The following is a 115,343-nucleotide window of genomic DNA, read 5'->3' as shown; positions in this document are numbered from 1 at the left end:
GCATCTTTCATGATTCATTCATCGTCCCCTTTCTCAGCTTTATTATCAGATTATGTAAGGTTAAAAAATTATATACCCTTTATCAAGGTATAATACTTAATTCTAGAAAAGATTGAAAGTTCCTGTATTTCTACAAGAACTTTCAGTCAAACTACATTTGTGGTCTGCTTGGCTTAGAAATATCGCTTAAGGCATCTCCGGCTTCATTTACATATATATTCTGTGTAGCTAGATCTCCAATTGCCAAAATCCCCACCAGCTTTCCATTCTCCACAACCGGCAGTCTTCGAATTTGATGTTTGGCCATTAAATCAGCTGCTTCATGGGCATCCATTTCCGGCGAGGCATAAACAAGATTTTCAGACATTACATCCTGAGCATTTGCACTGGTATTTCCATGAGATACACTACGAATAACAATATCCCGGTCGGTCACGATTCCCAATGCATGTTTCTTGTCATCACAAACAGGAATGCATCCTACATCTAATTGTTCCATCTGTTTAGCAACTTGGCTGATGGGTGTATTGGGAGTAGCAAAAGATACATTTGTTGTCATTAATTCTCTAACTTTCATGATAAAACCCTCCTTTATCTTTATCTTTATTTATCATGTACAATTCTTTTAAAAAATACTCAGAATATAACAAAGAAAAGCTCAGACATTTCTGTCTGAGCAATCATTGAACTTTTCCAATTTTTGTAAAAGGGTAAAGTCTCACGAATACCTTTCCTCTAACGGTTTCGATTTCTACCGGCCCAACACGGTCATCACGGCTATCCATACTGTTTTCACGATTATCTCCCATAACAAAAATCATACCATCAGGTACAACCGTATCTACCTCTCCTGGTGTATATAGACTATTTGTGTAAGGCTCATGCTGCAGTTCTTCGTTTACAAACACTTTTCCATCCACTACCTCCACGTGATCGCCTGGCAGGGCAATCACTCTTTTGATCAAATCTTTTTCTTTTCCTTCAAAGGTTTTTAGATGGGATTTAAAAACTACGATATCGCCACGCTCCGGTGCATGCAGCATATATGGAATCTTGTTAATTATCAAGTAATCATATTGATCCAGTGTCGGGTACATTGAATAGCCTTTAACTAAAGTTGGCCGTACAAAAGTAGTAATCACTAGCGCAATTAATACGGACAATGCAATTGTTTTAATCCATTCCATGATCTCTTTCTTCATCTAAACATCTCCTCTTTCAGACTTACTATTCACTATTTTACCACTAAACCTTACTTTCTACAATCATCTTCATCTTTAACCTTGTCTTTTCTACACAGATTTAAAGGGCAGCCATAGAAGCTTGCCCTTCTTTATCTAGAATAAATTCATTTCAATCTTTCTGAAAATCTCCGGTAAGGGACATAAGAATTCTTTTCCTTCAAGATACTGCATTCCTCCAATCGTCTTTTCAAAAACAATTTTATAGGCATGAAGCAGTTGGCTGCTAAGTCCAAACTTCTCACGAAATTCCCTGTTTGTCTTAATGTCACCATACTTTCCATCGCCTACAATGGGATGACCAATGGAAGACAAATGCAAGCGTATTTGGTGACTTCTACCGGTAATAATTTCTACTTCCACCAAACTAAAATCTCTATTACTTTTGAGCGGCTTTAGCTTGGTACGGATTTCTTTTGCGCCCGCTCTGTTACGATTTACAATTTGAACTTGGTTTGCTTTTTCATCTTTCCATAGGAATCCGGAGAGTTCTGATGATTCTTCTACAGTGCCTTTAATAATCGTTTGGTAATATTTATGGATATGATTTTTATGTCGCATCATCTCATTTAAGTTTTGTACAGCCTCGTAGTTTTTCCCAAATACTACGATCCCGCTGGTATTTCGATCAATACGGTTGATACTTGCAGGTACAAAGGTTTTTTCTAAATCTGGATTATATTCCTTTTTAAGATATAGATATTTGATCACTTGGTTGACCAACGTATTTTTGCTTTCCTTTATATCCTCGTGAACCAGTAATCCTGCAGGCTTATTTACAAGAAGAATATTTTTATCCTCATAAACGATGTGAAAATCTATATCAACCTCTTTAATTTGTTTTTGTTCTTGAAAACCGGTAAGGGTGTCATCACTCAAGTACAATTGAATCAAATCTCCTGCTCTCAGAAGGTATTGAGGTTCTACCCTGCCATTATTCACTTTAATATTCTTTTTACGCAGCATTTTATATAAAAATCCCAAGGAGGCTTTGGGAAGATATTTTTTCAGAAATTTATCTATACGCTGATTTTCTTCATTTTTACCGATCATCATTTCTTTCAATGCAATCATCTCCAAATACTTTGTTATAATTTTCAGCTATATCGTTATCGATTTTTATATTGTATCACAGTTTATACTATTATGTACAAAATCTACTTTCATCAACCAAATTTCCCCAAATTCTACCTTGTTTTTAATAATTCTTGAAAACCTATGTAACATTATGTTATCCTTAATAAAGGAATATCTATAGGGAAGGTGTGTTTAGATGTTTGAGAAATTAAAGGATTTTTTATACGAAACCAGTGATATAATATTAGCCTTGGTTATTATTCTCATCATGTCAACGGTAATTACCTGGAAGGTAACAGATTCTCTTGCTTACAACAAAGAAAAAGGCTCTATATTTACTGAAATTGAACAGCAAAGCAATGAACAACAGCCTGATGAAAGTATTGATGCAGCAGATGATCAAGATCTAGTGATAATCAGCTCCACACCTGAAGAAAATTCACAAGCAGAGACGGAAACTCCTCCAGCAGATTCCGAACAAGAGTCAACGGAAGGTCAAGCGCTGACAGATCCTCCACCGGCAACTACAGAACCAACAAACCCTACATCTCCAACAGCCGCTGTTATACGTGTTGAAATCCCTAGCGGTACCTCCGGGTCAGGTATTGCTAAAATATTAAAGGATAAAGGATTAATTGATAATACTGCTAAATTCATTGCCCGTGTGGAAGAATTGAAGCTAGCTTCGAAATTAAAATCTGACACCTTTGACATTCCTTCAGGAACCTCCCTGGATGATATTATTTACACTATAACCGGTACAAAACGATAACCTACATATATGCTAAACAAAATGGATAACCTTTTTCGGTTATCCATTTTTTATTCCAAATCATCCACTGCCGAATTTTTATGAATATACTTCATCACATAATCTAATCTTTTTTTCTGCTCATCATTCATAAAAAACCTCATCTGCTCAAGCATGTTCAGCTGGTTTTGATAACTTTGGGAATCTTGGCTGATCATCATGTTCAACAGCACCAATTCATCCATTATATTCTCCTCGGTCTTTCCTCTATATAATTCTGACAGTTCTTCTAGCATATGCAAATGTTCATCTCTTAGTTTGTCTCCACCCATGAATTCCATCAATGATCTTATTTGATCCATGTTCATTTCTTTCATAATACCCCCCCTGTTCTTTCAGCAAAACTTCATATTAATCTATGTGAGCCTTTTGTTGTTTATTCATAAATTCATGCTTCTCATAGTAACACTATTCTGTGCTTTTGCATATGCTGAAACAAAGGCCTATCATCCGATAGAATAATTGGGAGGCGTATTATGAACGATTTTCTTCCGATCCCGTATGAAGATTTGACACTATCTGAACAAGAAATGAGTATTGCTCAATGGAATAATCCTGGAAATAAAAGAATTCTTTTATTTCTTTTACCCGTGTTTTTTCTCTGGTTTATGAAAAACAGAGGCTTACAGCCTTTTTCTCAAGAAATCGAAAAACCGCCTTTACGCTCTCGTCCTCCGGCTCTACCAAGACCGCAGATAGAACCTGCTGCATCTCAGGGGCTTGACCCTGCATTGCTAGATAGATTAACCCTTATGCTGGACAGTATAAAAAAAGTAAACAGTATCAGTGGAATTATGAAAAACATGCCCCGTGCCGGTGATTCACCTAATAAACTAAATCTAGGCATCATCAAAGAGTTTGTGGATGTTTTCAGCAATCACTTAGGTGAAGAGCAAAAAACACAATTTAAAAACATCGCGAATATAATGACGATGGTGGAAAAGGTTAAAGAAGTAAAGTCAAAGATGGATGAACAAAAGAAACTTTCAGCAGATCAGGGTGGTGATTATACTGATCAAATCGCAAACCTATTAGAGGTGATCAAACCAATTCTTCCAGATGAACAAGCAAAAAATATTGATAACATACAGAAAATGGCACAAATGATGAAGATTATGAACGTATTTGATGCACATCAATCGGAAGAAAATGACGCTGAGAAAGAAGATGTTAAAGAAAATGATTTTGAGGAAGATGAAGCCTAACAAAAGATCAGCTTCCTACATAATCCTTGGAAGTTGTTTAGATGAATCGTTGAAATACAAAAACTAAAGGGTGGAGAATAATCTTCACCCTTTATCGTGTTCTTAAAATTTCCAGTTCTTCAGCTGTAAGTTCACGAAAATCTCCTAATTCTAAACTTTCGTCTAACTTCAAATTACCCATGGAGATTCGCTTTAAATATGTAACTGTTTTTCCAACTGCTAGAAACATTCTCTTTACCTGATGGAATTTACCTTCGTATATTGTTAATTCAATCTCGGACTGTTCTCCACTTTTCAAAATACGCAGTTGTCCCGGCAATGTTTTATATCCATCCTCCAAAACGACCCCTTCACTAAAAAGTGCCACATCCTTTTCGTCTACGTTCCCATCAATCATTGCAAAATAGGTTTTAGGTATATGTTTTTTAGGAGACAGCAGTTCATGAGAGAGTTTTCCATCGTTGCTAAGCAACAGCAGTCCTTCTGTATCTTTATCCAATCGTCCAATGGGAAAAGGTTCATATACCTGATATTCATCTGGAAGCAGGTCCACAACCGTTTTGACACGAGGATCAAAACTGGCAGAAATGACCCCTTGAGGCTTATTCATCATGACATATATATACTCCCGGTACACGAGTTCTTCTCCATTGACCATAATTTTATCCTGACTCGGATCCACATGTTGGCTACTGTCCTTAACTACCTGTTGATTAACCAGTACCCATCCTTTTTTAACAACACTTTTAATTTCTTTTCTCGTGCCATACCCCATATTGCTTAAAAGTTTATCCAATCTCAGTGTCTTTGCCATAGGAACCTCCTAATCCAATCGTCTCCAGGCTGCAGGATATTCATTTTTTAACAGGTTTTCTGTTTGCTTTGCCCATCCCAGTGGAAATCCATCTACACAAACCAATGTCCACCCTTTTTCACCATCTATATGGAGCGTCTCCCCTTTTAAATATTTTATAACCTCTTGAGATCTACTGGAAAAATCAACCGTTCTTTGTGCATCTTGTTTTTTTAATGCCATTGCCATCGCTTGGCTAGGTTCAAATCTGTTTTTCTTTAGTGTCCCCAACAAAAGCCCCGAGCGCAATACTTTTAATCCTCTTAATGAAGGTACCCCCTTAGGAACCTGATATAACTGGTCTCCATGAATTTCATAAGGACCTTCAAAAGAAATCACTAAATTTTTCTCCATAAATTCAATAAATTCTCTAGGTGCTGAAATTCCTTGATTGTTTTCTGCTCTTGCTATAAATTCTTTTTCAAGTCTATTTTTTTCAAGGCAAGCTGCAAAATGTCCTTCTCCGCTGATCTTATGCGGCCATAGTCGCATGGTATTGATTTGGATATCGCTGTGGTTTGCCACTGGTGCGGTGATCCCAAAAGCATTTTTAAAATGTTCTATTGGTTTTAATTGAAAGGCTTTGTGCCTCTCTAAGAAATCTTCAATAACAGCCTCGTTTTCCTCTCTAGAAAAGGTGCATGTAGAGTAAACCGCTTGTCCTCCTGACTTTAACATCCTACTCATGTAAGACAGAATCTCTGCTTGTATAGAGATATAATAATCTGGCCCTTGTTTTTCCCAACTCTTAACCATAGCTTCATCCTTACGAAACATGCCTTCTCCAGAACAAGGCGCATCCACTAGAATCCTATCGAAAAAGCCTTCAAAATAATTTACAAGTTTTTCGGCAGATACATTGGTAACAATTGCATTGTGTATTCCAAATAATTCTATGTTTCGAATTAAGGCTTTCACACGATTAAGATTAATCTCATTGGAAACCAAGAGACCCGTTCCCTTCATTTCATTGGCCAATTGAACAGTTTTTCCACCAGGAGCAGCACAAACATCAAGAATTCGTTCTCCTGATTGAGCACCTAATATCTCCACTGGTATCATCGCGCTTGGTTCTTGAATATAATACAGCCCTGCATGATAATAAGGGTGTTTTCCCGGTCTGTCTTCCTCTCGATAATAAAAACCCTCTTTACACCAAGGAACAGGCTCTAGGGTAAAAGGTGATATTTTCAAAAAGTCTTCAACAGATATTTTTAATGTATTAATGCGTAGACCTTGTACTCTCGGCTGTTCATAAGAAGCTAGAAATGCTTCATATTCATCCTGTAAAAATTCCTTCATTTTATTTAAAAATTGCTCTGGAAGGCGCATTTCAAATCTCCTCTTTCCTTTTTGTTACTCAGTATCTTTTCCGAATGTAAGGCATAATTATACCCACCGTTCGGTGGGTATGCAGGTTATCTTTTCTTTAATTTAATCCGCTTAGACACCATGGCATAAGACAAGAATAGCATAGATACCAACATAAAAGGCATACTGGTAGTAAATCTCGTAGAATACAATGACATCAATGCTACAATACCACCGCAGAGCGTTATAGGAATTCCCATATAAACGCCTTCAAACTCGGAAATATTGTACCGTGCTAATCGAGAAGCACCACAGACAGCAAATAAAACCGTCGCACCAATCCCTAATGCACCTGTTTCCATTAAGTTCAAATGCCACATGAGTATGGCAGGTGCTACACCAAAAGAGATCAAATCACAGAGCGAATCTAACTCTTTACCGAACTCACTCTCTACATTTAACTTTCTCGCCAACTGTCCATCTAGACGATCCAACACACCTGCAGTAATAATTAAAAATGCTGAAGTTCCATATTGATCATAAAAAACAGAAATGATTGCCAAAATTCCCATTGCTAGGTTTAATAATGTAAATAGATTCGGGATCTGACTTCTATATTTCATACTTAACCACCCCTATCGTTGTTAATCCCGCCTGAACGCGATCGCCTTTTGTTACCACTATGTCTACCTGCTTCTTTGGAAGGATCATCTCATAACATGCTCCATATTTATTATGTCCAGATATTTCTCCCTGTTGGACACTATGTCCATTCCAAATCCAAGAAAAAATTCTTTTTCCAAAAAAGCCTGACATCTGATGGACTAGTAATCGGATCTTCTCTCCTTGTATCCCTATGGTGTACTTTTCTCTCTGTTTCTGATTTGTGCTTGCATCCGTAAGAAAAACATTTCCCTTACGATAACTAGCGTTGGTAACCTCTCCGCTGATAGGAATCCTTGTTACATGTACATCGGTAATAGAAGAAGTGATGCAAACCTTTACTCCTTCACCCTCAATGTACGCGTCCTCAGAAATATCAGTGATATCGGTTATAACACCATCAGCTACAGATAAGATGATATTCTGACTCGGTGCAACTTGTCTTTTTGGACTTCTATAAAAGAATAAAACAGACAGCAAAAGTAGAAAACTAACTATAGCAACCGGTTTTAAATCTAACGTACCTAGGGTAACAATAGAAAATATAATCACATATTTGATTGCTCTAGGAAAAATCCAAAAATGCTTCATAGGTTACCTGCACTTTCTAGATGTCTTTTTAGACTATTAAACCACATCTTCTTTATATTATATTTTACAGCATAAATCACATTCTTCATAGTAATTTTTTGTAGTATTTTTTATTTTGTTGTTATATAATTACAATTGAATATGAATGTAAATTCATTCCAACTCTGATTTTATTATGATTAATATATTTCAAAAATATATTCTTAATAATTCTAAAGCATAGAGGAGGACTTAAAATGCCATTAGTAACATCAACAAAAATGTTTCAGGATGCTTATGCCGGCGGATATGCCATAGGCGCATTCAATGTCAACAACATGGAAATTATTCAAGGAATTGTAGACGCAGCAAAGGAAGAAAAATCTCCCCTCATCCTTCAAGTATCTGCGGGAGCAAGAAAATATGCCAGTCCTATCTATTTAAGAAAACTGGTTGAAGCGGCCGTTGAAGACAGTGGATTAAATATCGTACTTCATTTGGATCATGGCGAAGACTTTGAAATCTGTAAAATGTGTATTGATGACGGTTTCACTTCCGTAATGATTGATGGTTCAAAGCATCCATTTGAAGAAAATATTGCACTAACCAAGAAGGTTGTTGAATATGCCCATGCGAAAGGTGTTGTGGTAGAGGCAGAACTTGGAAAATTAGCAGGAATTGAAGACGATGTAAATGTCAGTGAAAAGGATGCCGCCTTCACAGATCCTGATCAAGCAGCTGAATTTGTAGAAAGAACCGGTGTTGATTCTTTAGCCATCGCCATCGGCACAAGTCACGGAGCATATAAATTCAAAGGCGAACCAAGATTAGATTTCCAAAGACTTGAAACCATCACAAAGCTACTTCCAAATACACCATTGGTACTTCACGGTGCATCCACTGTATTGCCTGAATTTGTAGAGCTTTGTAATAAATATGGCGGCAATATTCCTGGTGCTCAGGGTGTCCCTGAGGATATGATCCGCCAAGCAGCCCAGCTAGGAGTTTGCAAGGTAAATATTGATACGGACCTAAGACTTGCAATGACAGCTGCTATTCGAAAAGTATTTATGGAAAGTCCTTCTGAATTTGATCCTCGAAAATACTTAGGACCAGGAAGAACGGCTATTAAAAAAATGGTACAGCATAAAATCCGCAACGTTTTAGGATCTAGCAATAGATTGTAAAATTCATAAGTATCTTCACATTATAAAATGAACGTAAATGGTCGGGGTTTTACTTAACCCCGACCATTTTATTTTAATTCTAGTAATCTCCAACCTTCACGTCTATAACGGATTACCATCAATACGGCTTCCAACATGAACTGAAGTGCCGTAGCCAGCCAAACAAAAACAATATTCAGCCGGAATACAAAAACAATTAAAAAAATCAAAGGCAGTCTTACACCTAAGTTTGTGGCTAAAGAAATCTTGAACGGCCCTTGCGTATCTCCAGCTCCTTTCAGTGCACCGGATATTACCATAGCAATGGCAATAGGCACCTGTTCTAAAGCTCCCACACGTATACATTTAGCTGCCAGCGCAACCGTATCTGCATCCGTTGTAAAGAAACTCATGATAAAGTAAGGTACTGTTAAAAATATAAATGCTACTGATGCCATTAAAACTACTGCATATTTAGCAGCTTGCGCAACACTTTCCTTGGCACGGTCTATATTTTTTGCCCCTAGATTTTGTCCCATTAGGGTAGTAGCCGCTATGGCAAAGCCATAACCCGGCATAAAGGAAAGTGATTCAGCTGCTACAGCCACTGAATTGGCTGCAAACTGAACCGTCCCCAGTTGAGCGATCCAAATAGCCGTAAGCAACCTGCTACCATCATTCATTGTCAATTCAAAAGCAGCGGGAATGCTCAGATTCACTAATTTTTTGAGAATATCCTTATCTATAGTGAATAAATCTTTAAAATAGATCTCAATACCACTCTTTCCTGAGAAAAGATAATATAATGAAGTCAGAGCACCCAATATCTGTGCTATACCAGTGGCAAGGGCGGCGCCCTTAACCCCTAAGGCTGGAAAACTCCATTTTCCAAATATCAAAACATAATCCCCTATAATGTTAAAGCTATTGGCTAATAATACGGCTCTTAAGGTATAATTTGTTTTCCCTGCCCCGCGTAGAATCGAATTGCTCACACCAAAAGGAATCAGAAAAAAACCTCCGATCAGCACATGCCTCAGGTAAGTCTCTCCTAGCTCAACAACTGCGACATCCTTCACTGCAAGACGAAAAATATCTTCTGCAAATATCATTCCTACAATTGTTACACCCACACTGATGAAAATTCCTATAGAGAGAGCTTGTGCCCCAATCTTTCCTGCTCTCCGGCAGTCACCCGCACCTATATTCCTTGCTACTAGGGCTGTTGCGCCTACACCTACTGCCCCCAAAATCATCATTGTAATGAACATGATCTGGGCTCCTAGACTCACTGCAGAAATAGAAGCAGGATTGAGCCTCCCGACCATAGCCGTATCTACCGTCCACACCAGTGTATGCAATGTCATTTCCAGAATGGCCGGCCAAGCAATTTTTATAATGTCTTTACGTACCTCAACAGTTTCCATTGATTTCCCCAATAAATTTCCCTTACGCATTAAAAAATCTCCTTTTAAAGCCCTATATATCTTTTTTCCAGCAACAGTGAAAAGGAGATAGGTTTATTCCCATCTCCTACAGCTTCTCCGGCTCCGGATATACCTGACCGAATAGATTTACCGTTACATGCTTCATTCTCTGATCCTCTACAGGCTTATCATTAAAGTTTCTCTTAACGCCTGCAATCCGATCAATTTCTTCCAGTCCTTCGATAACTTTACCAAAGGCTGCATACTGTCCATCTAGATGAGGTGATGTTTCATGCATCAGAAAGAACTGAGATCCAGCAGAGTCCGGATGTCCAGCTCTTGCCATAGAGATTACCCCACGGGTATGCTTCAGATCGTTTTTGAACCCATTTCCATTAAATTCTCCTTTGATATGATATCCCGGACCCCCGGTGCCAGCACCTTGTGGACATCCACCTTGGATCATGAATCCCGGTATAACCCTATGAAAAATCAGACCATTGTAGAATCCTTTCTCCACCAGGGAGATAAAATTATGTACAGTATTTGGAGCAACCTCCGGATATAATTCAACCTTTATTTCATTTCCATTTTCCATTTCAATCGTTACAACTGGATTTTGCAATATTCTCATCCTCTCTCTGTTTTCTTCTACTATTTATTTTTACTATATTCTTTGCCAAATTACAATACTCATTTAAATCTTTTTTGTCCTGCGGACAACGCTTTTCCCCATTCGGAATGTAGTTTTCCCTGCCAATATCAGAGCTTTGCCTAAAATTCTCCCTGTACTTGCAACAAACCGCTTAGCTGTCTCTTTGCTAATTGCAATGTCTTCATCGATGATCTCGTAGGAAAGACCGTGTTCAATCAATAAAAGATTTGCCTTCTCTTCTTCACTCATGTGCAGCACTTTTTTAAGTACAGTTAAAATAATGATTAAATCATCAACCTGACCCAGTACAGGTATGATACCCGGTACCACCTCGATTGGTGAAATCATATATCCCAAGGCACTATACAAAAGAATTTTTTGCTTTTTTGTCATAACAGGATCTTTATATAGCCGATAGAGCAGCTTTGTATAGGCTGGTAACCGTTTAATGGTCTGTAGGATCTCTGTTTTGTTTTGGTTATACATGCTTACACCCTTTTCTATTTCTTTTATATATATTATACCCAATCATTATCGGCTGATGCTTTATTTTAATGGAGCTTTTCCATATAAAAGAGCCCTGATTATTAAAGCAGAGCTCTTTTGCAAATTCTTTAAGCAGTTTCCTCTATTTTCATAATACGTAATGCATTTAATATTGCAAGCAGTGCTACCCCCACATCAGCAAAAACAGCCTCCCACATTGTAGCCAAACCGCCAGCACCTAAGATTAATACGATTCCCTTTACCCCTAGTGCAAAAATAATATTTTGATATACAATCTTTCTTGTTTTTTTTGCAATCTTTATTGCCTGAATCAGTTTAGAAGGTGCGTCATCCATAATTACAATATCTGAAGCCTCAATAGCCGCATCAGAGCCTAAACCACCCATAGCTGCGCCAATATCTGCTCTCGCAAGTACTGGTGCATCGTTGATACCATCTCCAAGAAACAGTATTTTTCCTTTTCCTTGTTTTTCACGCTCAAGTCCTTCTAAAGCCGCTACCTTTTCATGGGGCAGCAGTTCTGCATAGATTTCAGTTATACCTAAAGAAGATCCTACAGATTCCGCAACCGTTTTGTGGTCTCCTGTAAGCATAACCAGTCGTTTAATTCCTAATTGATTAAGTCCTTGTATTAGAAGCGAAGCATCTTTCTTTAATTCGTCATCGATTAAAATATATCCTGCATAGACTTTTTGGAAAGCAATATAAACTGCTGTTCCGGCTGCTTCTATTCTTTCAAAAACAATTCCTTCACGCTCCATAAGCTTTCCGCTTCCAACCAGTATTTCCTTGTCTTCTAAAACTGTTCTTGTTCCAAATCCTGGAATTTCTTCAAAGTGCTGAATTTTAACTCTCTCTATTTCCTTACCATAAGCCTGTAAAATAGATTTTCCGATTGGATGATTGGCATAACTTTCCCCGCAAGCTGCATATTCTAAAAGCTTTTCTTGATCCAATAAGCCTGTAGAATAGATTTGCTTTACTTTAAAAATCCCTTTGGTCAGCGTTCCAGTTTTATCAAATACAATCGTATCTACATCATTTAATGCTTCTAGGTAATTGCCGCCTTTTACCAATATGCCATTTCGCGATGCGCCACCGATCCCACCGAAAAAGCCTAATGGAATGGATACAACCAGTGCGCAAGGACAAGATACCACTAAAAATATTAATGCTCTGTAAATCCAGTCGGCGAACAGTGCTTCCGAAAGCAGCAGCGGTGGTAATATAGCAATTCCCAATGCGGTAAACACAACAATAGGCGTATAATACTTAGCAAATTTTGTGATGAAATTTTCTGTAGGAGCTTTTTTAGCCGTTGCATTTTGAACCAATTCTAATATTTTCGATACCGTTGATTCTCCGAAGGTTTTCTCTACAACCATGGTCAGCAGCCCATTGATATTTATCATACCACTCAAAGCCTGATCCCCAGGCTTTAAATTCCTAGGTACTGATTCTCCCGTTAAAGCAGAAGTATCCACCATGGATATTCCCTCTATTATTTTTCCATCTAACGGAATCTTCTCTCCTGGCCTCACGACAATAATCTCGCCAATCTTTACAGATTGTGGTTTTACCTTTTGTATTTCTTCTCCAATTTTTAGGTTCGCGGAATCCGGTCGGATATCCAGCAATGCCTTGATGGATTTTTTAGAACGGTTTACTGCATAATCTTGAAACAGCTCACCAACCTGATAAAACAGCATTACTGCTACTGCTTCGGTATATTCTCCAATGACAAAGGCTCCTAAAGTAGCCACACTCATTAGAAAATTCTCATCAAAGACCTGCCCTTTGCCAATATTTCGTACGGCTCTCCAAAGCACTTCTCCACCAATTAGTAAATAACTTGATATATATATAATCACTTCAAAATAAAATGAGAACTTACCGATTATCCCTACTAGAAATAATAAAATCCCTATTCCTAAAGGAACATGTTCTTTCCAATTATGATCTTCTTCCATAACAGGGTCATCGACTACATTTTCATTGCCAATCGCTTTAATAATCACATGTGGTTCTAAGCTGTGTACAATCGAATCTATTTCATCACAAATCCTATCCATTTCCTCATTGTTATCTGTTTCAAAAGTTAGGGTATTGGTAATAAAGTTCAAAGAAGCAGATAATACACCTTCGATATTATTGATTCGCTCTTCAATTTTCATTGCACAGCTAGCACAATCTAATCCCTCTAAAAGAACCTCTTTTTTTACACTGCTTAACATCCTTTTGTCCCCCCTCTTCTACTTACTTATGCAAGATATGGATGAAGCCCTGATCAAATATATGCTTGATATGATCGTCATCTAGTGAATAATATACAACCTTCCCATCTCTTCTGTATTTCACGAGCCTTGCCTGCTTAAGTACTCTTAATTGATGGGATATTGCCGACTGATTCATGCCCAGCAGTATAGCAATATCGCAAACACACATTTCCGCTTCAAATAAAGCACACAGTATTTTAATCCTAGTGGTATCTCCAAAAACCTTAAATAACTCTGCCAAATCATATAAGGTTTCTTCCGCAGGCATTTTTTCCTTTACCATTTCAACAACATCATTATGGATAACCGTGCAACTGCAACGGTCTTCATGATTATTTGTCATAATCCCGTCTCCTTCATCTTTATATATGAACATATATTCATATGTTCTGTTATCATTATAGACCTTTACCTATAAAATGACAATAGGTTTTGTCGAATTTTAAATAAAATTTAACAGTTTTTTTATTTTTCAAAAAATAGTATATGGTATGCTTATACATAATAGATAGATTTTCCTCATATATAAAAATAGGTACGATCATCTTTATCTTGACAATTTCATATAGAAAAATCTTATCGATAAGGAGGATTTTGCATGATCGATGGCATGAAAATTCGCAACCTGCGTACAGAGAAAGGTTATACTTCTTTAGATTTGGCAGTTCGCAGCAATATATCGAAAAGCTATATTGAGGAAATTGAGAGAGGAGATAAAATAAACCCAAGCTTTAAGACCGTCGAAAAACTGGCCGATGCATTGAACGTTCTCATTGACGATCTAAGACGGCCCATTAGTAAAACTGCGTCCATAGAAAATATATAGATAAAAATTGAGCAGCCAAAACATTCGTCTTGGCCGCTTTTATTTTAGTAGCTTTTTATCTTTCCGGATCTGAGCATTTTATATGCCGCTGCCGATAAAACTAATTGTATTCCCAGAAACCAGCTAAATATTTTTGTGCTGATTTCAATAAAAAACTCTAAAGGTACCATCTGAATTAATACTTCCTTCTCTGGATCCAGCAACCAAAGGTCATTGTCAAAAAATATTTCATGGAAATGGGTAAAGTATTTATTAAAATCAATCTGCATCAATATCAGTAGAATAAGAGCAAAAATAAGAGGCACCAGTCCAGACCACAACACGCTCTTATAAATATCACGCAGGGGATCATTCGATAAGCGGTAGATTGCCATAAGTGCTATTGCGATCAGAAGGAATCCAAGCTTTCTCAGGGCGAAAGCTTTAAGAAACAGCTGTTTAACATCAATCATATGCAGCTTTTCCCGTTCTCCGAATACCTCCCGCATTTCTCCCCTTATGGTCGCCTGTATATCCAAATTTTCTTCCCGATCCTTTAGATAGTCCATTAGTTTTATGGTAACACGCTCCAAATCCCTCATACCCATACCCGTTGACTCTTGAACATTATTTTTTTCATAGGTAGACAGATAAAAGTCTATATTAAAGGTATAGAACTGCAGAATCGTCATAAGCAGAATGAAAGGTAAAAAAACAGTAAGCAATAATCTGCTAATCTGAAGCACTGTCCTGTTTTCCTTTTTCATAGAAGCATGCCCCCTTTCTTTATGCAGCGCTTGCACAACTTTTTAGAAATCTTTATCAACTTTTCTAAAAAAGCATAAAATATACTAGAATCATAGGGAGGAGAATTGAAAAATGGCTAATGTAAGCAATGAAATAACCAGTATCCTAGCTTCTGAAACCTTTACCAGCCTATTATCATCCAGTAACATACAAATTGTCCAGTTACAAGCTGCTATTGCACTGCTGATTAAAGCCGGTATTCCCTTCGATGTAGCCTATAGTCCTGGCAGCAGACGGCTAGCTCCTTCTGCAGAGCTTACCATATTTATCAACCCTACCACACAAATAAATTTTGTCCTCAGCTTTGCTCCTGGAACTACTTTATTTGGTGGTGGTGTTGTAACATAAATTTTGATTTATGTCTCTATATCCTATACTCAGCTCCATAAAATTCTTATAACCCACCCCACACGGGGCGTTTATTTTGTTAAAACAGCCTATTTAATTTTAAAATAATTCAATATGCTTTTCAAGTATTATCGTATGGAATAGGACAAAAATTACACTTTTCTACTTCTTATTATTGTATATTATCCTGCATTCATTCAAAGCTTACATATTTGGTGGAAAAAGGAGGGAATGTTTTAAACTTCCATCACTCTTTATTACTGCATTACATAGTTCTAAACGCACCTTTTGCTCTACAAGTTAAAGACCTGTGATCTTTTTGGCGCAAATAAAAGAGTCTGTATGTTATAACAGACCCTTAATGCACAAATGTATAAACTTGACTAGTGATTTTCTATAAACCAGTCAATTAATTTTGAGGCAATACTGATTTTGCTGGGTCTTGGCGGTATATTCTGTGCTGTAAACCACCCAGCATCTAATAACTCATTTTCATCTATTTTAATCTCTCCCGATTCATATTCTGCCGTAAATGCTATCATCAATGAATTAGGAAATGGCCATGGTTGGCTGCCGAAATAGGATATGTTTTTTATTTTTATACCCACTTCTTCCATTACTTCTCTAGCCACACATTCTTCAAGTGTTTCCCCTGGTTCTGCAAAGCCTGCCAAGACACTATATATGGCGGCCGTAAACCTCTTACCCCTAGCCAATAAAAGCTGTTTATCCTTAACTACTGCCACAATAATCGCTGGGGAGATCCTAGGATAATTAATAAATTTACAAGAGGTACATACTTTAGCATGTTCATTTTTTATTGTTTCCGTAGGAGATCCACATTTTCCGCAAAACTGAAAGGTTCTATCCCAATCCATGATTTGAAAGGCTTTTCCTGCCATCCAAAAGATTTCCTCGTCTACCAAGCCCATCAATTGTCTCAAGTCTAAAAGCTTCAGTTGAGGCGGGACATCTTCTTCTGAGTTTACTTCAGCACAAAAACAATGGATACCTCCAAGTTTACCGATATACTGATTTCTCACAAGTTCTAATTGCAATTCAGATATATCTTCTGTAACCGGTATACTGGCTTTATCTTCCTTAAGACTTACCATTAACTTGTTACCGCAAAATAGAAACCATAGTGATTTTGTGTTTTTATCAGTTGGGTCTAGGTTTAGAGCCTCTGTGTACATGTATATTTCCTTCTTTCCAATGCGAATAGGCTGCCTTTAGTCTGTTACAATATCTGAGCCTGCTTGCAGATATTGTATCATCATTATACTATAAAATTGCAAAAAACTCACTTTTTTCTGCGTAATTCCTTATGCTTGCATATGGAATAGACCTCCCAAAACGAAAACTCCCCCAAACTTGTATAGTCTGGGGGAATATCAAACATACTTCAATATTTACTTGAAAAGTTCTGACGTATTTAAACATTTCTTCCATATGCTTTTCTTTCAGAAGTCTTTGAAGATGCAAAGCAGTTAACTGCCTCAACATAGATAAATACAAAGACTTTTCTTATTCCATTCCTGCTTTTAGCGCTTCACTCATGGAAACTTCGTTCACTCTCTTTGAACACAGCAGCTTGCTTAGCTGATAGGTTAACATGATGACCACGAAGCATACAGCCACATAAAGGGGACTAATAATGGTTGGCAGCACTAAATTAATCATATTGCCAAGATAGCCGTACATTGTGCCCATCGACGCAGCCATAATAGGAATGCTGATCATAAATCCGGCTACTATGACAAAGGTGGAGCTGTTTAGTATCATGGACTTGATCTCCCGACGGCGGTAGCCAAATACCTTGAAAAGCGATATGGTGTTCCTATTTTCCTCAATAATCAACGAAGTTACAAGATAGAGGATAATCAAGGCCACGATACTGGAAACAATAGTCATCAATGCTACCATGGAAATCATCTGCCCAAAAAATTCATCCATGGCATCTGATGCCTCCCTTAGAGACTTGGTTCCTGAAAGCGCTTCATCAGGAATATCAAGCTTATTCATGCTAAAAAGCCCCATATAGCTATTTTCTGGAAGTCCCAGCTTTATGTTAAACGCATCTATTGGCATGAAGATAAATTGCTCGATCTTGGAGTCGGCGACTGCGTCAATATGAAAGGCGTAGGCTTTCCCATCCTCTTTGTTTATGAGGGTTACGGTGTCTCCGGCCTTAATTCCTAGTCGGTTAGCCAAAGGCTTCGTAATATTTGTTTGATTATTCGGAAGGAGATTCCCCTTGCTATCCTTCAGCGTCACAATCGTTGAATCTGGTTCTATCCCGGTTATATAAAACTCAATTCCCTCGTTGTTCTCAGGATAAAACTTTCCTGCATTGAAGGTCTCAGCCCCTTCCGGTGCCTCACCGTATTGTAGATCCCTGAATGCATATTCATATTCAAACTGGACGTCAGAAGCGGTGTTAAATACATGGTTAAAAGAGTTCATAAGAGTGAAACCAAAGAGCATAAGGACAGAGGCACTGGTAACACCCAAGAAGAGAAACACAAGCCGTGAGATACTTCTAAACTGCTCCCGCAGCTTGAATTTGGTGCTGAATTTAAACCTTTCCAGTTTAAAGGCCCGCTCCAGGGCGTTAACCTTGGTTTTTTGCTTGTCCCCCTTCATAAGCTCCGCCGGAGAGCGCTTCAGTTCCGAGCGTATTACCAGATAACTGCTGAGGCCCAAAAATAGCGTCGGAGTCAGTATTCCAATCAACACATTCAAAACACTCAATTTAATTCCAATGACGGGAAAATTATAATATGAAACCATAGCTATAACTATTGGCTCGATAAAGGGTAGTGCCAACAAGCTTCCGATCACTCCACCTCCAAAAGCCAGCAGTAGAGGAAGGGTCATATAATGGCGCATTAATTCACGCCTGCGGTAGCCTTGGGCGTAGAGGGTCCCAATAATCACCGATTCATAGCGAATCATACGCCAGATCATGATGCCGATAATTAAGCAGCACAGTAGAAACATGGCCGCCGGCAACGGTACGCTCATGGTTTTCATACCGGTTATGGAAGCCCAAACCATTCTTGCCCGTTTGTTGTTCATAATGTCAATCCAGTCGGATACCGTTATCCCTTCTGCCCGTAAACCTTCCCGTAATTCCACCACCTGTCTATTAAGGCTCTGGGTTCTGTCATGAAACCTGACGGAATAGACGCTGGCAGCATTATCTATATCCGCAAATTCCTCTCGATTTATGACCGCCACACCGAAGTCATGGGGTGAATACAGTATATCATACACGTTCTTTAGGGGATAGATATAATGGGGCAGAGACACAAAGCCCACCACAGCGAAGGTTTTATCTGCCGCTTCTATTTGACTGCCTATAGGGTAGCCGTTCGCTTCGGCAAAGGCAGGGTCAAGTAGAATCTCCCCTGAACCTAAAAGCCCTCGTCCCTCTATAACAGCCGGAATGTTCAGCTTTTCCGTTTCACTGAGGAGCCGCAGGGTAAGGGTGTCGGACAGTTCAGCATCAAAGCTCATATACTCCTCGATGATAGCCTCAAACTCTTTCTCTAATCCTGCCCTATCAGAAATAGCTCTATCGGTTGAAAAGGACAGATCTTCCTGCTTATGCTCCTCTGTAAAGGTTGTGACGAGGTTAGCAAGATTCTGAGAAAGCCCCGCCGCCACAACAAACGTATAGCTTCCAAGGATAATCAGCATAAGAACGCCAATATATCGCAGCAGGTTTCCTTTCAACATCCGAAATACTCTCTTGTTTAAGGCCATTACCACTCAATCCTTTCCGCTGGAACAGTCACCTGATTCACCATTGCTTCTACGATTTCTCCGCTTCGCACCTTAAATACTCTGTTGGCCATAGCGGCAATCGCAGCATTGTGGGTGATCATCAAAAGGGTTGTTCCGTATTTTTTGTTCACCTGCTGGAGAAGCTGTAGGATGCTTCGAGAAGTTAAAAAGTCAAGGGCCCCGGTTGGCTCGTCGCAAAGCAGCAGCTTTGGATTCTTGACAATCGCCCTGGCAATGGAGACTCTTTGCTGCTCTCCACCGCTGAGTTCTCTTGGAAAGCGGTGTTTTTTATCTAACATCCCCACTGCTTCTAAAACCTCGTCAATGTTGAGAGGTGATTTGCTGATATTGGAAACGACTTCAATATTTTCTCCGACTGTAAGGTTGGGAACCAGGTTATAGAACTGGAATACGAAACCGATCTCCTCACGTCTATACTCCGTCAACTGATCATCATTTAGATTATTTATCTCAACTCCATCAACCATGACCTTGCCGCTGTCGCCACGGTCAATCCCCCCAAGAATATTCATCAGTGTGGATTTTCCTGAACCGGAGGGTCCCAGGATAACACCGATTTCTCCCTTTCCTAAATTCATTGCGATGCCCTTCAAAACTTCAGTTTTAACCACTCCAGTTGTGTAGCTTTTCTTTAAACTTGAGACATCAATAAACATATCAAATCCTCCTCAGCATTTTTATTTATAAAGCAACTTGCGAAGCAGTTCCACATATTCTTCAAATTCCTTCATTAACTTGTCTAAATTAGCGTTATAGTTTTCCAAGTCATCCCCATATGCCAGTAAACTGTCAGAAAAGCCCTTCATTGTCCACAAAGCAACATTTTGAGCCTTATCTCTATCAATATCATCCCTAAAAAATGACCTATCCGATTTTTTAAGGATTTCCTGTAAAAGTCCTTCGTTAGAGTTAGGTATATCCTTAGGCAACCCCTCCGGAAAAATCTCATTAAGAACAAAAACCGCCTTCCCTATAAATCCATAAATGAGTGGATACTGTAATGTCATTTCCATTGCAAGCTTAGATACCTCCCAAACATTTTCCAGAAAATCCCTACTACTTAGAATTACCTTAGCATATTCGTTGTTAATAATTTCAGCAGAATACTTCAGTAAAAATAGAAACAGTCCTCTTTTTGAGCCAAAATAGTGAAAAATTAACCCCTTAGATATGCCTGCTTCTTTGATGATTTCATCTATATTGGCTGAATGGTATCCTTTATTGAATTCCTTCAAAGCTGCTGCAATAACCCGTTCACGCTTCTCTTCTTCCATTGTCATAATTTTATGGTCTTTGATTTCATATTCACAAATAAATTCAGCATCTTTACTCTTTCGCACCATACACTTTTACCTCCTGTTTTATGACCATTGACTTTATAGTCAATGGTGTATTCATAGTATAAACTTAATTGACTTTAAAGTCAACGGGGTTCGTTTAAGTTTTAAGAATATCTTTTCAATTAACAGTTATTGTAGCCTAAAAGCTTAGTGGCATTCACATGCAGATTCCCCGATTCAAACCACTTTTTCAGTTCTCAACTAGACCTTTAGAGACCAACCGCCTCTATGCTGAGAAATTTCGTCCCCTCTAAAAAAACAAATTCCCTCAAACCTATGCGATCTGAGGGAACATAAAATACACTCTATATTCACTTAAGATTCTTCAAAACCCTTGATTCCAATCTATTGTACTCCTTCTCTACCCCTACTGCAGTCTCCGTTGCTATGACACCTCTAAACTGCATCTGGGGAATCCCGCTTTGAGAAGAGTAAATTATTCCGGCATTTACAAAAAATGAAAAATTAATTTATTTTATACGCTGTCCTTAAATTTCATCAGCTTTTCAATTTTATGCTCCATTTTTCTGAAAAGCATATTTATTTTTACCTGTTCTTCATGTTCTTCTCTTTGAATATACCAATCATCTAATCCGCAATGTATTTGCCAGCAATTTGCCCAGTCTTCTTTTAGCAATGGAATTAATTCATCCAAGTCCTCAAAATTTTCTTTTATGCAAATATCTAAATTCTTACTCATAATTTTTAAGTAGCTATAAAATCTTGGAAATGGTCCTTTATTTTCAGTCTCTATTATTTTAATTAGGTTATTAATAGAGCTTTTCAATTCTATACATCTATCTTTATCATTAAGATTACTAATCCGATTATTTTCCAAATAAATATTCTCCATACATTCATTACATATATAATCCCCCCATGGATTACAATTATCTGTTTCTTCCCCACACAAACAACAATTCATTATCTCACCTACCTGATTATATAAACTACTATCGCTTGGCTTTATAAAACCCAGGTACATTGGCAGTTCGTAGCATATGAATTGCTCCTTCATGCTCTTCCTTCATTATATAACATATAACATCAAGAAACATTCATTAATTGAAACATCTCCATAATTATCCTATCATTCTAAACTATTTTTTTGAATATCTATCTTTTTCGTTAAAAAATGTCATATCTGCATATCCAGCAAAAATCTTACCAAAGTGCTTAACACCTGACGGGATATAATACCTGTCTCCTTTCACAAAAGTATTCTTTACACCATCAATCGTTAATTCGATTTTACCTTCAAGAACTATACCATATTGGCTTTCATGTTCGTGCTCCGGCAAATCAACATCTTTTTCAAATTCCATAAATATAATCTGGTGCTGATCTCCTTGGGATAAAAATGCAGTGATTCCATCTAGCGGGATATCCGCTTCTGGTAGATTTTTAATTACTTCCGGAAAAATCTTAGACATATTATACATCTCCTTCAACAATGATTTATTTTGTCCTACAATATATAAGATGCAAAAAATAAGCCCAAGTTGCGCTTTACATTAATTTTTATAAAAATTTTCTATTACTTCTAAAACCTCTTCATACCATTCTACGCTTGGTTTATGATCTGGCATTTTTGCGTAAAGATATCTCAATTTGTTTCTTATTTCCGAATTATTAAAACACATAGTCTCACGCTTACGCCTTAAACTATTCCTCCTATTATTTGACACTCTTGTTTTTAATTTGTTTCTATGGTCCGAAAATTCTGCCCAAGCCTGACAGTTACATGGATTCTCCACCAAAACTAAACTGCAGTTTTCTCCGAAGAATTTATCCAATTTCAATCTGGCCCTATAAAGCAAAGCCTTTACTGCAGACTCTGATAAATCTATAACTTTTGCTGATTCTTCAATTGTTAAACCAAACATATCTACAAGTGAAAATACTATTCGTTGATTATCTGATAGCCTATGTACCATTGTTAGGAAACAACCATTTTGAATATCTTTTATTGCCTCATCTACAATGACTTCATCCTCAGGGGTTGGCAATGAATTATCAATAGTTATCAAATCTCCATCTTTATGAAGTTGCTCAAGTTCATCATAGGACATTTCTTTAATATTTTTTTGTTTTCTAATAGTCATTAAATGTATATTAAAACAAATACTCCTTAACCAGTATTTCATTGAATCATACGATCGCAGTTGACTCAGCTTTTCATAAGCTTTTAAAAAAGTTTCTTGTGTTAAGTCCTCGGCTTTTTCCTTATTCTTTGTTAATTTGTATGCATAAGCATATATATAGTTATTGTAATCTTTAAATAATCTCCCCAAATCCATATAGTAAGTCCCCCTAAAAATCATTGAAGTATCATTTAAACTGTTTTCCAGAATGATCACCCATTTATTTTCTCTAGTACTTTTAGGTTCCGAGTCCATTAGCTGAAACAACTGTATTCCTTTCAAACATGTCTTACTCTCTAAATTACTGTGACATTATCCAGATTTGCTTTGCTGCCTTTTAAAACAGCATAGGTTAACTTTATCCATTACAGCACTATCAAAAGTAGCCTTCTTTACATCAGAATATTTAAAAGATACATTTCTTAAAACGGCATTTTTAAAAGATGTTCCTTTCAATGATTTCTTTTATATCTCCTATGGAATGTCATATTATAAGCAGCTTCTTCATCATAGCCCTGAGCTTTAAAATCACTGAGCCTCTCCTTCAAATCTACAGATAGTTCTTCCTTTAACTCTCTCACCGCACGCTCGTCCTCATAGGCTGAAAATACTCCATCTAAATATTTCATTCATTTTAATTTCCACCTTTCCTTTATAATAATTCTTCTAGAATGTGCTTTACGTTTTCCCAGTTTTTTTTGTTTTCAAAGTAAGTCTCTTTTCCTTTTTCTGTAATCCTATAGTACTTCCTTCTTCCACCCTGACTCTCATCACCTCAGTATGAAATTACACAGTCGTCATTTTCAGCCAGATTTAAAAAGCAGCAATCCAGGGAATTATTTTACTCTGATTGCCACTTTTTAATATAGCATATTATCCTAATAATCATAAGAAGTGTTATCCCTTTAGTATATATATCCAACTTCAAGGCTATTATAGATTCACTGCTCTCTTACTTATTATATTTTAACTATCTGTGACACAACCTCCACATGCGTTGTTTATATAATACGGATGTATTTAATCCCTAATTTTTTTAACTAGGGATTCTTTTCATTCAAGGTTGTTTTCATAACCTTATTCTCTAAATACCTTGGATGCACGCGACTTAACACATAAAACAATTTAGATAAGCCTGGATATATATCGTATTTGTCTTTTATCAAGCTTTTCCATGCGATTTCAATCAGCTCTTCCGGTTTCATCTTCAGAACATTCGGATTGATTTGTGCCGTTAAGGGGGTTTCGACAATGGGAGGCACAATATCGAACACCTTAATGGATGTACCTCTAAGCTGCATTCTGAGTGATTTTGAAAAGGAACGCATTGCAGCCTTAGTTGCAGAATACACAGGAACACCCGGTTTGGGACTGATGCCAAAGTAGGATGAAATATTGATAATAGCCGCGTTTTTTTTTTTGCAAAAAGCTCCGGAATAAACTTTTCGGCCAGCATAACAGGTGCAACAAAATTGGTATCAATTTCATTCCTTAAAAGAGAAAAATCCTCAATGCCATTTCTAAAGCTGCACTCATGGTGAACTCCCGCATTATTTACCAGAATATTGACATCCTTGTATTTTGCTACAAGCTTGGCTATAGAATACTCTTCGGTTATATCTGCAGCTTCCGTGATGATTTGAGGAAATTGCGCTTTTACAGAAGCCAGCTTCTGTTCCGATCTACTTACGATGATTACTTTATTTTCTTCACTTGAAAATTTTTTTGCGAGAGCAAGACCTATCCCTGAGCTTCCGCCTGTGATTAAAACAACATTTTGCTTTGTATTCATTATAATCCCTCCTAACAGTATATCAAAAGCATACTGCCGGAAGCCTTGAATATCATTAACATAGGTTAAGATTCTCGTATTTTTTTACGGATTCGACTTAGGGAAACTGGCAAAATACCTAAATAAGAGGCAATATGATGCTGTTTTAATCTATTATACAACCCCGGATACTGATCTATGAAATGAAGGTATCGACTTTGGGCGTCCTCTAAAAGCAACTGACTTTCGCGGATCTGCTTTATCACATAGATCTTTTCCATCACCTTGCGTGCAACAACATTCCAGCAAGACGTACTGTCCAAAAGCTTCTTCCATTCCGAATAATGAATGTACAGCAGAGTGGTATCTTCCAATGCTTCAATCGAAAAGGCAGAAGGCTGATTAAGTAGCATACTTCCATAAGATACGGCAAAATCATTCTCTGCGGCAAAAGCCTTAGTACTCTCCGCTCCATTCCGGTCAATATAAAAGTAGCGAAGCAGACCGGATAATATAAAACCAATGGTATGAGTCATATTACCGCTTCTGACAAATAATTCTCCTTTTTTCAATTTACATGAATAAAAGAGGCCTTTTATTCTGTCTAATTCCTCATTTGGAATATCGCAGTAGCTTTTTAGTACATGAAATAATTGATCAAAATTCGTCATATTCTTGCGGTTTCCTTCCTTAAAAAGTCTTGAATCAAATTTTTTCAGCTAAAACTGAATCAGTTTACGTAGTTTGGTCTCCGTATCTTCTTCTTCAAGCGGAATATAGACCATCATGTTTAACTGAGGATAATCAGGGAAGGATAATGTCGTCGTATAAAAAGCCAGTTTGCCCGCGTCAGGGTGAATGATCAGCTTGCGTTTGGCGTGTGGAATCATGATATCATATTCCTTCCACCAGACGTTAAAATGCGGGCTAGCATGTTTCAGATCATCAATCAAATTCCTCAGTTCCGGCATTGTGATATATTGTTGTGTGCTTGCGCGAAATGCGGCAAGGCATCGTTTGGCCTCGTTATCCCAATCAACAAGCATTTTCTTTTGAGCTGGGGAAGTAAACAAAATCCAAATCAAGTTGTTGTAGGACTGAGAGGAATCTACATACTCAGCAAATACGGAAGAAGCACTTTTATTCCAGCCCACGATATTCCAGCAAGAATCAAGGATATAGGCGGGACACCTTTCAAAGGCGTCCAGTACCTGCTGTAGCTCCGGTGGCAATTCACATACAGGCAAGACGCTGCCTTTTTTGTGTGGCAGATGCTCCTTTGTCAGTAAGAAAAAATGTCTCCGCTCAGCCCAATCCAACCGAAATACACGAGCAAGACTTTCTATGACCTGTTCAGATACGCTGATGGGGCGTCCCTGCTCAAGCCATGTATACCAGGAAACGCTCACCCCAGCCAACTGGGCAACCTCCTCGCGTCTTAGTCCGGGAACACGCCGTTTTTTTGTGAGAGGAAGCCCACATTCTTCCGGCTGCAGACGTGCTCTACGGCTTTTCAAAAAGTCAGACAGTTCCTGACGGCGAATTTCATCTGCTGTTTTTTCTTGTATAGTATGAGTTTTTGTCATAGGATAAACTCCATTCTATTCATAGGATATATATGATGTTACAATAATAGCATACTCACACAGATTATACAATAAACAGGAAGGAGCGGTACTGCCAATGAGAACACAAACAGCACTGATCACAGGTGCCTCCAGCGGAATCGGATTTGAGCTTTCAAAGCTATTTGCCCGAAATGGATATAACTTAATCATGATTTCCCAAAACAAGGCCAGGCTGCATACGGCAGCAAATGGGCTACAACAGCAATATCCGAACATAAAAATCCACTGTTTACCGATGGATTTGTCACAGCCATCAAGCCCACAGGAAATCTATACTTATTCTAAAGAAAATGCGATCACTGTCGACATTCTAGTCAACAATGCAGGAATACAGGTATATGGAAATTTTCACGAAGTAGTGTTGGCCGATTACATGCGTCTTATGTCTGTAAATATGAATGCAATGGTGGTCCTGACAGGACTTTTTGTTAAGGATATGTGCGCGCGTAAAAGCGGAAGAATTCTGAATATAGGCTCTACAGGATCATTCAGCCCTTGCCCGCTCAATGCGATATACTGTGCCTCTAAAGCTTTTGTCCTGCATTTTTCAGAGGCCATTGCGGAAGAACTAAAAGGCACCGGCGTCACAGTTACCACACTGTGTCCCGGTGCAACAAAAACGAACTTCGCCCAAAGAGCGGGCATTGAGCACATCAGAATGTTTAGTGGCTTAACAATGAAGGCCGATCGGGTAGCAGCGATCGGATATCAGGCGCTCATTCGCGGCAAGCCAGTTGTGGTCGCAGGGTTTCACAACAAACTGCTGGTTAGTTCCATACGTGTTTCACCGCGCAAATTAGTGGTGAAAATGGGCGGAAGTTTGATGCGAATAAAAAAATAAATGCAAAAGACAGTTATGGTCACAGCCCCGGCGGTGTGGGCGCTGTCACCGACAGTTCAAAAGAAACCTGTGCCCTTGGGTAAATAGTGGAGCCGCTGCTTGAACCACCTCCGTAATTATCATAGGAGCTACTTTCTGAATGATTGCTGTCCGAGTTGCTGGCATTGGGATTGCTGCCGAATACTTTCTGCAAGCTTCGGCAGTATACTCACGCACTTGCCTGCAATACATTCACAGACATCATTCACTTTCAGTTTGTTCATTGCCGTATGCAGAAACATGTCCACTCCTATTCTCCTACATTCGCCTCCCTTCAAAGGTCAAAAAGCGTAAGCTGCTCCCTTCTCCCCAATCGATCCAAAACAATTGGATCATGGTCCTTAAAATACACATGCTTGATTTCCTTCTCATAGGTCATAATACTGGTCTGCCCATTGGCAGCCTCCCTCAGACGGCAGCTGTAGACCACCGGAAAATATTCTCTGATAAAGGATCCTTCTGCATGGGCAGTTAGAGCGATCATCTGAAAGCCCAACTGTTCTGCGATATAAAATACTGGGTTTAAAACATGGTCGCTGGATGCGTGTCCGAAGGGGTTATCCATAATCACTGTACGGGTCCGTCCTACTCCCAGGTTGATGTGCTGTCTTTTTTCTGCCATATAGTTCATGAGACCTAAGAAGAGAGTCATGTTTTTGCTCCATTTCTCGCCCCCTGACCATTGGTTGGATTCTTCCCAGGAGGAAAAGCCGCTACTGACCTTGTTGTCATTGGTTACTTTTCGGCATTTGATTTTGACCATATTGCCTTTCATGATCATCTGCATGAGCTGCTTTGTCTGCAGGGATTTTTCTGTGAACTTTTTGATCTCCGTGTACTGTTCTCCCCCGTCCTCATCTCGGAATTTCGGATCTTTTTCCAACTGCTCCAGCATCCATTCGATATGCTTTCGCAGCTGCTCCTTGGCCTCGGATTCGATCCACTCCGGTACTGTGAACTGGTAGATCTCCTTGCTGCCCTCTTCTGTTCGGATCCTGGTTTTGTGGGGGATCATCCGGATCTCCTGACCGATATAGTCCAGATGCACATACAGGTGGTTGATGAACTGATTCATCTCATCATCATGCTGCTTGATATCATCCATCGCGATCTTTTTGGTTCGCACGATCCGGTTGGCGATATTATTCCGGCTTTGGAGGAGCTCCTGATAGTCTGTCTTGGTCAAGATGCTGGATATGGTCATCTGCCGCAGTCGTATATCATGGATCTCCTGGGTACAAAAGGCTGCAAATACTTCCTTCTCACGACTCACTTTTCCCTGCTGCTCCACTACTGCCTGATAGGTACTCTCCAGCCCTTTTTTCAATCTTTCTACGGTCTCCAGCCTTTTGTAGTAGTAGTCTGTTCCTTGGATGTCCCCGGCTTTTATAGATTCGTGAATGAATTTATGCTCCCCATTGATGATCTCCAGCTCCCGTATGGCTTGCTCCATCTTGCCCTGTTCCTTGGAAAGCTTAGCATGGGTCTCCATGATATGCTGCTGTTCTTTTTGCAGTTCTTTTCTTTCTAGATCCAGGGCCTCCTGTGCCTTTGAAAGCTCCACATCAAAGGCATAGATCTCTGGATAGGCTTTATAAAAGCTGCTCTTCTTCTCCTGATAGACCGCCTCCTGTCCGTCATATCTGCTTCGGGCTCCCGAAGCCTCGCCGGATCGATCATTCATTTCTTCTTTTAACAGCTGGATTTGTTCGATCAGCCGCTCCCGTTCCTCCATCCTAAATGCAGAAGCTGTGATGGTTGGATCGATGGGGTAGGCCGCTCCTCTGATCTCCAGACTGTATTCTTTTTCATATCTCTGTCGTCTTTTTTGACATTCTTCCAGATCTCTTTCAATATTGCTGCGGTTTTTTTGTTTCTTTTGCAGCTCATCCCGGAGATTTTTTCTTTCTTCCTCCAGAGCTGCCTTGGTTTTGGATGTATAGTGGGGATCTAAGTCTTTGACTTCCAGGTACAAGGATAGGTTCAGTATCTCGGTCTTGTTTCTCTCCTGCTCCTGAACCTCGTAGTTCAGATCCTGGAGGGTTGATTGTATACGGTCCATCTCTCTTTTGTGCTTGGTAAGAACTCTCTCCTGGGTCTCTCTCGCAGCTTGGACCTGCTTCAGCTTTTCTTCGTCTTTTTGTTTTTGTGTTTTCAAAGACATATACTTGTTTCCTGCCGATATTTTGTGAGAGATCATATCCAGCTCCATAGAAACCTCTTTTTCCTTGTCTCCATACAGCTTTCGATCCTGATGAATCTGCCGGATTTTGTTCTCGCAGTCCTGCACCCAGTGCCTCAGAGCTTCTGCCTGCTGGGCGAGGTTGGCGCACTGTTCCTCCAAGGTTGTATAGCCTTCATACGGATATTCCTCCAGAAATGTGTATACCCGGTCTTGGATAGTCTGTATATGGCTCAGTTGCCGCTCTTTTTCGACTCTCTCTCTTTCGATTTTTTCTCCCTCAATGGCTACCTTCTTCTTCCACTCTTCAAAGGTGTCTTGATGAATATGCTCATTCCAAAATCCCGGTATGACCGTATCTTTTATCTTCTCTTCTTTCCCGTTGACAAGAGCGGCTGCTTCCTGGTCTGAGAGGAGGAAGACGGGCTGATTGATTTTGTGGGATTCTGCTGCAAGCTTATTAAACAACTGCTCATATTTGCTTTCTAATACAACAATAGAAGTTGCCCATAGGGGGTACTTTTCATTCAATACCTTTTCCGATGTGTGAAGGGCTGCCGCCGCCTCCTGTACATATTCCGTACCGGTCTTCAGATAGCCGAACTGACTTCTGAGCCGGTTCACTATATTCAGTATGTTGGCATCTCCAGTGAAGATTTGATTGTCCCTATAGTCATCGGAAAAGCGCTTGGCAATCCGCTCTCGCAGTAACAGTTCTTCTTTTTCTGCCCGCAGTTTTTCCATTTCTCTGCTCAGCTGTCCTTTGACCAGGGTCTCTTTCAGATAGATATTGTCTACGGTATACATCTGGGGAAATGTTTTCCTTAGAGATCGAAGAATATTCTCCTGCTTCTGCTGCAGGGATTCCATCCGGTTCTGCATGACTTTGTATTGGGCGAGAACCTTGTTCTGTTCCTCCCGTTTTTTACGCAAGGGTTCCTCCAGCGCTGTTTCTCTCTCCTCCAATAAGGTTATTTCTTCCTGGTACCCTATGAGGAGCTTTTGCAGTTCTGTGACCCGCTCCTTCCACTCCGGCAGTTTTATATCGATTTTTTCCGTTTTGGGATTGGATAGAAGCTCTTTCTCATGGGCTTCCATCTCCTGTTCCTTGCTGTGGATTGCCCCTTGTATCTGCCCTGTTTCATAGGTGAGTTTGGATACCTTGTTTTCCAACTCTTGGATCGTCTGTTTGTACTCTCTCAGATCCTTTTCGTAGGTACTCTTTTGTATCCTAACCTGCTGCAGCCGTTTGTCCAATTCCTCGATCTGCCCCAGATAGAACCCTTTCAACCTCCGGCCGTTTTGCAGCAGCTTTTCCTGGAGTTCCTCCACATCCGTGTCTTGATCCAGGCCGGCCAGCAGCTCTTGGATCAGTTCCTGCCGCTCTTCTTCCTCCCGTATCTTTTCCCGCAAATCTGACAGCTTGATATTTTGACTGAGTGCTGCTTTTTCATCATACCGTTTCTGGATCTGATCCATTTCCTGCTGTTTTTCTTGGTAGATCTGCTTTAGCCTTTGGGTTTCCTCTTCCTGTAGGAGCAAGTGGAGTGAGTCTTCCTTCCATTTTCGGATTTGGATTTTTTCATTGCATTGCTGCTCTTGCTCCTGGAGCTTTCTAAGTTCTGCTTCATTCTGATCCCGTTCTTCACAGGCCATATGATAGAGACCTTTCCCTTCTTGCTTTTGCAGGGTATATTCATGCTCCGCATCGTGGAGTTTTTCATACACCGAGATATACCGCTGCATCTTTTCCTCGATCAGGGTACACTCTTCGATCTGCTTTTTGAGCCGCTTGTATTCTTTGAAATGCTCTCGCTGTTTTTCAAAAGTATCGGCAAAATCTTTGTCCCCGGATCCGGACATGACTTCTTCGATCGAGGGGATGATCAGGTTATCTACCAGCTGCCCCGTAGTAACACAGTCTGCAAAGAACTTGTCCACGCCCCCTTCTGCTTTGTTGATTACGGCAATACTCCGCCATTCTGCCGGTATGATCTTAAACTTTTCTTCGATATATTGTTCAAAAGAAGAGATGGTCGGAAAGGTTTGGGCATTGATGCTCCTGCTTTTCATGCTTTGGTAGTATTCATTCATCTCCTCTTTGGCTGACGGACGTTTTTTCCCGGACTCTGAGATTCGTGTGAAGGGAATGTTCTCGATAGAGTGCGGGTCTCCTGCCCCATATTCATGGACAAACCGCAGGGAGTCTACCCCCTTGGGTGTCATAAACAAAGTGACGGCTGTTAGGGCATATCTTCTGGGCCGCTCATGGAGAATCCATTCGATGGCCACATGGGCACAGCTGCCTTCCAGCTGATAGGTTTCCTTCACCTTTCTTCCCGCTACCTCCGAGTGGGGGATGATGGCCTGCAGAGCCGTTTGTACAAATACGGTCTTTCCCCCTCCGTTTTCCAGCACAAATGCACCGTTGCAGCCGTCAAAATAGAAGATATCATCGTTATAACGTTTACTTCCTTTGTCATAGATAATGTTGGTAAATCGTATTTTAGAGATCGACGGCATCCTATGCATCCCCTTTCTTTTCATTTTCAAAGCTGTAGATAAAATTCAGTATTCCTCTGTTATATTCTTCCTCCATATAGTACTTCTGGACGATGATCTTGGCCTTTTCCGTCAGTTCGATCTCTTGGTTCCCGATCTCTCGGATCAAATCCTGAACGATCAGGAAGTTTTTGTACGTATTGAGAAACGCCAGTCTGCTCACCGTTCTGGCATCCTGGGTCTTAGAGCTCTCACTGATGTCGTTGACAGCGTTCCACTTTTCGATGATGGAAATCCAGTTGTACTTGTACGCTGCCTCATAGGCTTTGAGCTCCTCCTGATCCATACTGTCAATAACAGCCAGCCGCTCCGACAGGCTGTCTAGCCATTCGTCCATGGAAATAAAGTCTCTGGTACATTCGATGGTCTGATAGCTGTCATAGAATTCCCCAAAAAGAACAATGATCGCAATATAGAGGAGATAGATGTCCCCGTTGTCCGCCCTGGCAGGCAGCCAGTTTTTCTTGATGGTTTCATTGGTCACATGAAAAAAGTTATTCTGGGCTTTTGGAAGGAAGTACAGCTTGTCCCCGGCTGTAAACACGGTACAACCCACAGCCTCTGCAAACTGATCCACCAGCCCCCGTATTTCATCATCGGCCATATAGGTCCGACAGTCTTCTTTATCAGCGATCCCGTTCATACTGAGTTTTGCATAGATTTGAAAGGCTTTCATAATCTGTTCATTGTCATAGACCATCGTTCTCTCTCCTTAGGGTAATCACCATATTTTGTATACTATATCGCCCACAGCCTTGTATGTCTTCCATCCCTTCCTCCACCAGCAGTTCCTTATAGATGGGATACAACTCTTCCACAACTCCCTCCAGCACGGTTCCTTTGGATTTTTCTCTTTGGATGCCTACTTCCATGGGTGATCTTTGATGGAGAAGAAGAAAGAAGTCGTAGAAGGAGCGATGGACAAGCATCTCCGAGTTTTCTTTTTTGCACCGTTCAACCACTGTCTTGATATCAAACCGATCCCCCTCACAGTTGTCCAGTATATATCGCATGATATAGGCAAAATTCCTGTTTTGTATGCCGATCTCTATCTTTTGTTTTTCCTCACCGGAAAGCTCTGCAAACTCCTGGGAGACCTGCTCCCGTTCTCTGTTTTCGATCCTTTGCTGTCCGAATACGGTCAGGGGAGACCAGGTATTGACTTGCTCCAGAAATAAAAGAGGGTTCACAAGGGTTCTGGAGGCTTCCAGGGGAAGAGGAGCAGATATCACCCTGGATGTGATTTCCTGATTGAAGTTGAAGGAGTTAATCCCTGCATAATACAGGGATTCTCTGGCTGCCTGCAGGGCGGATGTTTTCAATACGATGCTCTCGTTTAATAGCTTGCTGTGCTCATGGTGAACCTCTTGGAGCTCCCGGTCGATCTTCATGATATATTCATAGGATTTTTGATCTTTTGCAGAGGTGATCTCATAACTGAGCCGCGCCCGCATATCCCGGACAAAAATCAGAAGCTCATTGAACTCATCATGCTCTCGATTGAGTCGGCGGTTGATATCCTCCACCATGGTTTTATACCGTTCATAGGTCTCATCGGAGATGATATTCCGGTGGATCTCATGCTTGATCTTGACGATCCGTTGGTATAGGGTATCTACATCGATACGCATCTCGTCAATCTGCCGCAGGGCACCGGCGAACTCCCCTTTCTCCAGTTGTTTTCGCAGGAGCAGCTGGTTCATAGACAGCTGAAACTCCGAAAAATACTCCTTAGTGGCAAAAATAAGCTCCAGCCCGTCTTCATCCAATACATAGTATTGGGCATTGGTAGCAGCATCATAGGTATTGGCTTTGAGTATGGAGTACTGCACCTGGTCACTTTTTCTGGTCTCCCAGTTGTAAAACGTCCGGCTGTTCCGTTTGCCTCCTGGCGGGCGGAAGGTTTCGATCACAATCTTTGCCGCCTTCAGGTAGTCTTCTTCCTGCAGATCCATTTCCCCTTCATTGAGCTCCTGATAAAACGCGGCCAGCTCATTGACCCCCGTTTTCTTATTTCGCAGCAGCATATTTTCAAAGAAGAATAGCAGAGCAAGAAGTCCCAGGTTAAAATAATCGATCTCCTGGCCCTTTCGATCCTTCTGCTTTTTGTTCTGCAGGCTATAGAGCACATCAAACAAAGCCAGCCGCTGCATCCGGTCTCGATAATTTTCTACAACTGCTGCCATTTTTATTTCCATATTGCACTCCTCCCGATTTCTTGTAGGATGTCTTTTGTAAGGGTTTCCTGAGGATAGTAACCACCGTTTTCCAAGGTTTCTTGTATCTTGTTTTGATCTTCTTCTTGGAAAAAAGCAAGAAACTGCTCCAATGCCTGCAGATTTTTTCGCTGATTGGTTTTCCCTTCCGCCCGGTTGGTCCGCAGCAGTGCCTCATAAAAAGGCAGAGCCGGCTTAGCATTTACGGCTTCATATACATGGAGCCATATGGACATCCCCTCATAGTCCAGATCTCCAAAGTAATCGTATGTATGGGTTTGCTCTTCCATAGACAACTGCTTGGGAAGCATCTGCACACTACCGGCGATCTTCCACCCACAGCCATATACCAGGGTTGTAAAAGGAGTGTTTCGGATAGCATCACTGAGTCCGTAAAATGTGGCCTTATTTTCTACGATCAGATGCCTGTGTACTTTACTGCCCAGCATGGCTGGGTTTAGGGCATACATGAGAGGATCAGGGGTTGTGGAGATCTTCAGGGCCTCCCAGACCTTGAGTCTCTCCAAGAGCTTTCTTCCCCCCTTTTCATCGATCCATTTTTCATCGGCAACCAGCTGAAAGGATCGCTCTGGAGACAGTGCTTCTTCTAGCTGGAATCCTTTTTCCGTCAAAAACCTGTCTACTTTTAATATATATGGTAGATCTTCTGTAATCCGCTCCTGGCTTAATCCATAGTAGGCACTTAGGGATATGCCCTTATGTACCTTCAACTGCAGAGACTGGATCTGCTCCATCAGCTCCTTGTTCAAAAGATACTTGTCCACCCGATAGAAATAAAAAAGAGAGGGATTGCTATAATTCCTCCCTCTGGTCTTTATTGGTATCAGTATATTTTCTGCGCATAACTCTTCTATATAGGAGGCAAACTCTTCATAAGTGGTATCCCCGGCAAAAAGAGCACTTAGCTCCTCCAAGGAGACAGTTTTGTTTTTTAGAGATATCAAATACTCTTTTATCACTTGATTCACGATAATCCTCCGTATTTTTTAGTATCTATAATTTTCTATAGTATACCATAGATATGGATTAAGCTCTACATCTGGTTAATATGGCTACTCTATTTAAATCGTCTTTTTTAGTCCATTCTTAAAGTTGTGATAAAAAGCCCCTCTCTGATCTCATAGACTTCCATCCGCCCTATTTATAACTGTACTTTAGAAAAACCTATTCAGTTCTCCCAACTGAAACAAAAACGAATAAAGCACTTCATAGCTTCCGTAAGATACTTATTTTTGTGATACACAAGTTTAAACCGGCGCTTTAAAAAAAGTCCATTTATCTTCACACTATGGAGAATTCCTGATTCAATTTCTCTGCAAACAGCCCGTTCTGAAATAACAGAAACACCAAGCCCTTCAGCAACCGCCATTTTGATTGTATCCGCATTACTGCATGTCCAAGTTGATGTCCATGTCAGTGCATTTTCAGACATGGCATCCTCAAATGTCTTTCTGGTCCCGCTTCCTTCTTCCCTTAAGATAAAGTTTTCTCCTTCCAGCTCCTGAGGTTCAATAAATACACGTCTTGAAAAGGGATGATTTTTTCCACAGATCAATACCAGCGTATCCTCTGAAAAGGGTTTGCTGATAATATCAGGTAATGTAACTTCTCCTTCTACAAGCCCCAAATCAAGCTTATCACATATGATAAGCTGCTCAATCTGTGCTGTATTCCCCTCTGTCACTTCTACAGCTACGCTTGTAATCTCACCCTTAAATGATCTTATTAGCTTAGGCAAAACACAAGCTCCGATTGTGACACTTGCACCGATTCTTATGGAACCATTTTTGCTTAAAGCCCGCATTTCACCTTCTGCATCCCTATTCATCCGGATTATATGCCGTGCATAACCCAAAAGTTTTTCACCCGCCTGTGTAAGATATAATTTCCTTGATAACCTCTCGAAAAGCCGAACATCATAGTGTGCTTCAAGTTCAGATATTGCTTGGCTGACAGCAGGCTGAGACATAAAAAGAGTGTTTGCAGCCGCAGTCATATTCATCGCATCGCAAACAGTTACAAATATTTGAAAATGTCTTAATGTCAAGACAGCATCTCCTCTCATAAATAAGTAATAGCTTATCATAATAATAAAATAATAATATTTTACTTATATATTACTAAGGTATATACTATTTGTCAAAAGGGGTGATTATAATGAAAAAAGTACTGAATACACTGCCTGGAATTGCACTTACTGCTATAATAGCAGCCCCGGCATGGCTGCTTGGTCATCTTTTCCCCATTATCGGAAGCCCGGTGCTTGGGATCCTATTTGGAATGATTCTCGCTTTTTGGAAAAGACCGGCTCTAGTCGAAAGCGGAATTAAATATACTTCTCGAAAGCTGCTGCAATATTCCATTATATTGCTGGGCTTTGGCATGAACCTTTATAATGTTTTTAAAGTAGGCAGTCAAACGCTCGTCCTCATGATCTTTACGCTTACCGCTGCTTTCCTCACTGCTTATATAGTAGGTAAACGCTTAAAGCTGGAGAGTAAAACGAATATTTTGATTGGTGTAGGAACAGCCATTTGCGGCGGTTCAGCGATTGCTGCCACAGCACCTGTCATTCATGCCGATGATGCGGACGTAGCTTCCTCTATTTCTACAATCTTTCTGTTTAATGTTGTCGCAGCTTTTCTGTTTCCGATCCTTGGGCATCTGCTGCATATGACTGACTACAACTTTGGTCTTTGGGTCGGTACCGCAGTAAATGATACCTCTTCTGTGGTTGCAGCAGGATACACCTTCAGTAATGCGGCAGGCAATCTGGCAGTAATTGTGAAGCTAACAAGAACCCTAATGATCGTACCCATAACACTTGTACTTGCACTTTATATTTCAAAAAAGGAAATACAAAACAGCAAATCCGGATATAAGTTTTCAAAAATATTCCCTTGGTTTGTTTTAGGCTTTATAGCAGCTTCGCTTATTAACACATTCTTGCCGATATCTGCAGGAACAGGAGGTTTGTTCGTGCAAGTCGGAAAGTTTGTGATTGTTATGGCTATGGCAGCTATTGGTTTAAATACGAATATTGCCAAGCTTATAAAAAACGGCTGGAAGCCGATTTTACTTGGTTTTAGTTGTTGGACTGTTCTATCTATTACTTCACTTATTGTACAATATACGATTTTAAAGATATAAAAACAACACCAGGGAAGGAATGTCCAGGGGGATGTTCAGTATCGCATGTTACATATAGCGATATTGAACATCCCCCTTATATCAATAATTTATTTTTTATCATGATGAAAGTTCAGAACTTAACAGCCGCCGTTTTACTTATTTAGGTTATTTTGGATTTGTGATATTTTTTATTCTAATAACGAAATATGTTCATGGTTAAATCGAAAGGATGAACTCGTAGCAGCTATCGCTATAGGTTACCCTAACGAATCTCCATATGTACGTCCACGTAAACTATGGAATGAAGTTACAGAATGGATGTACTAGAAAGAACAATAAACCTTCAGCCTGATTCAGATGCAAATGGGTCATTGTCAGTTTCATTAAAAGCTACCCACGAAACAAGACAACACTCTCTTATATGCTCATGCAGCCATGAAGAAAGCAAAGTACTTTTCCCAAAGCCCACAGGAGCCGTAACGACTGCAAGCCTGAATTTGAACACATCATCCAGCCTATGAAACAGTGCCTTACGCTCCAGCAGTTTATTTTTTACTTTTGGCAGCTTTAATTTTTATAAATCCTAATTCCATTACAATCGTCCTTGTCAATAATTTTAAATATTCAAACACCTAAACTAAGCAATATGCTATTGGACTGCCTTTTAAAATTTGTTGTAAAGCAGTTTGAAGTTGTTTTTATAAAAATCAATCAATCCGTCTTTTCTCATTTTGGAAAGCTCTCTAGACAGGGCGCTGCGATCAACGTTCAGATATTCTGCCATAGCACATCTATCAAATGGAAGGGTTATAGTACAACTCCCTTGTGCTTTTGCCAGCCCTGTCAAATAGGTTAATACCTTTTCCCTTACAGACGGTTTTATCAAGCAATCATTTCGGTCATGCAGAATTAATGCCTTTTCTGCGATACCGTCCAAGACATTGCGTAGTAAGCGGTCATGCCTTGCACAGGCTTTAGTGCATCGTTTCAGCACATTCTCCATGGGAATAAACAGTACTGAAAGATGACCCAATGCCTGTACCGACACAGGACTTCTGCGTTCCCGGCTGGCAGCTAATAAAACACCGATTAGACTGCCTTTTTCTAAAAGAGTAACAATTACGGTTTTACCGGATATATCCTCTTTTATAGAGCGCCCATGTCCTGAAAGCACAATGCCGATATCGTTTACTTTGTCACCCTCCCACAGTAACATTTCGTTCTTTTCGTACTCCATGCTTCGTGCATTAAGACAACCCATCATTGCTTCAATATCATTCGATTCAATGCCGGCAAAAAGATCTGTTTGTTCTAATATCTCTCCATACTGAATCATCTCACATTATGTTGCATACGCAACATACCTCCCATGCAAATTATATTATAATCAATATAATAAAGCAAGAAATTCAGGCCGTTGATGGAGGGGGAGATTAAACATGGAGATTGTATTTACCGGATGCCTGTACGGAATTATGGGAATTTTACTGATCCTGTCATTTATAAAAAGTAAAGCTAAAACCTCGCTGGCATTAAAAAAGGCATGGAAGATGTTTTTATCCGTACTCCCGCAATTTCTTGCCGTATTGATTTTTGTGGGACTTATGCTTGCTGTTGTACAGAGGGAAACAATACAAGCCGTTATTGGCTCAGAATCAGGAGGAAAAGGCGTATGCTTATCTGCATTGCTTGGCTCTGCGGCTGCTATTCCGGCTTTGATTGCTTTTCCTATTGCTTCCGAATTACTGAAAAGTGGTGCAGGCCTAATACAGATTAATGTATTCATCTTTACGCTGACTACCGTTAGCCTTGTAACAATGCCGCTTGAAATAAAGTATTTAGGCAGGAAGATAACCCTGCTGCGAAACCTGTTAGCCCTCATATTCTCCTTTATTGCAGCTTTTATCATAGGAGGGATTTTTCAATGAATAAATTTATCAAAAAACATGTTTTTTTTCTATCCGTTATAACCGTCAACCTTTTTATCCTTATTTTCTTTCCACAGACTGGGAAAAAATCATTTGTGTTTACCGGAAAGATTTTTTCAAACTTCTTATTAATGCTAACTCCTATTTTCATCTGCACTGGTTTGCTGGATGTATGGGTGGAAAAGGAGGCTATGCATAAAATCATGGGCGAAGAATCAGGTATGGGGGGTATTCTGGTTTCTTTTCTTTTGGGGATGGTTACTGCAGTTCCTTTATATGCCTTACTGCCGATGGCAGGTATGCTGCTGAAGAAGGGCAGCAAGCTTTTAAATGTCTTGATCTTTATTTGTTCCTGCACTAGCATCAGAATACCTCTGCTGTTGTTTGAAGCTTCGTCTATGGGTTGGAAACTCACCATAACAAGGTTTATTGCCAATATTTTTATTGTTCTCATTATTGCCTTTGTAACTGATTTTGTATTAACGAAGGAAGATAAAAAAGAACTTTACGACAGTGTCAGTAATTTATAATCACATAGTTGCGTAGTGACATTTCACCTTGCTGCTTGTTTCGGCCCGTATAATGCGAACCTGCGCTTTTGTCATATTTACCTGCATTTCAATAACTCCTTCGAGAGAAAACGATCTTTCGTCATTGATTTCCATAGACGGTGTGAATGTTCTTATTCCTACTTTCTTTTTTATGTTCTATTATAATTAGAGTTTTTTCTGTTCAACAAGGATAATACTAACAAAGCTAGAGGAATGATAATTTGAAAGGGTATTGAATAAATTGGCCATATTTCCATTGTAACAGTGATCTGTTCTATGACACTACCACGAACCATCATTGACAAGGATACAGCAAAAGCAGTTAGAGGCAAAACCAGAATTCTATAATTTAAAAGGCCAAAAACCTCGATGATGAGTCTAGCTGATGCATAGAGACATATACAGGTTTTCACTACTCCTGCTATAATCAGATTGATATCTAAAAGCGGTGCAACATCTATTACTGGTATAAGTCTAAATACAATATGGGAAGGGAAGATGTCTCTTGCCAACATATCTGCTCCCAACACCAAAAGGTTTCTACAGACTATAGTAAATAATATACACCCTCCTATTAGGTAGGCTAAAAGGGATGTTTTCTTAAAATTATCTTGATGATTGAGATTAGGTAAAATCATTAAGAATATGAAAAACTCACCAAAAGGCAAAGTCATTGTAGTAAATCCAGCTTTTAATGGCGGAAGAAATCCTTGAGACAATACAGGCTGAAAATTTCTAATATCCATAGAAGATAAGGAAGCAGAGAAGGTAAAAATAATAACCAGAATAATAAAAGGTACAAAAACTTCACTCATCCTGCCTACGGTTTCAATCCCTACCTTCAGTGCATAGATTACCACCAAAGAATAGGAGACAGAAAAAAAAAGCAGCGGTGTTTCAGGATAACTTACAGTTGTTGCATAGTTGGCGTAGGTGCGAATTACTTCTGCTGCAAGATGTATGAAATACCATCCATACGCTAGGGCTATTAATTTTCCCCAAAATCTTCCAAAACAATCTATCAATATTCCTACTAAGGACTTTTTAGGATGCAACTCTGCAATTTTTATTGCAAGCCATAGCAAAACAAGCCCCCCAATCCAAGCAAATAAAAAGGCAAACCAGGCATCCTGCTTTGCTGCGACAGCAGGATTTATCACTAAAGCACTGCCCATAAAAAAGGAAATTATTATCATTCCCAGCTGATAAGAAGATATTTTTTCTCCTGTCATTTCAATTTTCCTCCATTTTGGTATAGTTTAAAAAGTAAGTTGGAATTTAGAGTTGTATAACTATATTTTCTCAATGATATTTTTTAACATTAACAGAGGACCTGGAAGATCTTCTACTAAAATCTGTAAAATGCTAATCAATAGCCCAAGAAACAGTAGCGTAAAGTAGATGGCTATATATTTCTTTTTGCTGTCTTGCTTGGACAGTTTAGGAAAATCAATGACGGTAATAATTAGAAACACAATGAGTATCGCAATGATTTTCATTTTCTCACTCCCTTATGTTAGAAAATGCAGGCTCCTTGATAAGGCCTGAAGTATTAAGGCTAAATTTTACGTCAATTTCTATTGGTGTGTTTGAAAAAATATTCTCCCAATTATCCTCAAGTTTTAACCAATCTTCATATTGTTTTCTATAAAGCACTCCACCAAAGCCAAATATGTCACTTTGATATTCCTGCTGTGCCTTTTTCACCGCTTCGCTTATCTCCTTCTTTATGCTTTCTTCAAGATCCTTTTGTAATGTATTTAATAAATCAAACTCTACTAGACTTTTTTCTCCTATAATTTCTCCAAGATTTCCCATAGCTTCTACTTTGATTTTTAGTTTAAGTTGTTTTTTTTCAAGTTTTGCTTCTACATTCCCTTTACTATTAAGAACTTCTACAGCAAATAGCTTTTCCGGCACTAATGGATTAGGAACAGTAAGAATGGTGCTCTGAATCTTGTCAGTAGCAAATAGAAAGCCTCTGGTTTCTGATGGAGAAAGGAAGCCTATCAATCTGCCATATTTGAAAACGCTGGCTCCTTGAAACTCCATATCCTCAATATAAGCCGCTTCAGAAGCGCTGCCAGGAGATACTGTCCCTATGATAACAGAACGTCCCGGCTCATGAATTTGCTGAATAATATCAAAGAGGGTAATCTTTCGAATTTTTCCTATAGCATTGCTGGCTTCCAGACTTTTCATAAGGTGAATAGAAGTTAAATTTTCTATTTGCGTCTGAGTTTTAAGTATCTCTTTAGCAGTTATTCCTTTTGCTATAAGAAAATCTGCCTTTCTTCTAGTTTCATGATCCCGTTCCCAAAAATCTATGATTTCCCCTAACCCATCCCTCGCAAGGGATTCTCCAATGATGACTACTTGAATGTGGGAAAAAAACATTTTTCTACTTGAATGGCCTATTAAATTTCTGGCAGCAGCAAAAATTGTAGCGCCAGATGCAGATACTTCAATACTTGACGGGGAGTTTCCACGGCTACCTCCTCCACCCTCTTCACCTTGTATTGCTGAAGGATTTACCAGTTCAATAGTAAGTTCAATTTCTCCTGAATCTGTCTTGTCCAGGCCAACACCAACTGCTATAGCAATATCAGTTATATCTCTGTTATTCCAGCAAGCAGTGGTCAAAGATAAGACGATCAGAATAGATACTAAAAAATTTATTTTACATATTTTTTTATTCACTGATCAATCAACATCCTGTCTAAATAATCTGAACTACAAATGAGATATTAAGTCTTTCTGAAAAAGGACCTAGGCTTAAGTAATAGCGCCCATATGGGATAACGAATAAAGCTGTCTTTTAAATCACTTGTTTCAAGTGGTGTTATTGGAGATAAATAAGGTACATTAAAGGATTTTAGACTGCACATATGGATAAATAGTACCAGTGTTCCAATGATTATTCCAAATATCCCCACTACATTTGCTGCAATAAGCAATAATAGTCGTATAATCAATAATCCACCAGCAATCTGAGGAACGATGAAACTGCTAATTGCAGTAATAGCAATTACCACAACCATAGGAATACTTACAAGACCAGCTCTAACTGCAGCATCTCCAATAACTAGAGCCCCCACAATACTAATGGCCTGCCCAATTGGTCTTGGCATGCGAACACCTGCTTCTCTTAATAACTCAAAGGTAAAAATCATCATCAATGCTTCGGAAAATGCTGAAAAAGGAATGCCTTCCCTTGAAGCTGACATCGTTAACAGTAATTTGAATGGAATTACATCCTGATGAAAACTTATTAAGGCTACATAATAGGCTGGGATCATGGTGGTTATCCAAAAAGCCATTAACCGTACAAACCGTACCAATAAAGAATAAATCCACCTTGAATAGTAATCTTCACCATCCTGCAATACTTCTATAAAAAGATGGGGAACCGTTAACACAAAAGGTGTCCCGTCGCAAAGTATTGCAATTCTGCCTTCTAGAATTTTAGATGCCACGATATCAGGTTTTTCACTATTGCCTATAGTCGGAAATAGTGAAAAGGGAGCATCCTCAATATACTCTTCAATATTACCTGACTCCAGAATACTGTCAGCTTTAATTCTATTTAATCTTCTTTTTACTTCAGCAATGATTTCTTGATTTGCGATGCCTTTAATATAGCATACAATGATTTCAGTTTTGGTTTGTTTGCCAATTGTTAATGACTCAAACCTAAGGAAAGGGTTTTTAATTTTTCTTCTTAGCAGGGAAGTATTGGTCAGTATTGACTCCGTAAAGCCCTCTCTGGGCCCCCGCACAACAGATTCTGTTAATGGCTCTTCAACACTTCGCTTATCCCCTCCCTGCACACTTACCTTTAAAGCTTTCCCAATACCATGCACATATACGAGGGCGTTGCCCGCTAGAATTTCATCTATACTTTCGTTAAAATCCTTTATTTCACCAATGTCACAGTTGAGAATAAGACTTTCTTTTAAGAAATCAAGAAAGTCCTCATTCATTGGTAAGGTATTAAAATTTAATGAAATATTCTCCTGCATAAGAGGCTTTATTATATCACTATTGATTAATTTTTTATCTATTATTCCATCTATAAAAACAACTAATACTGGGATAGAGAGATTTCTGCCTAAGGATATTTTTCTAGTAATTAAATCTTTGCTATTTTCGAAGGTATTCTTCAATAGATTTTCAACATTTTTTATATCTTTTGGAATTTTTTCTGCTGGCTCATCCATTTTTTCCGTTTGAATCATAGTGTTATTTTTGCTTCTCTTTAAATATTTTAAGGACTTTTTAATGTTTTTTAACATAATTTCCTCCAAAATACTAATGATAAGATTAGTATTATCATGTCAAACAAAATAATATATTATGCTAGCAGCAATAGCATATTGATATATCTTTCTAAAAAGTGATTGACTGCCGCTCTCCTTAGTTAAAAGATTGTATGGATTGTCAAATTGAATTTTCCAATATTTTTAAACCTATTTCATTAGATATATTTTTCAGGATTGCTAAGGCCCTAAGTGTTCCAGCCTATAAGTTTTTGGATTTTGAATAAACGCAAAATACCCCTCTACTAACTATAGTAGAGGGGATTTTTTATTCTATTTTTTAGGTTTTTGATTTTTATTCTCATCCAAAAAATTTATTGATAATATTTTGCACGTACTGCTCATTTAACTGTGAAAGACTGGATTTATCTATAATATTTTGCACGCGCTGCTCGTTTTCATCAAAGTCTTTAACAATTTCTGCTCTCCATTTCTCACCGTTTTTATGCAATGCTTTAAGAAAATCTTCTAATTTGACACGGTCATTGAAGATCTCTTTGAAACTTGTATCCCCATATTTCTCAGCCAACGCACTTGCAGAGATATAACCCTCAGGAGCAGTTGGCATTGTATATGCTTTAAAAGGTTTCATATCTGAGTTATCAAAGACCACATATCCCTTTTCACGCAAAACGTCATTTTCAGCATATTTGTTAATTTCAGACAAGAACTCATTCGCTTCATCATCATTATCAAAATAATTTTGTGCAATATGCTCCGCAAGTTTTAAAGCAGTTTTCCTATTCATCGCACGTTCTTCAATAGTGGCATTTGGATTGCTAACAGTACCTCTGATTTTTTCAGCAATTTCATTTGCAATCAACGAAGCATTTTTTGTTTTGCCTTCTAGTTTTTCGGTAAGAAAGTGTTCAAGAGTTCCTGCCTGAAATATATATTTTACTCCGAGAATTTGAAATTCATTTTCCAAAGGATCAATGTCTTGTTTTTCTGAGATGCTCTTAGCGAAGTCCAATTTCCTTTGTTCATAATAGTCCTTGTTTAAAAACTGTTCATCAAACTTTAAGGGACTATCGGAATCATATCCTTTGAGAGCTAGACACATTTTTATTGACTCATCACTAATGAAAAGTTCATCGTTATGAATATTGTTTGAACCGTTTTCTTTGACCGTGTTTATCTTACTGTCAGTAAGATTAGATATTGAGTAATTAGATGTGGTAGTATAAAAAGTAATCCTGCTCATTTAAAATTTCCTCCTCACTCTCTTTTTTCATCGAACCATCAGACAAATCAGTGTATCCTTCGATGCTATGTCCAGCTGCTATTGAAATGCTACCTGAAATAAACGCAGCTTTACTGTAGCCCGAATTGCTCGAAACGGTAAATATAAATGGTTATCACGCACAGTACTCACTGAGCGCAGATTAAGCAGCATCAACGGACTAAATTAATTGCTTTAGCAGCATTTTCGTCAGCTTCATAAGAAGCGGTGTTCGTATTAATACCAATATGAAGTTTGAAAGACTGGCTTATGCTAGAGCCTATATAAAACTGAACAAAAACAGCATAGGTCTTGTTGCTGTCCTTTTCACAACTGGGTTTGAGGTCAACTCATCTTCTCCTAACACCTTTGTTTTTCATCATGAAACATCTTCCTTTCATTGAATACATATTATATATCGGATTTATTTGGAAAAAGTTGATATATCTTCCTTAACTAAATTACAAATATTTACTCTTTTGTTTTTTATTTTCGCATGGATAAATCTATCACATATGTGTATTGCTCTTGGTATATTGACATAGATTTTACCATCAGCTCACCGTTTCAGATCTCGACAGAAGAATGAAGGCTTCTGACCTTTTCTCTGAGTATTCATATTGTAGGGTAAAATTAAAGGGAGTATTGCAAAACTACCGTAAAAAGTAGCTAGCAACACTCCCTTACTTTTAGATTGGAAATTAATTTATAAGCTTACAGCTTTATTTAAGTCCTGCATCAATTGGTCTACATCAATACCATGAGCCATCGCTCCCTGTTCAATATTCTCAAATCTTGCGGCCATGCATCCAAAACAATGCATTCCATGATTTAAGAAAACCTCAACGGTTTCAGGATATTTTTCGACAATATCCAGTATTGATCTGTTTTTCGTTATCATTTTTTCACCTCCTCCGTATATGTCTAATCTCTGAACCGCCTATTCAACCATTTCACATACTTTTCGCTCCAGTCAATTGAAATTTCCTATTGCATCTGCCTGCCTACTTCAACAAGGTGCTTTGCTGGGCAAATCTAACGCCCATCTCAAAAGCTTTTTTGCAATCCTCCGGGAATACTGCTTTCCTTCTCTTTGCCTTTTCCACTTCATTGAGACCGGACGTCTCATATTTGGAGTAATCATCAAACTGATATGTATCCGTAACAAATAATGATTCCGATGCGCCAAAAATCCTCTTCATTGCCATTTCCGTTCCTCTGAGATTCTGCTCGTATCCCAATTCCCCTATACGGCTCTGATTTACATTCATTGTGTAAATAAACCCTGTCTGTATTTTTCTTTTGAAGAGACTTGTATAGTTTGCATCATACACCAGATACTGAAACATCAAACGCTCCAGGAAGGACCTTATCTCGCCAGTAGTCATTCCAAAGTATATTGGCGAGCCTAAAATAATAGCATCAACTTCTTCAACTTTTTTAAGAATTGATTTCAAATCATCGTTTACAGCACACTTACCATAGTTTTTAGCACCTTTCAACTTACAGGCAAAGCAACTTATACAGCCTTTATAATTGTAATCATAAAGATGGATAAGCTCTGTCTCTGCTCCTTGTGAGGCCGCACCTTCAAGGGTATGATTCAGCAGTGTTGCAGTATTCCAATTTTTCCTTGGACTTCCGTTAAAAGCAATGACTTTCATAAAACATCCTCCCTTGATTTTTTGTTCAATAGTTCAATTATTATTGAACTATTTAAACATATCATAGAATGTGGTATAATTCAAGAGTAAATTTAGCAATATAAAAATATGTTCAGGAGGTAAAAGCATTGCGAGAATTATTCCATCCCAATATTGATCAACTGAATTTACCAACAATACTTAAGGCTTTGGGTGACCCCATTCGACTTAATATTATAAAAAATCTTGCTAATAACTATGAAACTACTTGTGCTTGTTGCAATATCGATTTGCCGAAATCCGCTCTTTCTCACCATTTTAGAGTACTGCGGGAATCAGGACTGATTAAAGTAAGAATCGAAGGAAAACAGCGATTTTTATCAATTCGATATGAAGAATTGGAGAAACGATTCCCGGGATTATTGGATTTAATCATAAAAAACATATAATTGGTACGATTTAAGTTGTCAAGAAGACGGTTCTTGAAGGGTTCAATCGGAAGTTTTGCCCCTAAAATAAGACCTAAACATTGATTAATCTCTAGTGTTTAGGTCTTCATATTTCCTTTAGACAAATGTGCGAAATTTTTGATTGCCCTAGCAGAAGAAAGTCGCGGTGATTAGTGCAAGTCACGGGAACGTTTTGTTTGGCATGTGGAAATAGCCCTATCCCTATGCGTTAGCATTATGAAATATTTAGTAATACATTTGAAATTTCCTCAAATCTTTCATCAGTGATACCAAGTTTTTTCTTAAATCTTTCATCTTCCATTCTTGTAATAATTATCTTGTTAGGAGATATTTCCTTAATAATATTTTTTATCTTTTGAATGGATTCTTCATCATCGTTATAACCCTTAATGATAGTAATTTCAAATATAAATTTCCCTTTATATTGTTTATTAAAGGAAACCATGTTTGAAATATATTCTTCTAACGTATAGCCTTCAATTGGTCTTTGAACTTTACGAAAATCTTCTTCTGTTATTACTTTTATCTCCCCAACAACCTCATCACATTTATTAGCAATTTTTATATACTCATCTCTACCTAGTAAATATCCATTAGAAAGTAGTCTTACATGTAAGCCTTTCCCTTTGATAAAGTCAATAATTTCACCAATTTTATCATTTACAAATGCTTCTCCTTTTGAGTTAATAAAGATTAATTCTGCTTTTGTATTTTCTATCATCTTTGCGAGTTCAATCAATGAGCTCTCATATTCATCAAATGCCTTTTGGGTATCCACCTTATTTTCAGATCTTCCAATAGGACAAAATATACAGTCAAAGTTACAATATTTTTCTGGAAGTATATTAACTTCAAGTACCCTTTTTCCATCTTCAACATAAACATCTTTATAACTGAAACCACCCATCACTTTATCCTCCTCAAATTATTTTATTGATACTTCTTTATTATTAACATCAAGAATTGATATTTTATATGTTCCACCTAAATTATCCTCAACTAGTCTTGCCAATTCATTTAATGCATTTTCAAAATCAACAATTTTGTTTTCATCAACTAATTCAATACATAAAAAAGCGTTCGTTGTATTTTCAGTGAGCATTGTTCTTACCGATTCCCGCCAATTCCAGCACCTGCAAATGGCTCCTTCTTTATCTTTATATACGATTTCTCCTTCATAGGGTGATTCGCTTTTATCCGTTCCCAATGTAACAAAGCTTTCATCCCCAACGGCTTTAGTTAATCTTATATCACCAGCAAATCTATCAATATCCTCACCCCCACAAGGCAATGCATATTTTAGCGAAATAGAATTATAAATATCAACCAGCGGATTAATCGTGCCTATATGATCTCCCTTATGCACCCGTTTGAGTAAAGCTTCGATGGATGACCTTGCGCCCTTTTTTGTTTTAAACTTTTGGAATGCTTCTCTCCATACTTTTATCACTTCGTTATTGCTAAATTCTTCATTTTTCAAATATTTTAAGGCTTCCTTTTCTGAGTTGTAAATCATATCCTTATACCTGCCCTTATCTTTTATAGTGTTATCTATGCTGTGGCAAGCAACAACACCAATCCTTGCTTTAGGAAATAAGTTCCAAAAGTCATCTTCAACAATAAATTTTTTCATAAAATATACCTCCTCGTATAATATGTTTAAAGCAAATTTTTATATGATTTCCAGCTGTTATTTGACATCTGAAATGTATTAATAAATATAAAAAATCCATAGAAATATTATTGAATATCTCCAAGATTTTATCCTTTAGTATAAGCAGACAACTGTGTGTTTTCTCTCTGGAGAGAAAGATGGGTTAAATAGGTCAAAATAGTTACAGATAGCTCTGTTACCATAAAAGATGCCCAAATCCCATAGATCTCAAAGAAGAAACTCATAATCAATGTGGTAGGTATCAAAATAACACTACTTCTTAATATAGATATCGCCATTGCATTGACAGTATTTGATGCTGCACTTAAAAATGATATTATAACGATGTTTATTCCTGCAAAGATATACCCAGTAAAATATATCTTTAACCCAACTCCTGCTATCGTTGCAAGAGTTTCATTATTTTCGCCATTAAATACTGAAACAATGTTGTTTGAAAAGGCTAAGATTACAAAATAAATAGTTGCCGATAATACCAACGACGTTATTAAGCTATATTTTAATATAGTTCTTAATCCGTCTTTGTCAGAACTGGCAAAATAATTACTTACCAGCGGCTGTATCCCTTGTGCTAATCCTGTAAATAGTGCAGTCGCGATTATTGCAACATTGGCAATGACACCGTAAGCGGCAACTCCAATATTCCCTGCTATTCTCAAAATCACTATATTAAAGGTAAATAGAGTAATTGATGATGCAAGCTCAGTTACAAATGAGGGAAATCCAAGAGTTATTATTTTCATTAATCTCTTTAGTTCCATCTTGCACCTGCACAGATGGAAACCAACACTATTACTTCTAAAATGAAATATTAAAATGCTTAAGCTAATTATTGGAGATAATCCTGTGGCAAATGCTGCTCCGAAAATCCCCATTGATAATGGAAACATAAAAACATAATCCAATATGATATTAGAAAAGCTACTTACAACCATGGCTGTCATGGCCAGTCTCGGGTTTTTATCATTTCGAACAAATGCTAATACTATATTGTTTAGAATAAAAAAGGGAGAAAATCCTAATATTGTAGTTAAGTAAGTCTCTGTCGGAGGCAGTGTCAACTCATCCGCACCAAGAAATAACGATACTTGAGTTGAAAAGAAAACTCCTAATAAAAGAAAAATTACAGCAAACAGTAATCCGATAAGCAGAGCGTTCATAAAAGATTCATTACCTGAATTACTTCTTTCATAGTTTCTGATACTAAAATCTATAGCACCACCTATTCCTATCATGAGGCCTACACCTTGTATTAGTGTGAATATGACAATACTAAAATTTAGTGCCGCAAGCCCTATTGCCCCGAGCGCTTTCGAGATAAAATAAGTGTCCGCTAGTATATAAATCGATACTCCCACCATAGATAAAATATTAAGTGATATATATTTTAAAAAATCCAATTTAAATTTTTTCATGATTCCTCCTTAATAAAAAAAAAGTGCCAAAAGTACTTCTTCTAAGACCTAATGAAGTACTCTTGACACTTTTATACTTACCCGGTGGCAAGCATACGTGCGAAAATATTTTTTCACTATCATACATTAATATTTAGCTTATGTCAAGTCTTTATGAATTATTTTTAGTAGTCGTTTTAAAAAAATAATCATCTTCTTCCAACTTTTCTATTTCAAGCCTTACTTCTTGCTCTAACAAATTCCTTGTATGCTCAACCAGGTACAAAAACAGCCCTTTTTTATTTTTAAAATAGTAAAAGAGTAAACTTTTGGATATTTCTGCCCTTTGGGTTATCCTATCGGTAGAAGCTTTATCATACCCTTTTTCCACAAACTCTTCCATGCTTACCCGTAAAATCAAATCACGTTTTTCATCTGGGAGTTTTTCGAGACTTTTGTACATTATACATTACTCCTTTTTCTGCCGTAAGGTGATTTATGCCATGTAAATATTATAGCTGCTGAGCCTACTGTTATTGCATATAGCTGCCATAAACCTTTCTTTATCCTTCATCCCTTCCAAAAAATTCTCTTTCTGAAATGCAGTATCCGCCATACATCTTAACGCAATAAAAAAGCGAACTCCAAAGAGCCCACCTCTGGTATAATGAAGTCACCACAACACCATTAAACCAAGGAGAGTATACCGCAAATATGAAAACTTTTCAACCACTTTTACCAATAAATTTAGATGTATTAATTGCCAGTAATGATTCTGTACGATTACTCGACCATATGAATTCTATCACATATACAAAATCAACAATAATTATACCTCATTGGCAATTTATATCATAACCTTTCTAAGTCCATGCACATGCTGACCTTAATTCTTTCCTTCTGAGTTTCACTTGCTTTTTTCATTTTATTCTTGCTCCTTTATATTATCCTCATGAATAATTGATAACAACTGAACAATCTCTGTATTACCATTGAACTCATAATCTTCAAGGAGATATTGTTCTATCATCTCATGATCTCCTAGTTTCCAGTTTTCACTTTCCTTAACAACCTCGTGTTTATGAGCAAAGCCTTCTAATAGCAAAAGTTTCAACCTCAATTCATGATCACAAAGACAGAGTGTATAGCTTGCTTTGAGTTCATAGCCTTTGGGTAAAAACACAAAAGTATTTATGTTTGGATTGTCAATGGCGGCGACGATTCAAAAAACTAAATTTTTGTCCAAACTATTGATATAGGTCCATATCCCTATTATATACTTTTTTTACATGGACAAATATAATTAATTGTTCCTTCTATTGCTTCGAAGGATAAGTCCTTGGGATATGCCTCTGCACTCCAACCATATGAATAATCCGGTTCATAACCAGCTTTGCGGATTCCTTCAATTGTCATCTCATGGGAATGTGCAAACACTTCTCCATTAGCAAAACTACCGTTTATTGTACCTAAACCTATTTGACAAACTGGAATATCTCTGTAAGAAAAACCATCTGGAACCTTGTTTCCACTGGGCATCAGATATCCTGCAATATATGTGAATGTACCGTTTTCGGGATTGTATTCACCCATCCATCCAATAAATAAATCCAACAGAGCCTGTTCTGAATGCAAAACATTCAGTTTGTTTTGACTAAATATCTGTTCCCAGAGGGCAGGCACAGGATTATCCCCTCCTCCATTGACTACCTCTATTCCAACTATTCTTGATGCTGGAAGTTCAACAAAGTCTATATTTCCAAGTATTTCCATACTATCTCCTCTCTTTACCATAAAATCATGGGAGGAAAAACTTAGTTTGCTTTGAACCTTAAAAACTGCTGATTTACTATGTGCTTCTGTAGGTATAATGCCATGAAACTCTTTAAATGCTCTGGTAAAAGCAACTTGTGATTCATATCCATACTTTACAGCTATATCGACTATTCTGTTATTGCATTGTTGAATTTCAAACGCACATACAGTAAGCCTGCGCCTACGTAAATACTCCGAAAGCGACATACCGGTAAGAAAAGATCCGACCAAACTGTTCCCGTGGACAACCAATAATTCTTGATATGTCCAAAGCAGATATGTCAGCTGTCAAATCCGATTCGATATATTCAATAAGCGCATTCATGTTTTCAAAAGCATTCATAATATCGGACTTCCTCCCTGATATAAGTATAGCAGAAAATGTTAAGCTTTCCTTTGCAGCAAGCACTCGACAAATACAAATTCGTAATGATATTATCTCTCAATAAGTATTCTCCTAACAACTTAATTCGTATATATAGCAAAGCTTAAATTCACTGCATTTCTCAGATCTAAACTTCATTGAATCAATAATATCTTTGTTGCAATAGAAGTATGGTCTCTACATGGTTTTTGATAGGATGATGATATTATCTTGCTAAATAAGAAATGGGGCCCCCTAGGTCTATTTTACACAAAGGAATCCCTTATTCTATAGTGAACTATTATAAGTCATTGATAAAGTGCTTTTTATCTTTGGCTAGTCTACGGATATTGATTGAATTCAAATACCTTGTGATTAAGTATACTAGCCCTGATGCCACAATAATGCTCCCACCTTTTACTTCTGTGGTATATGTCTTATCATTCATTAAGAATATAATAAAAGTTAGTAAGATAAATAACAAAATTGAGATTAATGATTGTAAGTTTTTTTTGGGTCCCTTTTCAGTACTAAATAGTGGCGCTATAATCCCCTCTGTTATAAATGTTATTAACACAGCTCCAAGGTAGTAAAGATATATAATTGGATTTGCATCCCATGACAGGCCCCCGTAGGCTCCAATGGCTAATAATGTAAACCAAGCAAAAAAGTATCCTGATAGCTTAAGAAAAAAGTTAAGTACAATCTCCCTCTTGCACGGGCCGCCGCTATTCTTAATGATTTCATGAGTAAACCCTTTCACATCATCCCCTATGACCTCTTGTAAGCTGGAATCCCTCAACTTCAGTTCATGCGCCATTCCTATCAAATCCCTTTGAATCACTTGTGCATCATATGAATTAACCTTAAACATACTCATACTTTTCATGATATCCTTAATAACTTGCTGGTCATCTTCTCTTAAGTTTTTTGATTGTGTTTCATTTTCTGTTTTTAGTAGGGTTACTTCATTTACAAACATACGCTCATTCTCCCTTCATTATTCTATCTACAGAATTTTTCACATTATTCCATACAATTTCAAACTCTCTTAAAAATTCTTTTCCCATATCAGTTAAAAAATAATATTTCCTCTTTGGTCCAAGGGGAGACTCTTTGTAAATAGAAGATATTATTTTCTTTTTCTCAAGTCGTACTAGAATAGGATAAGTTGAACCTTCCCCTACGTCTTCAAATCCATAAGTTCTTAGCCGAGATACTATTTCATAACCATATGTTTCTTCTTCACTTATGATCTTAACTATACACCCTTCTAACGTCCCACGCATTAATTGGGAACGATCTACCATACCTTTCACCTACCTTGCACCGCATAATAGTTTGGCTATATTGTACTGCATAGTAGTATAGTTGTCAATATAAGGAAAGAGTCTTTTTCATAATAAAGCATTAAATTGGTAATAACGCTCTACTCCTCCATAGTATTCCTTGCGTTTTACGTAAAAGTTAGACCCCCTAAAGCAAAATTCCCCAAACTTATAGTCTGAGGGAACATAAAACACACATCCATATTTACCTGAAATCCTTTAAAGCCTTTGATATCAACTTATTTCTTCTCTATCAATACTACGCCCTTCACGTGCCTTAAGTTGATGGCATTAATGTCTTTAGTCAGTTTTTGAAGCCGTGGTATGCGGAAACATATCATCATTAGAAATGAAACTCATGCCTAATAATCTCTATGTTGTCTTTTAGATTAGAGACAATAATAAAGGTAGGTGCATGATATAGGAAGTCAGCCTTCTCGTCTTGCGCTTTTTCAATCAGGCTCACAGCATAAGGATGAGTTTCCGACACAACAGGAATAGAGAAAAGGGTTTTACGGATAACCTCATTAATTATGTTAATACCGAGCCCTGCTTTAGACACCATTATAGATTATCTGAATATACCACTAAACCATGGTTAATACAATAAACATATAGTTTGCCACCATTAGTTATCGGGAACCTACAAGTTGGACTTTGTTCTGGATACAAACGATTCAAAAATACTCTGTCGCTTTTAACATAAGCAACAAAAGAAATATAATGTTCTTTGGTCATAGGATGGTCAAAGGTGACAAAGTAATCAGTATCTATTTCCTTTACTGTGATTTTGGGTACAATAGATGTATCCGTAAGTAAGATATATTCTAATTTTCTTCCGCAACAGAAAATAGAGGCACTTCCTGTGCTAACCAGAATATTTCCACAGGAAGGACAGACATAAAACCGGACTTTGTCAATATTGCCGCGGTCTGGCTTGTTTGGTGTAATTTCACCCTCCATCATCGGTTTCATATCAACGCCCAAAATAGCAGACAGTTCTGGCCACAGCGATAAATCAGGACACCCTAAGCCGGATTCCCATAGTTAGAGATACCACACTACAACTCACGCTTACCTTGCCTGTGCCAATACAGCCCGAAGGGCTGATAACAAGAAAAGGCGATATGCACCCCGCGCAGAGGGGCAGCGTATCGCCTTTTCTTGTGGGGGAATCCAAAGGGGGCAACGCCCCTTTTGGCACACAACTTTGCGAAGCAAAGTGTAGTGTGTTATACGCTCTGTCAGCGTTGCCGCGAAAATGCCGCTGCCACCATAGATGGCAAGGGTGTTTGAAGCGGCAGGAAAGCGGGCGGGAATTTGCGGCAGAAAAAGCCGCAAAGACAGTCCGCTTTCATCAGCGGACAGGGCGTATATGGAACCCCCGGCTATCGCTCGCACTTCGGGCCAACTTGTCTCGAAGTGCGGCAGAACTTCATATACTTTGTGGGATTATGTTTCTAATCTATATCTTTCTTTTTGTATCCCGCCGATATAACTCCGCATGTTTCTGGTCTAATATATAACTCTTGTATGTCATTATGTAAGAACACTCTTATTTCGTTTATCGCTCTTGCTTTTTTTTTGTTCTTTGAGTCTCCCGAAGTTCCGGTACTCTCTTTTGCCACATCTGGTTCTAATGTTGCAGTTACTTCCCCAGTATCATCGAAAATTAATATGCATTTTTTTACAGGAGGATTAAGTGTTTGCATTGTCATTTTAAACTTGTCGCTACTATAATCAGACAGCATATCATAAACCTTTTTCTTTAATGCGGTATCTGTATTCATTCTGTATAATACATCTTCAGGAATATGGCACTCCACTTTCCCGCTCATAGCACCAACATTAATATTAAACCTATTAAAAATATCTTCTTTTATGCTGTCAATCTGTTTTTCCCTTAACGCCTTGCCAAAATTCTTTTCTACCTTTAAATCATTTTGAACACTTTCCGTGTTCTGATTTTTTGAGATTATAGGCAAATTGCTTCGTATTTCTAATGATTGCATGTCCATGTTTCCACCCACCTTCTCTGTAAAACTAACACTCCTCAGTTCCTTTTTACTGATTTACCATTACTTCTGCCTCATCCGCAATACCCTGGCCTAATTGTTTTGTTTCGGTATCATCAACCGCTTGCTCATTCGGGAATTCAGTCGGCTTAGAAATTTCCATGCTCATGGTAGTTTCCATACCACCAATATTCATTGTCACTACCAAAACCCTTGAACCATCCGGTTTTACAATTATATTTGTACTTGTTTCACTCTCTTGGCTTTCCGTTAATGCATTATATTCCTCTAACATTTTTTCATACTTTGTGTAGCCAGAAAGATTAGTTACATTATACTGGGTTTCCTTTGAATTTCTTACGGCATCGAAATAATACTTTTTAGAATTAGATATGCTATCATAAGACGTAAGAGTTGTTTTTGAAATACTTTTTTCCCCTTCACCTTTTGTGGCAAATATATTCTCAAAACTGGTACTAGTCATTTTCTCCCTTACGTTACGCTTCTGGTATGCACTACCTATGAAATCTGAATTACTTCTACTCGCAGTTACAAAAGACAACATTACACCTATCCCTCCTGCTTTTATTGTTTCTCGCCTAACTCTATATTTATCGGCAAATTTTTCAAAAAACCTTAGTGAACACCACTTTACAAGTAATCAAAAACTAACTGGATAAAAACAACAAAATCAGACGCCTGAATCCTAGGAATACTAATTTTGCAGAACCAACACCCTAGGAGGCGCCTGATATGTTATAACTAATGAAAAGCTAATATTCTCTTAGTATAATATAGATAATTATGCGCATTGTTAACTCTAATCTTCCTCGGCTTTATTTAATAAATTCTAAATACTTATTTATAACTGATTCAGCCAAACATCTTGTGAATCAATAATATCAAGCGAATTCGGAGTTTTATTTAATAATACATTTAAATCGGTACTTTAAATAATTATTGACAAAGAAAAATCTATTCTGTATAATAATAGATAAATAAAGTCTATAATATCTTTTGGAGGAAACACCATGAAGTATACTAAAGCAACAAATTATGCCTTGCATATCATGGCCTATTTTGTTAAACAAGAAGGCAAGGACAATTTAAGCCTACAACCACTGGCTAATCACATGAATATATCACCTACCTACTTATCCAAGATTCTTACCCAGTTGGTCAAGGCGGACCTCATTCAGTCTACCCCTGGCGTTAATGGAGGCTATAGTCTTAGAAAACCGAAGGACGAAATAAGCTTTTATGATGTCATTCAAGCCATTGAAGGCAGCGGGGCACTTTTCACATGTGAATTGGATGAAAGTCATGCTTGTCATATTGAAAGGGTCATGAGAGAAGCCGAAGAGAAAATGGTGACCTACCTTAAAGAAAAACGCGTTTATGACATTGTTTAATTCATGAGCAAGTTAATTTAAGCAGTAAAGATGCTGCTTATTTTTTAATACAATTATAGATATTTATAGTCTTTAATATACTTAATAGGAGGTTCTTTATGGATCAAAAATTTCTAAACAAAATAGCCTTTTTAGACAGTAAGCAAAGAGAAAAACTTATACCACCTGAAGTGCTTATTGGTCAAATGCCCATTCAAAAAGACCATGCTTTACTCGATGTAGGCGCCGGTTCAGGTTTTTTTACAATTCCCATGGCAGAGAGCACATCCAACAAAGTGTACGCCCTGGATCCTGATAGGCGTATGCTCAGCGTCATTGAAACAAAGGCAAAAGAAAAAGGACTCAATAACATTGAATTGATTCAAGATTATCTTGAAGACTTAAGCCTTCAAAATGAAAGTGTTGATTTTGCTATGGCGTCCTTAATACTCCATGAAGTGGGCTCGCTCTCAAAAGCTCTCTCAACGATATATGAGGTACTTAAAACAGAAGGCCACTTGTTATGTCTAGAGTATGAAAAGGACGACAAGGTAATAGAAGGACCACCGATGGCCATTCGTATTGGCTCAGATGAACTTGAAAGAGCATTGGCATTCATTGGGTTTAATATTGTGAAGAAGACTCAAATTAACGATGCTATATATACCATTTTAGCTATTAAAAAGGAGAAATAGATTATGGAAACCAATAAAGACACACTCATCACAATGCCAGTCGGTAGACTTTTACTCAAATTTTCACTTCCTGCCATTGGTGGTATGATTGTAAATTCTCTATATAATCTAGTGGACAGAATATTTGTTGGCAGAATTGGCGGTCTTGCCATGACTGGTATAGGGCTGAGCTTACCGTTTATGATGCTCCTATCCGCGGTAAGTTCGTTGGTAGGCATAGGCGCCTCAGCACTCATTTCTATAAAGCTTGGAGAAAATAAAAAAGATGAAGCTCAAAGGTTACTTGGCAATGCCATAACCTTGCTCACTGGCTTAATGCTCTTAATGACACTTTTAGGACTTATATTTAAGGCCCCTATGCTAAAAGCCTTTGGCGCCAGTGATTCGACTATGCCTTATGCGTTGGATTATATGACAGTCATCCTTTATGGTGCTATTTTCCAAGGTATAGGAGTAGGACTAGTGAATGTGGTAAGGGCAACAGGGCATCCAGTCAAGTCAATGATGATTGTGATTGTAGGAACGCTTGTAAATATCATCTTAGACCCAATACTCATTTTCACACTTGATATGGGTATTTCCGGTGCTGCATGGGCAACCATTATGGCTCAACTGGTAACAACAATCATGGTGATCGGACATTTTCTAAGTGAAAAGAGTCAAATAAAAATTGAAAAGCAAAAACTAAAGCTCCACTTAGTAACTATTAAGTCGATTCTAAGCATTGGATTTGCTGCATTTGCTATGCAGTTAGCTTCAGTGGTCGTCAGCATTATATCCAACAATGCACTCAAAACATACGGTGGAGATGTTGCAATAGGGGCAATGACTATTATCAACTCTGTCATGGTCCTATTCCTCATGTCAGCTATGGGAATTACTCAAGGGGCTGCGCCAATCATAGGCTTTAATTATGGCGCAAAACGATTTGACAGGGTCAAAAAAGTATTAAAGCTAGAGCTCACTGCAGTCGCATCGATCTGTACAATGACTTTTATATTCGTTCAAGCCTTTCCTGTAATGCTTTCGAGTATCTTTACCAGTGAATTAGATCTTATTGAGAAAGCAAGTAATGGCATGCGCTTATTTTTATTAATACTCCCTCTTATAAGTGCTCAAATAGTAGGAGCCAGCTATTTTCAAGCTATTGGTGAAGCTAAGAAGGCGACCTTTTTAGGACTTTTGAGACAAGTGCTTTTACTCATACCTCTGTTACTCATTTTGCCTCATTTCTTTGGGTTAAACGGTGTATGGGGAGCTGCTACACTGTCTGATCTCATTTCCAGCCTCATTGCCATAGTTTCTTTAAAATTAGCTTTTAAGCACCTAGATACCCTCGATAAAGAATACAGACCATTAGAAACAAAACCCTTGGTCGAAATTGTAGAATGAGTAGTAACCTTCCTCAGTATGTAATTTCGGTATCAAGTTCTAATCTAATATTATTTATGCTACAATAGAATATCCTCATATATTCAGAAAGAGGCTAAGTTAAGTCGTCGTGTTATTAACCAAACTTAGCCTCTTTTTTTATGCCGCTTTCTTGTTTCAACCGATGTCACCTATATTTTCACTCTTTTTTCGGGGTCAAAAAACGTCATTTTCGAGCCCATATTTCGCCTCAAAATCGGCCTCAAACCACAGTATTTTGTAGTAAATCTCTACTTTTTCTCGTCTAAACCACATTTCGTCATCAATACTACCGTCTCCACGTGACCTGGTAAGGACAATATTACCATATTTTTAATACCACAAACACTGTGGCAAGCCTTTCCTCTACACCCCAACTATTATTAATCATCTTAAGCCATCTTAGATTCATTACTACTAGAACCTCAAATCATCGATTTATGCTCTTGTCTTATTGTATTAATTATCAGTTCAATCTCTTTGACAATTTTTGTACTGTGTTCTTGTAGGATCGAAATATGATTAGAGCCGTTAATTATCTCCAATTTACTATGTCTTGATAATTCTAACAAGTTATTCTGTGATTTTTCCCATCCTGGGAGGTTTTTCATAGAATGGTCTGATGCAAGTAAAATCAAAGGTATATCATTAAGACTCAATACTTTATACATTTTTTCTGCAACTTCTTTTAATGAGTCTCCTTCCTTAATGATCATTTTATTAGAAATATTTCTATATATCATTGCTTTTTCAACTGGTCCTATGTCTTTAGGCATAGCACTTAATCTCCTATTTAGTAAAGGGATTAGTTTTAATTCCGATACAATTCTAATAAGTCCTAAATTATTAATAACTCTCAGCAAATACAAGAATACTATAGGAATTGAGCTTTCCGGATAGTTTATGTGTTTATATGGACTTGTACCATCAATGATTACGATACCAGCTACTTCCTCCGGATATTTGTGTGTATATAGTATAGCCTCCATAGCACCTAATGAATGAGCTACTAATATATAAGGTGGTTTTTCTTGAGCTTTTTCAAGAAGTCTATGGAGATCCTCCACAATTTGCTCAGTATGTCTTGGAGTTGAAGCAGGCTCACTCCATCCGTAACCGGGCCTTTCATATATGCATGTCCGTGTTATTTTTGAAAGCTGGGGTTCAATATTACAGTACTCAGTATATGCAGAAGGCGCTCCACTGCCACAAGTCATGATAACCACCGGTGTTCCCTCACCATTACCGGTAATATGCATTTTATGCCCATCAATCTCAAATAATTTCCCTGCGGGCTTATATTTCTTGGCCTCAACCTTTAGCATAAACAAGTGATATATTGCACTTAAGAAAACTAGCAATATTACAGCAATCAGAAATATCATTAAAGCCCCTCCCCTTATGTTTGTTATTCTCAACTCCGCGTCATATTCCTTGAGCTTTAAAATCAAATCTTCTTGTATGAACCCAAGCACGACTAATTTTACTTATTGCACATCACTGTTACCGTTTCACTTTGAACTTTGATAACTAAATATAATAGTATAAAAATGACTAAATATAGAGTAGAGATATTTATGGAGGAGTCATATGTATACTAATGACTGGGTACTAAATGAATTTAACGATGCCCCTTTTGCAGATAATAGACTTAATTCGTTTGAAGAATAGTAGAAGGGGATTCACCCCCCTTCTACACCACCTTACATACAGTTCGTATATATTGGTCCATGTACTTAAAATCCTGCATTAAATGTCTTTAAGACATATTTAATGGGATTAAAAAAACTTTGGGTCTCACTGGCGGCAAAAAGCAATCCCACCGCTCTTCCAAAGCTGTCCAACACAAGAGAACCACTGTCACCGGGACAGCTAATCCTTTCGGTGATAATCTGATCATCAAACAAAGCTGTTCTAGTTTCGTCTAGACGGGATCTTACTACTAGAAAAGCGTGTATCTGACTTATATAGCCTTCAGTAACTCCGGTTGACGCCCCACTTTTAAAAACACGCATTCCTATAACAGCATCTGTTACACCCAGAACTGGGCCCAGGCCTAATATCATCTCTGTAACGAGAAAGGGCTTTAAAGGGATGGCCAAAGCCGCATCTATCAGGTTTATGGGAACTCCAGGCCCATATTTTTCTAAAGGAATCCATAAAATTGGCGAAAACGCTGCCAGCCTAGCGATTACTTCATTATCTCTACCGCCGTAAAGCCATCCTGGTTGTAAAATAATATCACCAATAGCGGCGCGGGTATCCAATCCATTGGTGTTATTGGCAATCACATGATTGTTGCTTAAAATGGCTATACCACCGGGAAAAAAGCCCTTCACAACAGCTCCAAATGTTCCGGAGCCCACTCGGAAGTGGCTAATGCTTACTCCCGGAGGGGCCGGACGGACTTTTGATTTACGAATATCGGTTACTTCCGCGCCAGGAGACTGTTCCTCGATGACCCTCTTATTTGCGTTTCCTAAAATTATTTTACCTATCTCAACCACATCGGTAGGAATATTATCCAGGTAATCAGGAATCATTTCCTCCTGATCAACCTCAGGCCTAGTTAATTTTTTTTCAACGCCCACCACTATAGCCAGTTGGTTGGTATATTTTTTATTCACAGACTTATAACCTATCCCCACGGAAACCACGCCTGGAATGCTAATCAATTGGAATTTATACTTTTCCTTAACAGATAATAATACATGCATAGTTTTTAACTCCTTTTGGTCACTCATTAATATGGAACTATTTGGTGTTAGATATATATTATTCATCTATTATTAGTAAGTGACTAAGTTTTCCATGGGAAACTCTAAGAGATCTAATGGGCATCTGTTTAGAATGAAAATAGACAATGAGACAAGTTTATCTTTTCAATACCTTTAATTATAAAAGTAAAACACACTTCAATTTTCACTTAAAATCCTTTAAAGGATTTGATATCAGCTTACTTCCTCTCTATCAACACCACACACTCCACATGTTTTGAGAGGAGGGGATAGCTGTCAAGAATTAGCAGCCTGTATTTTTTAGACTGAAATTCTCTCCGAGGGAACATATCGACTAAGGGTGTACGTATGTGGGAACAAATCAACTATAGACTTTCGTGTGAGTTTATTGTAAAAACCTAATTCACCGAAAAGAAATGTGGCGCATCTCGGTTTTCAAACTTACACTAACTATAAGAACTTATCAAGAATATAGTCAATTATAAAAAGAAATCAGGTAGTTAATTGTGCCATTTTCGACAAGAATATAAATTCCTAACCCGATAAAGATAACGGGCACAATAATACGCCCATAGCGTTCGATAATTCCACCAATCATTGGGATAGTAGCAAATCTTTTAGCTAACTGGCATAGAAGGAATATGCCAATAATAAAGACTGCAAGAACTATAACAATCTGACCAACATTCATTCCTGTAAAATATGGAATATAAATCCCAAGATTATCTCCTCCCATAGCTAAAGTCAGACCTGTAATAGCAAAAATTTGGGATTGATTGTTTTTAATTTGATTTCCAATGGAATCTTCATCCACATCCTCATCAACAAATATCGAACGAATCCCCAAACCCAAAGGAATCAAACCTAGAAACCCAATCATCCAATCCTGAGGAATATAATTGAGGAAATAGGCAGCAATGAGGCTTACCCCGACTAATATACCAGTCCCTAAATATTGCCCGATATAAATAGATTTTATCCCTCGGGTTCCTTGGTTGGCAAAAAGAATTATTAAAACAACTAAATAGTCAATCGATGTAGAAATGAATACAAGTAACGCTGAAATAAGTGTTTGCATAATTTTCTCCTTATACTATAGATTTTTAACATTCAGTTGAAATTATTCCATTTTTAAGCCTTTATCGATAGCTTCCTGAATAATCTTATGACAACAAACCCCCAACGGATTGTTTTCTTTACAATTAGGATTTTTCATTGCTCCTGTTATGGCATTTATTTCTTTTACGGTTTTCGCACCATGCTTTACAACTGCTTCAATTACCTGACCTTCTGTGACTTCGCTACAATAACAAGCATACTTAGGATCTGCATCTTTCTTAAACCAGACAGGAACTTTAACTTGTTCTTTTAAGAATCTTACCCCATTATCAACGTTATAGTAGACAACACTACAATCTCCATTCATGCAAATCTTATATTGCTCCCCATCTACTAACTTGAGATAATCGTCTGTTACTAAGTGCTCAACTGTCACTTTACTAACGGAAATACCTTCTGTATTGCATACTGGACAATGAACCTTAGTTTGTTCTATTTTTTGTGTATTGTGCCCATGGCAACATTCATTAATAGTGCTCATTATATAACCTCCTCGTTTTTGCTTCTCGTTAAAGACAATATACTCTACTTGCTATTAAAATTCGCCGATTAAGATAAATTCTACTCCCAATCGGCGATAAAAAATTATATTTTCGTAATGCTACAGATTTTTAACATTAAGTGCCCTAAAAGCATTTAATACTGCGATAATAGTTACACCTACATCTGCAAATATAGCTGCCCACATAGTAGCTATTCCAAAAGCACTCAAAATAAGAACAATTATTTTTATTCCAATTGAAAATACTGTGTTTTGACGAGCAATTCTTAATGTTTTCTTAGAAACTTTTATTGCTGTGGCAATTTTTGAAGGTTCGTCGGTCATAATTACAACATCCGCAGCTTCAATTGCGGCATCAGAACCTAAACCACCCATTGCTATACCAATATCTGCACGGGCTAAAACAGGAGCATCATTGATTCCGTCACCTACAAAGGCAAGCTTACCCTTTGCAGATTTCTGTGCTAATAATTCCTCTACCTTTTCAACCTTATCTCCTGGTAGTAACTCGGAGTATACCTTATCTAATCCAAGCTGCTTGGCAACCTTTGATGCAACATTTTTTGTATCACCTGTTAGCATAACAGTTTGCTTAATTTTAGCTTCCTTAAGTTCCTTAATTGCCCGAGCTGAATCTTCTTTAACTTCATCTGCAATAACGATGTAACCTGCATACTTGTCATCAATTCCTACGTGTACAACAGTTCCAACAGCTTCACCTTCATAGCAAGGTATATTTAACTTTTTCATAAGTTTTATATTTCCTGCTGCAACCTTTTTCCCATCAACCGCTGCAATAACGCCATGACCTGAAATCTCTTCTACATCCGAAATGCGTCCATTGTCAATTTCCTTGCCATATGCTTGTTTTAAGGAATTAGAAATTGGATGGTTTGAGTAACTTTCTGCATATGAAGTTAACTCTAATAACTCTTCCTTAGTAATTCCTTCTGGATGAATTTCCTGTACATTAAATACACCCTTTGTAAGTGTTCCCGTTTTGTCAAATACGATTATTTCAGCTTCTGCTAATGCCTCTAAATAATTACTACCTTTGACTAAAATACCTTTTCTAGATGCTCCACCTATTCCACCGAAGAAACTTAAAGGAATAGAGACTACAAGAGCACATGGACAAGAAACTACTAGGAATGTTAATGCTCTGTATATCCAGTCGCTAAAGGTTGCCCCATCTATAACAAGAGGCGGAATAGTAGCAAGGAAAACTGCAATAATTACAACAATTGGAGTATAATATCTTGCAAATTTCGTAATGAATTGTTCTGACTGAGATTTTTTACTACTTGCATTTTCAACTAAATCAAGAATCTTACTTACAGTAGATTCTCCATATTCCTTTGTAACTTCTGCAGTAATAACTCCATTAATGTTGATGCATCCACTTAGAATTTCATGCCCTACTTCTACCTCACGCGGAACAGACTCACCTGTAAGTGCTGATGTATCAACCGTTGAATTTCCCTCAATTACTTTACCATCAAGAGGAACTCTTTCTCCTGGTTTAATTACAATTATATCACCTATTTGTACTTCATCAGGGTCAACTTTTATAACTTCATCGTTCTTTTTAACATTGGCATAATCTGGCCGTATATCCATAGCCTCGGCAATTGATCTTCTTGACTTATCAACTGCGTAACTTTGAAATAGTTCACCAACTTGATAAAACAGCATAACTGCAATACCTTCTGGATACTCACCGATTAACATTGCACCAATCGTAGCAATAGACATTAAAAAGTTTTCGTCAAAAACTTTACCTCTAAAAATATTTTTAACTGCTTTCATAACTATATCTCCACCTACAATTATGTAGCTGATTAGATATAAAGCAATATTTAACCATTCAATATTTACATCAATTACTATGGCCACAATAAATAATATTGCACCAATGATTATTCTCCAAAGACGTTTATTCATTTTCACACTCCCTTTAAGCTTTTTTCATAACAGTGCCAGGTTCAATTTTCTTTACGATTTTTTCTGCCTCTTGCATAATTGTAGGCATCTTCTCATCTTCACCCTCAATAACAAGCTTTTGAGTCATAAAGTTAACTGTTGCTTCCTTCACACCATCAAGCTTATTTACTGCATGTTCAATTTTTGCTGCACAATCTGCACAATCTAATCCTTCTAATATAAATTTCTTTTTCATAACACTCATCCTCCTATATTATTTGTGTATTATCATTAAATATTCTTAGACTATTTATCTTCAACATGAACACTTGAATATATATTCATCTTGATTATTAAAAAATATAGTTTTAATTATATTTTTTTAAATTTAGATTTATATAAAGTTAATCTTTAGTTTAAAAGTCATTTATGCCTTTTTCATAACAGTATCAGGTTCAATATTCCTTACGATTTTTTCTGCCTCTTGTACAATTGTAGACATCTTCTCATCTTCGCCCTCAATAACAAGCTTTTGAGTCATAAAGTTAACTGTAGCTTCCTTTACACCATCAAGCTTATTAATAGCTCTCTCCATTTTTGCTGCACAATCTGCACAATCTAATCCTTTTAATATAAATTTCTTTTTCATAACATCCATCCTCCTAAATATTATTTATTATATATTCCAAGTTTTTTCTTGGAGTATTTTCTGCCAATTTTCGAATATTTAATTATATGTTCATATATTCATATATAGTCAAATAAACATTCAATTCTATTTTAACTGGTTTATTTCATTACTCATTGATATGAATTAAACCTTGGTCAAATATTTGTCTTACATGTTCATCAACTAAGGAATAATATACTACCTTACCTTCTTTTCTGTTTTTTACTAAGTTAGCCTGCTTTAAGACTCTCAGCTGATGGGAAATTGCTGATTGTGTCATGTTAAGTAATACAGCAATATCACAAACACACATTTCAGCTTCATCAAGAGCCCATAGTATCTTGATTCGCGTTGAATCTCCAAATACTTTAAATATTTCTGCTAAGTCATAGAGAGTTTCTTCTTCAGGCATTTTTTCTCGGACTTGATTTACAGTCTCCTCATGTATTACTTCACAGTCGCATTTTTCAACTGGTTGGATTTTACGTGCCATATTATCACCTCGTTTTTTACTTATTGGATACTTGTTCAAGTGTTCATATGTATATTGTAATACCTTATCGATAAGATGTCAATAGACACTTGAACAATTATTCAAGTGAATTCTTTCTAAAAAACTTATTCAAATAAACGAGTAGCATATTGATTATTAATACCTACCATAGGTTTTCATGTGGAAAAACCGCCAAACGGGTAATAGCTCCCTTGATTGGATGCCAACTCTATATCTTATATTTCTACGTCAATCTCCATCCCAGACTTAAACTCAATAGTTAGCTTCTAATCAAAGACTCTTACTTTCTCGACAAGCCGCCTTGCAAGCTGCTCATCATGAATATTACATAGCAGAAGGACGATATTTAATGGAAATAAAAATTTTCGATGAGGTTTTTGAAAGATTAGTGGATTCGGGCCTAGATGCTTTTGATTCCTTTGTTCTAATCACTAAACTTTTAGAAGAACATTTAGAAAATAAAATGATGTACTCCACATTCAAGCACTGAGATTGAGAAGAAGCCTCAACCGCCCATACCCATCAAAAAACCCATGACTCCTTTATCAGTGGAATCACGGGTTTTTCTCATTCAACTTCAATTTCAATGCCAGATTTAAAGCCTATTACAAAGTGGTCTTCATACACAGTAACGTTTTGGATAATCTTCCTTACAAGCGTGTCATCATATCTTAGGGTACAATATTTGTTGTCACGAACAAATTCTATCAGCTCGTTGATTCTCTCATTCTCACCACTCAAGGATGCATCTTCAATAAGGAGTGTCTGACGTTTTTCACGCAGCTCATCAATCTCATCTGCAAGGGATTCATAGTCTTTTCCCTTATTGGCTAGGCTGATTAGTTCTTTCTGATTTTCTTCAAGCAAGCTGTTAAGTTCTGAAATTTGATACTCTGTAGTGTCACCGATTACTGCATGAATATTTTCTTCCAGTGTTCTAATCATGTTATCTCCACCTGCAAGTAGCCTATTAGTCGCAGTCATTACAGCACCATAGAGTTCATCTTCTTTTACCGTTCTATTCTTACAGACCTCAGGTCCTTGCTCGATTCTAGTCACGCATCGCCAGACAAATTCTTTTCTGCCGTGAATATTCCAATATGTTCTCCTGTAAATATCCCCACAATCTCCACAGAAGGTGATGGCACTTAAAGCGTATTTGCTGCTATAAATTCGTTTGTTCTTGTCTGCTCCTGTGTAGATGTTCCTTCTTCGATGAATTTCCTCCTGCACCTGCAAGAATAAGTCTTTGGGAATAATCGCTTCATGGCTATTTTCAACATAGTACTGCGGAACATGGCCTTCGTTCTTAACTCGCTTCTTGGTAAGAAAATCTACTGTGACGGTCTTTTGCAGAAGAGCGTCTCCGATGTATTTTTCGTTTTGAAGGATCTTCTTAACTGATTCTGGTCGCCATCTTGGTTTTCCTGCTGCTGTTAAAATACCATCCTTTTCAAGACCTTGACCAATGCCTACCAAACTCTGACCTTCAAGGTATTTTCGGTAGATGCGTTTGATAATCTCAGCTTCTTCGGGGACAATGATTAAATTTCCATCTTCATCTTTGCTGTAGCCCATAAACCGTTTATGGTTGACCTGTACCTTTCCTTGTTGATATCGGTACTGTAGTCCAAGCTTAACGTTTTGTGAAAGGCTCTGGCTTTCCTGCTGTGCCAAAGATGCCATAATAGTCAGCAAAACCTCACCCTTGGCATCCATTGTGTTTATGTTCTCTTTTTCAAAATAGACAGATATGTTTTTATCCTTGAGCTGTCTAATGTATTGAAGGCAGTCTAGGGTGTTACGCGCAAATCGGCTGATGGATTTTGTAATAACCATGTCAATATTACCGTCCATGCACTCTGCAATCATACGATTAAACTCTTCACGCTTTTTAGTGTTCGTACCGGAGATACCATCATCTGCAAAGATGCCGGCAAACTCCCACTCCGTATTCTTTTTTATAAACTCTGTATAGTGTGCGACCTGAACCTCATAGCTAGAATTTTGTTCTTCTGTTTCTGTAGAAACACGGCAATAGGCAGCAACACGAAGTTTCTTTATCTTTTCTTTTGCGGCTGTACTTCCTACTCTTTTACGAGCAGGAATAACCATTATATTTTTCTCTGTCACTTTATTCCTCGCTTTCTATCAGACTATATAAGTATTCTGCTCGTTCAAAAGGATCAACTGGCATCTTATTATCTGCCTTTCTCATTTTAAATCGTTCTTTGGGAGGGGGAGAGGTGAAAGCGGCAAGCTCTACCACTCGTCCTAAATCCTTTGCACGCTTATCTCTAACTTCTTCAGCTTTATCAAATATCTCTTTATCAATGATTGCTGGATACGTATCATTTCCAAGGTAGTTGACGTTTTTCAAAATGCGTCCCATCACAGAGTGTGTCTTATCAATACCTGCCTGTTCGCCAGCCACTGTAAGGGATAGTCCTGATATGTATTTCTCAAAGAATACCTTTACTTGACCTGCTGCCTTTTCATCGACAGTAACCTCTCCATCTTGAATTTTGTATCCATATGGAATATATGCCATTTATCTCACCACCTTTTCTTTCAGGGAAAGACCGCATTTCAAATTGAATGTCAGCTCATCCCTGGAATTTACAATGATGTTTTCTACAAATTCTTCGAATAATTCTTCTGTGTACTCACCATTAAAATTATCTGCTGACACGTAATCAATGAGGTCCTTTATATCGTTTGCTCGTAAAACCCCACTCGTAGAGTTCGTTACCAGGTTTGTTTTTTCAGTTGTAAGATTTTTTATCTCACTATCCAAGACTTTACGTTCCTGATTAAAAAGAGCTGGCTCAAGGAAACCTTTGGCCATCAGTGTAATAAGGGTGTTGCGTTCTTCCATGAGTTGCTCCATTCGCTTATCAATAGCATCCATTCTTTCACGGTCGCTTTCTTCATCAATTTGGCTAATTGATTTGAATAGCGGTTCTAAGATTAGCTTATGACTGAAAGCAAGCTTATTCATCATGGTTGTCAATGTGGCTTTTATTTCTCCATCTCGCAAGAACAACATGGAGCAACTCTCTTTGTCTTCGATATGACCGATGCAACTCCAAGCAATGTAACTCCTACCAGCTGAGTAGTTTGTCTTTCTCCTAAAATTGCGACCACACTCTCCACAGACAATCTTGCCACTTAAAGCATATCGATTAAGATAAACGTTCTTTTTCACGCCCTTACACTTCATCTTGGCTCTTTCATCAATGAGATCTTGTGCCTTAGCAAAGTCTTCTCTACTTATAATAGGTTCATGATTATCCTTGTAGTAGTATTGGTCTTTTTCCCCTGTGTTTGGATGGCGGTTGTAGTTACTATCGGTGTAAGTCTTTTGTAACAAAACATCTCCCATGTATTTTTCGTTTCGGAGCATGTCTATCACCGTGCCTGCACTCCAGTGATTACCTCTTCTTGCTGGGATTTTGTCTTTGTTCAAACCTCTTGCTATAGTACCTCCACCTTTCCCTGAAAGGCACTCCGAAAAAATACGTTTGATGATTTCAGCTTCTTCTGGGACGATTACCATTTCACCATCTATATTGGTATAGCCATAAGGCGGAGTACCAATATAGCTGCCATTTTGAAATCTCTTTTGAATGGACCACTTGCTGTTTTGTGAAATGGATGCAGACTCTTCTGCAGCAAACCCTGAAAGAATAGAAAGCATCAGTTCACTTTCCATATCACCCGTATTTAGATTCTCTTTTTCAAAATAAATATAAACACCGATATCAATCAGTTTTCTTACTAACTCTAGACAATCTACTGTATTACGAGCAAAGCGGCTGATTGATTTGGTGATAATAAAATCAATCCGACCTTGCTTACAATCTCGTATCATACGGAGCAGTTCAGTCCGTTTCTCCATCTTGGTGCCGGAGATCCCTTCGTCATAATAAAGACCAGCAAATACCCATTCTGGATTAGACTTAATATAGCGCTCATAGTGTTCACGCTGTGCTTTAAGGCTTTCAAGCTGTTCATCACTATCGGTTGAGACCCTGGCATAGGCGGCAACCCTAAGTTTCGTATTAGGTAGTTGTCCCTGGGGCAGTTCATCTATTTTTGTTATCTTTTTCATCATCTCACCTCGCTTTCGCCCATTACATACATCACTCTAAAAGCTATTAATAGCAAGCTTTTTAGGACATAATCTCGGCTAAACGGGGAGAGAATTTCTGCCTGTTCAAGGCTGATATTTTGTGTAATTCATCCGCTGTGATTTTGCCCTCTTTATATAGGTTTGCGACAATGCTCTCCGCTATGTGAAAATCATATTCCTTTTGTAATTCTTCCTCTGTCATCTGCTCGGTCTTACCCTTTAACGGACAACCATCTTTTACTTCATAAATGTTCATAGAAAAACACCTCCTACCTAGTAGCCATGGCAGGAGGTGAAATCTGATGATTTCATTAATCTTTTTGATAAAATTCACATTCATAGCCATCGGCATCAAGGAGCAGCCCTTTTGCCCAAGGTGGCACTTGACTCATCTGTTTACATACTTCAGTAACAGATATTTGAGTATTGGCTTCAATAATGACTTCATCATGGACATGAGCCACAATACGATAAGTACTAAGCATCTTCATTGAATACATCAAAATATCACGGGATATAGCTTGAACAATATTCTCTACAAACTTAGGACCGTAACTTTCAAGACGCTCCCATTTCTTTGTTCCACCTACTCCTTCATAGGTAACAGACTCACCACCAAACTGATTCTCGCCGATTCGAGGTTTTACATAGGCAAGCCGTCTACCTGAGGGAAGAATGATAAAAAGCATGCCACTAAGACAATGAAACTCGATGCCATGGGTTTCTTGTGATTTATTTTCCTTTACGCATTGTTTAGCCGCCCGATCTACATCCCACCAGAACTGTGTGATGTTGGGATTAGACATTCTCCAGGCATTCACAAGCGGTTTTAATTCTTCCTCTTCAAGCCCCATCTCTAATGCGCCCATGGCTTTTAATGCACCAACAGAACCACCATAGCCAAGTGCCAATTCAGCAATTTTACCCTTCTGTCTCAAGTGACCGTTCACACCATGCTTTTCAACGGAAACACCAAACATCTGTGAGGCAGATGCACAGTAGATATCACCACCACTAGCAAATACATCCGTTCGCCATGTCTCACCTGCAAGCCATGAAAGCACACGAGCCTCAATGGCTGAAAAGTCAGCCACAATAAACTTATGACCTTCTTTTGGTACAAAGGCTGTACGAATTAGTTGTGAGAGTGTATCGGGTATATCTTCATAGAGCAGTTCTAGTGTTTCAACATCACCATTTCTGACAATAGTTCGCGCCTCTTTTAAATCTGGCATATGGTTCTGAGGGAGATTTTGCAATTGCACAAGCCTTCCGGCAAAGCGGCCGGTTCTGTTGGCTCCATAAAACTGAAACATACCTCTGGCTCTTGAATCACTACAGACCGCATTTTCCATTGCTGTATATTTCTTTACCGAGGATTTTGCCAGTTGCTGACGTAGCGAAAGAACTTCATTTAGTTCACCATCGGTTTCCTTAAGTTTCTCTGCAACCGCCTTTTTGCCGAGGGTCTCCATCTCTAGACCGTTTTCGGAAAGCCAGCTTTTCATCTGTTGTACAGAGTTTGGGTTATCGAGATTTGTTATCTGCTGCATGGCGGTTAGTAGTTTTTCATGAGAGATGTCATCCATAGCGATGGCCTGCTTAACAAAATCCATATCAACCTTTATGCCTCGATCGTTAATTTCTTGGTCGAGATGATACTCATCCCAGATGTCCTCTGGCACTGGAAACTTGATCAATCTTTGTTGTATCTGGATTTCTGCCTCCACATCACGCTTGTTATATGCTTTGAACTTTTGCCACTTATCGATTTCATCAGTGGGTAGGTTACGGGTCCTACCACCATTTGTTTTAGTCGGAGTACATGGAACACAAAAGTATCGTATCAGGTCTTTACCCTCCGTCAGCTTTTGCTTCTCAAGTCCTAGCACTGCACCTACACCTTCTAAAGAAAGAGGAAGTCCCATATAGGCAGACCAAACCATGGAACATTTCCATGAGGAAGGATTTAGATAAGTCCCAGTGGGATATCCCAAATAACGTGAAAGGCATACTCGCTCAAACTGAGCATTAAATGCCCACTTCGTAATGGCTTCATCGGTTAAGGCATCTAGGATTTCTTTTGGAATCTTTTCTCCATCCATCAAATCGATGACCTTAACTTCATCACCGTCAACCGCATAACCAAACAGCATCACCTCAAAATCATCTGTTTCTACGTAACGATAAACACCACTTTTTTGTAGATTGGTAGATGAATAGGTTTCGATATCAATTTCTAAGTTCTTCATAGCTACCACCTTTCCTAAATCAAAAAAGGTGGTAGAGGGAAGACCTCCACCACCGTCAAGTTTATTGTTTCTATTAGGCAAGGAAGTCATCATCGACAAGAGTCGTAAAATCATCTACTGCAGAAGTCTTACCGCCTAGAGGTTCTCCGTCTCTAATTTTTTGAATGTTACCAAGTCCACAAGCTACACCTTTATTACCATTTGAGTTGAAAGCATAGAAGTTAAGAGAAACCCTTCCATAACAACCGCTGTATACCTCGCTACGATCCAGTATCGGCTTAACACTTTTGTCTACAATCTGTGGCGCTGTCTTGCTATTCGCATTGATGAAGTAATGGCCTTTATAAGCCTCATCATCACGCTCTACATCACCATCACGCAGCGGTATTTTAATGGCTGCCTTATTTGGTTTCTTACCACCAAATTTTGCGATACCTTCCTCAATGGCAGCATCAACTGCTGCATGGATAGCATTAATGGTTTCCTTGTCATCCTTTGGAATAAGGACGGATACGCTGTACTTTTCTGCACCACCATTAATAGATACAGGCTCCCATCCGTGGAAGTAAGAAAATCTTGAGTTTACACCTGTGATAACTTTTGTTTTGTTTTGCATATTTGCCATAATATTTAATCCTCCATAATTTCGTTAAATTCGTTTTTAGCATTTACTACGTTAATCGCCGGTCTTTTATCTGAGTTTGGAACAAGAGTCGGCTTACCCGGTGGTTTGAAAACGAGATCACCAAGGAGTTCCTCAAACTTGGCTTTACCCATCAGTTTTTGCATCTCTGTCATCGGAATAAGGCTCTTTCTGTAAATATCCTTATATCCACCTGCTACAGCTTTTTCTGCGATGGCTTCTTCATCTTTATACTTACGAACCGAGCGACCTTCCACAACTTTAAAACCATTCCACTCTTTACCGTGATTGACTGCTGCATCAGTGGCATAGGCAGTTATTTCATTTGCCCATTTGGTAAGGTCGGGAAGAACAAGTAAGATTTCTTCTATTTCAGCATCCGTCAGAAGAGGTGGTATCTTGAATTCTTTCTCAGCAAGTTTTAGTTTTTCTTCGGCTCTAGCCCTACATTTGTTTGCCGCTTTACAGAAGGTACACCATGGACCGGGGATGTATTCACCCTCACCGTTGAAGGCTTTGTCAGCTCTGGGCTTTAGTTCCTCTTCCGCCCAGCATTTTAGTTCTTCCACCGGTATTGTCCAGGTGCTGACATTTTCTCTTCTAGGCTGAAAGATCGTCATGGACACTTCTTTAATGTCGTACAGGTGATCATAGATTCCAAGTGCTCCTAGGGCATACAGTTTCATCTGTGGATTGTCCACTGCATCAACTAGCACACCCTGTCCATATTTAAAGTCTACGATGTGAAGTCTGTCATCTGAAATGATTACACAGTCTCCTGTCCCAAAACCATCTGGAACATAACAAGAGAAATCAAGACGTTGTTCAATAAGAACGATAGGATCTGTGCAAGACTTTCTTGCAAGTTCTACCTGCTCCATGATGAAGTCAACGTAGGCATCCGTGCATTCTTCCATTTCATCTGAATCATACTCTGATGTAGGCCTCTTACTCCTGATGCGAAGTGCCTTTTTTAGCTTGTGTTCAGAGAGGGCATGGGCTGCTGTACCTTCTTTTGCTGCTTCTCCATTTGTGTTTTCAAACTCAAGTTCAAGCCTTGCAGATGGTAAACAATGAAGCCATCTGTGTGATGAAGATGCAGATAATATTGCATGATTACCCATTCCCAAGAACCTCCGCATCTTTCAAGATATCAGCATAATAAGCCTTATCAACAGCACTTAACTTGTCAGCACCATACTTCCCAATGATGCCCCGCACTTCAGCGGTAAAGCCAAGCTGACTTTTTTCGGCAAGTACCATTCTCACTTTTTCCAGCGAAATATCCGGCTCATTTGCTTTTTCTGTCTTTGTGGTAGGTGTTTCTTTTGGAGCAGAATCGCTATCTGCCATTGCATCACAAACCGCTTGTATGCTATCAGCAAGCCTTCGCATATCATTTACCACATCAAGCAGTAACTTTATTTTGCTCAAGGTCATTTCCTCCTTTCGTCATCTCACAGATAGAGAGTTCCTCGATGCTGTCTCCGGGGATTACAATCGTTACACGCTGTTTTCCCCCAAGAAGGAATCGAAGGATGCGCTCCCTCACGGAAAAGTTACGGTAAGTAACAATCCCACCTGTCTGTGGTTTCTTTGAAACACTAATTTTTAGATTGTGCTTCATATCCATCACCTCTTTCTAAAGGGCGCTTTTATTTGTTGCCCTCTACCTGGTAGCCTCAGGAGATACATAAATCTGACGGTTTAATAAAAAAAATGCCCAAGGAAGTTTTAAACCTCCAAGGGCATCATGCTTAGTTAGGGATTTTCAGTTTTTGACCGGCATAGATAATCGTTGATTTCAAATTGTTCAGTTTAACAATCTCTGTGTATCTTGTGCCGCTACCGAGTAGCTTGGCTGCAATTGCCCAGAGAGAATCACCTTTAACTACCGTATACTCTTTGTAAGTTGGTGAAGAGGTGCTACCGGTGGTATATACAATCATACCCTCGTTGTTGAAAACATAATAACCTGGGTTTTTATCAACCTGTGATTTTGCATTGGAAAGGATACGATATGCACCAAGCTGTGATTTCGCATCTGCCCAAGTTTTTCTAACGCGGTAATAGCCTGTAGTCAGCTTTTCAGGATAGGTTGTATTTTCAGAGCCCCCAGCAGGTGGTTCACCTGCTGAAAGTAACTTTTTAACCTCTGTTCTAAAAGTGTCCATGCTCTTACCATATCTTGAAAACCAATGTCTTGGATCAGCATGATTGGATGCAATCCCTCGTTGATACCCCTCATAGTGGCCGATAATCGTACCGGCAGCCATCGGGTCGAGTTTATACTCCTTACAAAGGTATGCACATAGCTCCACCGCTTCTTTATAGACCGCATTAAAATACGAGGCGTCGGTCAAACCGTCCTCGCAGATTTCAAAGCCAATATGTGTATTATTCGCATCGCCTCCAGCATGCCAACCTCTATGATTCCATGGTAGGGTTTGATAAGTTGCAATGGAGCCATCTTTAAGTTTCCCTATAAAGGCATGGACACAAACCTGTCTTCCATCTGGTCTGTCTTGATTCCAATGATTATTATATTGATTTACTCCTAACAGACCATCATCCGGTCCAACATATCTGCGTAAATTTGGATTGTTCGCTCCGGTGCTATGAACCATGATGCCTTTTGGTGTAATCTTTCTTCCTGCCTTGTAGCAGGCATTCTCTGTAAATATAAGCTTTCTGAGATTCATTATTGCTCTCCTCCTTTGTTATGCAGCTGAGCAAGAATATCCTTTAATTTTTCTGGTATCGGTAATCCTAAGCGCCCTGCATTTTCCAACATGGAAACCCCTTCATTGGAGCAATAGAAAAAGATGATGGCGGTTCGGAGCATGCTACCGTCTCCTATAAGGTTCGTGTCGATAATATGACCTATTCCAACCATTACAAAAATAAGCACCTTCTTAAAAATGCCTCGAAAACCGACCACGCTGGATAGCTTTTTATCAACGATGGCGCACATGACACCAGTGATATAATCAGCCACCATCAATGTAACTAATGCATATAAAAACCCATCAAACCCTCCTAAAAACCATCCCAAGAATCCGCCTAATGCAGTTAGTGCCACTTGTACCCAGTTCCAAATTTCCTTCATGACTTTTACCTCCTTCATGATTTTGAATATATAAAAAGAGTGCCTGCATCTTCGCAAACACTCTTGGATCGTTATAATTGATTCGTTTATATTTGTTTAGGCAGTGCCTCCCATAATCTCATGTCCTCCTGTCCTAAAGACCAAATGGCAATTCCTCTAAGCTTCCATCGATATGCCGCTTCATTTGCCCAATAAACAAGGCTGTCTACGTCCTGGTAATAAAGAATTGAAAAACCATCAGCATCTCCAAGAAATAGGCGAGAGATCCAAACATTGATATCCTTAGGCACGACTTTTACTGAATAATCATTTCCGCATACAAGTGGCAAGACTCCTGAGTGAAAGAAATCATAATCCATGGAGATGTCTTGGCTTCTTGTTGAAGACTCCTCCACATCAATATTTACAGCGAATACCTGAAACTCATTATCCCAAGTCACACCAGTCCTTGAAAGCCTTCCATACTCTACGGTCGTTCCTCCTGGAAATATCACATCAAACCTTTCATACGGTTCATAGACCCAAGCATCTCCCAACCTTAATAGTTCACAAAGAATGCGACCATCAGAACGAACCCCTGCATAACCTCCTGAAAACCCATTAAGGGTTGCATTAAATCGAAGAGTATTACTTGCCCCTGAATAGACCCTTACCGAGTTACCTCTAATCCTTATTTCAATAGTGTACATTCTCGGATTGGAACGAAGATTTGCCTCAGTTGTTTTTATAATCCCAGTGGCAGTACTACCTAGCAGGGAAGACCCCTTATAGAGTTCGATGCGTTGCGTATTGAAATTCAGACAGCAAAATACGTCCCCACAAAACACCCCTGCTCGCCCATTTCCTTCCGGTGTAAAAGCTATTCTTGCTCGTAAATGAACATCTGAAAACCCTTGATAATTCCATGCCAACTCTCCTGAGCCATCAAGCTGTGAGTAGGGACGACTAGTTGTTTGATTAGGATTTCTCCACACCTGCCACTGTCCACTTAAAGCTGTCCAATAACTAGATGGTAAGGGGTTGTCATCCCTAAAGTCTTCATACCAAACTAGTGCAGAGTCTGCTTTTCGACGAAGTACCTCTGTTGTTAGTTTAAATCCTCGATCCGGTTCAGCCATCACTCCGTTAACATCTTTAAACATTCGTGGTGATAACATAAATTCTGCCTCTCCTGCAGAAGGACTCTCAGAGAAATTAGAGCATACACGAAATCCATAAAACTGTACACCTGGTACTAGCGCACTGACGCTGATCGTATGCATGCCAGCTGAAAGATATACACCCGAAGACAAGGAAAGCCAGCAAGTTGTGCGCCAATATGGCCACCATAGTCTATTCTCACTAAAAGTAGAACTTACACCATCCAAAGCAACATGAATACCATTCTTATCCCAAAAGGGAAAAGAGATACGGAATGCAACATCATAAACACCGGCAGTAGCTATTTCAAATTCATATTCTGCTTCGCCTCCTTCTCCAAGGGTTACCATTTGAGTAGAAACGGACACGTTCCCAGTATGGCTATCTGGACTTCCTCCAGTCCGGTCTACATAGATTGTGCCAAACTCAGTTCTTTGCTGTTTACTATAAGCTGTCAAATATCTGCGCCTGTTATAGGTTTCTCCAATTAACGGATACGTTCTTGAAACCGCATCCCACCCTTCCATGTAGTCATACACCTGCGGTAAAGCCCAAGGAACCTTATCGTAATCATCCCAATACGCAATGATAGGAATACGAGGTTGGGGAGGAGCATCATTTGTGAAGTTATAGACTCCAGTCATCCAGTTTTGGGCTGCATAATAGGTGTTGGAAATTCCTCGGTAGGTAATGCCTAGATTCGCAGGAGAATCGTGTATCCTCCAGTTCCAACCATAAGCAGGCAGTCCAAAGAACACTTTTTCAGGAGTCATTACGCGAGCCGCATAATCATAGGTCCCTTCCAGCCAATTCCTAGGGGATACAGGTCCCGGTGCAGAACCCGCCCAAGCCATGCCATAACTCATGATTGCTGCTGTATCGCAGTAGGGATCTAAATCTTCATAAACACACCAGTTTTCACCACCAACGGAGCCTTGTACCCCTGTCATGCCGGGTAAGCAAATATTCACGAGTTTAGATGGATTGTATGCTTTAACCGTATTATAGATATCTTGAAAGAGAGCATTGGCCGCATCCTTATTTTCATAGCCACCACCACGCTCTAAGTCTATATCCACTCCAGCGCACCAAGGGTATTTATTCATAATACGAATAATCTCAGTAAGGAATTTATCCTTCGCACCATTAGTATTATTTCTAAGGGCTGTAAAAATGGATGCTGTACCATGATTCATGATTGTAAGCAGCCACTTGATATGTGGCCATCGGTTGATGTAAGTAAGCATGCTGGAGATGCTTGTACCTGTTTCTGTTATTGTTCCGGTAATATCTACTTCAAAGGTAAAAATCCCTACGGTATCCAAGCGATCACCATAATCACGTAAGGCTTGGTACATACGAGCATTGCCCATGAAACTCCAAACCATGCACCGCTTTCCTTTTAAATAATCTCTCATGGGCGTTCACTTCCTTCCTGCATTTCTTGAAACTCGAATAATACCCTGGCAGATTTTCTATCTTCTAACTTCACCACATGCTTACTATCACTAGCTGCGGTGTATTGAAAAAAGCCCTCTTTTTCAGAAGGGCTCCCATTTTTCAAACACTGCCTGGTAGAGGCTAAAAGAGAAAGTGTGTCTCCTGGGTTTATGGAATCTTTAAACTTAACCTTATGTGCTCCAGCTCCTTGAGATAACTCAATACCTCCTGCTTGCATACCCTGTATCGGGTAAATGTGACAATCAAGACCAGCTGAGGTTTTACCGAGATTAAAGAGAATGATTGTTTCACTACTACGAACCACTCCGTTATAAAAACGAACAGGCACAATGCTATTATTCTGCCTAAATTTCTGGAGCATGGTTTCTGTATTGATTGTGTAACCCGTCAAGCGGTCTCCTTCTTGCGCTTGAATGTCGGTAAAATAAACCGTACCAGTGCAGTCTTCTAAAAGTAGTTCCACCGTTATGCTAACAACACGCTTTTCTTCTTTGCAATGAATGGTCTCTGCAAATCTAGTAAAAGAAACTGACAATATCACCACCTACCCATCTAGTGTCCATTTAATTTCTGATACATGGGGAGTCCAGCCTGTAGCAATAGAGCCTCCTTGCAAAAGCATATCAGTAAAGAATACTGCGCCTGTGCAATCAGAAACATATATACGAATGGTTAGAGCCTTTATCTTGCTAAACCCTCGCGGTGAGATAACATGAGCTGTATGGAAAAAATAAGCCATAGCACCACTCCTTCCTAAAAGAGATCAATAAACCTTGTTTCGGTTGTACCATCCTCGTATTCAATCATAACTTCAATGCCGACTTGCCCATTAGGGCCTTTTTGAAGATTCTCTGATGCAATCTGAGCTGAGAATGTGTAACTCCTCCTACTTGCTGGATAGATAGTTTGGGATAGACTTTTTGTCATGCCTAAAACCCCATCAGCTTTAAAGGAAGCATCTCCTGAGACACCATTGTTTGGATCAACATCAAACCCTGAATTGAGCCAGTAGGTGATCCCGTCATCGGCTCTTGAATTTCTCAGATGGTTAAAGGGAACTAAATCTTTTACTTCCTGCCTGTCAAGGACATCGGCTGAGGATAAAATATCGGCAGCTTTATCCCACCCAGCAGATGCATCCCCTAATTCTCTTAAGGTGGTGGATAGCTCCAGTACTGTTTTCCATGGCTCTTGTAGATTGTACTGCCTGCGCACCACACGAGTTTTTACTGACAAATTTAAGTCTTTATCATCCACGGTAACGATATCACCTAAATTCCAAGCTTCATGTTCATATCCCGTCAGCACAGATAAATCCATAGCTGAAAGAACATAGGAAATTCTAGGCCTTGAATACTGTGCTAATCGCATATTAGCAAACTCGAGCATCTGATAAGGATTGCTAAAGGATGAGGCATCAAGGGTTGCCACTCTTACTTCTGATGAGTAACTGTAGTCCTCCACATATTCTTTATTTCCATTAATAGAGGCAAATGTCATCCCATCTTTTCCATATGCATAAAGTCGAGTGATTAAGCTTCTTGTATCTACTACCCTTTGTATGCTTTTCATGTTTTTTCTATAGCAAAACAAGGCTCCACTGTCTGTACCACCAAATGTCAAAAGATGCACCAACCTATTGGCACTATCAAATATTAAATCTCCACCATGAATGTTCTGTGTGGCTCGAAGAATTGATAGCGCGTTTTTCTCCGTAGATTGCCATGTTCTCCTTGTACTTACCGTTACGTTCCCTAAAGCCCACCCTGTACCAAGCAAGGCATAATGTATAGGAGCCTCTGGTGTTTCAGCGACAAAATCCATCGGCTCTTTTGCCGCGCTGAATGAAAGATCATAAAAGGCAGCTTCCGCATACACTTGTGTAATCACTCGTCCATCAGAAGTTTTCTCATCTGTCGTGGTTCGAATTCGGTACACATCATTTACAATCTGCACCTGTTTCTCATTATCTAGGGACTCTCGCTTGGAATCATGAAATGGCAACTTAAACTCCAAGATATCGGCGCCATTTACCTCACTGGTTACAATGATGTCAAAGGCATTTTCTAACACCGCTTCCCACGCACCGTTGGTATCCAAAACAACGGGTCTTGCAAATCCGAGCCTCTCATAAGGTGGTTTCGGAATATCATGAAGCTGTATTTCTATAAGCTTAGGTGTTCTTGTTGTATCTTGAGTGGTCAAAGTAATTCGATAACGAATATAAGCTCTATTCGGTGACTGAAGTTCTCCGCTGGGTCCCACTGACTGCCACTGTGTCCAACTGACTAAATCATCAGAGGTAGAGGTTTCAACAAGGGAGATAGCAGTTACCCCTGCTGTGTATTCGCTGGTTACGGATACTCGTCCTGTTCCTGCAAGACCACAGGCAGCTGCGGTTGTATAAAGCTGACCATTTTGAGCATAAACACCACTTGTTGCCTTCAGCATAACAGTACCCGGCTCCGTTAGAGCATCTACATCAGCGGTACTGTCACCACCGTTTGCCAAGATAGAAGATTTGAAGTAGGAAATAAGCTCCTCCATGGTAAGCTCAGAATTCTTTTCATAAAACCAATCATCAAATCCGCCCGCATAATAATAAGTATCAGCCAGCATTCCCATGACAATATTGGCAACACAATTTTGATTCAAATCTCCTGTAAAAGTTCTAAGGGGCGATTGCCAAACAGCACCATCACTTCGGTCACAGACCAAATTTTGTACTCTTTTGCTATTTACTTCAATAATGGACGCTATAAAATACCAACCATTATTCCTAAGCGTAATACTTGGTGTTTCCGTTTGATCATAAATCAGCGAACCCGATGCATTATAAAGCATTAATCTTAATCTTCCTTGGTATAAGGAGACATAGAAAATCGGTTGTCCTGGTCCATGTCTGGTATTAAAAATGGGAATAAAATTTTGACCAATAGAATAAGTTGTCGGGTTAATCCATCCACCCACTACGATTTTTTCTCCTAAATCACTAAAAAAGCTACCGTCATTGGTAGCCACTAAATGGGTTCTTTCACTTGTAGGATTGACAATGTTTTGCCTGAAAAATCTCCCGAGTCTACCTAAGACCAAACTAGCTGAAGTTCCTGACCATCCGGAAACAAAGAAGTTTCTGTTATTGCCTGACGCATCTAAAAGCATGGTGTTTCCATCTGGCGCTGATTCATTAAATCTCCAAAGTCCAACGGTCTGATCACTTACTGGATACTCGCCTGTAAAATCTGTTTGCACTGTTAAAATCGACTTAATGGCCACCTTATCACCTCCATCTGCTCTTAGCCAGAATCCTTAATTCAGAAAATGTTGCTCCCGCCACAGTGATTGTTATTTCATTATCTCCCTTATGAAGAACAGGAAAATTCAGCTCATCCAAGCCTGGCAAACCATTTCTCAATGTGTTTCCGTTTATATCCGTTATTTTGGCTGTCACTAGTCCACTGTCAATGACAAGAACTTCATCTGCTGTCAAAGCTCCAACAACTCGTAATTCTTCACCATTTGTTGTAATCGAGATATAGGTAGAGGATGAACTGTTAATTGTCCCCTTAAGTTGATAGACGGGTTCTGAGTCAGCATTTCCGGTTAATCTTTCAATCTCATGGTTGCCTTCACTGGAAATTGTAAATTGCTCATCAGTCAAAGCATAAGCATGAGGATCTGGGCATATAAACTTAAGATCAAATGCCCCTGCCGTTCTAAGTAGCCTCTCACAATCCACCTGCTCAGTAAGACGGGCATAAAAGTAACGATCTGGAATATCATCCAATACAAGTTGTTTCAAACCATTCATGGGGTTTAACCATTCAGCTAACCCATCCAATACATCTACTAGATCAGCAAAACTTTTTTGTGGGTATACATTACAATTAACGATAATAATTCGCTCTGAGCTGTCACAGCCAAAATCGGCAACACCCGCTTTACCCGGCACCATTTCATAAGAGTTTCTAAGAGCGGGCGATGCCTGCCAGCTTGTGAGTCTTGCTTTGATCTTCATGTTCTTTGAACTAATGCCATTATAAATAAATCCCATACATCGCCCTCCTTTACGTCGTTATAAAGCGCCCCTGTGCTCGAGAACCGGTCTGCATTAAATTGTAGAGTTCTTGTGATATCTTTCTAATATCATCTTCACTTCGTACAATCATCTGCTGAATGGTAATTAAAGAGCCACCAAGCATTCCATATCCGCCACCTGCACCACCATTTACATTTACATCGGAGTCTAAATTAAAATCTGTGGGGATGACCTTTTGCATATCTTCACTAACATCATCCATGGCCTTCTCAAATCCTACACCGATACCTTCACCCATGTTTTCACCAATACCTGCGAAAACTTGAGATGGAGATCGGATGCCTAAAAGTCCCTTAACTCCTTTGACAATTCCACCAACCATGTCACTGACTTTGTTTTTAAGCCAAGTCACCATGGAGGCAATACCATCCCAGAGTCCTCTGGCGATGTTTTTACCCACATCAATAATGGCCGGTATGGCTTTTCCTAAACCAGTCACTATTGCTGTAATAATCTGAGGAATTTGTGCCACTAACTGAGGAATAGCCCGAATTAATCCTGCCGCAAGCTGAATAGTCAGCTGAACACCCATCTCAATAATCTTAGGTAGATTTGTGGTTATAAAAGTAATAATGCTACTAATAATTTGTGGTAAAGCCTCAATTAAGGTAGGCAGTGCATTTAAGATACCTTGTGCCAAACCACTGATAATTTGGAAAGCCGCTTCTAGGACCAAATCAAGATTATTAATCAATGTTTCTACAATCAAAATCACGGCTTCTACGATGGACGGAATTAGTTCCGGCAGTGCTTCACCAATGCCAGTGGCAAGGGTAACAATCATCACAAGTGCCGCCTCAACAAGGGCAGGGAGATTGGCAATGATTCCATCCACTAAAGTTAGTACCAATTGAAGCGCCCCTTGAGTTATCTGTGGCAATGCCTCAATAAGACCGCCCACTATGGTCATAATAATATTTGTCGCTGCATCAATCAGTGTTGGTAAATTATCCAAAATACCGTTAACAAGAGCAATGACTAGCTCAGGAGCAACTTCTGCAATGGCAGCTATCAGTCCAGTGACCACTTCTAAGATTTGAGGAAGAATTACTGCTATCTGGTCAACTGTTTCTTTGGCTCCAGCTTTTAACTGTTCCGCTGCACCTTCTTGCCCTGTGATTAGACCTGTAAGACCATCAAGGATCATGGTAAAGCCGGGGAGGAGTTGGGAAGTGATATTGTTTTTCACACCAGTAAAAGAACGGGTAAGATTATCCATGGCATCGGTATACTCGACTGCAGCATCGATGGATTTATCACTCATCACCAGCCCTAGCTCGCTGGCTTTGTTCTTCAAGTCTTCTGTGCTTTCTGCAGTTTGGTTTAAAAGGGCTGCTAGTTCCACGGATGAGTTTCCAAGGAGATCATTGGCAATGGCCGCTTTTTCTCCTTCATCAGCAATACCCTGCAGCCCTCTCACAGTCATCTCAAAGATTTCTTCTCTTGATTTCCCTTGGAGATCTTCCATTGAGATTCCTAATCGCCTGAATTTATCAGTGGCAGAAGTACTACCATTGATGGCATCATCAACCGTGTTATTTAGTTTTTTCATGCCATTTTCTAAAGTAGATATGCTTGCACCATTTTGCGAAAGCACATAGTCCCACTCTTGATAGCCTTTTCTGGAAAGTCCTATGCGTTGACTTGCTTTATCAATCTCATCTCCAGCTGCAGCCGCATCATTAGCCATGTCATAAAGCTTTTTACCGGCGGCAACTGCAGCAGTTCCAATGGCGGCCATAGCCGCTCCGATTGCCACACCGATTCCTTTGACAATACTGCCTAGTTTCTCAAATTTTCCTCCCGCATCATCTGCAACGTTGGCACTCTTTTTTATCTCATCACCAAAATCGTCCGCTTCATTTCCCGCTCCATCAAAACCTTCACTGGCTTCATTTAGTGCTTTGTTATTTTCACCAAGCTCCCGTTCCATCTTATTTAAATCAGCGTTGGCATTATTAAGCTGGATTTGCCAAGCCTGCGTTCTCTTATCATTTTCACCAAAGGATTCAGCGGCATTTTTAAGGGCAGCTTCCAAAGTACCGATTTTATTCTTTTGTGCATCTATTTCCTTATTTAAAACTTCATTTCTTGCCGTTAAGGCCTGTACAGATTTATCCTGCTTATCAAACTGCGAGGATACCAGTTTCATCTCAGATCCCAGAACCTTAAATGTCTGATTGATGTCACGAAGTGCACTTTTAAATTCCTTCTCGCCCTCAACACCAATTTTGAGCCCAAAGTTATCTGCCAAAATCACCGCCTCCTTCCTTTAAAAATCAGATACCATAGGGAATAACATCATCTATGGAAATCTCCCTTTTTTGCTTGCTCAGTCCAAGGAACTGTTTGTGACATTCCCATAAATCCATCAAAAGCCCAAGAGGTGTTAGCCATGTTTCCTCTTCAGTACGATTTAAATGGACTGTTCCGTAATATAAAAGCCGGGTAAAGAGCTCCTCCTCATTTACCCGGTTTGTGCGTTTTTTGAGTCATCTTCCGATGCAATATTTCGTTTCGTCCCTTTAAACATCGCTTCCATCAGTGCGTTTTTATATGTGGCAAGCTCCAAAGGTGAAGTAAGAAGTTCAATCTCATCTTGCGTGAGAAGATTCTTCTTATCATTCGGATTTCGCAGGTTATAAATAAGCAAACTTTGATTGGCCATCAATGTAATCAACCACACAATTTCGTCCAGTGCCATCTCGAAGTTTTCTGATTTCATAAGCTTTTCACCCAGGTTTTCAAGCCCACCATATCTTCCTGCAATTTCTTTTGTAGCCTTAGTCGTTAAAATAAGTTCATACTCCTGACCACTGATAGTAATCTTTGCGCTGCGTTCGTTATCCATGGAACATCCTCCTATTCTTCAGTGCCACCAGATGCGGCAAATGTAGGTTCATATACTTCGTTGTACCATTCGGTAATAATTGATTGTGTGACTCCTTCATCACCCTCGTTAACTTCTGCTTTCCAAGGATGTCTGCCCTGACCATCCAATTTGTTCCTGCGTAGCACTGTCCCTTCAATGGTTGGAGTTGAGAAGGTAATGCTATCGCCTTTGGTAGCCAGATTAGTGGCTGGGATACCAAACTTCACACGATACAGCCAAAAATAACGATACTTTCCGTTTGCTTTTTTAGCCCTAAAGCCTACCGCAACAGGGTCACCGCCGTCTTCACTGGTTGAAATGAGCACATGATTGTCATCAATGGTTGCTCCTGTAAGATCTCCTGCGGCAGTCACTCCAATATCATCAATACCAAGTGCTAATGTGCCACTTCTGAACTCTTTAATAATTTCAGCTGCACCATCATCGGCATAAAGCGTTGCCTCAGCAAGCTCTACCGACAGTTCTGCACTTATGGCTTTTGCCAAGGGCACCGGGGTTTCATAGGTTTCATCACCGCTTGCATCCTCGGTGATTTTTGCATAATAAAGTCTATCAAGACCAATTGTAGCCATGTTTTATTCCTCCATTTCTAATTTAAATTCATAGGGTTTTGCCACATCAATGGCATAGTGGTGATAGCCGGTATCATCTTCATGCCCGATATACCTACGGTCTGTTATTGTAAAATCCGCACCCAAAAGAGTGCGGACTAAATTATTTTTAATGCCTATATAGTTACCTTTTACAAATAGGGAAAGTCTAACTTCCTGCACTTCATATTCAGGCTTGTTATCAGCATGAACCTCAAACAAATCGACAAGAGGTGTGATTACAAGATAAACATCAGGAGGCACACCAGAAAAAACACCTGTCTCTACTGGAATGCTACACATATCTGCTATGAGATTTAATTCTTTTAAGATGCTCATATTTTACCCACCTCTTCATCAAATCGCTGTTTCATTGCTTCTATACAGGCTTTTCTTGAAGTCCTTCTTGCTGGCTTTAAAAATGGTTTAGGCGGTTGACCGGATTTCCCATACTCTATGATATTGGCTATCTTGGCATTGCTTTCACCATTTCTTCTTGGTTCTTTAAAACCTACCTTTACATTGAAATTACCGTTTCGATCAAGCTTAGCAGGGGAGACACCAAGGGAATCGACTAGTTCACCCGTAGACCGGCTTTTTTCTTTTGTTCCACTACCAATAGTCCCTTGTAAATTTGACTTTACTGTTTCTACAACTACTTCCCCTCCTGACTCCAGCACCTTCGGTATAATTTCATCTGTCTTATCACCCAGCTTTGAAAGTTTTAGAAGAAAATCATCCGGCATTTTAACATCTGCTTTAGCCACTTGATGCCACCACCTTTTTCGCCAAAGCTTCAATATACATACCTTTTCCTTTTACATCCTCCACACTTGTGATTTCGTATCGTCCATCACTGCACGCAATGACCATCTTAGTAGACACCAGAATATCCGGTATCTTACGAAAGCAAAACAGTGCGGTGGCTTCAGAGAATGTTGCTCTATTGGCCCATTTTTCATTCCCGTGACGGTCTTCCTTATAGGCACGAACAGACGCAACAATGGTATCAGTGGGTTTACTAAAACCCTCACTGTCTTTTACTGTTTCAACAGAAATAATATCTATAAAGATATTCATTTTTCCAAAGCTCATACGCTACACCTTCCAATCCCGATCAAGCCTGAGCAGTAAATTTACCGTATTCCAAACCTGCTGGCCCGCCTGCACATTGTCAGCAAAAAAGCCACCCGTACTGCCATCTCGACTTTCATAGAAGTGGGATGACAGCATGATAATGGCTTGCTCCGTAGTTGGCGGCATTGCATTTTTGCTATAATGACCTTCCGGAAGATGCTGGTAACTCTCGGCATAGGAGGTTGCAGTAGTGATGTATGTCTGAAGAAGTTCATCATCACGATCATGCTCAAGAATTAGATTTGCCTTTACCTTTTCAAACATTGTCATCACCGTCACCTTCCTTTCTCTACGGAGTATCCTCTACCATTAGTCCAGTAGCTTTTAACTTGGTTAAAAGGGCATTAAAGTCCGCCACCAAGTCCTCTACAGTAGCCGCAGTGCTTGCTGGTTGACTCTCAAGAACAGGGAGGCCGGTTACTTTGGCTTCCTCTTCTATGACAAGCTCACCACCGATTACGGTCTTTTCTCCACCTTGCTCTGTATAATTCTTCGTGTTATAACTCATCATTTGCACCTCCCATTAAGCCTTTTGCTGTAGGATTTTAACAGCCTCAGGAAGGATCAGTTTACCGTCTACACGTTGACTTGCAAGGAAACCAACTTGACCAGTGGTTGCAAATAGCTCATTTAAACGCTTGAAAGAACGTCCTTGTCTGTCCGCAATCCAGTAGTAACCAAAGTCACCAAATGCGATGGTCTTTGCCCCAGCCTCAATAATTGGCGCATAGGCTGAAGTATATACTGGACGGTTTAGCAATGTATCTGGAGTACCCGCAGTCAGCGAAGGCTGCCATAGATATTGGCCCTGTCCGTCTTTTAGTTTACGGATTGCTTTCACCGTTGCATCATTCATTAAGAACACTGCATTTTTTCTGTATGGTGCTTTTAATGAGTAGACAAGATCGATAATCTCATCTGCTGTAATAGCTGTAGCCGAACCTGCAGTAATCCCAAGTTGTGCTCCACCAGTAGCATTAAAGATGCCTGTGGGTTTTCCGTCAGCATCTCCAACAAGAAATGCTTCCTCTTCCTTTGCTCCAATTCTTCTGGCAAACTCAGTGGAAATATAGCTTTCAAGATTAAATACACTATCGTTTAAGAGCTCATCAGAGACTTTAATCATCGTACCTAACTTATATGCACCAATGGAAGTCTGACCAAATACAGAATCACTCTCATCAAATTCCTCGCCTTCATCAAGCCAAGCCGCAGTTCCTTTGGTCACTACAACAGGAATTTTTCTGTCACCGCTTGAAGTCTGAATAATCTTTGCCAGCTTACGGAACACATTTTCTTCCTCAAGGGTTTGAATTAGGGTACGTTCAAATTCATCTGGAACAAGATATCCACCCTCAGAATCAGTTCCTACAGAGAGGGAATTGAGTACATCATGTCTAGGATTTTTGCTTCGCATGACATTCCAGAATGCCTTCTTATAATCATCACTTGCTCTTCCAGTCTTTGTTTCCATCCCTGGAATATTTGGTTTTCCAGTAAGAGGCATATTCACAGGTTTGTTAAGTTCTGCTTCAAGTGCCTCTTGGCGTTCCAGTCTTGCGATTTCCTTACCAAGATTAACAATGTCCTCTTCCATTCTGTCGTAGGTTACCGCATCCTCCGCAGAAACAAGCCCGTCACTGCCACGTTTTGAATCAAGAAATGTCTTTGCCGCTTCCCATGCTTTTGCGCGTTTTTCACGCAGTTCAAGAATTTTACTCATTTTGATTTCCTCCTAATATTTTAATAAATTAAGCCGCTCATAAAGCGGCTCGGTTGATTGTTTAACAACTGGTTTTTTAAGCTTATCCATTAATGAATTGGTCACTGCTCTTCGGCTAAACACAAAACTATCTTGCACAGTACTTTCTCCAGTTCTAAACATGATGTCATCAGCAAAACCAAGCTCAATCGCTTTATTGGCATTAAGCCATGTTTCTGCATCCATAAGATGGGATAGCCTTGTTCGTGATAAACCGGTTTTCAGTTCATAAGCATTGATGATACTTTCCTTTACTTCATCTAACATTTGCACTGCCTTTTGCATCTCCTCACTATCACCAATGGCTATAGTGAATGGGTTATGGATCATTATGAGTGAGGTAGGTGACATCAAGACTTCTGTTCCTGCCATTGCAATGACCGATGCGGCTGATGCTGCAATACCGTCAATTTTTACAGTGACATTGCCTTTGTAATCCATCAGCATGTTGTAAATCTGTGATGCTGCGATACAATCACCACCGGGAGAGTTGATCCAAACAACAATGTCTCCTTCGCCACTCATTAGTTCTGCTTTGAATGCCGCAGGAGTAACATCATCTTCAAACCAACTTTCCTCTGCAATTGCACCGTTAAGGTAGAGGGTTCGTGTTTGTGTATCTGAATCACGCACCCAGTTCCAAAACTTTTTCATTTGGCTGTTTCCTCCAATCCTTCTTTATATGCAAATATGCCCGCATCCGCAAGTTTGGTCATATTGCCGTTAATTAGGTATAAATCTCCTCCAAGCTCAGGTGGAATTCGGTCTAGGTTCTCAAGCTCCCTAATATCATTGGCGCTCATCCATCCGTTTTGTCTGGCGGTTGCATAACCGCTCATTCGAGAAACATAATCTCCACGAAGTAAACCATCCACGTTAAACTTGGAAAAATACTGCTTCTTTTCATCTGATCTTAAAAGCGCCCTGCTAATGGCCTGCTCCCACCGAATTACCCAAGGGTCCAAGGTGTATTTCACAAACTCCAGTGATTGTTGTTCAATATTAGAAAAGCTCGACTTTTCCAAGTCTCCAACCATATGTGGAGGTACACGGAAAATTCGAGCGATTTCATTGATTTGAAATTTCCTTGTTTCTAAAAACTGAGCTTGCTCCGGCGAGATGCCAATTGGCTGGTATTTCATGCCTTCTTCAAGTACTGCTACGCGATGAGAGTTGCTACTCCCTTGATAGGCTGCATTCCAACTTTCCCTTACTTTCTGAGGGTCTTTAATGGTGCCAGGATGTTCAAGTACCCCTCCTGGTGCTGCCCCATTCGCAAAGAACTTAGCTCCATATTCCTCACATGCTATTGCCATACCTATAGCATTCTTAGCCATAGCAATCGGCGAGTAACCCACAAGACCATCAAAGCCTAAACCTGGAATATGAAGTACATCGCTTGGTCTTAATGTAACCGCCACACCGTTCATCGTTGGTGCATCATCGGAATACCTGGTGTAAGAATAATAGAGATTGCCACTGGAATCTCGATCCACAGACATTCGATTTGGCATTAGTGGATACAGTGCTATGACTTCACCTTTGCCATTTCGAATGATCTGTGCATAGGCATTGCCCCATAATAAAAGATGAGTCATCATCGTCTCGCGGAAAACGAAAGAACTCATCTCTGGATTTGGCTCATCATGTAATAAAAAATATAGCGGATGAGAAAGTGCTTTCTCCTTACCGCCGCTATCAGTGTATTTATATAGGTGAAGGGGAAGCCCTGCCACAGCCTCTGCTAATATCCTCACGCAGGAATACACTGCGGTCATTTGCATGGCTGTATGCTCATTAACAGGCTTGCCGCTTGTCGAGCCGCCAAAAAGGAAACTATAGTTGCTCCCTGCAGTTCGATTTTGTGCTTTGTCACGTGCTTTAAAAACATTTGTAAATAGCCCCATCTGCATCACTCTCCTCTCCTAAAACACGAGTAATCCCCGACCGTCATAAACCGAAGCACTCGTATCATTGCCACAGCGAATTGCTCTATCTAGAGCCATAATAGTGGCTACAGCACCATCTATTTTTTCTGTTGACTTCTCTTTATCCGGTTTAATGTTGCCCGCCGGATCAGTACGAATAAAAATATTATCCATCATCCATCTAAGAACGGGATGTCCACCATGTGCGACCTTTTCCTCCAAGGTCAGTTTCATAAGTTCCTTGGTTGGTGGACTCATATCTTTAAATCCCTGTCCAAATGGAACAACGGTAAATCCCATGCCCTCAAGGTTTTGTACCATCTGTACTGCACCCCATCGGTCAAAGGCAATTTCTCGAATATTATATTTCTCACCAAGACTTTCAATAAACTTCTCAATGAAACCATAATGCACAACATTGCCTTCAGTTGTTTTAAGATAACCTTGCTTTTCCCATACATCGTAGGGGACATGGTCACGATTGACTCTGAGATTAAGGGTTTCTTCCGGTAACCAAAAATAGGGAAGAACAACATATTTGTCATCTTCATCTTCCGGTGGAAACACGAGTACAAAGGCTGTTATATCTATGGAACTTGAAAGGTCTAGACCGCCATAGCAAACTCTTCCAAGTAAGTCTTCCTCGTTTACTGCAAAAGCACATTTATCCCACCTATCCATTGGCATCCATCTAACTGCTTGTTTGACCCATTGATTAAGTCTTAACTGCCTAAATGTATTCTCTTCTGCAGGATTTTGCTTTGCAGATTCACAAGCGGCTTTTACCTTGTCGATTCCCACGGTAATCCCTAGGCTTGGATTTGCTTTTTTCCATACTTTTGGATCAGTCCAATCATCAGATTCGTCTGCTCCATAAATAACTGGATAAAATGTAGGGTCAACCTTTCGCCCTTCCAAGAGGTCTTTTGCTTTTTGATGTGTCTCATAGCAGATAGATTTGGTGTCTGACCCTGCAGTGGTAATAAGAAAATACAGCGGTTGGGTTCTTGCATCACCAGAACCCTTGGTCATAACATCAAAGAGTTTTCTATTGGGTTGGGTATGAAGTTCATCAAAAACAACACCGTGTATATTAAAACCATGCTTTGAATAGGCCTCAGCTGAAAGCACTTGATAAAAACTATTTGTCGGCTGAAAAACAATACGCTTTGTTGCCGACAGGATCTTAACTCGTTTACTAAGTGCTGGGCTCATACGCACCATATCAGCTGCAACTTCAAATACTATCGATGCTTGCTGACGATCTGCAGCACAACCATAAACCTCCGCTCTTTCTTCACCATCACCACAACAAAGAAGTAGGGCAACAGCAGCCGCAAGTTCTGATTTACCCATTTTCTTTGGTATCTCAATATAAGCTGTATTAAACTGTCTATATCCATTTGGTTTAAGTGTTCCAAAAATATCTCTGATAATTTGCTCTTGCCAATCTATGAGTTCAAAAGGCTTTCCTGACCATTTACCTTTGGTATGGCTTAAGCACTCAATAAAGTTGACCGCATAGTCTGCAGCATCTTTATCGTAATAAGAGTCCTTTGCCATAAAAGCTGTCGGTTTATATTTCTTCAACTTTCTAATATGCGGTCACCTCCCAACAAGCATAAAAATAGACCTGCATCAAGCAAGCCTTATCATTCTATCCATACGAGAAACAGAGCCAACTTTGGCACTGTCCTCTTTTACTATTTAGTTGTGTTCTAGCAATAGGATTGCAAGCGCAATTTCTGCATCCTCATCCACAGGTTCAATGTCCCAGCCCCGGTCATAATTTGCAATAATCTTTCCGTTACGTTTAAGCATCAGCTTAGAGATGCGTCCTTCGTCAATTCCAAATTCCGAGCCTTTCTCATAGCACTTTACCCAATAATGGATGATACTGTCATGAACTTTGATGCTACCTTCTTTCCACATGGCTTTATTCCTCCTTATCGGTCAGAATGAACCTGGAATAAGCCCCGATGTTATCTGCAAGGTAAAGAAGTAACTCGTCATATCCTTCCCTTAGAGCGATTTCCTGTACTTTTCGTACATCAAACATATTGGTTTCACCTGTGTCACGAATAGCAAGAATCTGTTGTTTTATCTTATCTGTCATCGTGAATCCTCCTGCACAGGTCTTCGCCAAAAGCTACTGAGAGGCTGGAGCCTGAATCCCAACGCACCATAATAGAACCAATATCGTCAACTCCTACAACTGTTCCTTTTGTACCAATCCTTGGAGCTTGAATATCATCCATCTTTAATAGTTCTACTCGACATCCAGCAGGGTACTTCTCACGAAGGTTTAGCAGTTGTTCTTTACTGATTATCCTCATTTTTTACTCCTCCTTTGAATGCCGCAGAACCGGTTAGATTTCTGAGCAATATTTTTCGTTCTTCTTTATACTCTTTTCCAATAAATCCAAGGCGGAGTAAAAAGCATCTAAATGCGTATTTTTCATTTGGGATTTCCTTTTCTTTTGCAGTAATGCGTTTCTGGTTTCTTGCCATCTCGCAAAGCGCAGAAATAAAATGGTTGTAAGCCTTAACCTCTTCTGGTGTTGGTATTTCTTTAAACCATGGGAATGAAACTTCATCTTCAGAAATTTCAATCTGTAAGTCTTCTGCCTCAAGTGCATGACGGATAAGATCCCCTTTTGCCTCAACAATCGCTTTTAGGTTTTCAAGTGCCTTTTCTGTAAAGCTACTCTTTGGCATTGATACGCAAAGGCTTAAGGCCTCACTGTCTGCGGTTTGTTTGCCCTCAGTGGCGTCAATTTGCTCCTCTGCGATAAAACCCTCCCTTGCCAAACACTGGGCCACCTTTTCGATTTCTTCGCTGTCTGCCTTATCACTAAATTCAAGGCTCCCATTTTTGTCGATGATAAAGGAATCCACCTCGTAAGCCATGCTGGGCATTCCAAGGTACTTTGCTTTAACACCTGTGATGTCGCTAAGTGCTGTCACTAACCTCTTTCGCTCTGACCCTGTTACGTTATAATTAATGATCATGTACAAAACCTCCTTTGTTTTGGTATGTACATATATCACTCTAAAACACTTATTTATCAAGCTTTTTATCGCTAATTCAGAATAGAAATATGGATTAAGTATTTCCTTCTAATTGTGTATACCAGACAATGCCTGACAGCACAAAACATACATTGGGAAGGGCTACTCCGTTGCCCCACATCTTATATTCAGCAGAATCAGAATGCGGATTCTTTAGCCACTTAGATATTTGCTTTAGTGTCTTTGCTTTTGTATAACCGCCGGTCACTTTACGGTGTGTTTCAAATATGTCATACCAGGTGCGAAGGTCATCCATCGTTGGGTTTTCTATCCCTAAATCACTACACCACCAATCGGGGAAACCCTGCAACCTTGCACACTCTGTTGGTGTCAGCCTTCTGACTGTGTATTCTATACCGTCATTACCATTAATAAGCGGTGGATCTTTGTAATCTGTGGCAACTAAAGTATTAGCAAGTTCTTTCTCGGCATTTGTAAAAAATGATGCCTTACTTGATGAGTAGGTAGGGGTTGCCACTGCACTAGGACCCTGTGCATTCAGTGTTGAACTTATCCCATCTTCTGTAATTCCAAGATTTCTAGCATAATTTTGACCACAGTTGAAAGACTCCCTATCAATCGCATAAACGACAGCATGTTTATCTACAGTATTTAAAGTAAAGCTGACTTCCTCATTAACACCATCACCTCGTGGTCCATTCTTGTCATCTCTGCCTATCATAGAGCCTTGCAAGGCATAACTTTCTACCACAGCAATACCACCTTGATTGCTATCCGGAGCATTGCCAGACGTATCAATGGTTCTTGCTGTATCACTTTCATAGACATTTGAACGTGCATTGATTGTTCCTTCTGAGGTAAATCGCACATCGTAGGTCTTAGGATTTTCCACAACAAATGGCTGATTGTTGCCGCCTGTTCCATAAGTAGCAGAAATAGTTGGTGCAACATCAATCGGCCCACTAAAACGAGTATCCTTTCCGTGATTATCAAAAACAGCCGAGTCCATAACACAAGGTGGATGATTTGACTTAGCACGTAGGGTACAAGTGATATCCTTTGTCACATCCATACGATTACCGCCCTGGTCATTTAAGCAGATTGTGCCTGCCTCTCCAGTGCTGTCTGCAATATAGCTGGCAGTACCTTGCCACGAGCGGATGCTCTCCTTAGAATACCCAGACAAGCCTTCTGACTTAAATAGTATTTCTCCGGCACCCCCACCTGCAAAATCTGCGACAAGGAAGATTCGTTTTCTTCGTTGGGGAACTCCCCAGTATTGAGCATCCAGCACTCGCCAGGCAAGGGAGAAATGATCTCCCACGATACTTCCTGCTTGTTTCCATTTATCAGTTTTAGGAATTGATATGGTTTCATTTTCGATGTGGCAGATGCCTTCAAGGACACATCTGAAATCTTCTCCTTTGTTTGATGAGAACGCTCCAGGCACGTTTTCCCAGACAATATATCTTGGCTTTTTGCCATCTGTAGCACACCTCATTTCTTTTACGATTCGGATGGCTTCATAAAAAAGACTTGAACGTTTCCCATCCAAGCCATCACGCTTACCTGCTATGGATAAATCTTGGCAAGGGGAGCCAAAGGTAATGATATCTACTGGCTCTATCTTGCTGCCATCCATGCAAGAAATATCTCCATAATGTTTGTTAAAAGGCAGCCTTTTGGTTGTCACCCTAATAGGAAACGGTTCAATTTCCGATGCCCATACTGGGGTAATACCGGAAATTAAACCGCCTAAAGGAAAACCGCCCGAGCCGTCAAAAAGACTGCCTAGGGTCAGTTTATTCATTGGCTACCTCCAATTCATCGTATTTATAAGTGAGTCCGTCCCTTTGAACACTTACTTCTTTTGAAGTTCCGACTTGCTCAATATAGCGTTTTACAATAACATCACAGAATTTCTCATCCAGTTCCACTGTGTAGCAAACACGCTCTGACTGCTCACAAGCAATTAATGTACTTCCACTTCCTCCAAAGGGATCGAGTACAATTGTGTTACTCATAGAGGAATTCAAAATAGGATAGGCAAGAAGAGGAATCGGCTTCATCGTAGGATGATCACCATTTCTCTTTGGCTTATCAAATTCCCATATGGTAGTTTCTTTTCTTCCCGTATACCATTGATGTCTTCCTTTTTTCTTCCAGCCATAAAGCACTGGTTCGTGTTGCCATTGATATGGTGAACGCCCAAGTACAAGGGAGTCCTTTTTCCATATACAGCACCCGGATAAATAAAAACCGGCATCCGAGAAGGCTTTTCTAAAATTAAACCCTTCGGTGTCGGCATGAAATACATAGATGGATGCATCGTCTGCTAATGCTTCTTCAATATTGATAAAGGCATCTAAGAGGAATTGATAAAAGGCATCATTTGTCATATGATCATTTTTGATTTTCCCTGCAGAGCCTTCATAATTTACGTTGTAGGGAGGGTCTGTTACACACAAATTTGCCTTGTTTTTATTCATCAGCAGATCATAGGTTTCTTTTTTTGTGGAGTCACCACATACCAGCCTGTGCCTACCTAATGTCCATATGTCACCAAACTTGCTGATTGAGGGCTTTTTTAATTCTTCATCCACATCAAAGTCATCATCGTGAATTCCATCCTTAATGGTATCTTTAAATAAGTCATCCAGTTCTTTAGGATCAAATCCAGTAAGCGAGACATCAAAATCTGCACCTTGTAAATCAGCAATCAAGAGGGCAAGCTTATCCTTATCCCAATCACCGCTAATTTTATTTAGAGCGATATTGAGGGCTTTTTCCTTTTCCTCATCCATCTCAACGATGACGCATTCAACTTCTGATATACCCATATCAATGAGTACTTTAAGTCTTTGATGGCCACCTACTACATTGCCTGTCACCTTATTCCAGATAACCGGCTCCACATATCCAAACTGCTCAATCGAGCGTTTCAGCTTTTCATACTCTGCATCACCTGGCTTTAAATCTTTACGAGGATTGTATTTAGCAGGAAGCAGGTCTTTTGTATTCTTTTTTTCAATCAACATACCTTTTTACCGCCTCCCTTAGTTCTTTATAGCAATCTAAAAACTCCCAAGTATGCAATCCATATCTGAAATGACCGTAGGCAGCAGTATCCGCATAAATGACATCGGTCAGCCTTAACTTTTCGATAATTGCCGCAGGTCTAAGATTAAATACTTCTTGAACCGCACTACAAAGGATACTTTCAGCAACTTTGCCTGTTCCAAATGTATCAATCTCCACAGCAACCGGATCTGCTTTTCCAATCGCATAAGAAATGGCAACCTGGCATCGTTCTGCATACCCACACCAAATAATGTTCTTTGCGATGGCTCTTGCCATATAAGCACCACTGCGATCCACTTTTGTCGGGTCTTTACCAGAAAAAGCACCACCACCGTGGGATGCAATGCCGCCGTATGTGTCCACCATTATTTTTCTTCCGGTTAACCCCGTATCAGCGGCAGGTCCACCTTCCACAAAGCGCCCGCTTGGATTAATGAGTATCTCCGTTTCATCATCAAATGGATATTTTTCAAAGACAGGCCAAAGCACCTGAGAGATGATTTCATTCCTTAAATCATTTAAGTCTTTATCAGCACCGTGCTGAACGGAAACAACAATGGTCTTGATCCGCTTTGGCTTATCATCTTTATACTCTACTGTAACTTGTGCCTTTCCATCTGGACCGATGTTTTTAATAACACCACTCTTCATAACTTTATCCAGTTTTTCACAGATAGCGTGAGATAAAACAAGGGGTAACGGCAACTTCTCACTTGTTTCATTGGTGGCATAACCATAAACTGTGCCTTGATCTCCTGCACCTAGCATGGAATACCAGGAGGTATCGCCTTCACGGGATTCCATGGCTCTATCAACACCACCAGCGATATCTTTGCTTTGCTGATGTACATGGACAAACACGAGAAACTTTCTTGGATTGTAGCCGACATCAGTTAGAACATTACGAACTACTCGTTTGATATCAATTTTCTTTGAACAGGTAATCTCACCGGCAACAATGATACGTCCTTTGGTTGCCATCACCTCGCAGGCCACACGAGAGGATTTATCATTTCTCAAACACGCATCTAAGATGCTGTCAGAGATTAGGTCACACAATTTATCGGGATGACCTTTACATACACTTTCACAAGTTCTATATTTTTTCATTATCATTTTCCTTTCCTAGCAGATAGTAACCGCTCCATTAAATCATCTTGTGGACTTCTGCCACCAAACTCTACAGAGCAGTTTTCTTTTACAATCTGGTATATCTGATACCAACACTGATTTACTTGTTTCATGTATTCACGGCTCATAGCAACATACGGTGATGCTATGGCTGCTGATGTAGTAGGATGCTTTGCAAGAAATCCATATTCTGAAATACACTCCTCGCACTGAATCCAACGAGAAACGCTCATGGCATATTGCTCGATCAGCTGGTTGTTTACTAACATTTCGCAGCTACGATCTTTTAACCATTTATAGGTTTCTATATAAATATCTTCTGCACAGAGGTCTTTACCGTTTTTCTGAGCCGCCTTTAGATAATCTTTTACTGGAGGAACATCGGTGCCTTCCATTTCTGCTGGCTCTGGCAGTACCCCCGCCCCTTTTAATCTGCCATCAGCAATTTTATCTGTTAGAGCTTTTGATTTTCTTCCTGCGCCAACACGCTGGCCACCTCTTGCTGTACCGTCCTTTGCCATTTTTCCACCTCACTTTTCTAAAAGTCTTTAATACCCCCTTTGATTTCTGATTTTTACACGCAAGACCCCAGGCCGTTGTCCGCTATAAAAGGTGTAGAGATTTGACCCGCCCCTGGCTCACTTACGAATCTGTCTATCACCAAGTTCTAAATGTATCTTGTTGTGGCAGGACTTACATAAAGACATCAAATTACTTTTGTCATGCGTACCGCCTAAAGAAATGGGGAGGATGTGATGTACTTCTTCAGCTGAGGTAAGCCGTCCGTTTTCCTCGCACATCTCACACAAAGGATGTTCCCTGGCATATCTGTCACGGATTCTCTTCCAGGCTCTACCGTACTTTTTATTGACATCCGGTGAACGTTCAAATTTATCGTAGCGCCTGCGCTCTACTACTCTATGTTCCTCACAGTACCTTCCATCGGTTAGGTTAGGACAACCTGGGGTACTGCACGGTCGCTTTGGTCTTTTGGGCATCATTTCACCTCGCTTTCCGGGCATAGAAAAAGCCCTGCGAGGAATTCCCACAAGGCTTGGTAAATATTCTATTTTGCTGATTATATACTAACACAAATGCAATAGTGGTATCTTGTTGCAAAGTGTTGCAAGTTGTGCAAGCTATATTTTAATAGGATCTTTAGGAAGAGTTACATGGTTAAGAGCTGCATTATGCCATCTGTAGACTGTTGTTCTATCGGCATTAAGTTCATCGCCAATTTGCTCCCAGGTTAGGTTATGAACATACCGATACCGTAATACCATGCGCTCATCAGTGTCTGGAACTTCGTTTATAACACGCCTTATCTGCTCCTTGAGTGCTACAAGATTATCTACTTCCGTGTTTATTTTTCTTTCCAAATCCATAATCCGCTCCAAACACCTTACAAACCTGGCATCGGCATTTTGTGAGGTTTGAACTTTTTCATCCCAACTTGGTGATGATACACTTGTTGCCATTTCTCTTAAGGATTCCATTTCTTCGATGTCTGATTGTATTCTTTTATCAAGCCTGTAAGCTTGGTGTAAATATTCCTTTACTTTCATATCTCTCTTACCTCCGATTTTAATTTTTTGATTAGGATGTTCCCATCAACAGAGGTAAGTTCTCTATACCAATCAGAGCGGAAGAACCTCTCCACCTCGTTTTTCATTATTTTAGCCGGCTCATAGTTTGGACGCTTTTTAAGTTTCTTTAACGCAGACCTATAATCCTTAACTGCCATTAAAATGATAGCATTGGCTAAGTTTTCATAAGGTGTGGTCATCGCATCACCTCCAACTTTGCCTTTACAGCATCAATAAGAGAGGCTTGTGTTTCTTCTTTTTTTGTAAGAGCAGTCATTACATCTTCATCAATAGTACCCTTGGTAATTATGTGATGGATAATAACCGTCTCGTTTTGACCTTGCCTATAAAGTCTGGCATTGGTTTGTTGATATAATTCTAAAGACCAGGTGAGTCCAAACCAAATAAGTGTCGAACCACCGCTTTGAAGATTAAGACCATGTCCTGCACTTGCTGGATGGATCACAGCGATAGGGATATTGCCCTCATTCCAATCTTCAATATCCTTCGATGCTTTTATTTGCCTCACCGAAAATCTATTCTTAATTCTCTCTAAATCATGTTTGAACCAATATGCAACAAGGACAGGTTTGCCATTTGCACCTTCAATTAAATCTTCCAGTGCATCAAGTTTTTTGTCATGGATGATATGTGTCTTGTTTTCACTATCATAGACAGCACCGTTCGCCATCTGTAGAAGTTTTCCTGAAAGCACAGCAGCATTAACTGCATCAATCTCCTCATCACCTAATTTCGTGACCATATCATCTTTAAATTTAGAATATATGTTCCATTCCTTTTCATTCAGAGAAACAGCCACTTCATTTACAATGCATTCAGGCATTTTAAGATAGTCTATGGATTTCATGGAAATCGTAATATCAGATATCTGCTTATAAATTTTGTCCTCAGCACCAGGCAGTGGTTTATATGAAAATATGATTTGTGCATTACGTTTATCTGGAGTGAAGTAAGTATTACGGTAGTGAGTGATATATCTTCCAAGTCTTTGACCTAAGTCTAGAATGCGAAACTCTGCCCATAAGTCCATTAATCCATTACTCGATGGAGTTCCCGTAAGACCTACAATTCTATTAACAGATGGCCTTACTTTTAGTAGACTTTTAAACCGCTTTGCACCATAGGATTTAAAGGATGACAACTCATCAATGACCACCATATCAAAATCAAAAGGAATGCCACTCTTGTTAACAAGCCAATCCACATTTTCACGATTGATGATATATATTGTTGATCTTGTCATAAGAGCATCGATTCTTTCTTTTTCTGTTCCAACCGCTACAGAATAGGATAGACCTTTCAAATGCTCCCACTTTTTAATTTCAGAAGGCCAAGTATCTCTTGCTACTCGAAGTGGCGCAATGACCAAGACCTTTCTTATTTCGAATTTATCAAGGCATAAATCAAACAATGCTGTGAGAGTAATTGCTGTTTTTCCTAACCTAAGCCCATATCAAGGAATATTGCAGATATTGGCTTGCTCTCAATAAAATCAATTGCATACTGCTGATAATCATGTGGTATGAACTTCATTCGGCATCACCTCCTTCCCAAAATGCACGATCCCTTAAGTGTAGTTTTGCGTGTTCTGACTGTGAGGGCAAAATAATCAAATTACACTCATCGTTGTTACGTTTGTTTCCATCAATATGATGAACAACTTCTTCCATACGGAGGGATCTCCCTAATATTTTTTCTGCAACGACTCGATGTTCATGTACTCCGTAGTATTTTGAATAAGTAACTCCGTTCCCACAGTTTAAACGGGCATTTCTAAGCTTTTGTCTTGTTTCATTAGTCATCCTTGTAGGGTTAAGTTTCTTATTTATTTCAATCATGTTTTTTGACATCGATTCATAATTTTTCAATTTTGAGTATCCATTAGGATTCTTATTTTTGTTGCTAAAGTCAGCCAAGCACTTACGGCTACAGAAGTTATGCTTTTTTATTTGTGATGGGTATCTTGAAATTTCTTTTTCACACCAATCACATTTTATTTTTGATTTCATCAAGCACCCCTCCAATCTGCTCTACACTGTCTAAGCAATAGACCGAAAAACCTAATGCCTCCAGTTGTTTCTTTCTTTTTTCTTGTATAGGACGCATCTTTTTTCCCGTTGCTTTACATTCAACAAATGCCATTTTCCCCATAGGAAGTAGTACAATGCGGTCTGGCACACCATCAACTCCAGGACTTACAAATTTCAGTGCAATACCTCCCATGTCTTTAACTGCTGCTACAAGTTTTTTCTCTATATATTTTTCTTGCATAATATCCTCCCATCTGACACAAGAAACACAAAATCACAACCATTCCCCTATATTTACTAACGCGCGTATACGCTCACAGTTATTTTCTATCTACTTTTAAGAAAAAGCATTTTGAATATAAGGGAAAAAGTTGTGTTGTGTCGCATTCTTGTGTTCTCTATCCGCCATAATGATATAGTCGCTGTCTACCATAAATCGGCAAACGCTTAATACTGCTGGTTCGTTCCCAACCGGCAATCTGAGACATAAGTGCTGCAATCTGATAACTGTCGGTAGTCTTTAATTCTGGGAGACTACGATTAAAGCATTCACACCAAATTTCCGCATTGCTTACAGATGTTCGTGCAACAGTACCTGTATGCTTGGCTCCACCAAATTCGCTACCGCTTAGGTAATTCCTACGGGCAAATAAGTCCATACTATCCCAATCATCTGGAAGTAGAGTATTTAGGTATTCTTCAACCATACCAACACGCTCATCAGCCTCCATCGCACCTTTCTGTGCTTTTTCAGCCTCCTCTAAAATATCACCCTCTAGGTACAGTTTTTCACCCGATTTCCATATTTCTTTAGCTTCGGCCCAGAACTGCTGCCTATATTCCTCTGTAAAATTCCAGGTCTTCTTCTGCTTTTTCTGATGTACCTTAATAATCCAAAAGCGGCGGTTTCCTGTGATGTCACGTAAATATCCTCGCTCTCCATTTACCGTTGCAATGACAATGCATTGTCTGGGATGGCTTTCAACAACTCTGCCATAGGATGGTCTATATTTATCATCTGAGGTAGAGAGGAACGCTTTCACTTTTTCAATGTCAGCTTTTTTCATTCCAGCAAGTTCTCCAATTTCAACCACCCAGAATCCCTGCAGTTTTTCAGCACCAGATTTATCATCCATATCGGTAAGGGATAGAGTTTCAGAATAGAAATCTGCTGTTACAAGGTCTTTAATGATGGTGCTTTTCCCAATACCCTGATCACCATCAAGCACAGGAACACAGTCAAACTTAATTCCAGGAACATATATCCGTGCAACAGCCGCTGCAAAGGTCTTCCTAGTCACTGTGCGTATATACTCGGTATCATCTGCCTGGAGATATTTGATAAAAATATCCTCCACACGCTTTACTCCATCCCAGGCAGGAAGGGAATCAAGGTAATCCCTTATAGGATGGAATCTTCTATCATCAGCAACCTTAGTAAATGCAACATCGTGGTTTCTGCTTGAAAACGGAAGGTAGCGAATATCCATAATGGACTTAAGCTGGGCTGTGTCGGCATCTCTCCAAAACACGTTACCTTCTGGCCTTTCCCACGGAAGAGGCCCTGTGACCTGGATACGGTTCGATAGCTCGTTATATGCAAAGTTCTTGAAATCAGGGTCATGATTAAGAATAAGGTTTAAGTTGTATACACTGTTTTCAAGTAAACTTGATCTAGGCTGATACCTAAGTCTTGATTTCCAATCATCTCCACTATCAGTAAAATCCACTTCAGCTTCTGCAAGTTTTTCATTGGTAGCAAAGACTTTTACCTCATCAATTTTCATGACAAAATCACACATATTCTTAAAGGACTTCTTATCATCCTCATCACCAAATTTATGGATACGAACGATATCAAAGGCATTACATAATTTAAGGTATGCCGGGTCCTTTGCATGATGGCTGTAGACGAACTTGCCACCATCTTTAATTTCAACACCCGCCATACTGCTTGACTCTATAAAATGGTAGCGGTCCTCATTTTCTGTAGGCTCGTAGACGTCTGATAAAAACCCATCGATTGCCTTTGTGATAGGAAAGTAAACTCTATTAAAAAGGCCCACAACACCCTCCTTCGCAATAGGGTCCTGTACCTTCTCATGCGAAACTGTATTTGCCTTGCTCTCCCTAGATGAAGTCGGAAGTCTTGTAGGATCAGTCCATTCGGGATGGGCTATTAAAATATCATCTGGATTAAGCCAAGTTTTGTCTACTTCCTTATATACAAATTTTCCGTTAGATGGAGTGCTTGGCCAGTACATCAGCTGGTTTGGTAGATAGGAGCATTCATCGAAATAATCCATGCCAAGCATCTGTGCTAAATATCTTGAAACTGCTACAAATTCCTCTGAGGTTACATCTCTTGTTAGGGGAAAAATAAGACGCACCCGTGGATTTTCTTCTGTGCTACTATGGGTTGAATAAAGAACAGAGGTATATGCAGCTTTCGATTCATAGTTTTCAAGAAATTCTTTATTAATTTTGTCACCATCTAAAGCAATCATTGATCGAAGTTCCACAGTATCGTTTTTTCTGCGACCACCTTTTAATACACCTGCAACAAAGCCACCATGGTCTTTTGCAATATCCTTTTGACCTTTACTGAACTTGGCATATTCTTCAGCTGATTCCGTGGTCCTAATTGGAGTCTTCAATCTATCTTTTAGCGCATCAAAAGTGATTTCTTTGTTGACCCACTTCTTTGCCTGTCGGCTATTCCCATAAGCAATGGCTAATTTTCTCAACTTAAAGACCTCCTTTCAAACGAGGTCTTTGTCCATGTTCAAATCTTGCCTGTATTGCCTTTATTTTTTTCATAAAGCCTCTACCTCCTCAAAATCCTTATTGAAATATCTGACCGGTTGTCTACGTTTCTTTGCCTTTTCAATTTCAATACTCATGCCTTTTGAGATGACATCACCGAGCACCCAGACTTCCTGGCACTTGCCCATAAGGATGATGTCCATGAAAATAGCAAGATCACGTTCTTTCTCATTACTGTCATCCATGAAAGGGAATAGAAGGTGCGGAGTCAGCGGGATACATCCACGATCGAAAGCAAATTCTGCAAACTGAGTGGCTTTTAATACATTTTCCTTAACAGCTCCGTGAAAAGGGGCACATATATAAACCAAAGGACGGAAGGCAGGTTTTGACGCTGCCTTTTCCTTTTTTACTATATTAGTTAGTGCTTCATGCGGAGTAGGGTCATAGTATCCTTCAGCATTGAATTTATTTATGTTCATCACAGCTACCTCCGGCTCTAATTTTTTTACTACATTCGCTACAATATATTGCAGTACCAAATAAATCACTTTCACCATCACCTAGGATTTCTGCAATATCCACCATTACTTCAACAGCACACATCGGGCAGCGGCAAAAAACATTTTCATCTGTTATTTCAATGGATATCTCCATGGAATCATTCAATCTTTCTTTCACATAAAACATAGTAAGAGCCCTCCTTAATTCTTCTCTATTTTGGTTTTGTACCATTCCAGGTAACGCTTGCGCTGCCCATAATCTGGGACAGCAACTAACAAACCAACATCTACTTTTTGTAATGTGTCTAGCATCGTAATCTGCTCATCAGATAAGTAAGGTCGAATGCTTTTTCCTTTTGCAATTCCATTTGCTAATCTAAACTGCTTTGCCGTCATTCCAATAACGATGCGATTTAACATATCGCATTCATTACTGAAGTGATATGGCTTTGGATTTTCATGAAGTAACTTAATGTTGTCTGTCAGTAAAGGGAACTCCTTACGAGCCGAAACAAGAGTTTTAATGAACTGCTCCATTTCATTAAAGCGTTTGATGTATAACTCTTTGAACTTCATTGCTTTCTGCCCTGTATATCCCATAACCAACATAGTGAATCCATCACGAGTCATGGCATAAGCCTTTTGCTTTCTGTTCCAACCATCCGTGTATGAGGTCGGCTCAAAATTGAGCTGAGCAAATTCTGTGCTTAACCCAGATTTGGGGTCAGTGATTTTAGCAATGTCACGCAGAACATTTTTATGTTCCTTCTCAAAGAACTCTGCTACAAACAAACTATCCACTCTTGCCGTATCTTTGGTGTCGGCAAACACACCATATTGATCTTTAGGTATTAATTCTCTCATCAGAATTACCTCCTTAAATTTTTTTGGAGGTCTTGACCTCCTACCTGGTAGCCTTGGGAGAAGGTCAAATCTGACGATTTTTATATTCTTGTTCCAATTTTTTTGTTGCTCGTTTTAACTTCTGAGTAATGTTGTTTTCATCAGCACCTATGGAGCTGGCATATTCGCGGATTGACATACCGTCTATGCGAACTGCGATAAACATATCCGCCCAATCTTCTTTTTTACCGAGTACCTTGCGTATCCATTTACAAACATCCTCGTACTCGTATTGGTTAGAACGCTCTATTTCTTGAGAGTTATCTGCAAATGTATCCATAACATCTGTTTCATCTTCAGCCTGATCATCTTTACGATAAGGTGTCTTCGGATTGCCAAGATGCCTATGATAGCGGCGCCAGTGGTTGTATTCTTTGGAATTCATTAGTTCGAACATTTCCTGTAAAGTCTCACAACGCTTAACTTCTGCTTTCTTTTCAGGCTTTGCCTCTGCAAGACGTTGCTCATAGTCAATGTCCAGCATAACGCTGTAATCTCCATCTGGAATTTCAATTGTGGTGTAGTTCTTGTGACCATTTTTGATGTTGTCTTCATATAAAACTCGAATCTTCATAAAGTATTCCTTTCCGTCCTGGCATCAGGCGGCGGAATACAAAAAGAGCCTGTGATGAAGATGACCACAGACTCCGCTTGTCCTAAATAAGGGCACACGAAATTACGGTGGGTGCATCTTCATTCCAAACACAGTCTTTATCACTGTGTTCTGAACTCTTATGCATCCCGCCGTCCGTATGCGCACTAGGACTTTGAGATTTATTTTGGTTGAGCGATAAATGCTCTTTACTGATTACTACCTTTGAGGAAGATAGGCAGGCTGATTATTCAAATCTGTCTCTGCCTATCACTGAAACTATTTCTTTTTGCTTAGTCTCGTTTGACTTAAAGCACTGCCAGCAACTGATTTAGAATTTTTGCTGTAACGTCCATCGTTGAGAATTTTACTTGCCTTTGAAGCAACTTTCTTGGATGTTTGGCGTGTATTACGTTTTGCCATTTCTTTTCCCTCCTTCCTTTTCCTCGATATACCTTTGATGAAAATCGGGCATATGATATTTTTCATAGTTGGTAAGCTATCAGACTTTTCCATTTACAGATGTCTTTCCTAGAAATCAGCTTGTCTTACCATCTATTTAAATTTTAATAGCTAGAGTTCCTAAAATCCTCAGCTGAGACTCCTCTGACACTCCGCTGAGACTCCTCAAATATTTACCTAATCCTCAAAACAAGATAAAACTAAGTATTTATAAAGTTCTAGTAAGCGTTTTTAGATATATGATTGTAATTCGCTTAGTAAATTGCTATAATAGTAAAGACACGTCTTGGTTACCATCCAATTGTGCTTGGAGGCGATTTAAAATGGCTTTTAGTTATAACAAATTATGGAAGCTCTTAATTGATAAAAAAATGATGAAAAAAGATTTAATGGCGAAAACAAATTTAACGTCGACTACGTTAGCAAAAATGAGCAAAGATTTGCCAGTAAGTATGGATGTGCTAGGAAGAATATGTAAAGCTCTTAATGTCAACATTGGCGACATTGTCGATTACGTGGACGATGATACTTCCAACTAATTAAATCTATTGAGAGGAGACGCATGTATGAAAAAGCTATGCTTTGGTACTTTGGCAACAATTTTAAAAAATTGCAAAACAAAGAGCATTACACAAAAGTGGTTGTGCGGTACCTTGCTGCTTTCTGTTGCGTCTACTTATGATGTTCGTAGCGATGATGGAACTACTTCTGACTTAGTAAAGGGCAAGAAAAATCTTTCACGTATTGTAACTGATGCTGCTTTATCAGCCGACCCTCAGGATGTTTCAGAGTTCTTTAAGCAGAATATCCTTCAAATGTTGGACAGCAACAAAAGGAGCTTAATCGTTCTTGCCTTGAAAGACATCATTGCATCAGATAATGCAATTGAACCTGACACAATCATTGAAAAAGTTAACGGTATGACAAAAGAAACCATATCGAGTCGTGATGCATTTGTCTTGGAAGATTTTCTCGCTGGAATATTTCTTTACACTGTGCAAAATGTTGAAAACAGGAATTGTGAAGATAGCGTAAAGGAAGTTACTGATGAGTACATACAGTCCTTTAATGATGAAAAAGACAAGATAAGTTTCATTTCAACATATAGTAATTTCTCTTATGAAACCGCAAACGAAATTTCAATTAACACTCGCGCTTTAGTTCTCTTAACTGAAACTGGGGGCAAATGTCAAAAATGCAGTAGAGTTTTAGGCATAAAAAAAGAAGGCAACGATGTTAATTATGCTAAGATCGTCCGCCTTTCTGAAACTGATGAAGTTGTTCTTTGTGTTGACTGTGAACGGGAAATACAAAATGCCTCTCTGGAAGAAAAAATAGCTCTAATATCTGAAAAGCATGATTTAGAAACTCTTGTAGTCGCGAGAGAAGCGACATCAAGATATACAATAGAAAAGCAAATTGAACAGGTGCTCCGTGAAGTCGATTTGATGGATGTTACAGATGGCACACAACTAAAAATACAGCCTGTGAAAGTTGAGAAAAAAATCGTTGAGAAACGTTTGAAAGAAAGGGTGCTTTTTGATGTTCGGCGGTTGTATCAAGGAGTTAACGATGCACTAGATCGGTTGGCAGGAGAAAACAAGCTAAACGTCGATAAGTTTGCAAAAAACGTCAAACGAATGTACGAAGATGCAAACGAATCACAATTATCCCAAAGTGCTATTTATAATCTACTTGTTGAGACATTATTCGAAAAGACCGGACGAAAATATAGAGAAGCTTGTGAGATCATAATCTCCTACTTCGTACAAAGGTGTGAGGTGTTCGATGAGATTACCAAATAAAGTAACACCCTATGCAAAAAGCATTATTGCTCTTTTCCCTGACATTCTTGAGGAATTGGCACAGCAGGATATGTCACCTAAAGAGCTATTCGAAAAAACCAAGTCAAGAAAATATGACATGGCTGATTTTCTAAGTGCATTAGATTGCTTATTTGCATTAGGAGAAATTGAATTAATTGAGGAAGGGAGGCTACTTCGCTATGTTGAAAGAGATTAAATGCGATAAGTTTGCTCCAGACCATCATACTATTTATTTCAACTCAGGCCTGAATACAGTTCTAGGAAGTACAGGTGGAAGCAATGCAATTGGAAAATCTACATTTCTATGGATTATAGATTATGTATTCGGCGGTGAAAGCTATTGCTCCCTGACTGGAGATATAAAGAAAGAAATAGGCTCTCATACAATTTACTTCAAATTTGAGTTTGATGGTCAACCATACTATTTTTATAGAAGCACTGATGATCCTAAAAATGTTTATCAAAGTGATAAAGAGCATCATTTTATAGCAAAATTGTCCCTTGAAGATTACCGAAGGTTTTTATTTCAGGAATATAAAATAAGCCTTCCAGCTCTTTCGTTTTCAGATATTACAGAGCGTTTTTTCCGTATTTACGGGCGCGAAAACACTCTTGAAAAATATCCATTGTTAGTGAAGCCTCGTGAACAAGATGAAAAGGCTGTAGATTTTCTATTAAAACTTTTTGGGCATTACAAAATTCTTATAGCTATCAAAAGTATGGAAGAAGAACTTGGAATTAAAGCTTCACAACTAAAAAATCGTCAGCGCCAGAAAGTGGACATTGAAAAAATAGAAAGTAATAAAAAGGCAATTGAGTCATTAAAAAAGAGGCTTCAAAAGCTGATGAAAAACAGTGAGGAAGCTCAATTGGCAATGTTTGGTTTTGACACACAAACATTTGAAAGGGTATCAGCAGTTCAAAAAGATTTGAATAGTTTTATTCGCAAGCGCAATCGCCTGCAATCAGAACTCAATGCTATTTTGAGCAATATCCCTGATAGCAAGGCCAATACTGAAAGTGAATTTAATTCCTTAGCTAACTTCTTTCCAAATGCTAATATAAAAGCATTTGCAGAGATAGAGCATTTTCATGTAAGAATTAGAGAAATTTTAGGTGAAGAAATGGATCAGGAAATAAACCGACTGCAACCACTAATCCAAGAGTACGATAAGGAAATAAATCGTCTAAATAAGAAAATTGAAGAGTCCGGCATAGCAAAGGAAATGTCTGAGAGAGTGCTTTCCCAGTGCGTTAATGTATCTAAGAGCATTGATAGACTCGAAGAAGAAACATCAGAGTTGGTTCATCAAAAAGAGCTACAAGATGCTCGAGCTGAAGCAGAACAAAAATTAGAAAAGCTACTGTTGCAACAATCTGAAAAAATAGGTGAGATTCAAGACGATATTAATTCTAGGATGGAATTAATTAATAGGGTAGTAACTGAAAAGCAAGAAACTGCTCCTCTTTTATATATCTCTCCTCAAAAAGATATTATTTTTGAGACTCCTGGCAACACAAGTGAAGGAACTGCCTTCAAAAGTCTAGTTGTTTATGATTTGAGTATTCTTGAATTACGTCCAGTTCCTGCTATCATCCACGACTCAAACATTCTCAAACGTATTGAAGATGTTCACTTGGAACATATATTGGAACGTTATCAGTCTACCAAACGCCAAGTTTTTATTGCTTTTGATAAAGCTGATTCTACAACCGAGAATGCACATAGAATTTTAGAAGAAACTGCAATATTACGTTTATCTGACGGAAATGAACTTTTTGGTCGTTCGTGGAGTAAGTACGAATCGAACGATTAAATATAGGAGGATTTTAAAAAATGGCTGCAATTGATGATTTATTGCGTCAAATTCCGGACACTTCCTTGCGTAACCGCTTGGAACAGGAATTTACACGTATTTCAAAAAATAAAAAATTTGGACTTGTATTTGAGGACCATATCCCAGAATGTACTCCTCTTTACGACGTTCCTATCAAACGCGGTTCGACAGTTGCGTTAAAAACTGGTCACATTAATGATGTATATACAGTAATAAAATTAGAGGGTAATTCTGCAATTTGCCGTAACAAAACAACAGGAGATATATTGAACTCCCCGCTTATGGAGTTAGTTTCAGTTGCTCAGTTTGGAGAACCGATATTTCCTACTCTTCAGCCAATTGATTCTGTAGAAAATGCTCCTGATAATGATTCATGGCATTCAATCATTGAAGCAGATAATTACCATGCCCTTCAGTTACTGGAATATCTCTACCCTAAGAAGGTCGATTGTATTTATATTGATCCACCATACAACACAGGTGCACGGGATTGGAAATACAATAATGATTACGTAGATTCTAGTGATAACTGGCGCCATAGCAAATGGCTTTCAATGATGCAAAAAAGATTAAAAATCGCTAGAAGAATATTAAACCCTGATACAGGTATATTGATTGTTACTATCGATGAACACGAAGTTCATCATCTTCGCACTTTACTTGAGGAGCTTTTCCCTGAAGCTCATATTCAAATGGTAACCGACGTAATTAATTATAAGGGCGTATCACAAGGACATTTCGCTCGAGTTGAAGAGTATATCATTTATGTTTTTATGCCACTGGCGAATATTTCAAGTTGGTTCGATAGAATGCTTGGAGAAAACGATGCTTTTTCAAAAAAGGTAACATGGGCATCTTTGCTTAGACGAGGCAGTGATTCATATAGGCAAGATTCACCTAATTTATACTATCCAATATTAATTGATGAAGAAAATAACCGGGTTGTCAAGGCTGGGGATGTTTTACCATTAGGAGAACATCCTGATTACGATGCTACTATAGATGGATATAAAGCCGCATGGCCCGTTCGAACTGATTTATCGGAAGGCCGATGGTCAATGAGCAATGACACTTTAAATAAGATGATAGAGCTTGGATATGTTTCTGTTGGGAAATTCGATGCTAAGCGAAAAACATGGCCTATTAAATATTTGTTTAAAAAACAACGCGAACAGATCGAACGTGGAGAGATAATCATAACTGGACGCAACAATGTTACTGGAGCCGTTGAGGTGGAATATGCTGGTGAGACAAATCAACTCGTTCGGACCGTTTGGTACCGAAATTCTCATAATGCGGGAACATATGGAACTGACATGATTACAAGTATACTCAATAAGCCTAATACATTTTCTTTCCCTAAATCACTTTATGCGGTCCATGATGCGCTTGGTGTGGTAATTAAAGATAACCCTAATGCTCTCATTGTTGATTTCTTTGCTGGAAGTGGTACGACTCTCCACGCTGTTAATCTTTTGAATGCTGAAGACAGCGGTCACAGGCGATGCATACTAGTTACCAACAATGAAGTTTCAGTTGATGAGGCTCGAAATTTACAAAGAAGCGGCTATCAGCCAGGTGATCCTGATTGGGAAAAACAAGGAATTTGCCGAGCAGTAACTTGGCCGAGGACAAAATATAGCATCCTTGGCAAGCGTGACGATGGTACGATTTTGACAGGTGATTACATTACAACCCTGACTGAAACAAAGGAAGTTGAACGTTCATTCTATCAACTTAGCTTTGCTGAAGACTTTGAAGTTCTAACGAAAACTACCAAAAAGCAGCTTGTTTCTTTGCTTCGCAGCAAAGAAGGAAAAACACAACTACCACAAACGTTGGTAAAATCGGATAGTAAATTCATTGTTTCTGATAAACATACAGCATCGATTCTTTTTGATGCAAATGCTGTTGATGAATGGTTGGATGCTCTGGAAGGCCAAGACCATATCATAGACTTTTACATTATTGAAAAAGAAGCAGCAGTATTCAAGAGCATTAAATCGAAGGTTTCAGACTTGCTCGGCCTCATAAATATAACATCACAAATTAAGCGTCCAATGAACGAAGGCTTTCCTGCCAATGCAGAATACTTCAAACTAGATTTCCTAGATAAAAATAGTGTTTCATTAGGACAACAGTTTAGCGAAATATTGCCGTTATTATGGCTTAAGTCTGGTGCAATTGGAAAAAGACCTGAAATAAATAATAATGAAGTGCCAGACATGCTAATTTTACCTCAAAATGGTTTTGCTATCCTGGTTGATGAGACAAAATTTGCTGAGTTTACCGAAAAGCTCTCTGAAGAGAATAACATCCAAGTGGTGTACTTCGTTACTAACTCCGAGGAAGCTTTCCGTGAAATGACAGCTGGAGTAAAAATAAATAACACACACCAACTTTATCGTGATTATATCGATAACTTTGTGTTGGGAAGCAGGAGGGATTCATAAATGAGAGATATATTATTTCCTTTTCAGGAAACGGCCCTTACAGAGCTACACGACAAAATCAATAAAGCACACTTAATGTGGAGTGAACGTGACCCACAGATTATATCCTTTTCCGCTCCCACAGGTTCAGGAAAAACCATTATTATGACAACACTCTTTGAAGATTTATTATATGGTAGTGCCGACAGCATTGGAGATCCAGATTCCGTTTTTATTTGGCTCTCAGATTCACCCGAACTCAATGAACAAACTAGACTGAAGATCGAAAGTAAGTCGGACAAAATCCGTGTTCGAGATCTGGTAACTATTGATTCAACCTTTAATGCTGAATATTTTGAAGGTGGCTGCATTTACTTTTTAAATACTCAGAAACTTGGTTCTGATAAACTGCTTACAGGAACTTCAGATATACGACAATATTCAATATGGGAAACACTTACTAATACTGCGAAGCGTAGTCCTAAAAAGTTTTATGTAGTTATTGATGAGGCTCATAGAGGCACCTATACATCTGTTCAAGCTGAAAACAAGGCACAATCTATAATGCAAAAATTTATTAAAGGCAGTAAAGAAGACGGACTTTGCATTATGCCTTTAGTAATCGGTGTAACAGCAACACCACAGAGGTTTGATAATTTGATTGCTGGAACAACATCAACGGTCCAGAAAGTCATCGTCCCACCCGAGCAAGTGCGCGAATCCGGTCTCTTGAAAGATAGAATTATCATACACTATCCTGATATTCAATTAAGTGCCGATATGACAATGTTCAAAGGAGCAGTAGAAAATTGGCGAAAGAAATGTGTTCATTGGAAATCCTATTGTGAGAGTGAAGACGAGAAAATGGTAAATCCTATTCTTGTTATTCAGGT

127 protein-coding genes and 3 pseudogenes (2 of these 130 only partly in view) are annotated in these 115,343 nt (G+C 39.1%); 19 read left to right on the top strand and 111 right to left on the bottom strand.

Annotated features, from left to right (window positions below; genetic code table 11):
• From Gferi_RS24075 to Gferi_RS24060, 4 genes are all read right to left on the bottom strand, one after another.
• Positions 1–11, bottom strand: the 5' end (the start) of a protein-coding gene (locus Gferi_RS24075; RefSeq protein ID WP_069980661.1) for a nucleoside kinase. It extends 1,660 nt beyond the left edge of the window; 11 of the gene's 1,671 nt are visible here — the first part of the coding sequence; its start codon is at positions 9–11; its stop codon lies beyond the left edge, outside the window.
• Positions 12–151: 140 nt separating this feature from the next.
• Positions 152–577 (bottom strand): CBS domain-containing protein, encoded by a 426-nt coding sequence (locus tag Gferi_RS24070; protein ID WP_069980660.1) that lies wholly within the window; start codon positions 575–577, stop codon positions 152–154.
• Between the two features lie 103 nt (positions 578–680).
• Positions 681–1,202, bottom strand: a complete 522-nt coding sequence (lepB, locus tag Gferi_RS24065) for a signal peptidase I (protein WP_069980659.1) — start codon at positions 1,200–1,202, stop codon at positions 681–683.
• Positions 1,203–1,337: 135 nt separating this feature from the next.
• Positions 1,338–2,297 carry an RluA family pseudouridine synthase gene (locus tag Gferi_RS24060; RefSeq protein WP_236932776.1) on the bottom strand — a complete coding sequence of 320 codons (960 nt, stop codon included), beginning with the start codon at positions 2,295–2,297 and terminating at the stop codon, positions 1,338–1,340.
• Between the two features lie 217 nt (positions 2,298–2,514).
• Here Gferi_RS24060 and Gferi_RS24055 point away from each other — a divergent pair, with 217 nt between their 5' ends.
• Complete coding sequence (locus Gferi_RS24055) at positions 2,515–3,090, top strand: MltG/YceG/YrrL family protein (protein WP_069980657.1); 576 nt, start codon at positions 2,515–2,517, stop codon at positions 3,088–3,090.
• 50 nt (positions 3,091–3,140) lie between these two features.
• Here the strand turns inward: Gferi_RS24055 and Gferi_RS24050 are convergent, their stop codons facing one another.
• Complete coding sequence (locus Gferi_RS24050; RefSeq protein WP_069980656.1) at positions 3,141–3,446, bottom strand: hypothetical protein; 306 nt, start codon at positions 3,444–3,446, stop codon at positions 3,141–3,143.
• Between the two features lie 159 nt (positions 3,447–3,605).
• Here Gferi_RS24050 and Gferi_RS24045 point away from each other — a divergent pair, with 159 nt between their 5' ends.
• On the top strand, positions 3,606–4,334 hold the full coding sequence (locus Gferi_RS24045) for a hypothetical protein (RefSeq protein WP_069980655.1): 729 nt from the start codon (positions 3,606–3,608) through the stop codon (positions 4,332–4,334).
• Positions 4,335–4,425: 91 nt separating this feature from the next.
• On the opposite strand, the gene Gferi_RS24040 is transcribed toward Gferi_RS24045, so the two are convergent.
• The 4 genes from Gferi_RS24040 to Gferi_RS24025 form a co-directional block, all read right to left on the bottom strand.
• Positions 4,426–5,148 carry a pseudouridine synthase gene (locus Gferi_RS24040; protein WP_069980654.1) on the bottom strand — a complete coding sequence of 241 codons (723 nt, stop codon included), beginning with the start codon at positions 5,146–5,148 and terminating at the stop codon, positions 4,426–4,428.
• Between the two features lie 9 nt (positions 5,149–5,157).
• Entirely contained in the window at positions 5,158–6,519 is a 1,362-nt protein-coding gene (locus tag Gferi_RS24035) for an RsmF rRNA methyltransferase first C-terminal domain-containing protein (protein WP_069980653.1), read from the bottom strand.
• Between the two features lie 86 nt (positions 6,520–6,605).
• A complete protein-coding gene (pssA, locus tag Gferi_RS24030; protein WP_069980652.1) occupies positions 6,606–7,121 on the bottom strand; it encodes a CDP-diacylglycerol--serine O-phosphatidyltransferase in 516 nt (171 codons plus the stop codon).
• Positions 7,111–7,752 (bottom strand): phosphatidylserine decarboxylase, encoded by a 642-nt coding sequence (locus Gferi_RS24025; protein WP_069980651.1) that lies wholly within the window; start codon positions 7,750–7,752, stop codon positions 7,111–7,113. The genes pssA and Gferi_RS24025 overlap by 11 nt, the downstream gene beginning before the upstream one ends.
• Positions 7,753–7,988: 236 nt before the next feature.
• On the opposite strand from Gferi_RS24025, the gene fba reads away from it, so the two are divergent.
• Positions 7,989–8,918 carry a class II fructose-1,6-bisphosphate aldolase gene (fba, locus tag Gferi_RS24020; RefSeq protein WP_069980650.1) on the top strand — a complete coding sequence of 310 codons (930 nt, stop codon included), beginning with the start codon at positions 7,989–7,991 and terminating at the stop codon, positions 8,916–8,918.
• 68 nt (positions 8,919–8,986) lie between these two features.
• Here fba and Gferi_RS24015 read toward each other — a convergent pair whose 3' ends face one another.
• From Gferi_RS24015 to Gferi_RS23995, 5 genes are all read right to left on the bottom strand, one after another.
• Positions 8,987–10,354, bottom strand: a complete 1,368-nt coding sequence (locus Gferi_RS24015; RefSeq protein ID WP_207645780.1) for an MATE family efflux transporter — start codon at positions 10,352–10,354, stop codon at positions 8,987–8,989.
• Positions 10,355–10,430: 76 nt separating this feature from the next.
• Positions 10,431–10,958, bottom strand: a complete 528-nt coding sequence (locus tag Gferi_RS24010; protein WP_207645779.1) for a peptidylprolyl isomerase — start codon at positions 10,956–10,958, stop codon at positions 10,431–10,433.
• 63 nt (positions 10,959–11,021) lie between these two features.
• Positions 11,022–11,465, bottom strand: coding sequence for a YkvA family protein (locus tag Gferi_RS24005; protein WP_069980648.1), 444 nt, complete (start codon positions 11,463–11,465; stop codon positions 11,022–11,024).
• Between the two features lie 128 nt (positions 11,466–11,593).
• Entirely contained in the window at positions 11,594–13,720 is a 2,127-nt protein-coding gene (locus Gferi_RS24000; protein WP_069980647.1) for a heavy metal translocating P-type ATPase, read from the bottom strand.
• A 22-nt stretch (positions 13,721–13,742) separates the two neighbouring features.
• A complete protein-coding gene (locus Gferi_RS23995) occupies positions 13,743–14,045 on the bottom strand; it encodes an ArsR/SmtB family transcription factor (RefSeq protein ID WP_456297980.1) in 303 nt (100 codons plus the stop codon).
• Between the two features lie 315 nt (positions 14,046–14,360).
• Between Gferi_RS23995 and Gferi_RS23990 the strand changes: the two genes are divergently transcribed.
• Positions 14,361–14,588 (top strand): helix-turn-helix domain-containing protein, encoded by a 228-nt coding sequence (locus Gferi_RS23990; protein WP_069980645.1) that lies wholly within the window; start codon positions 14,361–14,363, stop codon positions 14,586–14,588.
• Positions 14,589–14,632: 44 nt separating this feature from the next.
• Here Gferi_RS23990 and Gferi_RS23985 read toward each other — a convergent pair whose 3' ends face one another.
• Positions 14,633–15,334, bottom strand: a complete 702-nt coding sequence (locus tag Gferi_RS23985; protein WP_069980644.1) for a TIGR01906 family membrane protein — start codon at positions 15,332–15,334, stop codon at positions 14,633–14,635.
• Between the two features lie 112 nt (positions 15,335–15,446).
• Here Gferi_RS23985 and Gferi_RS23980 point away from each other — a divergent pair, with 112 nt between their 5' ends.
• Positions 15,447–15,722: a hypothetical protein gene (locus tag Gferi_RS23980; RefSeq protein WP_069980643.1), complete on the top strand. Its 276-nt coding sequence runs from the start codon at positions 15,447–15,449 to the stop codon at positions 15,720–15,722.
• Positions 15,723–16,105: 383 nt separating this feature from the next.
• On the opposite strand, the gene nudC is transcribed toward Gferi_RS23980, so the two are convergent.
• From nudC to Gferi_RS23925, 14 genes and pseudogenes are all read right to left on the bottom strand, one after another.
• On the bottom strand, positions 16,106–16,918 hold the full coding sequence (gene nudC / locus Gferi_RS23975; RefSeq protein ID WP_069980642.1) for an NAD(+) diphosphatase: 813 nt from the start codon (positions 16,916–16,918) through the stop codon (positions 16,106–16,108).
• A gap of 331 nt (positions 16,919–17,249) precedes the next feature.
• On the bottom strand, positions 17,250–19,466 hold the full coding sequence (locus Gferi_RS23965) for an ABC transporter permease (protein WP_236932652.1): 2,217 nt from the start codon (positions 19,464–19,466) through the stop codon (positions 17,250–17,252).
• Positions 19,467–19,492: 26 nt separating this feature from the next.
• On the bottom strand, positions 19,493–20,191 hold the full coding sequence (locus Gferi_RS23960) for an ABC transporter ATP-binding protein (protein ID WP_069980639.1): 699 nt from the start codon (positions 20,189–20,191) through the stop codon (positions 19,493–19,495).
• A gap of 21 nt (positions 20,192–20,212) precedes the next feature.
• Entirely contained in the window at positions 20,213–20,878 is a 666-nt protein-coding gene (locus Gferi_RS23955; RefSeq protein ID WP_069980638.1) for a TetR/AcrR family transcriptional regulator, read from the bottom strand.
• Positions 20,879–21,350: 472 nt separating this feature from the next.
• Positions 21,351–21,893 (bottom strand): hypothetical protein, encoded by a 543-nt coding sequence (locus Gferi_RS23950; RefSeq protein WP_069980637.1) that lies wholly within the window; start codon positions 21,891–21,893, stop codon positions 21,351–21,353.
• Between the two features lie 82 nt (positions 21,894–21,975).
• Complete coding sequence (locus Gferi_RS23945) at positions 21,976–22,308, bottom strand: cupin domain-containing protein (protein ID WP_069980636.1); 333 nt, start codon at positions 22,306–22,308, stop codon at positions 21,976–21,978.
• An 81-nt stretch (positions 22,309–22,389) separates the two neighbouring features.
• Positions 22,390–23,175 carry an RNA polymerase sigma factor gene (locus Gferi_RS23940; protein ID WP_069980635.1) on the bottom strand — a complete coding sequence of 262 codons (786 nt, stop codon included), beginning with the start codon at positions 23,173–23,175 and terminating at the stop codon, positions 22,390–22,392.
• 156 nt (positions 23,176–23,331) lie between these two features.
• Positions 23,332–23,475 carry a pentapeptide repeat-containing protein gene (locus Gferi_RS29570; RefSeq protein ID WP_207645778.1) on the bottom strand — a complete coding sequence of 48 codons (144 nt, stop codon included), beginning with the start codon at positions 23,473–23,475 and terminating at the stop codon, positions 23,332–23,334.
• Positions 23,472–23,648, bottom strand: coding sequence for an NUDIX hydrolase (locus Gferi_RS28690; RefSeq protein ID WP_207645777.1), 177 nt, complete (start codon positions 23,646–23,648; stop codon positions 23,472–23,474). The genes Gferi_RS29570 and Gferi_RS28690 overlap by 4 nt, the downstream gene beginning before the upstream one ends.
• A 411-nt stretch (positions 23,649–24,059) precedes the next feature.
• Complete coding sequence (locus Gferi_RS27815) at positions 24,060–24,281, bottom strand: Rossmann-fold NAD(P)-binding domain-containing protein (RefSeq protein WP_083273742.1); 222 nt, start codon at positions 24,279–24,281, stop codon at positions 24,060–24,062.
• Positions 24,282–24,293: 12 nt separating this feature from the next.
• Positions 24,294–24,395 (bottom strand): annotated as a pseudogene (locus Gferi_RS29565) (hypothetical protein); the annotation flags it as partial.
• A gap of 110 nt (positions 24,396–24,505) precedes the next feature.
• Positions 24,506–24,811, bottom strand: a pseudogene (locus Gferi_RS29560) (SDR family NAD(P)-dependent oxidoreductase); the annotation flags it as partial.
• Between the two features lie 65 nt (positions 24,812–24,876).
• A complete protein-coding gene (locus tag Gferi_RS23930; protein WP_069980634.1) occupies positions 24,877–25,461 on the bottom strand; it encodes a Crp/Fnr family transcriptional regulator in 585 nt (194 codons plus the stop codon).
• Positions 25,462–25,509: 48 nt separating this feature from the next.
• A complete protein-coding gene (locus Gferi_RS23925) occupies positions 25,510–26,376 on the bottom strand; it encodes a helix-turn-helix transcriptional regulator (protein WP_069980633.1) in 867 nt (288 codons plus the stop codon).
• A 97-nt stretch (positions 26,377–26,473) separates the two neighbouring features.
• Here Gferi_RS23925 and Gferi_RS23920 point away from each other — a divergent pair, with 97 nt between their 5' ends.
• Positions 26,474–27,259: an SDR family NAD(P)-dependent oxidoreductase gene (locus Gferi_RS23920; RefSeq protein ID WP_069980632.1), complete on the top strand. Its 786-nt coding sequence runs from the start codon at positions 26,474–26,476 to the stop codon at positions 27,257–27,259.
• Positions 27,260–27,387: 128 nt separating this feature from the next.
• Here Gferi_RS23920 and Gferi_RS28360 read toward each other — a convergent pair whose 3' ends face one another.
• The 6 genes from Gferi_RS28360 to Gferi_RS23895 form a co-directional block, all read right to left on the bottom strand.
• Complete coding sequence (locus Gferi_RS28360; RefSeq protein ID WP_156782476.1) at positions 27,388–27,546, bottom strand: hypothetical protein; 159 nt, start codon at positions 27,544–27,546, stop codon at positions 27,388–27,390.
• A gap of 26 nt (positions 27,547–27,572) precedes the next feature.
• Entirely contained in the window at positions 27,573–32,003 is a 4,431-nt protein-coding gene (locus Gferi_RS27810; protein ID WP_083273740.1) for a coiled-coil domain-containing protein, read from the bottom strand.
• Between the two features lies 1 nt (position 32,004).
• The gene (locus Gferi_RS23910) at positions 32,005–32,742 is read right to left on the bottom strand and encodes a DUF6063 family protein (protein WP_069980631.1); all 738 of its coding nucleotides are present in this window, start codon (positions 32,740–32,742) and stop codon (positions 32,005–32,007) included.
• Positions 32,732–34,240, bottom strand: coding sequence for a replicative DNA helicase (locus tag Gferi_RS23905; protein WP_069980630.1), 1,509 nt, complete (start codon positions 34,238–34,240; stop codon positions 32,732–32,734). The genes Gferi_RS23910 and Gferi_RS23905 overlap by 11 nt, the downstream gene beginning before the upstream one ends.
• Entirely contained in the window at positions 34,231–35,247 is a 1,017-nt protein-coding gene (locus tag Gferi_RS23900) for a Wadjet anti-phage system protein JetD domain-containing protein (protein ID WP_069980629.1), read from the bottom strand. Before Gferi_RS23900 ends, Gferi_RS23905 begins: the two co-directional genes overlap by 10 nt.
• 200 nt (positions 35,248–35,447) lie before the next feature.
• Entirely contained in the window at positions 35,448–36,326 is an 879-nt protein-coding gene (locus Gferi_RS23895; protein ID WP_069980628.1) for a LysR family transcriptional regulator, read from the bottom strand.
• 110 nt (positions 36,327–36,436) lie between these two features.
• On the opposite strand from Gferi_RS23895, the gene Gferi_RS23890 reads away from it, so the two are divergent.
• Complete coding sequence (locus Gferi_RS23890) at positions 36,437–37,429, top strand: YeiH family protein (RefSeq protein ID WP_069980627.1); 993 nt, start codon at positions 36,437–36,439, stop codon at positions 37,427–37,429.
• Positions 37,430–38,075: 646 nt separating this feature from the next.
• Here Gferi_RS23890 and Gferi_RS23885 read toward each other — a convergent pair.
• Positions 38,076–38,747 carry a Crp/Fnr family transcriptional regulator gene (locus Gferi_RS23885; protein WP_069980626.1) on the bottom strand — a complete coding sequence of 224 codons (672 nt, stop codon included), beginning with the start codon at positions 38,745–38,747 and terminating at the stop codon, positions 38,076–38,078.
• Positions 38,748–38,850: 103 nt separating this feature from the next.
• Between Gferi_RS23885 and Gferi_RS23880 the strand changes: the two genes are divergently transcribed.
• On the top strand, positions 38,851–39,339 hold the full coding sequence (locus Gferi_RS23880) for a permease (RefSeq protein WP_069980625.1): 489 nt from the start codon (positions 38,851–38,853) through the stop codon (positions 39,337–39,339).
• Positions 39,336–39,869 carry a permease gene (locus tag Gferi_RS23875; RefSeq protein ID WP_069980624.1) on the top strand — a complete coding sequence of 178 codons (534 nt, stop codon included), beginning with the start codon at positions 39,336–39,338 and terminating at the stop codon, positions 39,867–39,869. The genes Gferi_RS23880 and Gferi_RS23875 overlap by 4 nt, the downstream gene beginning before the upstream one ends.
• 170 nt (positions 39,870–40,039) lie before the next feature.
• On the opposite strand, the gene Gferi_RS23870 is transcribed toward Gferi_RS23875, so the two are convergent.
• The 7 genes from Gferi_RS23870 to Gferi_RS23840 all read right to left on the bottom strand — a co-directional run bounded on the left by Gferi_RS23870 (position 40,040) and on the right by Gferi_RS23840 (position 47,095).
• The gene (locus Gferi_RS23870; protein WP_069980623.1) at positions 40,040–41,122 is read right to left on the bottom strand and encodes a GerAB/ArcD/ProY family transporter; all 1,083 of its coding nucleotides are present in this window, start codon (positions 41,120–41,122) and stop codon (positions 40,040–40,042) included.
• A gap of 60 nt (positions 41,123–41,182) precedes the next feature.
• Entirely contained in the window at positions 41,183–41,389 is a 207-nt protein-coding gene (locus Gferi_RS23865) for a hypothetical protein (RefSeq protein WP_069980622.1), read from the bottom strand.
• A gap of 4 nt (positions 41,390–41,393) precedes the next feature.
• On the bottom strand, positions 41,394–42,590 hold the full coding sequence (locus Gferi_RS23860) for a Ger(x)C family spore germination protein (RefSeq protein ID WP_069980621.1): 1,197 nt from the start codon (positions 42,588–42,590) through the stop codon (positions 41,394–41,396).
• A 47-nt stretch (positions 42,591–42,637) separates the two neighbouring features.
• Positions 42,638–44,185: a spore germination protein gene (locus tag Gferi_RS23855; protein WP_083273739.1), complete on the bottom strand. Its 1,548-nt coding sequence runs from the start codon at positions 44,183–44,185 to the stop codon at positions 42,638–42,640.
• Between the two features lie 325 nt (positions 44,186–44,510).
• Positions 44,511–45,413, bottom strand: a complete 903-nt coding sequence (locus tag Gferi_RS23850; protein WP_069980620.1) for a hypothetical protein — start codon at positions 45,411–45,413, stop codon at positions 44,511–44,513.
• A gap of 724 nt (positions 45,414–46,137) precedes the next feature.
• Positions 46,138–46,332 (bottom strand): DUF1858 domain-containing protein, encoded by a 195-nt coding sequence (locus Gferi_RS23845; RefSeq protein WP_069980619.1) that lies wholly within the window; start codon positions 46,330–46,332, stop codon positions 46,138–46,140.
• Positions 46,333–46,435: 103 nt separating this feature from the next.
• Entirely contained in the window at positions 46,436–47,095 is a 660-nt protein-coding gene (locus Gferi_RS23840) for a flavodoxin family protein (protein WP_069980618.1), read from the bottom strand.
• A gap of 128 nt (positions 47,096–47,223) precedes the next feature.
• Here Gferi_RS23840 and Gferi_RS23835 point away from each other — a divergent pair, with 128 nt between their 5' ends.
• A complete protein-coding gene (locus tag Gferi_RS23835; protein ID WP_069980617.1) occupies positions 47,224–47,523 on the top strand; it encodes an ArsR/SmtB family transcription factor in 300 nt (99 codons plus the stop codon).
• Between the two features lie 235 nt (positions 47,524–47,758).
• Here the strand turns inward: Gferi_RS23835 and Gferi_RS23830 are convergent, their stop codons facing one another.
• The 12 genes and pseudogenes from Gferi_RS23830 to Gferi_RS28950 form a co-directional block, all read right to left on the bottom strand.
• Entirely contained in the window at positions 47,759–48,451 is a 693-nt protein-coding gene (locus Gferi_RS23830; protein ID WP_069980616.1) for a radical SAM protein, read from the bottom strand.
• An 18-nt stretch (positions 48,452–48,469) separates the two neighbouring features.
• The gene (locus Gferi_RS23825) at positions 48,470–49,177 is read right to left on the bottom strand and encodes a B3/B4 domain-containing protein (protein ID WP_069980615.1); all 708 of its coding nucleotides are present in this window, start codon (positions 49,175–49,177) and stop codon (positions 48,470–48,472) included.
• Between the two features lie 128 nt (positions 49,178–49,305).
• On the bottom strand, positions 49,306–50,634 hold the full coding sequence (locus tag Gferi_RS23820) for an MATE family efflux transporter (protein WP_069980614.1): 1,329 nt from the start codon (positions 50,632–50,634) through the stop codon (positions 49,306–49,308).
• A 151-nt stretch (positions 50,635–50,785) separates the two neighbouring features.
• A complete protein-coding gene (locus tag Gferi_RS23815) occupies positions 50,786–51,076 on the bottom strand; it encodes a TetR/AcrR family transcriptional regulator (RefSeq protein ID WP_069980613.1) in 291 nt (96 codons plus the stop codon).
• Between the two features lie 462 nt (positions 51,077–51,538).
• A complete protein-coding gene (locus Gferi_RS23810) occupies positions 51,539–51,718 on the bottom strand; it encodes a hypothetical protein (RefSeq protein ID WP_069980612.1) in 180 nt (59 codons plus the stop codon).
• Positions 51,719–51,885: 167 nt separating this feature from the next.
• Positions 51,886–52,386: a GyrI-like domain-containing protein gene (locus tag Gferi_RS27800; protein WP_069980611.1), complete on the bottom strand. Its 501-nt coding sequence runs from the start codon at positions 52,384–52,386 to the stop codon at positions 51,886–51,888.
• Between the two features lie 144 nt (positions 52,387–52,530).
• Positions 52,531–52,635 (bottom strand): annotated as a pseudogene (locus tag Gferi_RS29325) (AraC family transcriptional regulator); the annotation flags it as partial.
• Positions 52,636–53,093: 458 nt separating this feature from the next.
• Positions 53,094–53,774: a DUF1048 domain-containing protein gene (locus Gferi_RS23800; RefSeq protein WP_069980610.1), complete on the bottom strand. Its 681-nt coding sequence runs from the start codon at positions 53,772–53,774 to the stop codon at positions 53,094–53,096.
• A gap of 4 nt (positions 53,775–53,778) precedes the next feature.
• Entirely contained in the window at positions 53,779–54,102 is a 324-nt protein-coding gene (locus tag Gferi_RS23795) for a PadR family transcriptional regulator (protein WP_069980609.1), read from the bottom strand.
• A 582-nt stretch (positions 54,103–54,684) separates the two neighbouring features.
• Positions 54,685–55,095, bottom strand: a complete 411-nt coding sequence (locus Gferi_RS23785) for a hypothetical protein (RefSeq protein ID WP_236932651.1) — start codon at positions 55,093–55,095, stop codon at positions 54,685–54,687.
• Between the two features lie 485 nt (positions 55,096–55,580).
• Positions 55,581–56,138: a hypothetical protein gene (locus Gferi_RS23780; RefSeq protein WP_069980607.1), complete on the bottom strand. Its 558-nt coding sequence runs from the start codon at positions 56,136–56,138 to the stop codon at positions 55,581–55,583.
• A gap of 46 nt (positions 56,139–56,184) precedes the next feature.
• Entirely contained in the window at positions 56,185–56,700 is a 516-nt protein-coding gene (locus tag Gferi_RS28950; protein WP_069980606.1) for a hypothetical protein, read from the bottom strand.
• Between the two features lie 466 nt (positions 56,701–57,166).
• On the opposite strand from Gferi_RS28950, the gene Gferi_RS23770 reads away from it, so the two are divergent.
• The 3 genes from Gferi_RS23770 (at position 57,167) to Gferi_RS23760 (ending at position 59,613) form a co-directional block, all read left to right on the top strand.
• Positions 57,167–57,547, top strand: a complete 381-nt coding sequence (locus Gferi_RS23770; protein WP_069980605.1) for an RrF2 family transcriptional regulator — start codon at positions 57,167–57,169, stop codon at positions 57,545–57,547.
• Between the two features lie 98 nt (positions 57,548–57,645).
• Positions 57,646–58,221: a class I SAM-dependent methyltransferase gene (locus tag Gferi_RS23765; protein ID WP_069980604.1), complete on the top strand. Its 576-nt coding sequence runs from the start codon at positions 57,646–57,648 to the stop codon at positions 58,219–58,221.
• 3 nt (positions 58,222–58,224) lie between these two features.
• On the top strand, positions 58,225–59,613 hold the full coding sequence (locus Gferi_RS23760; protein WP_069980603.1) for an MATE family efflux transporter: 1,389 nt from the start codon (positions 58,225–58,227) through the stop codon (positions 59,611–59,613).
• 443 nt (positions 59,614–60,056) lie between these two features.
• Here the strand turns inward: Gferi_RS23760 and Gferi_RS23755 are convergent, their stop codons facing one another.
• The 56 genes from Gferi_RS23755 to Gferi_RS28560 all read right to left on the bottom strand — a co-directional run bounded on the left by Gferi_RS23755 (position 60,057) and on the right by Gferi_RS28560 (position 108,315).
• A complete protein-coding gene (locus Gferi_RS23755) occupies positions 60,057–61,016 on the bottom strand; it encodes an alpha/beta hydrolase (protein WP_069980602.1) in 960 nt (319 codons plus the stop codon).
• A gap of 351 nt (positions 61,017–61,367) precedes the next feature.
• Positions 61,368–62,348 carry a chymotrypsin family serine protease gene (locus tag Gferi_RS23750; protein ID WP_069980601.1) on the bottom strand — a complete coding sequence of 327 codons (981 nt, stop codon included), beginning with the start codon at positions 62,346–62,348 and terminating at the stop codon, positions 61,368–61,370.
• A 496-nt stretch (positions 62,349–62,844) separates the two neighbouring features.
• The gene (locus tag Gferi_RS23745) at positions 62,845–63,447 is read right to left on the bottom strand and encodes a CadD family cadmium resistance transporter (RefSeq protein ID WP_003762639.1); all 603 of its coding nucleotides are present in this window, start codon (positions 63,445–63,447) and stop codon (positions 62,845–62,847) included.
• A gap of 42 nt (positions 63,448–63,489) precedes the next feature.
• Positions 63,490–63,969: a Csac_0668 family 2Fe-2S cluster-binding (seleno)protein gene (locus tag Gferi_RS23740; protein WP_061106147.1), complete on the bottom strand. Its 480-nt coding sequence runs from the start codon at positions 63,967–63,969 to the stop codon at positions 63,490–63,492.
• Positions 63,970–64,089: 120 nt separating this feature from the next.
• Entirely contained in the window at positions 64,090–65,934 is a 1,845-nt protein-coding gene (locus Gferi_RS23735; RefSeq protein ID WP_069980600.1) for a heavy metal translocating P-type ATPase, read from the bottom strand.
• Positions 65,935–65,947: 13 nt separating this feature from the next.
• Positions 65,948–66,169, bottom strand: coding sequence for a cation transporter (locus Gferi_RS23730; RefSeq protein WP_061106154.1), 222 nt, complete (start codon positions 66,167–66,169; stop codon positions 65,948–65,950).
• A 171-nt stretch (positions 66,170–66,340) separates the two neighbouring features.
• Positions 66,341–66,562, bottom strand: coding sequence for a cation transporter (locus Gferi_RS23725; RefSeq protein ID WP_061106156.1), 222 nt, complete (start codon positions 66,560–66,562; stop codon positions 66,341–66,343).
• Between the two features lie 148 nt (positions 66,563–66,710).
• Positions 66,711–67,076: an ArsR/SmtB family transcription factor gene (locus Gferi_RS23720; protein ID WP_061106158.1), complete on the bottom strand. Its 366-nt coding sequence runs from the start codon at positions 67,074–67,076 to the stop codon at positions 66,711–66,713.
• Between the two features lie 588 nt (positions 67,077–67,664).
• A complete protein-coding gene (locus tag Gferi_RS23715) occupies positions 67,665–69,230 on the bottom strand; it encodes a recombinase family protein (protein WP_179948113.1) in 1,566 nt (521 codons plus the stop codon).
• 1 nt (position 69,231) lies between these two features.
• Positions 69,232–69,648, bottom strand: a complete 417-nt coding sequence (locus Gferi_RS23710; protein ID WP_069980599.1) for a recombinase — start codon at positions 69,646–69,648, stop codon at positions 69,232–69,234.
• Positions 69,649–71,214, bottom strand: a complete 1,566-nt coding sequence (locus tag Gferi_RS23705; RefSeq protein ID WP_330389497.1) for a recombinase family protein — start codon at positions 71,212–71,214, stop codon at positions 69,649–69,651.
• Positions 71,215–71,272: 58 nt separating this feature from the next.
• A complete protein-coding gene (locus tag Gferi_RS23700) occupies positions 71,273–71,488 on the bottom strand; it encodes an SHOCT domain-containing protein (protein ID WP_003762658.1) in 216 nt (71 codons plus the stop codon).
• Between the two features lie 55 nt (positions 71,489–71,543).
• Positions 71,544–73,484: a DNA polymerase gene (locus Gferi_RS23695; protein ID WP_069981584.1), complete on the bottom strand. Its 1,941-nt coding sequence runs from the start codon at positions 73,482–73,484 to the stop codon at positions 71,544–71,546.
• 73 nt (positions 73,485–73,557) lie between these two features.
• On the bottom strand, positions 73,558–74,109 hold the full coding sequence (locus tag Gferi_RS23690; RefSeq protein ID WP_069980597.1) for a DUF2815 family protein: 552 nt from the start codon (positions 74,107–74,109) through the stop codon (positions 73,558–73,560).
• A 5-nt stretch (positions 74,110–74,114) separates the two neighbouring features.
• A complete protein-coding gene (locus tag Gferi_RS23685; RefSeq protein ID WP_069980596.1) occupies positions 74,115–75,251 on the bottom strand; it encodes a DUF2800 domain-containing protein in 1,137 nt (378 codons plus the stop codon).
• Positions 75,244–75,567: an rRNA biogenesis protein rrp5 gene (locus tag Gferi_RS23680; protein WP_334292684.1), complete on the bottom strand. Its 324-nt coding sequence runs from the start codon at positions 75,565–75,567 to the stop codon at positions 75,244–75,246. The genes Gferi_RS23685 and Gferi_RS23680 overlap by 8 nt, the downstream gene beginning before the upstream one ends.
• Complete coding sequence (locus Gferi_RS23675; RefSeq protein WP_069980594.1) at positions 75,536–75,754, bottom strand: hypothetical protein; 219 nt, start codon at positions 75,752–75,754, stop codon at positions 75,536–75,538. Before Gferi_RS23675 ends, Gferi_RS23680 begins: the two co-directional genes overlap by 32 nt.
• A 130-nt stretch (positions 75,755–75,884) precedes the next feature.
• Positions 75,885–76,829, bottom strand: a complete 945-nt coding sequence (locus Gferi_RS23670) for an N-acetylmuramoyl-L-alanine amidase (protein WP_069980593.1) — start codon at positions 76,827–76,829, stop codon at positions 75,885–75,887.
• Positions 76,829–77,236, bottom strand: a complete 408-nt coding sequence (locus Gferi_RS23665; RefSeq protein WP_069980592.1) for a phage holin family protein — start codon at positions 77,234–77,236, stop codon at positions 76,829–76,831. The genes Gferi_RS23670 and Gferi_RS23665 overlap by 1 nt, the downstream gene beginning before the upstream one ends.
• Before the next feature lie 86 nt (positions 77,237–77,322).
• Positions 77,323–79,794, bottom strand: coding sequence for a glycosyl hydrolase family 18 protein (locus Gferi_RS23660; protein ID WP_069980591.1), 2,472 nt, complete (start codon positions 79,792–79,794; stop codon positions 77,323–77,325).
• A complete protein-coding gene (locus Gferi_RS23655) occupies positions 79,791–80,372 on the bottom strand; it encodes a hypothetical protein (protein ID WP_069980590.1) in 582 nt (193 codons plus the stop codon). Before Gferi_RS23655 ends, Gferi_RS23660 begins: the two co-directional genes overlap by 4 nt.
• Before the next feature lie 9 nt (positions 80,373–80,381).
• Positions 80,382–80,576 (bottom strand): hypothetical protein, encoded by a 195-nt coding sequence (locus Gferi_RS23650; protein ID WP_069980589.1) that lies wholly within the window; start codon positions 80,574–80,576, stop codon positions 80,382–80,384.
• A gap of 14 nt (positions 80,577–80,590) precedes the next feature.
• On the bottom strand, positions 80,591–83,113 hold the full coding sequence (locus Gferi_RS23645) for a phage tail spike protein (protein ID WP_069980588.1): 2,523 nt from the start codon (positions 83,111–83,113) through the stop codon (positions 80,591–80,593).
• Positions 83,114–83,117: 4 nt separating this feature from the next.
• The gene (locus Gferi_RS23640; protein WP_069980587.1) at positions 83,118–83,891 is read right to left on the bottom strand and encodes a distal tail protein Dit; all 774 of its coding nucleotides are present in this window, start codon (positions 83,889–83,891) and stop codon (positions 83,118–83,120) included.
• Positions 83,892–83,904: 13 nt separating this feature from the next.
• Positions 83,905–86,190, bottom strand: a complete 2,286-nt coding sequence (locus tag Gferi_RS23635) for a phage tail protein (protein ID WP_069980586.1) — start codon at positions 86,188–86,190, stop codon at positions 83,905–83,907.
• A 213-nt stretch (positions 86,191–86,403) separates the two neighbouring features.
• A complete protein-coding gene (locus Gferi_RS23630; RefSeq protein WP_069980585.1) occupies positions 86,404–86,787 on the bottom strand; it encodes a hypothetical protein in 384 nt (127 codons plus the stop codon).
• A gap of 11 nt (positions 86,788–86,798) precedes the next feature.
• Positions 86,799–87,401 (bottom strand): major tail protein, encoded by a 603-nt coding sequence (locus Gferi_RS23625; RefSeq protein ID WP_069980584.1) that lies wholly within the window; start codon positions 87,399–87,401, stop codon positions 86,799–86,801.
• A 3-nt stretch (positions 87,402–87,404) separates the two neighbouring features.
• On the bottom strand, positions 87,405–87,758 hold the full coding sequence (locus Gferi_RS23620; RefSeq protein ID WP_069980583.1) for a hypothetical protein: 354 nt from the start codon (positions 87,756–87,758) through the stop codon (positions 87,405–87,407).
• Entirely contained in the window at positions 87,755–88,186 is a 432-nt protein-coding gene (locus Gferi_RS23615) for an HK97-gp10 family putative phage morphogenesis protein (RefSeq protein WP_069980582.1), read from the bottom strand. The genes Gferi_RS23620 and Gferi_RS23615 overlap by 4 nt, the downstream gene beginning before the upstream one ends.
• Complete coding sequence (locus Gferi_RS23610) at positions 88,179–88,514, bottom strand: phage head closure protein (protein ID WP_069980581.1); 336 nt, start codon at positions 88,512–88,514, stop codon at positions 88,179–88,181. Before Gferi_RS23610 ends, Gferi_RS23615 begins: the two co-directional genes overlap by 8 nt.
• Positions 88,515–88,517: 3 nt before the next feature.
• On the bottom strand, positions 88,518–88,826 hold the full coding sequence (locus Gferi_RS23605; protein WP_069980580.1) for a head-tail connector protein: 309 nt from the start codon (positions 88,824–88,826) through the stop codon (positions 88,518–88,520).
• Between the two features lie 19 nt (positions 88,827–88,845).
• Positions 88,846–89,067 (bottom strand): Head fiber protein, encoded by a 222-nt coding sequence (locus Gferi_RS23600; protein WP_330389495.1) that lies wholly within the window; start codon positions 89,065–89,067, stop codon positions 88,846–88,848.
• A gap of 12 nt (positions 89,068–89,079) precedes the next feature.
• Positions 89,080–90,279 carry a phage major capsid protein gene (locus tag Gferi_RS23595; RefSeq protein ID WP_069980578.1) on the bottom strand — a complete coding sequence of 400 codons (1,200 nt, stop codon included), beginning with the start codon at positions 90,277–90,279 and terminating at the stop codon, positions 89,080–89,082.
• A gap of 12 nt (positions 90,280–90,291) precedes the next feature.
• On the bottom strand, positions 90,292–90,972 hold the full coding sequence (locus Gferi_RS23590) for a head maturation protease, ClpP-related (RefSeq protein WP_069980577.1): 681 nt from the start codon (positions 90,970–90,972) through the stop codon (positions 90,292–90,294).
• Complete coding sequence (locus Gferi_RS23585; protein ID WP_069981583.1) at positions 90,969–92,225, bottom strand: phage portal protein; 1,257 nt, start codon at positions 92,223–92,225, stop codon at positions 90,969–90,971. The genes Gferi_RS23590 and Gferi_RS23585 overlap by 4 nt, the downstream gene beginning before the upstream one ends.
• An 18-nt stretch (positions 92,226–92,243) precedes the next feature.
• On the bottom strand, positions 92,244–93,836 hold the full coding sequence (locus Gferi_RS23580; RefSeq protein ID WP_456297971.1) for a terminase large subunit: 1,593 nt from the start codon (positions 93,834–93,836) through the stop codon (positions 92,244–92,246).
• A 117-nt stretch (positions 93,837–93,953) separates the two neighbouring features.
• Positions 93,954–94,178: a DUF7678 domain-containing protein gene (locus Gferi_RS23575; RefSeq protein ID WP_069980575.1), complete on the bottom strand. Its 225-nt coding sequence runs from the start codon at positions 94,176–94,178 to the stop codon at positions 93,954–93,956.
• Positions 94,179–94,182: 4 nt separating this feature from the next.
• Positions 94,183–94,362, bottom strand: coding sequence for a DUF5049 domain-containing protein (locus Gferi_RS23570; protein ID WP_069980574.1), 180 nt, complete (start codon positions 94,360–94,362; stop codon positions 94,183–94,185).
• Positions 94,352–94,582 (bottom strand): DUF4314 domain-containing protein, encoded by a 231-nt coding sequence (locus tag Gferi_RS23565; protein WP_069980573.1) that lies wholly within the window; start codon positions 94,580–94,582, stop codon positions 94,352–94,354. Before Gferi_RS23565 ends, Gferi_RS23570 begins: the two co-directional genes overlap by 11 nt.
• Entirely contained in the window at positions 94,566–95,258 is a 693-nt protein-coding gene (locus Gferi_RS23560) for a virulence protein (protein ID WP_069980572.1), read from the bottom strand. The genes Gferi_RS23565 and Gferi_RS23560 overlap by 17 nt, the downstream gene beginning before the upstream one ends.
• Positions 95,259–95,352: 94 nt before the next feature.
• The gene (gene dcm, locus Gferi_RS23555) at positions 95,353–97,089 is read right to left on the bottom strand and encodes a DNA (cytosine-5-)-methyltransferase (protein WP_069980571.1); all 1,737 of its coding nucleotides are present in this window, start codon (positions 97,087–97,089) and stop codon (positions 95,353–95,355) included.
• Positions 97,082–98,317: a site-specific DNA-methyltransferase gene (locus tag Gferi_RS23550; protein ID WP_069980570.1), complete on the bottom strand. Its 1,236-nt coding sequence runs from the start codon at positions 98,315–98,317 to the stop codon at positions 97,082–97,084. The genes dcm and Gferi_RS23550 overlap by 8 nt, the downstream gene beginning before the upstream one ends.
• Positions 98,307–99,470 (bottom strand): methionine adenosyltransferase, encoded by a 1,164-nt coding sequence (gene metK, locus Gferi_RS23545; RefSeq protein WP_069980569.1) that lies wholly within the window; start codon positions 99,468–99,470, stop codon positions 98,307–98,309. The genes Gferi_RS23550 and metK overlap by 11 nt, the downstream gene beginning before the upstream one ends.
• A gap of 2 nt (positions 99,471–99,472) precedes the next feature.
• Positions 99,473–100,012: a P27 family phage terminase small subunit gene (locus Gferi_RS23540; protein ID WP_069980568.1), complete on the bottom strand. Its 540-nt coding sequence runs from the start codon at positions 100,010–100,012 to the stop codon at positions 99,473–99,475.
• 117 nt (positions 100,013–100,129) lie between these two features.
• Positions 100,130–100,513: an HNH endonuclease gene (locus Gferi_RS27795; RefSeq protein ID WP_330389493.1), complete on the bottom strand. Its 384-nt coding sequence runs from the start codon at positions 100,511–100,513 to the stop codon at positions 100,130–100,132.
• Between the two features lie 117 nt (positions 100,514–100,630).
• The gene (locus tag Gferi_RS23535; protein WP_069980567.1) at positions 100,631–101,056 is read right to left on the bottom strand and encodes a DUF1492 domain-containing protein; all 426 of its coding nucleotides are present in this window, start codon (positions 101,054–101,056) and stop codon (positions 100,631–100,633) included.
• Positions 101,053–101,277 (bottom strand): hypothetical protein, encoded by a 225-nt coding sequence (locus tag Gferi_RS23530; protein ID WP_069980566.1) that lies wholly within the window; start codon positions 101,275–101,277, stop codon positions 101,053–101,055. Before Gferi_RS23530 ends, Gferi_RS23535 begins: the two co-directional genes overlap by 4 nt.
• Positions 101,274–102,509 carry a DEAD/DEAH box helicase gene (locus tag Gferi_RS23525; protein WP_330389492.1) on the bottom strand — a complete coding sequence of 412 codons (1,236 nt, stop codon included), beginning with the start codon at positions 102,507–102,509 and terminating at the stop codon, positions 101,274–101,276. Before Gferi_RS23525 ends, Gferi_RS23530 begins: the two co-directional genes overlap by 4 nt.
• Positions 102,510–102,627: 118 nt before the next feature.
• A complete protein-coding gene (locus Gferi_RS23520) occupies positions 102,628–103,107 on the bottom strand; it encodes an HNH endonuclease (RefSeq protein WP_069980565.1) in 480 nt (159 codons plus the stop codon).
• Positions 103,085–103,369, bottom strand: a complete 285-nt coding sequence (locus Gferi_RS23515; protein ID WP_069980564.1) for a VRR-NUC domain-containing protein — start codon at positions 103,367–103,369, stop codon at positions 103,085–103,087. The genes Gferi_RS23520 and Gferi_RS23515 overlap by 23 nt, the downstream gene beginning before the upstream one ends.
• A gap of 157 nt (positions 103,370–103,526) precedes the next feature.
• A complete protein-coding gene (locus Gferi_RS23510; RefSeq protein WP_069980563.1) occupies positions 103,527–105,875 on the bottom strand; it encodes a virulence-associated E family protein in 2,349 nt (782 codons plus the stop codon).
• Between the two features lie 69 nt (positions 105,876–105,944).
• Positions 105,945–106,376, bottom strand: coding sequence for a DUF7768 domain-containing protein (locus Gferi_RS23505; RefSeq protein ID WP_069980562.1), 432 nt, complete (start codon positions 106,374–106,376; stop codon positions 105,945–105,947).
• Positions 106,363–106,584, bottom strand: coding sequence for a hypothetical protein (locus Gferi_RS23500; RefSeq protein WP_069980561.1), 222 nt, complete (start codon positions 106,582–106,584; stop codon positions 106,363–106,365). Before Gferi_RS23500 ends, Gferi_RS23505 begins: the two co-directional genes overlap by 14 nt.
• 14 nt (positions 106,585–106,598) lie before the next feature.
• Positions 106,599–107,261, bottom strand: a complete 663-nt coding sequence (locus Gferi_RS23495) for a Rha family transcriptional regulator (RefSeq protein ID WP_069980560.1) — start codon at positions 107,259–107,261, stop codon at positions 106,599–106,601.
• A gap of 64 nt (positions 107,262–107,325) precedes the next feature.
• Positions 107,326–107,874: an RNA polymerase sigma factor gene (locus Gferi_RS23490; protein ID WP_069980559.1), complete on the bottom strand. Its 549-nt coding sequence runs from the start codon at positions 107,872–107,874 to the stop codon at positions 107,326–107,328.
• A 297-nt stretch (positions 107,875–108,171) separates the two neighbouring features.
• Positions 108,172–108,315, bottom strand: a complete 144-nt coding sequence (locus Gferi_RS28560; RefSeq protein WP_169833029.1) for a hypothetical protein — start codon at positions 108,313–108,315, stop codon at positions 108,172–108,174.
• 362 nt (positions 108,316–108,677) lie between these two features.
• On the opposite strand from Gferi_RS28560, the gene Gferi_RS23485 reads away from it, so the two are divergent.
• The 6 genes in view from Gferi_RS23485 to Gferi_RS23460 are tightly spaced (at most 27 nt apart) and all read left to right on the top strand, a layout consistent with a single transcriptional unit that may run on beyond the window.
• Complete coding sequence (locus tag Gferi_RS23485; RefSeq protein ID WP_069980558.1) at positions 108,678–108,893, top strand: helix-turn-helix domain-containing protein; 216 nt, start codon at positions 108,678–108,680, stop codon at positions 108,891–108,893.
• Positions 108,894–108,920: 27 nt separating this feature from the next.
• Positions 108,921–110,159 carry an ABC-three component system protein gene (locus Gferi_RS23480; RefSeq protein WP_069980557.1) on the top strand — a complete coding sequence of 413 codons (1,239 nt, stop codon included), beginning with the start codon at positions 108,921–108,923 and terminating at the stop codon, positions 110,157–110,159.
• A complete protein-coding gene (locus Gferi_RS23475) occupies positions 110,143–110,376 on the top strand; it encodes an ABC-three component system middle component 7 (RefSeq protein ID WP_069980556.1) in 234 nt (77 codons plus the stop codon). The genes Gferi_RS23480 and Gferi_RS23475 overlap by 17 nt, the downstream gene beginning before the upstream one ends.
• The gene (locus Gferi_RS23470; RefSeq protein WP_069980555.1) at positions 110,360–111,997 is read left to right on the top strand and encodes a DUF2326 domain-containing protein; all 1,638 of its coding nucleotides are present in this window, start codon (positions 110,360–110,362) and stop codon (positions 111,995–111,997) included. Before Gferi_RS23475 ends, Gferi_RS23470 begins: the two co-directional genes overlap by 17 nt.
• Positions 111,998–112,017: 20 nt before the next feature.
• On the top strand, positions 112,018–114,471 hold the full coding sequence (locus Gferi_RS23465; RefSeq protein ID WP_069980554.1) for a site-specific DNA-methyltransferase: 2,454 nt from the start codon (positions 112,018–112,020) through the stop codon (positions 114,469–114,471).
• On the top strand, positions 114,472–115,343 hold the 5' end (the start) of the coding sequence (locus tag Gferi_RS23460) for a DEAD/DEAH box helicase (RefSeq protein ID WP_069980553.1). The gene runs 1,636 nt beyond the window's last position; only the first 872 of its 2,508 coding nucleotides appear in the window; the start codon lies at positions 114,472–114,474; its stop codon lies off the right edge, out of view.

The organism is Geosporobacter ferrireducens, assembly GCF_001750685.1.
Taxonomy (GTDB): Bacteria; Bacillota; Clostridia; order Peptostreptococcales; family Thermotaleaceae; genus Geosporobacter; species Geosporobacter ferrireducens.
Note: the sequence above shows the minus strand (reverse complement) of the source record. Positions and strands in the feature narration are given on the sequence as shown.

Coding starts and splice junctions, on each gene's coding strand:
- Gferi_RS24070 (WP_069980660.1), bottom strand. CDS start 577: ATGAAAGTTAGAGAATTAATGACAACAAATGTATCTTTTGCTACTCCC.
- lepB (WP_069980659.1), bottom strand. CDS start 1,202: ATGAAGAAAGAGATCATGGAATGGATTAAAACAATTGCATTGTCCGTA.
- Gferi_RS24060 (WP_236932776.1), bottom strand. CDS start 2,297: ATGATGATCGGTAAAAATGAAGAAAATCAGCGTATAGATAAATTTCTG.
- Gferi_RS24055 (WP_069980657.1), top strand. CDS start 2,515: ATGTTTGAGAAATTAAAGGATTTTTTATACGAAACCAGTGATATAATA.
- Gferi_RS24050 (WP_069980656.1), bottom strand. CDS start 3,446: ATGAAAGAAATGAACATGGATCAAATAAGATCATTGATGGAATTCATG.
- Gferi_RS24045 (WP_069980655.1), top strand. CDS start 3,606: ATGAACGATTTTCTTCCGATCCCGTATGAAGATTTGACACTATCTGAA.
- Gferi_RS24040 (WP_069980654.1), bottom strand. CDS start 5,148: ATGGCAAAGACACTGAGATTGGATAAACTTTTAAGCAATATGGGGTAT.
- Gferi_RS24035 (WP_069980653.1), bottom strand. CDS start 6,519: ATGCGCCTTCCAGAGCAATTTTTAAATAAAATGAAGGAATTTTTACAG.
- pssA (WP_069980652.1), bottom strand. CDS start 7,121: ATGAAATATAGAAGTCAGATCCCGAATCTATTTACATTATTAAACCTA.
- Gferi_RS24025 (WP_069980651.1), bottom strand. CDS start 7,752: ATGAAGCATTTTTGGATTTTTCCTAGAGCAATCAAATATGTGATTATA.
- fba (WP_069980650.1), top strand. CDS start 7,989: ATGCCATTAGTAACATCAACAAAAATGTTTCAGGATGCTTATGCCGGC.
- Gferi_RS24015 (WP_207645780.1), bottom strand. CDS start 10,354: ATGCGTAAGGGAAATTTATTGGGGAAATCAATGGAAACTGTTGAGGTA.
- Gferi_RS24010 (WP_207645779.1), bottom strand. CDS start 10,958: ATGAGAATATTGCAAAATCCAGTTGTAACGATTGAAATGGAAAATGGA.
- Gferi_RS24005 (WP_069980648.1), bottom strand. CDS start 11,465: ATGTATAACCAAAACAAAACAGAGATCCTACAGACCATTAAACGGTTA.
- Gferi_RS24000 (WP_069980647.1), bottom strand. CDS start 13,720: ATGTTAAGCAGTGTAAAAAAAGAGGTTCTTTTAGAGGGATTAGATTGT.
- Gferi_RS23995 (WP_456297980.1), bottom strand. CDS start 14,045: ATGGTAAAGGAAAAAATGCCTGCGGAAGAAACCTTATATGATTTGGCA.
- Gferi_RS23990 (WP_069980645.1), top strand. CDS start 14,361: ATGATCGATGGCATGAAAATTCGCAACCTGCGTACAGAGAAAGGTTAT.
- Gferi_RS23985 (WP_069980644.1), bottom strand. CDS start 15,334: ATGAAAAAGGAAAACAGGACAGTGCTTCAGATTAGCAGATTATTGCTT.
- Gferi_RS23980 (WP_069980643.1), top strand. CDS start 15,447: ATGGCTAATGTAAGCAATGAAATAACCAGTATCCTAGCTTCTGAAACC.
- nudC (WP_069980642.1), bottom strand. CDS start 16,918: ATGTACACAGAGGCTCTAAACCTAGACCCAACTGATAAAAACACAAAA.
- Gferi_RS23965 (WP_236932652.1), bottom strand. CDS start 19,466: ATGTTGAAAGGAAACCTGCTGCGATATATTGGCGTTCTTATGCTGATT.
- Gferi_RS23960 (WP_069980639.1), bottom strand. CDS start 20,191: ATGTTTATTGATGTCTCAAGTTTAAAGAAAAGCTACACAACTGGAGTG.
- Gferi_RS23955 (WP_069980638.1), bottom strand. CDS start 20,878: ATGGTGCGAAAGAGTAAAGATGCTGAATTTATTTGTGAATATGAAATC.
- Gferi_RS23950 (WP_069980637.1), bottom strand. CDS start 21,893: ATGAAGGAGCAATTCATATGCTACGAACTGCCAATGTACCTGGGTTTT.
- Gferi_RS23945 (WP_069980636.1), bottom strand. CDS start 22,308: ATGTCTAAGATTTTTCCGGAAGTAATTAAAAATCTACCAGAAGCGGAT.
- Gferi_RS23940 (WP_069980635.1), bottom strand. CDS start 23,175: ATGGATTTGGGGAGATTATTTAAAGATTACAATAACTATATATATGCT.
- Gferi_RS28690 (WP_207645777.1), bottom strand. CDS start 23,648: ATGAAATATTTAGATGGAGTATTTTCAGCCTATGAGGACGAGCGTGCG.
- Gferi_RS23930 (WP_069980634.1), bottom strand. CDS start 25,461: ATGACGAATTTTGATCAATTATTTCATGTACTAAAAAGCTACTGCGAT.
- Gferi_RS23925 (WP_069980633.1), bottom strand. CDS start 26,376: ATGACAAAAACTCATACTATACAAGAAAAAACAGCAGATGAAATTCGC.
- Gferi_RS23920 (WP_069980632.1), top strand. CDS start 26,474: ATGAGAACACAAACAGCACTGATCACAGGTGCCTCCAGCGGAATCGGA.
- Gferi_RS27810 (WP_083273740.1), bottom strand. CDS start 32,003: ATGCCGTCGATCTCTAAAATACGATTTACCAACATTATCTATGACAAA.
- Gferi_RS23910 (WP_069980631.1), bottom strand. CDS start 32,742: ATGGTCTATGACAATGAACAGATTATGAAAGCCTTTCAAATCTATGCA.
- Gferi_RS23905 (WP_069980630.1), bottom strand. CDS start 34,240: ATGGAAATAAAAATGGCAGCAGTTGTAGAAAATTATCGAGACCGGATG.
- Gferi_RS23890 (WP_069980627.1), top strand. CDS start 36,437: ATGAAAAAAGTACTGAATACACTGCCTGGAATTGCACTTACTGCTATA.
- Gferi_RS23885 (WP_069980626.1), bottom strand. CDS start 38,747: ATGATTCAGTATGGAGAGATATTAGAACAAACAGATCTTTTTGCCGGC.
- Gferi_RS23880 (WP_069980625.1), top strand. CDS start 38,851: ATGGAGATTGTATTTACCGGATGCCTGTACGGAATTATGGGAATTTTA.
- Gferi_RS23875 (WP_069980624.1), top strand. CDS start 39,336: ATGAATAAATTTATCAAAAAACATGTTTTTTTTCTATCCGTTATAACC.
- Gferi_RS23870 (WP_069980623.1), bottom strand. CDS start 41,122: ATGACAGGAGAAAAAATATCTTCTTATCAGCTGGGAATGATAATAATT.
- Gferi_RS23865 (WP_069980622.1), bottom strand. CDS start 41,389: ATGAAAATCATTGCGATACTCATTGTGTTTCTAATTATTACCGTCATT.
- Gferi_RS23855 (WP_083273739.1), bottom strand. CDS start 44,185: ATGTTAAAAAACATTAAAAAGTCCTTAAAATATTTAAAGAGAAGCAAA.
- Gferi_RS23850 (WP_069980620.1), bottom strand. CDS start 45,413: ATGAGCAGGATTACTTTTTATACTACCACATCTAATTACTCAATATCT.
- Gferi_RS23845 (WP_069980619.1), bottom strand. CDS start 46,332: ATGATAACGAAAAACAGATCAATACTGGATATTGTCGAAAAATATCCT.
- Gferi_RS23840 (WP_069980618.1), bottom strand. CDS start 47,095: ATGAAAGTCATTGCTTTTAACGGAAGTCCAAGGAAAAATTGGAATACT.
- Gferi_RS23830 (WP_069980616.1), bottom strand. CDS start 48,451: ATGGGTGGTTTCAGTTATAAAGATGTTTATGTTGAAGATGGAAAAAGG.
- Gferi_RS23825 (WP_069980615.1), bottom strand. CDS start 49,177: ATGAAAAAATTTATTGTTGAAGATGACTTTTGGAACTTATTTCCTAAA.
- Gferi_RS23820 (WP_069980614.1), bottom strand. CDS start 50,634: ATGAAAAAATTTAAATTGGATTTTTTAAAATATATATCACTTAATATT.
- Gferi_RS23815 (WP_069980613.1), bottom strand. CDS start 51,076: ATGTACAAAAGTCTCGAAAAACTCCCAGATGAAAAACGTGATTTGATT.
- Gferi_RS27800 (WP_069980611.1), bottom strand. CDS start 52,386: ATGGAAATACTTGGAAATATAGACTTTGTTGAACTTCCAGCATCAAGA.
- Gferi_RS23800 (WP_069980610.1), bottom strand. CDS start 53,774: ATGTTTGTAAATGAAGTAACCCTACTAAAAACAGAAAATGAAACACAA.
- Gferi_RS23795 (WP_069980609.1), bottom strand. CDS start 54,102: ATGGTAGATCGTTCCCAATTAATGCGTGGGACGTTAGAAGGGTGTATA.
- Gferi_RS23785 (WP_236932651.1), bottom strand. CDS start 55,095: ATGAAACCGATGATGGAGGGTGAAATTACACCAAACAAGCCAGACCGC.
- Gferi_RS23780 (WP_069980607.1), bottom strand. CDS start 56,138: ATGGACATGCAATCATTAGAAATACGAAGCAATTTGCCTATAATCTCA.
- Gferi_RS28950 (WP_069980606.1), bottom strand. CDS start 56,700: ATGTTGTCTTTTGTAACTGCGAGTAGAAGTAATTCAGATTTCATAGGT.
- Gferi_RS23770 (WP_069980605.1), top strand. CDS start 57,167: ATGAAGTATACTAAAGCAACAAATTATGCCTTGCATATCATGGCCTAT.
- Gferi_RS23765 (WP_069980604.1), top strand. CDS start 57,646: ATGGATCAAAAATTTCTAAACAAAATAGCCTTTTTAGACAGTAAGCAA.
- Gferi_RS23760 (WP_069980603.1), top strand. CDS start 58,225: ATGGAAACCAATAAAGACACACTCATCACAATGCCAGTCGGTAGACTT.
- Gferi_RS23755 (WP_069980602.1), bottom strand. CDS start 61,016: ATGATATTTCTGATTGCTGTAATATTGCTAGTTTTCTTAAGTGCAATA.
- Gferi_RS23750 (WP_069980601.1), bottom strand. CDS start 62,348: ATGCATGTATTATTATCTGTTAAGGAAAAGTATAAATTCCAATTGATT.
- Gferi_RS23745 (WP_003762639.1), bottom strand. CDS start 63,447: ATGCAAACACTTATTTCAGCGTTACTTGTATTCATTTCTACATCGATT.
- Gferi_RS23740 (WP_061106147.1), bottom strand. CDS start 63,969: ATGAGCACTATTAATGAATGTTGCCATGGGCACAATACACAAAAAATA.
- Gferi_RS23735 (WP_069980600.1), bottom strand. CDS start 65,934: ATGAATAAACGTCTTTGGAGAATAATCATTGGTGCAATATTATTTATT.
- Gferi_RS23730 (WP_061106154.1), bottom strand. CDS start 66,169: ATGAAAAAGAAATTTATATTAGAAGGATTAGATTGTGCAGATTGTGCA.
- Gferi_RS23725 (WP_061106156.1), bottom strand. CDS start 66,562: ATGAAAAAGAAATTTATATTAAAAGGATTAGATTGTGCAGATTGTGCA.
- Gferi_RS23720 (WP_061106158.1), bottom strand. CDS start 67,076: ATGGCACGTAAAATCCAACCAGTTGAAAAATGCGACTGTGAAGTAATA.
- Gferi_RS23710 (WP_069980599.1), bottom strand. CDS start 69,648: ATGGCATATATTCCATATGGATACAAAATTCAAGATGGAGAGGTTACT.
- Gferi_RS23705 (WP_330389497.1), bottom strand. CDS start 71,214: ATGATGAAAAAGATAACAAAAATAGATGAACTGCCCCAGGGACAACTA.
- Gferi_RS23700 (WP_003762658.1), bottom strand. CDS start 71,488: ATGAACATTTATGAAGTAAAAGATGGTTGTCCGTTAAAGGGTAAGACC.
- Gferi_RS23695 (WP_069981584.1), bottom strand. CDS start 73,484: ATGAAGAACTTAGAAATTGATATCGAAACCTATTCATCTACCAATCTA.
- Gferi_RS23690 (WP_069980597.1), bottom strand. CDS start 74,109: ATGGCAAATATGCAAAACAAAACAAAAGTTATCACAGGTGTAAACTCA.
- Gferi_RS23685 (WP_069980596.1), bottom strand. CDS start 75,251: ATGGGTAATCATGCAATATTATCTGCATCTTCATCACACAGATGGCTT.
- Gferi_RS23680 (WP_334292684.1), bottom strand. CDS start 75,567: ATGACCTTGAGCAAAATAAAGTTACTGCTTGATGTGGTAAATGATATG.
- Gferi_RS23675 (WP_069980594.1), bottom strand. CDS start 75,754: ATGAAGCACAATCTAAAAATTAGTGTTTCAAAGAAACCACAGACAGGT.
- Gferi_RS23670 (WP_069980593.1), bottom strand. CDS start 76,829: ATGAATCTCAGAAAGCTTATATTTACAGAGAATGCCTGCTACAAGGCA.
- Gferi_RS23665 (WP_069980592.1), bottom strand. CDS start 77,236: ATGAAGGAAATTTGGAACTGGGTACAAGTGGCACTAACTGCATTAGGC.
- Gferi_RS23660 (WP_069980591.1), bottom strand. CDS start 79,794: ATGAGAGATTATTTAAAAGGAAAGCGGTGCATGGTTTGGAGTTTCATG.
- Gferi_RS23650 (WP_069980589.1), bottom strand. CDS start 80,576: ATGGCTTATTTTTTCCATACAGCTCATGTTATCTCACCGCGAGGGTTT.
- Gferi_RS23640 (WP_069980587.1), bottom strand. CDS start 83,891: ATGGGATTTATTTATAATGGCATTAGTTCAAAGAACATGAAGATCAAA.
- Gferi_RS23630 (WP_069980585.1), bottom strand. CDS start 86,787: ATGGATAACGAACGCAGCGCAAAGATTACTATCAGTGGTCAGGAGTAT.
- Gferi_RS23625 (WP_069980584.1), bottom strand. CDS start 87,401: ATGGCTACAATTGGTCTTGATAGACTTTATTATGCAAAAATCACCGAG.
- Gferi_RS23620 (WP_069980583.1), bottom strand. CDS start 87,758: ATGAGCATCTTAAAAGAATTAAATCTCATAGCAGATATGTGTAGCATT.
- Gferi_RS23610 (WP_069980581.1), bottom strand. CDS start 88,514: ATGAGCTTTGGAAAAATGAATATCTTTATAGATATTATTTCTGTTGAA.
- Gferi_RS23605 (WP_069980580.1), bottom strand. CDS start 88,826: ATGACAATGTTTGAAAAGGTAAAGGCAAATCTAATTCTTGAGCATGAT.
- Gferi_RS23600 (WP_330389495.1), bottom strand. CDS start 89,067: ATGATGAGTTATAACACGAAGAATTATACAGAGCAAGGTGGAGAAAAG.
- Gferi_RS23595 (WP_069980578.1), bottom strand. CDS start 90,279: ATGAGTAAAATTCTTGAACTGCGTGAAAAACGCGCAAAAGCATGGGAA.
- Gferi_RS23590 (WP_069980577.1), bottom strand. CDS start 90,972: ATGAAAAAGTTTTGGAACTGGGTGCGTGATTCAGATACACAAACACGA.
- Gferi_RS23585 (WP_069981583.1), bottom strand. CDS start 92,225: ATGGGGCTATTTACAAATGTTTTTAAAGCACGTGACAAAGCACAAAAT.
- Gferi_RS23575 (WP_069980575.1), bottom strand. CDS start 94,178: ATGTGGAAAGAAGGTAGCATCAAAGTTCATGACAGTATCATCCATTAT.
- Gferi_RS23570 (WP_069980574.1), bottom strand. CDS start 94,362: ATGACAGATAAGATAAAACAACAGATTCTTGCTATTCGTGACACAGGT.
- Gferi_RS23565 (WP_069980573.1), bottom strand. CDS start 94,582: ATGAGGATAATCAGTAAAGAACAACTGCTAAACCTTCGTGAGAAGTAC.
- Gferi_RS23560 (WP_069980572.1), bottom strand. CDS start 95,258: ATGATCATTAATTATAACGTAACAGGGTCAGAGCGAAAGAGGTTAGTG.
- dcm (WP_069980571.1), bottom strand. CDS start 97,089: ATGAATAAACTGACCCTAGGCAGTCTTTTTGACGGCTCGGGCGGTTTT.
- Gferi_RS23550 (WP_069980570.1), bottom strand. CDS start 98,317: ATGTTGATTGAAAAAAAGAATACAAAAGACCTGCTTCCTGCTAAATAC.
- metK (WP_069980569.1), bottom strand. CDS start 99,470: ATGAAAAAATATAGAACTTGTGAAAGTGTATGTAAAGGTCATCCCGAT.
- Gferi_RS23540 (WP_069980568.1), bottom strand. CDS start 100,012: ATGGCAAAGGACGGTACAGCAAGAGGTGGCCAGCGTGTTGGCGCAGGA.
- Gferi_RS27795 (WP_330389493.1), bottom strand. CDS start 100,513: ATGCCCGGAAAGCGAGGTGAAATGATGCCCAAAAGACCAAAGCGACCG.
- Gferi_RS23535 (WP_069980567.1), bottom strand. CDS start 101,056: ATGAAAGTAAAGGAATATTTACACCAAGCTTACAGGCTTGATAAAAGA.
- Gferi_RS23530 (WP_069980566.1), bottom strand. CDS start 101,277: ATGACCACACCTTATGAAAACTTAGCCAATGCTATCATTTTAATGGCA.
- Gferi_RS23520 (WP_069980565.1), bottom strand. CDS start 103,107: ATGAAATCAAAAATAAAATGTGATTGGTGTGAAAAAGAAATTTCAAGA.
- Gferi_RS23515 (WP_069980564.1), bottom strand. CDS start 103,369: ATGCAAGAAAAATATATAGAGAAAAAACTTGTAGCAGCAGTTAAAGAC.
- Gferi_RS23505 (WP_069980562.1), bottom strand. CDS start 106,376: ATGAACATAAATAAATTCAATGCTGAAGGATACTATGACCCTACTCCG.
- Gferi_RS23500 (WP_069980561.1), bottom strand. CDS start 106,584: ATGTTTTATGTGAAAGAAAGATTGAATGATTCCATGGAGATATCCATT.
- Gferi_RS23495 (WP_069980560.1), bottom strand. CDS start 107,261: ATGAGAGAATTAATACCTAAAGATCAATATGGTGTGTTTGCCGACACC.
- Gferi_RS23490 (WP_069980559.1), bottom strand. CDS start 107,874: ATGAAGATTCGAGTTTTATATGAAGACAACATCAAAAATGGTCACAAG.
- Gferi_RS28560 (WP_169833029.1), bottom strand. CDS start 108,315: ATGGCAAAACGTAATACACGCCAAACATCCAAGAAAGTTGCTTCAAAG.
- Gferi_RS23485 (WP_069980558.1), top strand. CDS start 108,678: ATGGCTTTTAGTTATAACAAATTATGGAAGCTCTTAATTGATAAAAAA.
- Gferi_RS23480 (WP_069980557.1), top strand. CDS start 108,921: ATGAAAAAGCTATGCTTTGGTACTTTGGCAACAATTTTAAAAAATTGC.
- Gferi_RS23475 (WP_069980556.1), top strand. CDS start 110,143: ATGAGATTACCAAATAAAGTAACACCCTATGCAAAAAGCATTATTGCT.
- Gferi_RS23470 (WP_069980555.1), top strand. CDS start 110,360: ATGTTGAAAGAGATTAAATGCGATAAGTTTGCTCCAGACCATCATACT.
- Gferi_RS23465 (WP_069980554.1), top strand. CDS start 112,018: ATGGCTGCAATTGATGATTTATTGCGTCAAATTCCGGACACTTCCTTG.